This is a genomic window from Streptomyces zingiberis (assembly GCF_012034935.1).
In the GTDB taxonomy this organism is placed as follows: Bacteria; Actinomycetota; Actinomycetes; order Streptomycetales; family Streptomycetaceae; genus Streptomyces; species Streptomyces zingiberis.
In genome coordinates this window covers 1-115,343 of record NZ_JAATEN010000011.1, presented here as the reverse complement: position 1 = coordinate 115,343, position 115,343 = coordinate 1, and the positions used below count along the sequence as shown (strand labels likewise).

The 115,343-nt window shown below is 74.5% G+C and carries 80 protein-coding genes, 1 tRNA gene, 1 pseudogene and 1 riboswitch; of the genes and pseudogenes, 25 read left to right on the top strand and 57 right to left on the bottom strand.

The window, feature by feature from the left end; all coding sequences use genetic code 11:
• Window positions 1-50: 50 nt before the first annotated feature.
• From HCK00_RS15985 to HCK00_RS15965, 4 genes are all read right to left on the bottom strand, one after another.
• On the bottom strand, window positions 51-2,792 hold the full coding sequence (locus HCK00_RS15985) for an ATP-binding protein (protein ID WP_240965615.1): 2,742 nt from the start codon (window positions 2,790-2,792) through the stop codon (window positions 51-53).
• Between the two features lie 170 nt (window positions 2,793-2,962).
• The gene (locus HCK00_RS15975) at window positions 2,963-3,736 is read right to left on the bottom strand and encodes a DUF3710 domain-containing protein (protein WP_168102624.1); all 774 of its coding nucleotides are present in this window, start codon (window positions 3,734-3,736) and stop codon (window positions 2,963-2,965) included.
• 1 nt (window position 3,737) lies between these two features.
• Complete coding sequence (gene dut, locus HCK00_RS15970; RefSeq protein WP_375781971.1) at window positions 3,738-4,238, bottom strand: dUTP diphosphatase; 501 nt, start codon at window positions 4,236-4,238, stop codon at window positions 3,738-3,740.
• A 14-nt stretch (window positions 4,239-4,252) separates the two neighbouring features.
• Entirely contained in the window at window positions 4,253-4,837 is a 585-nt protein-coding gene (locus tag HCK00_RS15965) for a PaaI family thioesterase (protein ID WP_168102622.1), read from the bottom strand.
• A gap of 58 nt (window positions 4,838-4,895) precedes the next feature.
• Between HCK00_RS15965 and HCK00_RS15960 the strand changes: the two genes are divergently transcribed.
• Window positions 4,896-5,339 carry a DUF3093 domain-containing protein gene (locus HCK00_RS15960; RefSeq protein WP_168102621.1) on the top strand — a complete coding sequence of 148 codons (444 nt, stop codon included), beginning with the start codon at window positions 4,896-4,898 and terminating at the stop codon, window positions 5,337-5,339.
• A 105-nt stretch (window positions 5,340-5,444) separates the two neighbouring features.
• Here the strand turns inward: HCK00_RS15960 and HCK00_RS15955 are convergent, their stop codons facing one another.
• From HCK00_RS15955 to HCK00_RS15940, 4 genes are all read right to left on the bottom strand, one after another.
• Entirely contained in the window at window positions 5,445-6,149 is a 705-nt protein-coding gene (locus HCK00_RS15955; protein ID WP_168102620.1) for a hypothetical protein, read from the bottom strand.
• A gap of 287 nt (window positions 6,150-6,436) precedes the next feature.
• Complete coding sequence (locus tag HCK00_RS15950; RefSeq protein WP_019709681.1) at window positions 6,437-6,736, bottom strand: DUF4193 domain-containing protein; 300 nt, start codon at window positions 6,734-6,736, stop codon at window positions 6,437-6,439.
• A gap of 382 nt (window positions 6,737-7,118) precedes the next feature.
• A complete protein-coding gene (locus HCK00_RS15945; RefSeq protein ID WP_168102619.1) occupies window positions 7,119-8,366 on the bottom strand; it encodes a sensor histidine kinase in 1,248 nt (415 codons plus the stop codon).
• 6 nt (window positions 8,367-8,372) lie between these two features.
• Window positions 8,373-9,026 carry a response regulator transcription factor gene (locus HCK00_RS15940; protein WP_168102618.1) on the bottom strand — a complete coding sequence of 218 codons (654 nt, stop codon included), beginning with the start codon at window positions 9,024-9,026 and terminating at the stop codon, window positions 8,373-8,375.
• A 495-nt stretch (window positions 9,027-9,521) separates the two neighbouring features.
• Here HCK00_RS15940 and HCK00_RS15935 point away from each other — a divergent pair, with 495 nt between their 5' ends.
• A complete protein-coding gene (locus HCK00_RS15935; protein ID WP_168102617.1) occupies window positions 9,522-9,701 on the top strand; it encodes a hypothetical protein in 180 nt (59 codons plus the stop codon).
• 115 nt (window positions 9,702-9,816) lie between these two features.
• Here the strand turns inward: HCK00_RS15935 and HCK00_RS15930 are convergent, their stop codons facing one another.
• Window positions 9,817-10,620 (bottom strand): inositol monophosphatase family protein, encoded by an 804-nt coding sequence (locus tag HCK00_RS15930; protein ID WP_168102696.1) that lies wholly within the window; start codon window positions 10,618-10,620, stop codon window positions 9,817-9,819.
• Between the two features lie 125 nt (window positions 10,621-10,745).
• On the bottom strand, window positions 10,746-11,888 hold the full coding sequence (locus HCK00_RS15925) for a ferrochelatase (RefSeq protein ID WP_168102616.1): 1,143 nt from the start codon (window positions 11,886-11,888) through the stop codon (window positions 10,746-10,748).
• A gap of 239 nt (window positions 11,889-12,127) precedes the next feature.
• Between HCK00_RS15925 and HCK00_RS15920 the strand changes: the two genes are divergently transcribed.
• From HCK00_RS15920 to sepH, 3 genes are all read left to right on the top strand, one after another.
• Window positions 12,128-13,369 carry an MFS transporter gene (locus HCK00_RS15920; RefSeq protein WP_168102615.1) on the top strand — a complete coding sequence of 414 codons (1,242 nt, stop codon included), beginning with the start codon at window positions 12,128-12,130 and terminating at the stop codon, window positions 13,367-13,369.
• Window positions 13,338-14,648, top strand: a complete 1,311-nt coding sequence (locus tag HCK00_RS15915; RefSeq protein WP_168102614.1) for a D-arabinono-1,4-lactone oxidase — start codon at window positions 13,338-13,340, stop codon at window positions 14,646-14,648. Before HCK00_RS15920 ends, HCK00_RS15915 begins: the two co-directional genes overlap by 32 nt.
• Before the next feature lie 483 nt (window positions 14,649-15,131).
• Complete coding sequence (sepH, locus tag HCK00_RS15910) at window positions 15,132-16,208, top strand: septation protein SepH (RefSeq protein WP_168102613.1); 1,077 nt, start codon at window positions 15,132-15,134, stop codon at window positions 16,206-16,208.
• Between the two features lie 429 nt (window positions 16,209-16,637).
• Here the strand turns inward: sepH and HCK00_RS15905 are convergent, their stop codons facing one another.
• Entirely contained in the window at window positions 16,638-17,474 is an 837-nt protein-coding gene (locus HCK00_RS15905) for a sulfurtransferase (RefSeq protein WP_168102612.1), read from the bottom strand.
• Between the two features lie 262 nt (window positions 17,475-17,736).
• Between HCK00_RS15905 and HCK00_RS15900 the strand changes: the two genes are divergently transcribed.
• A complete protein-coding gene (locus HCK00_RS15900) occupies window positions 17,737-18,495 on the top strand; it encodes a VOC family protein (RefSeq protein WP_168102611.1) in 759 nt (252 codons plus the stop codon).
• Window positions 18,496-18,912: 417 nt separating this feature from the next.
• On the opposite strand, the gene HCK00_RS15895 is transcribed toward HCK00_RS15900, so the two are convergent.
• The 4 genes from HCK00_RS15895 to HCK00_RS15880 form a co-directional block, all read right to left on the bottom strand.
• The gene (locus tag HCK00_RS15895; protein WP_168102610.1) at window positions 18,913-19,563 is read right to left on the bottom strand and encodes a thymidine kinase; all 651 of its coding nucleotides are present in this window, start codon (window positions 19,561-19,563) and stop codon (window positions 18,913-18,915) included.
• A gap of 90 nt (window positions 19,564-19,653) precedes the next feature.
• Window positions 19,654-20,859: an alkaline phosphatase family protein gene (locus tag HCK00_RS15890; protein WP_168102609.1), complete on the bottom strand. Its 1,206-nt coding sequence runs from the start codon at window positions 20,857-20,859 to the stop codon at window positions 19,654-19,656.
• On the bottom strand, window positions 20,859-21,452 hold the full coding sequence (locus HCK00_RS15885; protein WP_168102608.1) for a DUF5998 family protein: 594 nt from the start codon (window positions 21,450-21,452) through the stop codon (window positions 20,859-20,861). Before HCK00_RS15885 ends, HCK00_RS15890 begins: the two co-directional genes overlap by 1 nt.
• A 175-nt stretch (window positions 21,453-21,627) precedes the next feature.
• Window positions 21,628-24,507 carry a bifunctional acetate--CoA ligase family protein/GNAT family N-acetyltransferase gene (locus HCK00_RS15880; protein ID WP_168102607.1) on the bottom strand — a complete coding sequence of 960 codons (2,880 nt, stop codon included), beginning with the start codon at window positions 24,505-24,507 and terminating at the stop codon, window positions 21,628-21,630.
• A 229-nt stretch (window positions 24,508-24,736) separates the two neighbouring features.
• Between HCK00_RS15880 and HCK00_RS15875 the strand changes: the two genes are divergently transcribed.
• The gene (locus HCK00_RS15875) at window positions 24,737-25,018 is read left to right on the top strand and encodes an HPr family phosphocarrier protein (RefSeq protein ID WP_168102606.1); all 282 of its coding nucleotides are present in this window, start codon (window positions 24,737-24,739) and stop codon (window positions 25,016-25,018) included.
• Window positions 25,019-25,546: 528 nt separating this feature from the next.
• Here the strand turns inward: HCK00_RS15875 and HCK00_RS15870 are convergent.
• From HCK00_RS15870 to HCK00_RS15855, 4 genes are all read right to left on the bottom strand, one after another.
• Window positions 25,547-26,278, bottom strand: a complete 732-nt coding sequence (locus HCK00_RS15870) for a GntR family transcriptional regulator (protein ID WP_168102605.1) — start codon at window positions 26,276-26,278, stop codon at window positions 25,547-25,549.
• A gap of 252 nt (window positions 26,279-26,530) precedes the next feature.
• The gene (locus tag HCK00_RS15865; protein ID WP_168102604.1) at window positions 26,531-27,373 is read right to left on the bottom strand and encodes a M23 family metallopeptidase; all 843 of its coding nucleotides are present in this window, start codon (window positions 27,371-27,373) and stop codon (window positions 26,531-26,533) included.
• A 13-nt stretch (window positions 27,374-27,386) separates the two neighbouring features.
• A riboswitch (cyclic di-AMP (ydaO/yuaA leader) is annotated at window positions 27,387-27,519 on the bottom strand.
• Window positions 27,520-27,957: 438 nt separating this feature from the next.
• A complete protein-coding gene (locus tag HCK00_RS15860; protein WP_206320436.1) occupies window positions 27,958-29,325 on the bottom strand; it encodes a M16 family metallopeptidase in 1,368 nt (455 codons plus the stop codon).
• A gap of 17 nt (window positions 29,326-29,342) precedes the next feature.
• The gene (locus HCK00_RS15855; RefSeq protein ID WP_168102695.1) at window positions 29,343-30,710 is read right to left on the bottom strand and encodes a M16 family metallopeptidase; all 1,368 of its coding nucleotides are present in this window, start codon (window positions 30,708-30,710) and stop codon (window positions 29,343-29,345) included.
• Between the two features lie 436 nt (window positions 30,711-31,146).
• Between HCK00_RS15855 and HCK00_RS15850 the strand changes: the two genes are divergently transcribed.
• On the top strand, window positions 31,147-33,597 hold the full coding sequence (locus tag HCK00_RS15850; protein ID WP_168102602.1) for a DNA gyrase/topoisomerase IV subunit A: 2,451 nt from the start codon (window positions 31,147-31,149) through the stop codon (window positions 33,595-33,597).
• Window positions 33,598-33,658: 61 nt separating this feature from the next.
• On the opposite strand, the gene HCK00_RS15845 is transcribed toward HCK00_RS15850, so the two are convergent.
• The gene (locus tag HCK00_RS15845; RefSeq protein ID WP_168102601.1) at window positions 33,659-34,921 is read right to left on the bottom strand and encodes a CobW family GTP-binding protein; all 1,263 of its coding nucleotides are present in this window, start codon (window positions 34,919-34,921) and stop codon (window positions 33,659-33,661) included.
• A gap of 467 nt (window positions 34,922-35,388) precedes the next feature.
• On the opposite strand from HCK00_RS15845, the gene HCK00_RS15840 reads away from it, so the two are divergent.
• The gene (locus tag HCK00_RS15840; RefSeq protein ID WP_168102600.1) at window positions 35,389-36,321 is read left to right on the top strand and encodes a ferredoxin family protein; all 933 of its coding nucleotides are present in this window, start codon (window positions 35,389-35,391) and stop codon (window positions 36,319-36,321) included.
• A 106-nt stretch (window positions 36,322-36,427) separates the two neighbouring features.
• Here HCK00_RS15840 and HCK00_RS15835 read toward each other — a convergent pair whose 3' ends face one another.
• Entirely contained in the window at window positions 36,428-38,566 is a 2,139-nt protein-coding gene (locus tag HCK00_RS15835) for a DNA gyrase/topoisomerase IV subunit B (RefSeq protein ID WP_168102599.1), read from the bottom strand.
• A gap of 437 nt (window positions 38,567-39,003) precedes the next feature.
• On the opposite strand from HCK00_RS15835, the gene HCK00_RS15830 reads away from it, so the two are divergent.
• The gene (locus HCK00_RS15830) at window positions 39,004-39,231 is read left to right on the top strand and encodes a DUF7455 domain-containing protein (RefSeq protein ID WP_168102598.1); all 228 of its coding nucleotides are present in this window, start codon (window positions 39,004-39,006) and stop codon (window positions 39,229-39,231) included.
• Between the two features lie 488 nt (window positions 39,232-39,719).
• On the opposite strand, the pseudogene HCK00_RS15825 reads toward HCK00_RS15830, so the two are convergent.
• The 4 genes and pseudogenes from HCK00_RS15825 to HCK00_RS15810 all read right to left on the bottom strand — a co-directional run.
• A pseudogene (locus HCK00_RS15825) lies at window positions 39,720-40,538 on the bottom strand (S1 family peptidase); the annotation flags it as partial.
• Between the two features lie 158 nt (window positions 40,539-40,696).
• Window positions 40,697-42,283, bottom strand: a complete 1,587-nt coding sequence (locus tag HCK00_RS15820; RefSeq protein ID WP_168102596.1) for an RNA polymerase sigma factor — start codon at window positions 42,281-42,283, stop codon at window positions 40,697-40,699.
• Window positions 42,284-42,601: 318 nt separating this feature from the next.
• Complete coding sequence (locus HCK00_RS15815) at window positions 42,602-43,543, bottom strand: FadR/GntR family transcriptional regulator (protein ID WP_168102595.1); 942 nt, start codon at window positions 43,541-43,543, stop codon at window positions 42,602-42,604.
• Window positions 43,544-43,770: 227 nt separating this feature from the next.
• Window positions 43,771-44,538 (bottom strand): NUDIX hydrolase, encoded by a 768-nt coding sequence (locus HCK00_RS15810; RefSeq protein ID WP_168102594.1) that lies wholly within the window; start codon window positions 44,536-44,538, stop codon window positions 43,771-43,773.
• A 596-nt stretch (window positions 44,539-45,134) separates the two neighbouring features.
• On the opposite strand from HCK00_RS15810, the gene HCK00_RS15805 reads away from it, so the two are divergent.
• Both HCK00_RS15805 and HCK00_RS15800 read left to right on the top strand, forming a co-directional pair.
• Window positions 45,135-46,298 carry a tetratricopeptide repeat protein gene (locus tag HCK00_RS15805; protein WP_168102593.1) on the top strand — a complete coding sequence of 388 codons (1,164 nt, stop codon included), beginning with the start codon at window positions 45,135-45,137 and terminating at the stop codon, window positions 46,296-46,298.
• A complete protein-coding gene (locus tag HCK00_RS15800; RefSeq protein WP_168102592.1) occupies window positions 46,295-47,335 on the top strand; it encodes a polyprenyl synthetase family protein in 1,041 nt (346 codons plus the stop codon). Before HCK00_RS15805 ends, HCK00_RS15800 begins: the two co-directional genes overlap by 4 nt.
• A 301-nt stretch (window positions 47,336-47,636) precedes the next feature.
• On the opposite strand, the gene HCK00_RS15795 is transcribed toward HCK00_RS15800, so the two are convergent.
• Window positions 47,637-48,923, bottom strand: coding sequence for a DUF4192 domain-containing protein (locus tag HCK00_RS15795; RefSeq protein ID WP_168102591.1), 1,287 nt, complete (start codon window positions 48,921-48,923; stop codon window positions 47,637-47,639).
• Window positions 48,924-49,340: 417 nt separating this feature from the next.
• Between HCK00_RS15795 and HCK00_RS15790 the strand changes: the two genes are divergently transcribed.
• Together HCK00_RS15790 and HCK00_RS15785 are read left to right on the top strand one after the other, a co-directional pair.
• Entirely contained in the window at window positions 49,341-51,506 is a 2,166-nt protein-coding gene (locus tag HCK00_RS15790; protein ID WP_168102590.1) for a RecQ family ATP-dependent DNA helicase, read from the top strand.
• 193 nt (window positions 51,507-51,699) lie between these two features.
• On the top strand, window positions 51,700-52,677 hold the full coding sequence (locus HCK00_RS15785) for an AraC-like ligand-binding domain-containing protein (protein WP_311765343.1): 978 nt from the start codon (window positions 51,700-51,702) through the stop codon (window positions 52,675-52,677).
• Between the two features lie 640 nt (window positions 52,678-53,317).
• Here the strand turns inward: HCK00_RS15785 and HCK00_RS15780 are convergent.
• The 6 genes from HCK00_RS15780 to nrdR all read right to left on the bottom strand — a co-directional run bounded on the left by HCK00_RS15780 (window position 53,318) and on the right by nrdR (window position 60,421).
• Window positions 53,318-53,944, bottom strand: coding sequence for a hypothetical protein (locus HCK00_RS15780; RefSeq protein ID WP_168102588.1), 627 nt, complete (start codon window positions 53,942-53,944; stop codon window positions 53,318-53,320).
• 64 nt (window positions 53,945-54,008) lie between these two features.
• Entirely contained in the window at window positions 54,009-54,710 is a 702-nt protein-coding gene (rnhB, locus tag HCK00_RS15775) for a ribonuclease HII (protein WP_168102587.1), read from the bottom strand.
• A 90-nt stretch (window positions 54,711-54,800) separates the two neighbouring features.
• Window positions 54,801-55,709: an ADP-ribosylglycohydrolase family protein gene (locus tag HCK00_RS15770; RefSeq protein WP_168102586.1), complete on the bottom strand. Its 909-nt coding sequence runs from the start codon at window positions 55,707-55,709 to the stop codon at window positions 54,801-54,803.
• A 312-nt stretch (window positions 55,710-56,021) separates the two neighbouring features.
• Window positions 56,022-56,627 (bottom strand): YdbC family protein, encoded by a 606-nt coding sequence (locus tag HCK00_RS15765; protein WP_168102585.1) that lies wholly within the window; start codon window positions 56,625-56,627, stop codon window positions 56,022-56,024.
• 210 nt (window positions 56,628-56,837) lie between these two features.
• On the bottom strand, window positions 56,838-59,732 hold the full coding sequence (locus HCK00_RS15760; protein ID WP_168102584.1) for a vitamin B12-dependent ribonucleotide reductase: 2,895 nt from the start codon (window positions 59,730-59,732) through the stop codon (window positions 56,838-56,840).
• 140 nt (window positions 59,733-59,872) lie between these two features.
• Entirely contained in the window at window positions 59,873-60,421 is a 549-nt protein-coding gene (gene nrdR, locus HCK00_RS15755) for a transcriptional regulator NrdR (protein ID WP_168102583.1), read from the bottom strand.
• Window positions 60,422-61,228: 807 nt separating this feature from the next.
• Here nrdR and lexA point away from each other — a divergent pair.
• Window positions 61,229-62,011 carry a transcriptional repressor LexA gene (lexA, locus tag HCK00_RS15750; RefSeq protein WP_168102582.1) on the top strand — a complete coding sequence of 261 codons (783 nt, stop codon included), beginning with the start codon at window positions 61,229-61,231 and terminating at the stop codon, window positions 62,009-62,011.
• A gap of 225 nt (window positions 62,012-62,236) precedes the next feature.
• Here the strand turns inward: lexA and HCK00_RS15745 are convergent, their stop codons facing one another.
• Together HCK00_RS15745 and HCK00_RS15740 are read right to left on the bottom strand one after the other, a co-directional pair.
• On the bottom strand, window positions 62,237-64,306 hold the full coding sequence (locus tag HCK00_RS15745) for an ATP-dependent DNA helicase (protein WP_168102581.1): 2,070 nt from the start codon (window positions 64,304-64,306) through the stop codon (window positions 62,237-62,239).
• Between the two features lie 213 nt (window positions 64,307-64,519).
• A complete protein-coding gene (locus HCK00_RS15740) occupies window positions 64,520-66,277 on the bottom strand; it encodes an IucA/IucC family protein (protein ID WP_240965614.1) in 1,758 nt (585 codons plus the stop codon).
• A gap of 532 nt (window positions 66,278-66,809) precedes the next feature.
• Between HCK00_RS15740 and HCK00_RS15735 the strand changes: the two genes are divergently transcribed.
• The gene (locus HCK00_RS15735; RefSeq protein ID WP_206320417.1) at window positions 66,810-67,967 is read left to right on the top strand and encodes a trypsin-like serine peptidase; all 1,158 of its coding nucleotides are present in this window, start codon (window positions 66,810-66,812) and stop codon (window positions 67,965-67,967) included.
• Window positions 67,968-68,054: 87 nt separating this feature from the next.
• Here the strand turns inward: HCK00_RS15735 and hflX are convergent, their stop codons facing one another.
• From hflX to miaB, 7 genes are all read right to left on the bottom strand, one after another.
• On the bottom strand, window positions 68,055-69,569 hold the full coding sequence (gene hflX, locus HCK00_RS15730) for a GTPase HflX (RefSeq protein ID WP_168102579.1): 1,515 nt from the start codon (window positions 69,567-69,569) through the stop codon (window positions 68,055-68,057).
• Between the two features lie 248 nt (window positions 69,570-69,817).
• Window positions 69,818-71,983 carry a RelA/SpoT family protein gene (locus HCK00_RS15725; protein ID WP_168102578.1) on the bottom strand — a complete coding sequence of 722 codons (2,166 nt, stop codon included), beginning with the start codon at window positions 71,981-71,983 and terminating at the stop codon, window positions 69,818-69,820.
• 146 nt (window positions 71,984-72,129) lie between these two features.
• Window positions 72,130-73,056, bottom strand: coding sequence for a diaminopimelate epimerase (gene dapF, locus HCK00_RS15720; RefSeq protein WP_168102577.1), 927 nt, complete (start codon window positions 73,054-73,056; stop codon window positions 72,130-72,132).
• 95 nt (window positions 73,057-73,151) lie between these two features.
• Entirely contained in the window at window positions 73,152-73,736 is a 585-nt protein-coding gene (locus tag HCK00_RS15715) for a hypothetical protein (protein ID WP_168102693.1), read from the bottom strand.
• A gap of 106 nt (window positions 73,737-73,842) precedes the next feature.
• Complete coding sequence (gene miaA, locus HCK00_RS15710) at window positions 73,843-74,781, bottom strand: tRNA (adenosine(37)-N6)-dimethylallyltransferase MiaA (RefSeq protein WP_168102576.1); 939 nt, start codon at window positions 74,779-74,781, stop codon at window positions 73,843-73,845.
• A 180-nt stretch (window positions 74,782-74,961) separates the two neighbouring features.
• The gene (locus HCK00_RS15705; protein WP_168102575.1) at window positions 74,962-75,675 is read right to left on the bottom strand and encodes a class III extradiol dioxygenase subunit B-like domain-containing protein; all 714 of its coding nucleotides are present in this window, start codon (window positions 75,673-75,675) and stop codon (window positions 74,962-74,964) included.
• A gap of 259 nt (window positions 75,676-75,934) precedes the next feature.
• Window positions 75,935-77,422, bottom strand: coding sequence for a tRNA (N6-isopentenyl adenosine(37)-C2)-methylthiotransferase MiaB (miaB, locus tag HCK00_RS15700; protein WP_168102574.1), 1,488 nt, complete (start codon window positions 77,420-77,422; stop codon window positions 75,935-75,937).
• A gap of 116 nt (window positions 77,423-77,538) precedes the next feature.
• Here miaB and HCK00_RS15695 point away from each other — a divergent pair, with 116 nt between their 5' ends.
• The gene (locus HCK00_RS15695) at window positions 77,539-78,537 is read left to right on the top strand and encodes a TAXI family TRAP transporter solute-binding subunit (protein WP_168102573.1); all 999 of its coding nucleotides are present in this window, start codon (window positions 77,539-77,541) and stop codon (window positions 78,535-78,537) included.
• A gap of 87 nt (window positions 78,538-78,624) precedes the next feature.
• Here HCK00_RS15695 and HCK00_RS15690 read toward each other — a convergent pair whose 3' ends face one another.
• Entirely contained in the window at window positions 78,625-80,034 is a 1,410-nt protein-coding gene (locus HCK00_RS15690) for a sensor histidine kinase (RefSeq protein WP_168102572.1), read from the bottom strand.
• Window positions 80,035-80,052: 18 nt separating this feature from the next.
• A complete protein-coding gene (locus HCK00_RS15685; protein WP_168102571.1) occupies window positions 80,053-80,769 on the bottom strand; it encodes a response regulator transcription factor in 717 nt (238 codons plus the stop codon).
• 374 nt (window positions 80,770-81,143) lie between these two features.
• Here HCK00_RS15685 and HCK00_RS15680 point away from each other — a divergent pair, with 374 nt between their 5' ends.
• From HCK00_RS15680 to HCK00_RS15660, 5 genes are all read left to right on the top strand, one after another.
• Window positions 81,144-81,929, top strand: coding sequence for an amino acid ABC transporter ATP-binding protein (locus HCK00_RS15680; protein WP_168102570.1), 786 nt, complete (start codon window positions 81,144-81,146; stop codon window positions 81,927-81,929).
• A 71-nt stretch (window positions 81,930-82,000) separates the two neighbouring features.
• Entirely contained in the window at window positions 82,001-82,828 is an 828-nt protein-coding gene (locus tag HCK00_RS15675) for a glutamate ABC transporter substrate-binding protein (RefSeq protein WP_168102569.1), read from the top strand.
• Window positions 82,829-82,898: 70 nt separating this feature from the next.
• Entirely contained in the window at window positions 82,899-83,573 is a 675-nt protein-coding gene (locus HCK00_RS15670) for an amino acid ABC transporter permease (RefSeq protein WP_168102568.1), read from the top strand.
• Window positions 83,570-84,502 carry an amino acid ABC transporter permease gene (locus HCK00_RS15665; protein ID WP_168102567.1) on the top strand — a complete coding sequence of 311 codons (933 nt, stop codon included), beginning with the start codon at window positions 83,570-83,572 and terminating at the stop codon, window positions 84,500-84,502. The genes HCK00_RS15670 and HCK00_RS15665 overlap by 4 nt, the downstream gene beginning before the upstream one ends.
• 250 nt (window positions 84,503-84,752) lie before the next feature.
• Entirely contained in the window at window positions 84,753-86,684 is a 1,932-nt protein-coding gene (locus tag HCK00_RS15660) for an FAD-dependent monooxygenase (RefSeq protein ID WP_168102566.1), read from the top strand.
• A 202-nt stretch (window positions 86,685-86,886) separates the two neighbouring features.
• Here HCK00_RS15660 and recX read toward each other — a convergent pair whose 3' ends face one another.
• The 4 genes from recX to HCK00_RS15640 all read right to left on the bottom strand — a co-directional run bounded on the left by recX (window position 86,887) and on the right by HCK00_RS15640 (window position 90,660).
• Window positions 86,887-87,582 carry a recombination regulator RecX gene (gene recX, locus HCK00_RS15655; protein ID WP_168102565.1) on the bottom strand — a complete coding sequence of 232 codons (696 nt, stop codon included), beginning with the start codon at window positions 87,580-87,582 and terminating at the stop codon, window positions 86,887-86,889.
• A gap of 3 nt (window positions 87,583-87,585) precedes the next feature.
• Window positions 87,586-88,707, bottom strand: a complete 1,122-nt coding sequence (gene recA / locus HCK00_RS15650) for a recombinase RecA (RefSeq protein ID WP_206320416.1) — start codon at window positions 88,705-88,707, stop codon at window positions 87,586-87,588.
• Between the two features lie 212 nt (window positions 88,708-88,919).
• Window positions 88,920-90,266, bottom strand: coding sequence for an AI-2E family transporter (locus HCK00_RS15645; RefSeq protein WP_168102691.1), 1,347 nt, complete (start codon window positions 90,264-90,266; stop codon window positions 88,920-88,922).
• A 199-nt stretch (window positions 90,267-90,465) separates the two neighbouring features.
• Complete coding sequence (locus HCK00_RS15640) at window positions 90,466-90,660, bottom strand: DUF3046 domain-containing protein (RefSeq protein ID WP_168102564.1); 195 nt, start codon at window positions 90,658-90,660, stop codon at window positions 90,466-90,468.
• Window positions 90,661-90,774: 114 nt separating this feature from the next.
• Here HCK00_RS15640 and HCK00_RS15635 point away from each other — a divergent pair, with 114 nt between their 5' ends.
• Both HCK00_RS15635 and HCK00_RS15630 read left to right on the top strand, forming a co-directional pair.
• Entirely contained in the window at window positions 90,775-95,556 is a 4,782-nt protein-coding gene (locus tag HCK00_RS15635; protein ID WP_168102563.1) for a DEAD/DEAH box helicase, read from the top strand.
• 203 nt (window positions 95,557-95,759) lie between these two features.
• Window positions 95,760-96,563 (top strand): Fpg/Nei family DNA glycosylase, encoded by an 804-nt coding sequence (locus HCK00_RS15630; RefSeq protein WP_168102562.1) that lies wholly within the window; start codon window positions 95,760-95,762, stop codon window positions 96,561-96,563.
• Window positions 96,564-97,238: 675 nt separating this feature from the next.
• On the opposite strand, the gene HCK00_RS15625 is transcribed toward HCK00_RS15630, so the two are convergent.
• The 8 genes from HCK00_RS15625 to HCK00_RS15590 all read right to left on the bottom strand — a co-directional run bounded on the left by HCK00_RS15625 (window position 97,239) and on the right by HCK00_RS15590 (window position 111,285).
• The gene (locus tag HCK00_RS15625; protein WP_168102561.1) at window positions 97,239-97,727 is read right to left on the bottom strand and encodes a Dps family protein; all 489 of its coding nucleotides are present in this window, start codon (window positions 97,725-97,727) and stop codon (window positions 97,239-97,241) included.
• Window positions 97,728-97,931: 204 nt separating this feature from the next.
• The gene (locus HCK00_RS15620) at window positions 97,932-98,312 is read right to left on the bottom strand and encodes a helix-turn-helix domain-containing protein (protein ID WP_168102560.1); all 381 of its coding nucleotides are present in this window, start codon (window positions 98,310-98,312) and stop codon (window positions 97,932-97,934) included.
• Between the two features lie 256 nt (window positions 98,313-98,568).
• Window positions 98,569-99,264 (bottom strand): CDP-diacylglycerol--glycerol-3-phosphate 3-phosphatidyltransferase, encoded by a 696-nt coding sequence (gene pgsA / locus HCK00_RS15615; protein WP_168102559.1) that lies wholly within the window; start codon window positions 99,262-99,264, stop codon window positions 98,569-98,571.
• Window positions 99,261-100,820: a 30S ribosomal protein S12 methylthiotransferase RimO gene (gene rimO / locus HCK00_RS15610; protein ID WP_168102558.1), complete on the bottom strand. Its 1,560-nt coding sequence runs from the start codon at window positions 100,818-100,820 to the stop codon at window positions 99,261-99,263. Before rimO ends, pgsA begins: the two co-directional genes overlap by 4 nt.
• 134 nt (window positions 100,821-100,954) lie before the next feature.
• A complete protein-coding gene (locus HCK00_RS15605; RefSeq protein ID WP_168102557.1) occupies window positions 100,955-101,752 on the bottom strand; it encodes a helix-turn-helix domain-containing protein in 798 nt (265 codons plus the stop codon).
• A 182-nt stretch (window positions 101,753-101,934) separates the two neighbouring features.
• On the bottom strand, window positions 101,935-104,733 hold the full coding sequence (locus HCK00_RS15600) for a DNA translocase FtsK (protein ID WP_168102556.1): 2,799 nt from the start codon (window positions 104,731-104,733) through the stop codon (window positions 101,935-101,937).
• 109 nt (window positions 104,734-104,842) lie between these two features.
• Complete coding sequence (locus HCK00_RS15595) at window positions 104,843-105,517, bottom strand: response regulator (RefSeq protein ID WP_168102555.1); 675 nt, start codon at window positions 105,515-105,517, stop codon at window positions 104,843-104,845.
• A 236-nt stretch (window positions 105,518-105,753) separates the two neighbouring features.
• Window positions 105,754-111,285 (bottom strand): HAMP domain-containing protein, encoded by a 5,532-nt coding sequence (locus HCK00_RS15590; protein ID WP_168102554.1) that lies wholly within the window; start codon window positions 111,283-111,285, stop codon window positions 105,754-105,756.
• A gap of 390 nt (window positions 111,286-111,675) precedes the next feature.
• Here HCK00_RS15590 and HCK00_RS15585 point away from each other — a divergent pair, with 390 nt between their 5' ends.
• Window positions 111,676-114,381, top strand: coding sequence for a SpoIIE family protein phosphatase (locus HCK00_RS15585; protein WP_168102690.1), 2,706 nt, complete (start codon window positions 111,676-111,678; stop codon window positions 114,379-114,381).
• Between the two features lie 72 nt (window positions 114,382-114,453).
• Here the strand turns inward: HCK00_RS15585 and HCK00_RS15580 are convergent.
• A tRNA-Thr gene (locus HCK00_RS15580) sits at window positions 114,454-114,526 on the bottom strand.
• Window positions 114,527-114,542: 16 nt separating this feature from the next.
• Window positions 114,543-115,295 carry a DegT/DnrJ/EryC1/StrS family aminotransferase gene (locus HCK00_RS15575; protein ID WP_168102553.1) on the bottom strand — a complete coding sequence of 251 codons (753 nt, stop codon included), beginning with the start codon at window positions 115,293-115,295 and terminating at the stop codon, window positions 114,543-114,545.
• Window positions 115,296-115,343: the final 48 nt, after the last annotated feature.

Genomic DNA, 115,343 nt, shown 5'->3' with positions numbered 1-115,343 from the left:
GCGCTCCGGGGGACCGGGAGGACCATACGCCCCGCCCGGTCCGGCGGCCGTCACGAGGTCACCGTCGCGGGCAGGCCGGGGCGGCAGGGCGGGCGGCCCCCGGCGGCCCGCAGCGTGAGCACCATGGTCATCCCGCCGCCCGGGGTGTCCTCGGCGGTCAGGGTGCCGCCCATCGCCTCGGCGAAGCCGCGGGCGACGGCGAGCCCGAGGCCCACGCCGGCGCCCTGCGGGGCGTCCCCGTGGCGCTGGAAGGGCTCGAATATGCGTTCCTTCGCGGTGTCCGGCACCCCCGGCCCCCGGTCCACCACGCGCAGTTCCACCCGCTCCCCCAGGGCGCTCGCCGCGACCATCACCGGCGCGCCGTCCGGGCTGTACTTGACGGCGTTCTCCACCACGTTCGCGACCGCCCGTTCCAGCAGCCCCGGGTCCACGGCCACCATGGGCAGGGTCTCCGGGACGTCGAGCACCACGCTGCCGTCGGGCACCCCGCCGAGGGCCACGGGCACCACCTCGTCGAGGTCGGCGTCGCGGATCAGCGGGGTGACGGTGCCGGTCTGGAGGCGTGACATGTCCAGCAGATTGCCCACCAGGTGGTCGAGTCGGTCCGCGCCCTCCTCGATCCCGGCCAGCAGCTCCCGCTCGTCCTCCGCCGACCAGGAGACGTCCGCGGAGCGGAGGGAGGAGACGGCGGCCTTGATGGCCGCGAGCGGCGTGCGCAGATCGTGCGAGACGGCGGCCAGCAGCGCCGTGCGGATGCGGTTGCCCTCCGCCAGTTCCCGGGCCCGCTCGGCCTCGCCCACCAGCCGCTCCCGGTCCCGTACCGCCACGGCCTGGGCGGCGAAGGCGGAGAGCACCCGGCGGTCCGCGGCGGGCAGCACCCGGCCGCGCAGCGCCAGCATCATGTGGTCCCCGACGGGCATGTCCACGTCGGCGTCCTCGGGGCAGCCCGCCGGGTCCGGGCCGACCGTGCCCGCCCGCCGCCACGGCTCCACGTCGCTCTCCCGCTCCAGCAGCGCGACCGAGCCCATGGCGAAGGTCTCCCGGACCCGCTCCAGCAGCGCCTCCAGGCTGGTCTCCCCGCGCAGCACCCCGCCCGCCAGGAAGGAGAGGATCTGCGACTCGGCGCGCAGCCGCGCCGCCTGCTGGGTGCGGCGGGCGGCGAGGTCCACCACCGCGGCGGCGGAGACGGCCACGGCGAAGAACACCGCGATGGAGACGAGGTTGCCCGGATCGGCGACGGTGAGGGTGCGCGTGGGCGGGGTGAAGTAGTAGTTGAGCAGGACGGTGCCGAGCGCCGCCGAGGCCAGCGCCGGCAGCAGCCCGCCGAGCAGCGCCGCCACCACCGCCACGAAGAGGTAGAGCAGCACGTCGTTGGCGAACTCCGGCCGCGGGTGCTGGGCGTTGAGGACGACGGTCAGCAGCACCGGTCCGAGGACCCCCGCCAGCCAGCCCGCGACGCTCCGCGACCGCCCCAGCCGCACCCCGCGCGGCACCGGCAGCCCGCGGCCCTTGGCGGCCTCCTCGTGGGTGACGATGTGCACGTCGAGGTCGGGCCCCGACTCGCGGGCGACGGTGGCGCCCACGCCCGGCCCGAAGACGTACTGCCAGGGCTTGCGGCGGCTGGAGCCGAGGAGGATCTGCGTCGCGTTGACCCCCCGCGCGAAGTCCAGCAGGGCCTCCGGCACGGCGTCGCCGATGACGTGGTGGAACGTGCCGCCCAGATCCTCGACCAGGGTGCGCTGGACGGCCAGTTCCTTCGGTGAGGGGTACGCCAGCCCGGTGCTCGGGGAGATGTGCACGGCCAGGATCTCGCCGCCCGAGCCCCGGGCCGCCACCCGCGCGGCGCGGCGCAGCAGCGTACGGCCCTCGGGGCCGCCGGTCAGCCCCACGACGATCCGCTCCCGCGCCTGCCAGGTGGAGCGGATCCCCTGCTCGCTGCGGTAGCGCTGGAGGTACTCGTCCACCCGGTCCGCGGTCCACAGCAGCGCCAGCTCGCGCAGGGCGGTGAGGTTGCCGGGGCGGAAGTAGTTGGAGAGGGCGGCGTCCACCTTGTCGGGGGCGTAGATGTTGCCGTGCGCCATCCGGCGGCGCAGCGCCTCGGGCGACATGTCGACCAGCTCGATCTGGTCGGCGCGGCGCACCACCTCGTCGGGCACGGTCTCCTGCTGCCGCACCCCGGTGATGGACTCCACGACGTCGCCGAGGGACTCCAGATGCTGGATGTTGACGGTGGAGACGACGTCGATGCCGGCCCGCAGCAGCTCCTCGACGTCCTTCCAGCGCTTGGGGTTGCGCGAGCCCGGGGCGTTGGTGTGCGCGAGCTCGTCCACCACGGCGACGGCCGGACGGCGCTCCAGCACGGCGGCCACGTCCATCTCGCCGGACCCGGCGGACAGGGCGGATCCTTCGGGCCTGCCGGCTTCCCCGGACCCGCCGGCCCCTGCGGACCCTTCGGAGGCACCGATTCCGTCCGGCCCGCCGGCTCCGTGATCCGCCTCGGCCGCTCCGGGCCCGCCGCCTCCCCGGGACCCTGCCGGCCGCCCGCCGGCGCCGGCCGCGCCGGTCCCGCCCGGCCCGGCGCCGTCCGGCCCGGCGCCGTCCTGCCGCAGCCGCGGGATCTGCTCCAGCCCGTCCAGCAGGGCGGCCGTGCACCGCCGGCCGTGCGGTTCGGCGAGGGCGACGACCACATCGGTGCCCCGCTCGGCGCGGCGGCGCGCCTCGGAGAGCATCGCGTAGGTCTTGCCGACCCCCGGCGCCGCCCCGAGGTAGATCCTGAGCTTGCCCCGTCCCATGGCCCCATTCTGGCGCCCCCGGCACGGCGCCGGGCGCGGGGTGCCCGCCCGTGCCCGGCGGGGTGCCCGGACGCGGTCCGGACGCGCCGGAGCCGCGCCCGGACGGGCCGGGCGCGGCTCCATGACGGCTCCGCCCGCCCGGGGCGGCCGGACGAACGGGCGGAGGGGCGTCAGCGGATCTCGGTGATCTCCGGGCCACGGGCGAGGCGGTCCACCCCGCCGGCGAAGCGGGAGCCCTGCTGCTCCTCCTGCTGGACGCCGTCCGGCACCATCTGCGCGTCGTCCGGCAGCTTGAGGACGATCGGGTCCCGCGGGGCCATCGGCTGGTCGCCCCGGACCACCACGGTGTCCCGGAAGATCTGCTCCAGCAGCCCGGCGGCCTGCGGCTGGACCGCGCCCTGACCGGAGATCACCCCGCGCAGGAACCAGCGGGGCCCGTCGACACCGACGAAGCGCACCAGCTGCACGCCGTTCTTGCCGTCCGGCAGCTGCACGGGCACCTGGGCCCGCAGCTCCCAGCCGAGCGGCCCCTCGGTCTCGTCCACGACACCGCCCTGCTGGGTGATGCCGCCGGCGATCTCCTCACGGATCTCGTTCCAGATGCCCTCGCGCTTGGGCGCGGCGAAGGCCTGGAGCTGGATCGCGCTGTCGCGGAGCACGACGGTGGCGGCGACGATGGACTCGCCGGCGACCTCCACCCGCAGCTCCATCCCCTCGACCCCCGGCACGAAGATCCCGCCGAGATCGACCCGGCCCTCACCGGGGCTGCCGACCTCGGAGATGTCCCAGGGCCCGTCGGGGCGCGGCGCGGGCGGGAGGCTCACACGGTGCGGCTCGTCCGCGGCCTCCGGCTCCTCGTCCGCCTCGGGGGCGTCCGGGGCCACGCCGTCCTTGCCCTCGGTGTCCTCAGCGTCTGCGCGTCCCTTGCGACGACGTCCGAACACGTCACAGTCCTTCCCGGTCGTGATCGACCGAAGCGAGTTCATGTCCCCCGGCGGGGCCGTCCGTATCGGCGTGCCCGCCGGTCGATCCGAAGCCGTCAGCGCCCCGCACCGAGCCCGGCAGCGCGGCCACCTCGTGGAAGCGCACCTTCTCGACCTGCTGCACGACCAGCTGGGCGACGCGGTCGAGCCTGGCGAACCGCACGGCCTCGCGCGGGTCCAGATTGACCACGGTCACCTTGATCTCCCCACGGTACCCGGCGTCGACGGTCCCGGGCGCGTTCACCAGGGCGACGCCGCAGCGGGCCGCGAGCCCCGAGCGGGGATGCACGAAGGCCGCGTACCCGTCGGGCAGGGCGATCGACACGCCCGTGGGCAGCACCGCCCGCTCACCGGGGGCGAGCACGGCGGGCTCGGTGGTCACCAGGTCCACCCCGGCGTCCCCCGGGTGCCCGTACGCGGGCACGGGCACCTCCGGGTCGAGGCGGCGGAGCAGGACCTCCACCGGAGGCCGCCGGCTCACGGGTTCACCTCGAACGCCCGCACGACCCGGACCTGGTCCGGGTCGGCCATCGCCGCCCGGATCTCCTCGTCCCGCCCGTTCTCGGTGAAGTGCTCGACCTCCACCGCGACGAAGAGGGCGGCCGCGCGCACGGCGAGGGGCCCCTCCGGGCCGCCGGCCCGGCCGGCCGCGGTGGCGTAGATCTTCCGGCCGTGGACCGCGGTGACCTCCGCCCGCAGGTGCAGCTCGGTGCCGACCGGCACCGGCCGGACGAAGTCCGTCTCCAGCCGGCCGGTGACCGCGATGGTCCGCAGCATCCAGCCCAGCGCGCCCAGGGTCTCGTCCAGCGCCGCGGCGAGCACCCCGCCGTGGGCGAGGCCGGGGGCACCCTGATGCTCTTCCCGGACGGTGAGGACGGCGGTGGCGCTCACGCCCTCCCCGGCCCGGATCTCCAGGTGCAGCCCGTGCGGCTGCTTCCCGCCGCAGCCGAAGCAGTGGTCGTAGTGGGAGCCGAGCGGTTCCCCGGGCGCGGGCGCGCCGGAATGGCGCGCCGGCGCCACGGCGTCGGCCGGCGGCGTCAGCGATGTCGTTGGTCCCCTCACGAGGCGGAACCCTACCCGCGCCCGCCCGGGGCCGGGGCGGCCGTGCCAAGCTGGGGCCATGCAGTCGTACGAGGAACGCCTCACCGCCCCGGCCTCCTGGTGGACCGCCGCGCTGGCCGCCGGTCTCTTCTGCGGGCTCACGGCGCTGCCGTTCGGCACCCTGGCCACCCTGGGCGCGCTGATCACCGGCGGGGCGCTCGCCACGGTGGCCGTGAGCGCGTACGGCTCGGCCCGGATCCGGGTGGTGGCCGGCTCGCTGGTCGCGGGGGACGCGCGGATCCCGGTGACGGCCCTGGGCGAGGCCCGGCCGCTGGACCGGGCGGAGGCGGTGGCCTGGCGGACGCACCGCGCCGACCCGCGGGCGTTCATGCTGCTGCGCAGCTATGTGCCGACGGCGCTGCGGGTGGAGGTCACGGACCCCGAGGACCCCACGCCCTATCTGTATCTCTCCACCCGGAACCCGGAGAAGCTGGCCGCCGCGCTGGCGGCCGTACGGTCCTGACCCGCCGCCGTACGGTCCTGACCCGCCGCGCCGTGCCCGGCCGGCGTGGGCCGGCGTGGGGGCGCGGCCTCCGGCCGCCGGTCCCCCTCGGGGCCGGCCGCGGGGTCAGCCGGCGTCCGGTCCCCGGGACCCCGGGCCGTCCTCCGGCCCGGTGCCCGGCGGCAGCCGGTCCCAGGCCACCTGGCGGCGGCGCAGATCGGCCCGGACCCTGCGGGCCAGCCCGGCCGTCTCGCGCCGGTTGGCGGCGGCTCCGGCGACGGCGCCGACGAGGAACGGGATCAGCGTGGGGACGTTGCGCACCGCGCGTTTGAGGACCTGCTGGCGCAGTTGCCGGCGGAGCGGGGCCCCCAGCAGGGAGCCCGCGTCGGCGGTCAGCGCGGCGGAGGTCAGGTCGACGCCGCGCCGCTCGCTCCAGGCGGTCAGATAGGCGTGCGCGCGCCGGGTGGGGCCGCCGGGCACGGGGACGCCGTAGACCTCGTGCAACTCGGCGATGAGCTTGTACTCGACGGAGGCGACGCCCACGATCTCCGCGGCCAGCTCGGCCGGCATGGCGGGCGGCGTGGGCAGCATGGCCGCGGCGCCGACGCCCGCGCCGACGGCGGCGGACGACCGCACCGCCCCGGTCACGAGCTTGTCCGCGAGCTGCTCCGGCCCGAGGCCGGGAAACTGGCGGCGCAGCGCCGCGAGATCGCGGACGGGGACCCGCGGGGCGGTGTCGGCGATGCGGTCGGCCACCATCGCGGCCGCCCGGGCGAGGCCGCGTCCGCCGCGGGCCGCTCCCCGGCCGGCCGCGGCCGCGAGGGAGGCCACGCGGCCCCGGTCAGCCGGGTCCGCCCGGCCGGGGGAGCCGGAAGGTCCGGCGGAGCCGCCGGACGGGTGGGAGGGGCCGGACGGGCCGGTGGCGGCCGGTGTCCCGGCCACCCCGGGACGGCCGGCGGGCGCCGGGGGCGGGGCGTCCCGCTCGGCGGGGCGGTCGCCGCCCGCCGGGACGCCCTCCGCGGGGGCCCCACGGGCCGCCCGCGGTTCCGCTGGGCCCGGGGAACCCTCCCGCCGGGCCCGGCGTTCCTGTGACGGCTCGGGGCCGGTCACCGGGCGCCTCAGGCGGCGCAGTCGCGGCAGACCGGCTGGCCGTTCTTCTCCGCGGCGAGCTGGCTCCGGTGGTGCACCAGGAAGCAGCTCATGCAGGTGAACTCGTCGGCCTGGCGGGGCAGCACCCGGACGGAGAGCTCCTCGTTGGAAAGGTCCGCGCCGGGCAGTTCCAGCCCTTCGGCCTGCTCGAACTCGTCGACGTCCACACTCGAGGTCGACTTGTCGTTGCGCCGGGCCTTCAGCTCCTCGAGGCTGTCCTCGTTGAGCTCGTCATCGGTCTTGCGCGGGGTGTCGTAGTCCGTCGCCATCTCGCTCTCCCCCTCTGGGTGTCTGCTGGTGTCTCAGCGCTCGTAACGCGCGAGGGGCCGGTGTTGTGCCCGACCTGAGGCGGAGATTTTGCCTCACATCAAGACCCGTTACCCGATCGACACCCGACGGCCCCCCTGAAGGGGCGAGCGCGCCGGGTGGCGATGGGGACCGTACACGGTCGTGGAGCCCTTCCGTGCAGGGCCACCACCTGTACTTCCCGTGATGGGGACCGCCGAAAACCCGCATTTTCCGGGCTTTCCGGCGACCTTTGCCACCACGGAGGGTCAAGAGGCCGGACATCGCCTTTGTGATGGATTCCACAGGGGAACACCTGGGGCGGATTCGGGATTTCCCGCCCGAAGCGCTTCCCGGGCCAGCATCTCAGACAGGCAGGGTGACCCGCATCACGAGACCTCCGCCCTCCCTCGGCTCGGCGCTGACGTACCCGCCGTGCGCCCGGGCCACCGACCGGACGATGGACAGCCCGAGACCCACGCCCTTGTCGCTGCGGGTGCGCTCGGTGCGCAGCCGGCGGAACGGCTCGAAGATGTTGTCCAGCTCGTACGCCGGCACCACCGGGCCCGTGTTGGAGACCACCAGCGTGGCCACCCGGTCCCACCGCTCGGTGACCACCTCCACCCAGCCGTCGGAGGTGTTGTAGCGCACGGCGTTCTGCACCAGGTTGAGCGCCACCCGCTCCAGCAGCACCCCGTTGCCCGGCACGACCGCCGGGCGCAGCCCCTCGCGGAGCTCCACCCCCTTGCCGCGCGCCTCCTCCCGGACCTGCTCCATCGCCTGGGAGGCGACCTCCGCCAGGTTCACCGGCTTCCGGTCGACCAGCTCGTTCTCGCTCCGGGCCAGCAGCAGCAGCCCCTCCACGAGCTGCTCGCTGCGCTCGTTGGTGGCCAGCAGCGTCTTGCCGAGCTGGGCCAGCTCGGGGGAGGCCTCCGGGTCGGAGAGCTGCACCTCCAGCAGGGTGCGGTTGATCGCGAGCGGGGTGCGCAGCTCGTGCGAGGCGTTGGCGACGAAGCGGCGCTGGGCGTCGAAGGCCCGGTCCAGCCGGTCCAGCATCTCGTCGAAGGTGTCGGCGAGCTCCTTCAACTCGTCGTCCGGGCCGTCGAGTTCGATCCGGCGGGAGAGGTCGGAGCCGACGACGCGGCGGGCCGTACGGGTGATCCGGCCGAGCGGGGAGAGCACGCGGCCGGCCATGGCGTAGCCGAAGGCGAAGGCCGCCACGCTCAGCCCGAGCAGGGCGAGCAGCGAGCGGCGCAGCAGGCCGTCCAGGGCGAGCCGGCGCTGGTAGTCCATACAGGTCTGGAGGGCGGCGTTGAACTCCTCGTGGTTCTCGAAGGTCCGCCCGGTGAGGCTGGAGCAGGTGGAGCTGGTGGGCCGGAAGCTGCCGGAGAGCAGCTTGAACGGCAGCGCGCTCCCCTTGTCCAGGGCCTCGGCGGCCAGCAGATAGATGATCGAGAGCAGCACGATCCCGGCGATGAGGAACATCCCGCCGTAGAGCAGGGTGAGCCGTATCCGGATGGTGGGACGGAGCCAGGGGCGCGGACCCGGCGGCGTTCCCCGGGGGTCCCAGGTCGGCTTCGGCGGCGCCGAGGGCGGCGTGGGGGTGGCGGCCACGGCGGGTCAGATCCGGTATCCGGAGCCGGGCACCGTGATGATCACGGGGGGCTCGCCCAGTTTGCGGCGGAGCGTCATCACCGTCACCCGCACCACGTTGGTGAAGGGGTCGGTGTTCTCGTCCCACGCCTTCTCCAGCAGCTGCTCCGCGGAGACCACGTTCCCGTCGGCCCGCAGCAGCACCTCCAGCACCGCGAACTCCTTGGGCGAGAGCTGCACCGGCCGGCCCTCCCGGGCCACCTCGCGGCGGTTGGGGTCCAGCCGGATCCCCGCCCGCTCCAGGACGGGCGGCAGCGGCGCCGTCGCCCGGCGGCCGAGGGCACGCACCCGCGCGGTGAGTTCGCTGAAGGCGAACGGCTTGGGCAGGTAGTCGTCGGCGCCGATCTCCAGCCCCTCCACCCGGTCGCTGACGTCGCCGGAGGCGGTGAGCATCAGCACCCGGGTGGGCAGCCCCAGCTCGACGATCCGGCGGCACACGTCGTCGCCGTGGACCAGCGGCAGGTCACGGTCGAGGACGACCACGTCGTAGTCGTGGACGCCGACCCGCTCCTCGGCCGCCGCCCCGTCGTAGACCACGTCGACCGCCATGGCCTCCCGGCGCAGGCCGGTGGCCACCGCGTCGGCGAGCAGCTGCTCGTCCTCGACGACCAGTACGCGCACGGCGCGCCCCTTTCCTGTTCTCGCGTTGCCCGTAGGTCACGCGCTTCCGGAACTTCCGGAATCCCCGGAACGTCCGGAACCGCTCGGACCGCCCGTGTCCCGGTCTCCCCCGGCACTGCGGGGCCCTCCGGCGCTCCGGGCGTCCCCCGCCCGGATGCCGGTGCCACGCCGTGATCAGGCAGGACGCCGGGGGCGGTGGTTCCATCCTGCCCCCGGTGCCCGTAAACCGCCGGTAAGGGATCACCGGGCCCGGAGCGCCGGGATTCCTGCCACGTCTGAGGTTTCTCTGAGGTCGGCGGTGGGGAGGACGGTTACACACCCGAGATCACGCCCCGTAGGCGGCGCGCCACAGCATGCCGTGTGCGCCTCCCGCCCCGGCCCGGCACGGTCCCCCGTCCCGGCCGGAACCGGCCCGCCGGCCCACCCGGAGCCGGGTGGAGCGTGATCACCCGCCGCAGGCACGCCCCGTGCCACCGACCACGACGAGGGGGCGCAATGGACGCGTTCACCGCAGGACTGCTGCAGCGCATACACACCACCCAGTCCGACCTGACGCGCGCTCGCGAAGCCGGGGACGACTTCCTCGTCGAAGTCGAGCTCTCCGAACTGGACGACCTGCGCCGGCTGGCCGCCGAGCACGGGGTGGAGATCGGCACCCCCGCCCCCTGCGGCTGAGCGGCCCCACCACGCGACGAGGCGCCCCGGTACCTGGTACCGGGGCGCCTCGTCGCGTGGTGGGGCCGGCGGGCGGCGGCGGGAGGCCCGGGGGCGCTCCCGCCGGCCCGCCCGGTCAGCCGGCCGGGTGCCGGTCGTGCCAGGCGCCCAGTTCCTCCAGCCGGTCCCGCAGCGGCTCGAAGAGCCCGGGCGGGGCGGCCACCGCCAGCTCCCCGGAGAGCGGCGCGCCGGGCCGGCCGCCGGTGAGCGCCCCGGCCTCGCGGGCGATCAGTTCACCGGCCGCGTAGTCCCACGGGTTCAGCCCGCGCTCGTAGTACGCGTCGAGCCGGCCGGCGGCCACGTCGCACAGGTCGATGGCGGCGGAGCCGCCCCGCCGGATGTCGCGGACGTCCGGCACCAGCGCGCGCAGGACGGCCGCCTGCCCTATCCGGCGCTCGCGGACGTACCCGAAGCCCGTCCCGATCAGCGCCCGCTCCAGCGGCGGCGCGGGACGGCAGCGCAGCCGCAGCTCGCCGCGGTACGCGCCGCCCCCCAGCACGGCGTGGCAGGTCTCCTCCCGCACCGGCGCCGCCACCACGCCGACCAGCGTCTCGCCGTCGGCCTCCGCGGCGATGCTCACGGCCCAGGAGGGCAGCCCGTAGAGGTAGTTCACGGTGCCGTCGAGCGGGTCGACGATCCAGCGGACCCCGCTGGTGCCCGGGGTCTCCGCGCCCTCCTCGCCGACGAAGCCGTCGTCCGGCCGCCGCTCGCCGAGGAAGTCGCGGATCAGCTTCTCCGAGGCGAGGTCCATCTCGGTGACGACGTCCACGGCGCTGGACTTGGTCGCCGCCACCCCCAGCTCGCCGGGACGGCCGTCGCGCAGCAGCTCCGCCGCGCGCCCGGCCGCCTCCAGGGCGACGGGCAGCAGCGCGCGTCCCAGCTCCGCGGCGCCCGCGGGGCTGTTCCGGCCGGTCCGGTGGGCCTGGCCGGTCCGGCCGGCCTGGTTGGTCCGGTTGGCCTGGTTGGTCTCGCCGGTCGGTCCGGTGAGTTCCGTGTCGCGGGTGTTCACAGCGCGGCTCCCTGGTACGGGTCGTCGGCGCCGGCGGCGGCCGGCTTCGGGGTACGGCCCGGGCAGCACCCGAGCGGGCAGACGTCGTGGCTCGGGCCGAGTTCGCCCAGGGCGCGGCGGTGCGCCCCCTCGCCCCGCTCGGTCACCGCGCGTTCGATCACCAGTTCCCGCAGGCCGGACACGAACCGCGGATCGGCGCCGACGGTCCCGGCGCGGGCCACCGGCAGCCGCAGGTCCGTCGCCTTGGCCAGCGCCTCGGTGTCGAGGTCGTAGATGACCTCCATATGGTCGGAGACGAAGCCGATGGGGACCATGACCACCGCGGACGCGCCCGCCTGGTGCAGCTCCTCCAGGTGGTCGCAGATGTCCGGCTCCAGCCACGGGATGTGCGGGGCACCGCTGCGCGACTGGTAGACCAGCCGCCACGGGCGCTCCACACCGTCCCGGTCCCGGACCCCGGCGGCGACCAGCCGCGCGACGTCCAGGTGCTGCGCGACATAGGCGCCGCCGCCGTCGCCGTGCGCGGCCGGCGGGCCGGAGGTGTCCGCCGCGGCGGTGGGGACGGAGTGGGTGGTGAACGCCAGATGGGCGCCCGCCCGGACCTCCTCCGGCAGTTCGGCGAGCGCGGCGAGCGTCCGGTCCACCATGGGCTCCACGAACCCCGGGTGGTTGAAGAAGTGACGCAGCTTGTCGACCCGCGGCAGCGGCAGCCCCTCGGCCTCCAGGGCGGCGAGCGACTCGGCGAGGTTCTCGCGGTACTGCCGGCACCCGGAGTACGAGGCGTAGGCGCTGGTGGCCAGGGTCAGCACCCGGCGGTGGCCGGCGGCGGCCATCTCCCGCAGGGTGTCCGTGAGATAGGGCGCCCAGTTGCGGTTGCCCCAGTGGACCGGCAGGTCCACACCGTGGTCGGCGAACTCCTTCCGCAGCGCGGCGAGGAGTTCGCGGTTCTGGTCGTTGATGGGGCTGACACCGCCGAAGAGGAAGTAGTGCTGCCCCACCTCCTCCAGCCGTTCGCGGGGGATGCCCCGGCCGCGGGTGACGTTCTCCAAGAACGGCACCACGTCGTCCGGACCCTCGGGGCCGCCGAAGGAGAGGAGCAGCAGAGCGTCGTAGGGAGCGGGGTCTGACTGATCGGGCATGCCGCCGATCCTGCCACCCACGGGCGGCGGGACGGGAAAACCCTGGCGGGAAACGCCCGGGCCGGCGCCGCCACAATCGCGAACCCGCGTGGCCCGGCGCCGGCCGGCGGCCCGGCGGGTCCCGTGCGGCCGTATGACCGTGCGATCGTGCGATCGTGCGGCGGAAAAGTACCGCGCGCCGCGCCCCCGGCCCGCCGTAGGCTGGACCGTCCCCATCCTGCCCCCGCCGGAGCCGAGCCGTGTCCAGTCCCTACCGCCAGATCTTCCTGCCGCCCGGCACGAAGGGCTTCTCCGCGGCGGGTCTGCTGGGCCGGCTGCCCTCCGCCATGCTCTCCATCGGCGTGGTCACCATGCTGGCCCGGGTCACCGGACGGTACGGGCTCGCGGGCGCGGTCGCCGCCACGCTGGCCCTCTCCGCCGCCGCCCTGGGCCCGCGGATCTCGCGGCTGGTGGACCGGCACGGCCAGCGCCGGGTGCTGCGTCCCGCCGCGCTCTGCGCGATCACGGCGGTGGCCGCGCTGCTGCTCTGCGTCCGCGGCGGGCTGCCGGAGTGGACCTACTTCGTCTGCGCGGCGTGCGCCGGGTGCGTCCCCAGCCTGGGCTCCATGGTCCGGGCCCGGTGGGCGGCGCTGTACCGGGACGCGCCGCGGCCGCTGCACACGGCCTACTCCTGGGAGTCGCTGCTGGACGAGGTCTGCTTCGTGCTGGGGCCGCTGCTCTCGATCGGCCTGTCCACCCGCTGGTTCCCCGAGGCCGGACCGCTGGCCGCCGCCGTGTTCCTGGCCGCGGGCGTGTTCTGGCTGACCTCGCAGCGCGCCACCGAGCCGGTGCCGCATCCGACCGGGCGGCGGGGCGGCGGCTCCGTGCTCCGCTTCCCCGGGATGCCGTGGCTGGCCCTCACCTGGGGGCTGGCCGGGGCCGTCTTCAGCTCCGTCGACGTGGTCACCGTCGCCTTCGCGGAGGAGGCCGGGCGCCCGGCGCTGGCCGGCCCGGTCCTCGCCGTGTACGCGCTGGGTTCGGGGGTGGCCGCGGCGGTGTTCGGCCTGCTCCACCTGCGGGGGTCACCCGCCCGCCGGTGGCTGGCCGGGGTGTGGGCGATGGCCCTGGGCACCTCTCCCCTGCTGATCGCCGACCACCTGCTCACCCTGGCCGGCGTGCTCCTGCTGGCGGGGACGGCGATCGCGCCCACGGCCGTCACCACCATGGCCCTCGTCGCCCGCCAGGTGCCGCCCGCGCGGCTGACCGAGGGCATGGCCTGGACCGGCACCGGGGTCATGGTCGGGATCGCCTCCGGAGCCGCGGTGGCCGGCTGGGTGGTCGACGCGGCGGGCGCCGCCGCCGGTTACCGGGTCCCCGTCGCCTCTGGACTTCTGGCGGCGGCAGTGGCATCCCTGGGGTACCGCCGGCTGCGGCCGGCACCCGGGCGACGGCTACAGGAAGCGGGACCAGATGCGGGTCAGCACCGGCACCACGTGGCGTAACTGGTCGGGGACGGTGACCGCCCGGCCGCGGCGCTCGTTCGCCCCGGCGACGGCTGGCGAGGTGGCACGGATCGTCACCGCGGCCGCCGGGGAAGGGCTCCCGGTGAAGGCCGTCGGCACGGGCCACTCCTTCACCGCGGCGGCGGCGACCGACGGGGTGCTGATCCGTCCCGACCGGCTGACCGGGGTACGGGAGATCGACCGGGAGGCCGGGACGGTCACCGTGGCGGCGGGCACGCCCCTGTGGCAGCTCAACGAGACCCTCGCCGGAGCGGGCCTGTCCCTGACCAACATGGGCGACATCATGGCCCAGACCGCCGCCGGCGCCACCAGCACCGGCACCCACGGCACCGGCCGGTCCTCCGCCTCCCTCGCGGCCCAGCTCACCGCGGTGGAACTGGTCACCGCCGACGGCTCGGTGGTGCGCTGCTCCCGCGGCGAACGCCCGGAACTCTTCACCGCGGCCCGGATCGGCCTCGGCGCCCTGGGCGTCGTCACCGCGCTCACCTTCGCCGTCGAGCCGCTCTTCCTGCTCACCGCGCGCGAGGAACCGATGCGCCTGGACCGGGTGATGGCGGAGTTCGACGCGCTCGTCGAGGAGAACGAGCACTTCGAGTTCTACTGGTTCCCGCACACCGGCAACTGCAACACCAAGCGGAACAACCGTTCGCCCGGCCCGGCGGCCCCGCTGGGCCGGGTCGCCGGCTGGTTCGAGGACGAACTGCTCTCCAACGGCGCCTTCCAGCTCGTCTGTTCGGCGGGCCGCGCGGTACCCGCCGCGATACCCGCCATGGCCCGGGTCACCAGCCGCGCCCTCTCCGCCCGCGGCTACACCGACATCCCCTACAAGGTGTTCACCTGCCCGCGCCGGGTCCGCTTCACGGAGATGGAGTACGCCGTGCCGCGCGCGGCCGGCATGACGGCGCTGCGCGAGCTGACGTCCTTCGTCGACCGCTCGGGACTCCGCGTCGGCTTCCCCGTGGAGGTGCGCCACGCGCCGGCCGACGACATCCCCCTGTCCACCGCCTCCGGCCGGGACAGCGTCTATCTGGCCGTGCACGTCTACCGGGGCACCCCGTACCGGCGCTACTTCTCCGAGGTGGAGCGCATCATGACGGCTCACGGCGGCCGGCCGCACTGGGGGAAGCTGCACACCCGGACCGCCGACCAGCTCGCCGCCGTCTATCCCCGCTTCGCCGAGTTCACGGCGGTACGCGACCGGCTGGACCCGGACCGGGTGTTCGGCAACGCGTACCTGCGGCGGGTGCTGGGCGACTGACGGACCGGACGGCGGGCCGGGGCGGGGTGCGGGACGGCGCGGCCGGCGGACTGACGGGCCGCCGGGCCGGCTGACGGACCGGCAATCCGGACGGGACAACTCCGGTTCAGGAGATTCCGGGGAAACCGCCACCACCGCCTCCCGCCCGGCCCCGGCCCGCCGCCCTCCGTCCCGAACCCGGCGGCGCGGCAGTCCACCCAGGTGGGCTGAATGGAGTACTGTGACGCATCCTGGCTCCGTCTCCCGCCCACCCCCGGACCTCGTGAAAAGAGAACCAGGGGCAGGGTTCGGACCGACGTAGTCGTGGCAGGACCTGGGTAGGGTGCACGGGACGGACGGTACGGTCACACATCGTGACGCATGGGTAACCGTGCCACAACGGCGCAGAAGGGCCCCCGGGCCCGACACGCCGGGCAACTCGGCAATGCTGTGGCAGGCTGCACCCGGGCAGGCCACACTCGTCTAGCGGAAGCAGCGACGCACGTGACGTCGGCAGGCACCACCCGGGAGGTCCCCATGCCCGAACTGCGTGTCGTGGCCGTCAGCAACGACGGCACACGGCTGGTGCTGAAGGCTGCCGACAGCACGGAGTACACCCTCCCCATCGACGAGCGGCTGCGTGCCGCCGTGCGCAACGACCGTGCCCGCCTCGGCCAGATCGAGATCGAGGTGGAGAGCCACCTCCGCCCCCGGGACATCCAGGCGCGGATAAGGTCGGGCGCCACCGCCGAGGAGGTCGCGCAGCTCGCCGGCATCCCCGTCGAGCGGGTACGCCGCTTCGAGGGTCCGGTGCTGGCCGAGCGCGCGTTCATGGCCGAGCGGGCCCGCAAGACCCCCGTCCGCCGCCCCGGCGAGTCCACCGGCCCCCAGCTCGGCGAGGCCGTCTCCGAGCGGCTGATGATGCGCGGCGCGGAGCGGGACACCGTCCAGTGGGACTCCTGGCGGCGGGACGACGGCACCTGGGAGGTCGTCCTCGGCTACCGGGTGGCCGGCGAACCGCACACGGCGAGCTGGACGTACGACCCGCCGCGCCGCCTGGTGCAGGCGCTGGACGACGAGGCCCGCGCGCTGATCGGGGACACGGACGACACGCCGGAGCCGAGCGTCCCGTTCGTGCCCCGGATCGCCCGGCTGCCGCGGGACCGCCCGCTGGACCGCCCCGAGCGCCCGGAGCGGTCCCTGCCCGCCCGCGGCGAGGACGGCGACGGGGAGAACCGCGACCGCGACTCGCTGACCAGCCTGCTGGAGGCGGTGCCCAGCTTCCGTGGCGACCTGGTCGTCCCCGAGCAGTCCTCCGCCTCCCGGGCCGACCCCTCCGACGGACCGGACGACGAGCCGGACGCGGCCGAGGAGCCGGCCGCTCCGCCCGCCGCCGCGGCCGGCGCCGGCTCGGCCTACGCCGACGTGCTGATGCCGCGCGCGGTCGCCGGCCACCGGGACCGGCTCACCGGCACCACGGACCGGCAGGCGGAGGCGGACGGCGTCCGGCCCGGCCGCCGCGCCGCCGTGCCGAGCTGGGACGAGATCGTCTTCGGCACCCGGCGCAAGAAGCAGGAGTAGCGCGCCGGTTCCGCCAGGGCCCCCGTAGCCGACGGGGCCGGCCCCCCGCCTCAGGGGGACCGGCCCCGTCGGCCGCTCCGGACGGACCGGACGCCGCCGCGGCGCGGGTCCGCACGGACACCACCGGCGCCGGGACCCGGGCCGTGACACGCCGGTCCACGGCCCGGGCCCCGGAAGGCGGCCTCCGGGCCGGCGTCCGTGACGGTCCCGGCTCCCCCGCCGCTCACCCGGGACCGCTGCGCGCCGCGCTCACCGGCGCCGCAGCCCGCGCCGCTCCTCCTGCCGCCACCGCTGCCGCTTCCGCCGGCCCGCCGCCGGGGGTCCCGGGCGGCGGCGCGGCCCTCCCGTCTCCGCCACCGGCCGGCCCGGCGGGGCCGCAGCGCCGCGCTCCGAGGGCCGCCCACCGTCTCCCCGGGGCGGTGTCCCTGCTCAGCCGGGGTCGGCGCCCGTGGCGACCGGCCGGTCCGGGTCGGCGGACCACTCGCTCCAGGACCCCACGTACAGGGCCGCCTCCACCCCGGCCACCTCCAGGGCCAGCACCTGCTGCGCGGCCGATACCCCCGAGCCGCAGTAGACGCCCACCGGCGTCTCGTCCCGCACGCCGGCCGCGGCGAAGCGCTCGGCGAGCTCCCGGGCGGGGCGCAGCCGGCCCTCGGCGGTGAGGTTGGCGGCCGTGGGGGCGGAGACGGCGCCCGGGATGTGCCCGGCCACCGGGTCGACCGGCTCGACCTCACCGCGGTAGCGCTCCGCCGCGCGGGCGTCCAGCAGCACCCCCTCGCGGGCGATCGCCGCCGCGCGGCCGGCGGTGAGCAGCGGCAGCCCGCCCGGCCGGGGCTCGAACGTACCCTCGGGCGGTGCCGGTTCGGCGGTCTCCAGGGCGCCGCCCTCCTCCGTCCAGGCGCGCAGGCCGCCGTCCAGGACGCGGGCCGTGGGGTGGCCGGCCCAGCGGAGCAGCCACCAGGCCCGTGCGGCGCCCCAGCCGCGGGCGTTGTCGTAGGTGACCACGGGGCGGCCGGCGGAGACGCCGGCCCGGCGCATCGCGGCCCCGAACGCGGCGGGGTCCGGCAGCGGGTGGCGCCCGCCCGGGCCGGCGGGCCCGGCGAGGTCGGTCTCCAGGTCCACGTAGACGGCGCCGGGGAGGTGGCCCTTCGCGTACGCCTCACGGCCGGGCGGTCCGCCCAGCTCCCAGCGCACGTCGAGCAGGACCGGCGGCCGCTCGCCCGCCAGCTCCCGGGCCAGTTCGGATGCGGTGATGATGGGGTGCATTCCCTCATCTTTGCGTAGCGTCCGACGCGCGGCGCCCCGGACCCCGGAAACCGGCCTCGGTGGGGGTAGTTGCCGGACCGGCGCGCGAGCCGGACGGATATGCACCGGCAAAGTGGGCATCCTTGACCCCAAAGCCACGGAACGCGGCGCGGTCCGTCTCCCTCGGCGCGACAGCCGGCGCGGCCCTGCGGCCGGAGGCCGCTCCCGCGGCGAGCGCCCGCCGGGTCCCGCCCCGATCCCACCGCCCGAGGAGAGAGTGACCATGACCGAGGCAGCGACGCCGCGCACACCGGGAGTGCCCTGCTGGGTGAGTCTGATGGCGCACAACCTGGCGGCGACGCAGGAGTTCTACGGCGCCTTGTTCGGCTGGGACTTCGCGCCGGCGCCACGGCAGCTCGGGCCCTACGTCCGCGCCCGGCTCGACGGGCGCGAGGTCGCGGGGATCGGCGAGCTGTCCGGCCGCCGGCTGCCGGCCGCCTGGACCACCTATCTGGCCACGGACGACGCAGACGCCACCGCCGAGCTGATCCGGGCCTGCGGGGGCACGGTCGCGGTGGGGCCGCTGGACGCCGGGGGCGCGAGCCGGGTGGCGATCGCCTCCGACCCGTTCGGCGCGGTCTTCGGGATCTGGCAGGGCCTCGATCTCGCCGGGGCGCAGACCGCGGGCGAGCCCGGCACCCAGGCGTGGAACGAACTGCAGGAACAGGATGTGGCGGCCGCCAAGTTCTACGAGGCGGTCTTCGGCTACGAGGCCCGCTCCGACGAGCCGGAGAAGGTGACCCTCCACCTGGACGGCCGCCCGGTGGCGACCGTGCGCGAGCACGGCGACACACCCGTCCGGGGTCTCGGGCCGCGCTGGGTGACCTACTTCGAGTCCGCCGACCCGGACGCCGGCGCCGCGCGCGTGGCCGAGCTGGGCGGACGCGTGCTGGCGGCGCCGCACGAACAGCCGTACGGGCGGGTCGCCACCGTCGCCGATCCCGAGGGCGCCGTCTTCAACCTGCTGCGCACGGCCCGCTGACGCGCGGCGGCCGGTGTCCGCGGCGCCGCGCGGCGCCGCCGGAGGTCCTCCCGGGCCGCTCCGGCCACGCCGGCGTCCGGACGGGCGGCACCCTCTCGGTGTCCCCGCCGGCGGCCCCACGGCCCCGGCAGGGAGGACACCTGCGGCAGCACGGCGGCCCGGAACCTGACGGCCGTCGTCCGGCGCCGGTGGTGGCGAGCGCGGCTCCTCGTGCCCGCCTCATCACCCCGGCGCCGATCCCGGCCATGTCACCCATGGGCACCGGTGCCTCCCCGGCCACGTCCATGACACCGGTGTGGCCGGGGGCCCGCCGGTACGGAGCCGCCCGGGGGCCCGGGAGGCTCCGTGGTCCGGCGCGCCCGGTTCCGCCCCGCCGGCCCCGCACCGGACCGGGCCCGCGGATGCCCGGAGGGGCGGTCAGGCGTGGTTGACCGGCAGGACGTCCGGGGAGAGGGCGCCGGCGTGGGCCGCGGCGCTGGTCATCCGGCGGCGGTGGTGACGGCGGCACAGCACCTCGTAGCCGACCTCCTCCGCCGGGCGGTTCACGTCGCCGACCACGACCTGCACGCCTTCGACGACCATCTCGCCATCCACGGTGCGGGCGTTGTGGGTGGCGCGGGCGCCGCACCAGCACAACGCCTCCACCTGGAGCTGCTCGATCCGGTCGGCGAGCTCGATCAGCCGCTGGGAGCCGGGGAAGAGCTTGGTGCGGAAGTCGGTCGTGATGCCGAAGGCGTAGACGTCCAGCCCCAGGTCGTCGACGGTCCGGGCCAGCTGGTCGATCTGCCCGGGGGCGAGGAACTGCGCCTCGTCGACGATGACGTAGTCGACCTTGCCGCCCCGGGAGAGCTGGTCGACGAGGTACGCGTACAGGTCCATGCCCTCGGTGGCCTCGATCGCCTCCGTGACCAGGCCCAGCCGGGACGACAGCTTGCCCTCGCCCGCCCGGTCGTCACGGGTGAAGATGACGCCCTGAAGCCCGCGGGCCGAACGGTTGTGCCCGATCTGAAGCGCCAGAGTGGACTTCCCGCAGTCCATCGTGCCGCTGAAGAACACCAGCTCCGCCATGGTGAGGTGGGGCCTTTCCGTCGCTTTCGGGGGCATGCGCGCGCCGGTCCCGGCCACGGCGGCGTGACGCCGGGACGGCCGGTTCCGGCGTCAGGAGGAGCGTACTTCGAGCAGCGGGACGAGCTGTTCGGCGGGCGTCATCGAACCGTGCAGCCCCGTCATCGCGGACTCGTTGGGCTCGGTCCGGGAGGCGACCACGGCGACGTCGTCCCGGGCCGCCGCGACGACGTCGCCGATACGCCCGTACACCCGCTCCTCCACCGGCCCGAACCAGCCCGCCGCGACGGCCTCGTCCCGGGTGGCGACCCACATCCGGTCGCCGACCACCTCGCGCCAGACGGCTGCCACGTCCCCCGCGGCGCCCGGGACGGCGTAGACATGGCGGGCGCGGGCCTCGCCGCCCAGGACGGCCACGCCGGCGCTCAGCTCCCAGTCCTCGTCGAAGTCGATCCGGGACTCCTCGTCGAACGGGACGTCCACCATGCCGTGGTCGGCGGTGATGTACAGCGCCGAGCGGGGCGGCAGCCGGTCGGCGAGGCGCTGGGCGAGCCGGTCGACGTAGGCGAGCTGGGCGCGCCACTCGTCGGAGTCGACGCCGTGACGGTGCCCCTTGCCGTCCACCTCGCTGTAGTACGTGTACACCAGGGAGCGGTCGGCGGCGGCGAGCTGCTCCGCCGCGAGATCCATGCGGTCCTCGCCGCCCGTCCGGCCGTGGAAGGTGCCGCCGCTGAGCGCCACCCGGGTCAGCGGGGTGCCCGCGAAACCGGGCGCGGAGACCTGGCAGGTGTGCACCCCGGCCGCGTCCGCCCGCTGGAAGACGGTCGGGTACGGCTGCCAGCGATGCGGGTCGGTCCAGGGGCGCCAGCGGAGCTGGTTCATCAGGGCACCGCTCGCCGGGTCCAGCACGGTGTAGCCGGCCAGCCCGTGCGCGCCGGGCGGCAGGCCGGTGCCGACGGAGGCGAGAGAGGTGGCCGTGGTGGAGGGGAAGCCGGTGGTGAGCGGGCGGCCCGTGCCGCCGTGGGAGCCGGCGAGCAGCGAGGTGAGGAAGGGCGCCTGCTCGGGATGGGCGCGGAGCAGCTCCCAGCCGAGACCGTCGATGAGGAAGACGCAGTTGCGGTCGGCCGGCTCCAGGCCGAGCCCGGCGGTCAGCCCCGGGACGCCCTGTCCCGCGGCGAGCGTCGGCAGCAGCTCGGCCAGCGAGCCGTGGCCGTAGGCGGGGGCGGGGGCGGAGCGGGGGTCGAGGGGGGCCGGATCGTGATCGTGCCAGGCGGAACCGGCGGGGGCGGGCCGGGTCATCAGCAGCCGGCGGCGGAGGCCACGGTGGCCTCGGAGAGCGCCTGGGCGAACGCGAGGGTCTGGCGGACGGAGTCCGGGCCGTCCCCGGCCTCGCTGACCCGCAGGCTCAGGTCGTCGGCGGTGGTGTTGCCCGTGTAGCCGTGGTCGGCCTCGCAGTTCGGGTCCGAGCAGCTGGCCGGCTCCAGGTCGACGCGGTTGACCGCGCCCCAGCCGATGGTGAGGACCACCTCGCGGGGCAGGGTGCCCGGGGTGTACGACTCCGGGTTGGCCACCACCCGGCTGAGCACCACGGAGGAGATCTTCTCCAGCCGCACCGACTCGGTGGAGGTCGTGGCGTACGGCGACGGGGAGGTGCCGTCGGCGGCCTGCTCGTCGGTGTGGCTGACGATGAAACGGGTGCCGGTGAGCACCAGGACGGTGACGTGCCGGCGGACCTCGTTGGAGTCGAACGTGGTCTCCTGGTGGACCAGGTAGGAGCTGACCGGCTCGCCGCCCACGGCGGCCTCCACCGCCTCGGCCACCAGGGCCGGGTAGTAGCCGCTGCGTTCGATCGCCGAGCGCAGCCCTTGGGTCGTCGTACCGGTCTTCGCCATGGGGCCCATCCTACGGGGCCCCCGCGCCCCCGGATGAACGGCGCCGCCCACCGCGGGAGGGCGCGGCGGCCCGCGCGTACCCCGGCGGGCGCGCCCCGGAGCCGTCCCCGGGCCGGCCCCGCCCCGGCCCGGCAGTGGCCCGGGGACGGCTCAGGGGACGGCTCCGGGGGGCGGCTCAGTACGCGGGCAGCCGCCGCGGGCCCAGCTCGGAGTCGGCGGGGGGCGCGGCCAGCCGTACGGAGGCGTCCAGCACGCCGAGGCCACGGGCGGCGACCACCACCGGCTCCAGCTCCACGGCCACCACCTCCGGGTGGTCGTCCACCAGCCGGGAGACGCGCAGCAGCAGGTCCTCCAGGGCGGCGGTGTCCACCGGGTCCGAGCCCCGCCAGCCGAAGAGGAGCGGCGCGGCCCGGATGGACCGGATCTGCTCGGCCGCCTCCCGGTCGGTGACCGGCAGCAACCGGTGCGCGACGTCGCCGAGCAGCTCGGAGGGCGCGCCGGTGAGCCCGAAGGAGAGCACGGCGCCGGCCGCGGGATCGATCGCGGCGCGGACGACGGTGTCCACCCCGCGCGGGGCCATGGACTGCACCACCGGGCGCAGTTCCGCCGCCGAGCCGAGGGAACCCGGGAGGTCCGTCAGCTCCCGGTAGGCCCGGCGCAGGTCCTTCTCGTCGGCCAGGTCGAGCCGGACACCGCCCAGGTCGGGGCGGTGGCGCAGATGCGGGGCCGTCGTCTTCAGCGCGACGGGGTAGCCGAGGGTGGCCGCGGCCGCGGCCGCGGCGTCCGGGTCGGGGGCCGGCAGCGCGGGCCGCACGGTGATGCCGTACCGCGCCAGCAGGGAGGCCGTGTCCGGGGCGGAGAGCCGTACCCCGCGCCCGCCCCGCTCCCCGGCGGCGGCCAGCAGGGCCTCGATCTCGGCGCTCGCGCCGGCCGGGTCGGCGTCCTCGAACTCGGGGAAGGCGGGGGTGGGTCCGGGCTCGGTGGCGGCGCGGCGCCACTCGGCGTAGCGCGCGGCCTCGGCGAGCGCCCGCACGGCCCGTTCGGCGGCGGGGTAGGCGGGGATGCCGGAGCCGCGCGGGAGGGCGCCGGGCCCGGTGGCGGGGGCCGTCGCGGCGGCCGTCCCGGCGGCGTCCCCGGCCGGGGGCTCCGCGCCACCCGCGCCGCCCCGGCCGCCCGCGCCGTCCTCGGGGGCGCCGAGCGCCGCCGCCAGCCCGTCCATCTCCAGGTGGGCCACCGCGACCGGCTTGGCCGAGCCGCCCGCCGCCACGGCGTCCCGCAGGGCGGCGGCGAGCTGCGGCGCCTCGCCGGAGCCGGGGCCCGCGGTGCCGGACCCGACCCAGGGGATGGCGGTGACGACCACCGCGTCGCAGGCGTCGTCGGCCAGCGCCTCGGTGAGCGCCTCGCGGAAGTCACCGGGGGTGGCGTGGGTCGTCAGGTCCAGCGGTTCCAGCGGGTGCAGCCGCTCGGTGAGGCAGGCGTCGTAGGCGAGCAGGCCGAGCGACTCGGAGTTGCCGAGGATCGCCACCCGCGGGCCGCGCGGCAGCGGCTGCCCGGCCAGCAGCAGCCCGGTGTCGACGAGTTCGGTGACGGTGTCCACGCGGATCACCCCGGCCTGGCGGAAGATCGCCGAGACGGTGGCGTCGGGGATGCGGGTGGTGACGGCGTGGCCGGTGGGGGCCGCCCCGCTGTGCCGGGCGCCCTTGACCACGACGACCGGCTTCGCGGCGGCGGTGCGCCGGGCGAGCCGGCCGAACTTCCGCGGGTTGCCGATGGACTCCAGGTACATCAGCACCACGTCGGTGGCCGGGTCGTCGTACCAGTACTGGAGGCAGTCGTTGCCGGAGACGTCGGCGCGGTTGCCGGCGGAGACGAAGGTGGAGGCGGAGATGTGGCCGGCGCCGCGCCGGTGCAACGCGGCGAGCAGGGCGATGCCGATGGCACCGGACTGGGTGAACAGCCCGATCCGCCCCGGTGGCGGGAGCTGCGGCGAGAGGGAGGCGTTCAGCCGGGTCCCCGGCGCGGTGTTGAGGACGCCGAAGGCGTTGGGCCCGATGATCCGCATGCCGTGGGAGCGGGCGAGCCGGACCAGGTCACGCTGGCGCAGGCGCCCCTGCGGGCCGCTCTCCCCGAAACCGGAGGAGATGACGACGAGCCCTTGCACCCCGTGCGTCCCGCAGTCGGCGACCACACCGGGCACGGCCTCCGCGGGCACCGCGACGACCGCGAGGTCCACCGGTTCCCCGATCTCCGCGACGGAGCGGTGCGTGGGCACGCCCTCCGGCTCCAGGGTGCCCTGCTCCGCGGGGAAGGCGTGGTTGACGGCGTGCACCCGGCCGGCGAACCCGCCGTGCAGCAGCCCGCGGAGTACGGCGCGGCCGATGCCGCCCGGACCGCGCCCGGCGCCGATCACGGCGACCGAGCCGGGGGCGAGCAGCCGCCGTACCGACCGGGCCTCGGCCCGCTGCTCCCGGCTGCGCTGCACGGCCAGGGAGCGGTCGGTGGGCTCGATGGAGAACTCCAGGCGGACGACGCCGTCCTCGAAGCTGCGCCGCTGGGTGTAGCCGGCGTCGGTGAAGACTTTGATCATCTTGCTGTTGGCGGGCAGCACCTCGGCGGCGAAGCGCCGGACGCCCCGCTCCCGGGCGACGGCGGCGATGTGCTCCAGCAGCGCGGAGGCCACCCCGCGCCCCTGGTGGTCGTCGCGGACGAGGAAGGCCACCTCGGCCTCGTCGGCGGGCGCGGACGCGGGGCGTCCGGTGGTGTCGATGCGGTCGTACCGCACCGTGGCGATGAACTCCCCGCCCACCACGGCCGCCAGGCCCACACGGTCGACGTAGTCGTGGTGGGTGAAGCGGTGGACGTCGCGGTCGGACAGCCGGGGGTAGGGGGCGAAGAAGCGGTAGTACTTGGACTCGTCCGACACCCGCTCGTAGAAGTCGACGAGGTGCCGCGCGTCGTCCTCGGTGATCGGTCGGATGTGGGCGGTACCGCCGTCGCGCAGCACGACGTCGGCTTCCCAGTGGGCCGGATAGACCTGCGCGTGCGGCGTCTCCATGGGGTCAGCGTACGGGGGGCCGGGACCGGCGGACGGAGCCCGGCGCTCCGGTGTGCGGGACCCGGCCCTGACCCGGCGTGTCCCGCCGTGACCCGGCGGGACGCGGCCGGGGCGCGGCTCCGGCCCCCGGGTACCGTGGCCGGAGGCCGGACGGGCGTGCGCCCGGCAGTGGTCTAGACAACATCGGTACGCTGTTGGCGACCGTTCCCCCTACCGAAGGGCACCCACCATGGCAGAGCGCCGTGTCACCGTCGGCTGGCCCGAAGGGCTCCACGCCCGGCCCGCCTCGATCTTCGTCCGCGCGGCCACCGCGTCCGGCGTCCCGGTGACCATCGCCAAGGGCGACGGCTCCCCGGTCAACGCCGCGTCGATGCTCGCCGTGCTGAGCCTGGGCGCCGAGGGCGGCCAGGAGGTCGTGCTCGCCTCCGACGCCGAGGGCTCGGAGGCCGCGCTCGACCGGCTGGCGAAGCTGGTCTCGGAGGGGCTGGAGGAACTGCCCGGGACGGTGTGAGCCCGGCCGTTCCGGCCGCCGGCCCCGGGCCGGCGGCGCGCGGCGCGCGGCGCGCGGCGCGCGGCGCGCGGCGCGCGGCGCGACGGAGTCGCGGTCACCCCCGGCGGGGTGGCCGCGACTCCGTCGTGTCGGGGCCGCGTCGCGCCGGAGCAGCCTCGTGTCGGGACAGCACCTCATGGGGGCCGCGTCGCATCGGGGTGACGCCGTCGTACCGGCGGCTCCGACGCGCCGGAGCCGCGGCCCCCGGTGGCGGGCGCGGACCGGCCACGCCGTCAGGACGTGGCCCGCCGCCCGGCCCAGGGCGGCCGGGTGCCCGGCGTGACCTCCCTCGCGCGGCCCCCACCGGGCCGGGGGCGGGCGGGAGCACGATGGAGCCACGAGCCCCGGGCCCCGGCGGGCCGTGCGCCGGAAACCCGGGCACCGGAGCACCGGAGCACCGGAGAATTCACCCGCGAAATAACGGGCGCCCCCGGCCGCCCTTTCCCCGCCCCTCCCCCGGCCGTCCCCGGCCGCCCGGCGCGGCCCATGTTAATTCCGCGCACTTTCCCTGTTGACGGATTGTTTCGGATTCCTCACCGCCGGCCCGCGGCGCAACCGGTGACCGTCCGGTTCCACGAGGTCGAGATGGGCCGCCATCAGCCCCCGGGCGCGGCCGGCGTCCCCGCGCGCCACGGCGTCCACGATGGCGCCACGCTCACTCCAGAGGTCCGCCGTGGCCGGCGGCCGGGGATCGGCGTACACCCAGGCGATCTTCCGCCGGACCTGGGTGAGCAGGGCCACCAGGGTGGGGCTGCCCGCCGCCTGCGCCAGCGTCTCGTGGAACCAGGTGTCCAGGGAGCGCAGATCGGGCGGGAGCCCCCGGTCCGCCCGCTTGCGGCCCAGGGTGACCAGCCCCCGCAACACCTTCACGTGCGCCTCCGTGCGGCGCCGCGCGGCACGGGCCGCGACCAGCGGCTCCAGCAGGGCACGGACCTCCAGCAGGTCGGCGGCCTCGTCGTCGGTGGGCTCGGCCACGCACGCCCCCGCGTGCCGCCGGGTGGTGACGAACCCCTCCGACTCCAGCGCCCGCAGCGCCTCCCGCACCGGGACCCGGGAGACCCCGTAGCGGCGGGCGAGTTGTTCCTCGGTGAGGCGGCTGCCGAAGGGGTACACCCCCGAGACGATGTCGTCGCGGATCGCGCGGCGCACCGCGCCCGCGGGAATACGGCCACCCGCGGCCGGAATATCCACACCCGTCCCCAGCCCATCCCGACCCCGCATTTCCGGACCTCCACTGGAATTCCCGTGGAACACAGGACACGACATTCCCGAACTGTAAGCCAGGACGCGGAATTTGTTGACGAGGACGCCTGCGGATGTATGCGTTCCGGCCAGATGTCCGGGCGGGTGAGTGCCCTCGCGGCGCCCCGGCCGCCGGGTTCCGGAGGCCGGCGGACGGCGGCGCGGGACGCCCAAGGCCCCGGCGGTACCGGGGCCTTGGGGCGGTGGGCGGGCGCCGCGCCCGCCGGCGTGTCAGAGAGAGACGCCGTGCGAACGGAGGTACGCCACGGGGTCGAGATCGGAGCCGTACTCCGTGGAGGTGCGGGCCTCGAAGTGCAGGTGCGCGCCGAAGGAGTTGCCCGTGTTGCCGGCCCGGCCGATCTGCTGCCCGGGGTCGACCTGCCGGCCCACCGTGACGTTGATCGCCGAGAGATGGCCGTACTGCGTGTAGGTGCCGTCACTCATCTTGATGACGACGCTGTTGCCGTAGGAGCCGTCCCACCCGGCCTCGACGACGGTCCCGGCGCCCACGGACAGCACCGGGGTGCCCTCGGCGGCGTGGAAGTCGACACCGGTGTGGCTGCCGGAGGACCAGGCCGCGCCGGCTGCCTGGTACTGCGTGGAGACATAGCTGCCCGCGACGGGGAGCACGAAGGTGTTCAGGCGCTTGCGCTCCGCCTCACGGGCGGCGCGCGCCTCGGCAGCGCGCTTCTCCTTGGCCCGCGCGTCGGCGATCCGCTTGGCCTGCGCGGCCTCCCGCTTGGCCCGCGCCTCGGCGGCGGCCATGGCGGCGGCCGTGTCGGCGGCGGACTCCTGCGCCTCGGCCTGGTCGCCGATGCTCTCCCGCAGCGCGTCCCCGAGGACGACGGTCTGCCGGAGCGCGGTGTCCTCGGCGGCGGGAGCGCTCCGGTCCGCGGCGAACGCGGGGGTGGCGAGGGTGGCGGCGACGCCGCCGGTGGCCAGGGTCGCGGCGGCGCCGGCGATACGGCCGTGGTGCCGGCCGGGGCGGCTCGGGCGGCGGTGCTTCCCGGAGGTTCGGGGGCCACCGGCCGTACCGGGATCGCCAGGTTTGCCGGAGACACGGGTGAGCGCCATGGGCGGAGCTCTCCTTTCCTTCCTTCTCGCCTACCGGGTTAGCTGACGGGTTCGGAGCAGGAAGGTCTCCTACGGGCACCTCGCGGGGAGGCGCCCGATTCACCCCAGGGACCGGGCCGCCCCACCGCGGACGGCGGGACACGGGCCCGTCCCGCACCCGGGAGGGGCGGGAAGGTGGGTCCCCGGCTCCCCGGGGCTCGCGCCACGGGGACTCGGCGATGACTGCCCGGTGCCGCGTTCTGCGGCGGGCCGGCCGGACAGCCGGATCGACGCTAGGACGGCGGGGTCACCGTCGCCAAACACAACGGGCCTTTTGTTGCGCAGGCCACAGGAAGGAACGCCCACACGGCCGCAAACCGGACACGATCAGGGGACCGGATCGTCACTCCGCCGACGCGTAACGCACACAACCGGCGCCCCATGTGACGGTATGTCGGCTTTCCATGTCGGCTTTCCCGCTTCCCCTTCCGGGACAGCCGGATTCCTGCGGGCGCCGGCCCGGGCGAGTGAGCAGGCCGGGCGGGCGGGACCGGGCGAGCGGGGGCACCGCCCCCTGCGGGCGACCGCCCGGCCCCCGCCCCGCCTCAGCCGGAGACCACCTTCACCTCACCGATGTCCAGCGCGCGCACCGGCGCCTCGATCGCCGAGGCGTCCCCGACCAGTACCGTCACCAGGTTGTCCACCGGGAAGGCGCTGACGGCGGCGGCGGTGGCCTCCACCGTGCCGGTCTCGGCCAGCCGGGCGTACAGCTGCGCCTGGTGGTCGTCGGGCAGGTACTGCTCGACCTGGTCCGCCAGCGTGGCGGCGACCGCGGCCGCGGTCTCGTACCGGAGCGGGGCCACGCCGACGAGGTTCTGCACCGCCGCGTCCCGCTCCTCGTCGGTCAGCCCGCCGGCCGCGAGGGTACTGAGCACCTGCCAGGTGTCCTCCAGGGCCGGGCCGGTGACGTCGGTGGCCACCGAGCCGCTGATGGCCAGCAGGGAGACGCCGGTGCCCTCCGGGGTGGAGCGCAGCACCTGCCCGAACGCCCGTACGCCGTAGGTGTAGCCCTTCTCCTCGCGGAGCACGCGGTCCAGGCGCGAGGTGAGGGTGCCGCCGAGGCAGTAGACGCCGACCACCTGCGCGGGCCAGACGCGGTCGTGCCGGTCCGGGCCGACGCGGCCGATGAGCACCTGCGTCTGCACGGCGCCCGGCCGGTCCACGATGACCACGCGGCCCGTGTCGTCCGCGGTGACGGGCGGCGCGGGCCGGGCGACGGCCGCGGGACCGGTCCAGGCGCCGAGGGTCTCCGCGAGCAGCTCCGCCAGCGAGAGGCCGGTGAAGTCGCCCACGACCACCGCCGTGGCGGCGGCCGGGCGGATGTGTTCCCGGTAGAAGGCGCGCACGGCGTCCGCGTCGATCCGCCGGACCGTCTCCTCCGTGCCCTGCCGGGGCCGGGACATGCGCGAGGCCGCGGGGAACAGCTCCCGGCCGAGCTCCTGGGCGGCCCGGCGGCCCGGGTTGGCCAGCTCGTGGGGGATCTCGTCGAGGCGGTTGCCGACCAGCCGCTCCACCTCGTCCGCCGGGAAGGCCGGCGCCCGCAGCGCGTCGGCCAGCAGGGAGAGGGCCAGGGGCAGGCGGGAGGCGGGGACCTCCAGCGAGACCCGCATCCCGGGGTGGTCCGCGTGGGCGTCCAGGGTGGCGCCGCAGCGCTCCAGCTCCGCCGCGAACTCCTCGGCGCTGTGCCGGTCGGTGCCCTCGGACAGCGCCCGCGCCATGATCGTGGCCACGCCGTCCAGCCCCTCCGGCTCGGCGTCCAGCGGCGCGGCCAGATTGACCTCGACGGCCACCACGCGCTGGCCCGGGCGGTGGCAGTGGAGCACCGTCAGCCCGTTGGGCAGGATGTCCCGCTCGGGGGTGGGGAAGGCCCAGGGGGAGGCCTCCCCGGCCTGCGGCATCGGGTGGAACGTCATCGTGGTGCCGGCGTCGGTCACTGGGCCGTCTCCTCGTCGTCGTCTGCCGCGGTGGCGCCCGCGGCGTCACCGTCCGGGGCCTGTCCGGATCCGGTCGGCTCGTAGACGAGCACGGCCCGGTTGTCGGGGCGCAGCCGGGCGGCGGCCACCTCGCGGACCTCCTCCGGCCCGATCTCCAGCAGCCGCTCCACCGCGGTCAGCGCGAGCTGCGGGTCGCCGAAGAGGACGGCGTAGCGGCAGAGCTGATCGGCCCGGCCGCCGACGGTGGCGAGCTGGTCCAGCCACTCCCGCTCCAGCTGGGCCTGGGCGCGCTCCATCTCCTCCGGCGTCGGGCCCTCCGCGGCGAAGCGGGCGAGTTCCTCGTCCACCGCGCTCTCGACGGCGGGGATCTCCACGCCGGAGGACGCCTTGACGTCCAGCCAGCCGAGGGACGGGGCCCCGGCCAGCCGCAGCAGGCCGAAGCCCGCGCCGACGGCGAGGCGGTCCCGCCGGACCAGCCGGTTGTAGAGGCGGGAGGACTCGCCGCCGCCCAGGACGGTCAGCGCCAGGTCGGCGGCGTCGGCGGCCCGGGTGCCGTCCTGCGGGAGCCGGTAGGCGGCCATCAGGGCGCGCGCGGGCACGTCCTCGTGGAGCTCCTCGCGGAGCTGCCCGCCGATGACGTCGGGAAGGGAGCCGTCCCGCGGGGGACGCTTGCCCTCGTGGGCGGGGATGGTGCCGAAGTACCGCTCGATCCAGCCCAGGGTCCGCTCGGGATCGATGTCGCCGACGACCGAGATCACGGCGTTGTTCGGCGCGTAGTACGTCCGGAAGAAGGCCCGGGCGTCCTCCAGGGAGGCGGCGTCCAGGTCGGCCATCGAGCCGATGGGCGTGTGGTGGTACGGGTGGCCCTCCGGGTACGCCATCGCGGTGAGCTTCTCGAACGCCGTGCCGTAGGGGACGTTGTCGTAGCGCTGGCGGCGCTCGTTCTTCACGACGTCCCGCTGGTTCTCCAGGCTCTCCTCGTCCAGGGCGGTGAGGAGGGAGCCCATGCGGTCGGCCTCCAGCCAGAGGGCGAGCTCCAGCTGATGGGCCGGCATCGTCTCGTAGTAGTTGGTGCGTTCGAAGCTGGTGGTGCCGTTGAGCGAGCCGCCGGCGTTCTGCACCAGCTCGAAGTGGCCGTTGCCCCGCACGTTCGCGGAGCCCTGGAACATCAGGTGCTCGAAGAGGTGCGCGAGGCCGGTGCGGCCCTCGACCTCGTGGCGGGAGCCGACGTCGTACCAGAGGCAGACCGCGGCGACCGGGGTCAGGTGGTCCTCCGAGAGGATCACGCGCAGCCCGTTGGCCAGCCGGTGTTCCGTCGCTGTGAGACCGCCGGACCCGGCCTGGTCCGTGGCCGTGTGACCCATGGCCATGTACGTCCCTTCGATCGCTGTTGGCATACGTCGTGAATCGTGAATCGTGAATCGTGGATGTCGTGGTGGAGACCGTGGAACGGAGAGGGTGGAGATGATCGAGACGGTGGAGCTGGGTGGATCCGGTGGATCCGGTGAGGAGGGCGGGGGTGGTGGGATGGGGCGGGAACGGGCCGGCCGGGGGCGATGATGGAGTGGTGTCGCGGTGCGTGGGCGTGCCGGGTGCTGCCACCTTATGCAAGCGGCCGGACGCCTGGCGAAGTTCCCGGGACGATCCGGGCGCGCGCCGGTTCGGACGGGTCGTGGAGGGCGCTGTCCGCGCCGGGGTCCACAATGGTCCGCGACCACACCCGACACCGACCGGCGACCGCGCCGGCGAACCGGGCGAACCCGCCCGGCGCAGTCCGAGTCCTAAGGAGCAGCAGCCGCGATGGCCCGCCGCAGTACGAAGACCCCGCCTCCCGAGGAGTTCGAGGAGCGCATCCTCGACATCGACGTCGTCGACGAGATGCAGGGCTCCTTCCTGGAGTACGCCTACTCGGTCATCTACTCGCGCGCGCTGCCCGACGCCCGCGACGGCCTCAAGCCGGTGCACCGGCGCATCGTCTACCAGATGAACGAGATGGGGCTGCGGCCGGAGCGGTCGTACGTGAAGTGCGCCCGCGTCGTCGGCGAGGTGATGGGCAAGCTCCACCCGCACGGCGACGCCTCCATCTACGACGCGCTGGTGCGGATGGCGCAGCCGTTCTCCATGCGCCTGCCGCTGGTGGACGGGCACGGCAACTTCGGCTCCCTGGGCAACGACGACCCGCCCGCCGCCATGCGGTACACCGAGTGCCGGATGGCCGCCGCGACCTCCCTGATGACGGAGTCGATCGACGAGGACACGGTCGACTTCGCCCCCAACTACGACGGCCAGGAGCAGGAACCCGTCACGCTCCCCGCCGCCTACCCGAACCTGCTGGTCAACGGCGCCTCGGGAATCGCGGTGGGGATGGCGACCAACATGCCGCCGCACAACCTCGGCGAGGTGATCGCGGCGGCCCGCCACCTCATCCGGTACCCGAACGCCGACCTGGCGACGCTGATGCGGTTCGTCCCCGGCCCGGACCTGCCCACGGGCGGCCGGATCGCGGGCCTGGACGGCATCCGGGACGCCTACGAGTCGGGCCGGGGCACCTTCAAGATCCGCGCCACGGTGGCGGTGGAGGACGTCACCCCGCGCCGCAAGGGCCTGGTGGTGACGGAACTGCCGTTCGCCGTCGGCCCGGAGAAGGTGATCGCCAAGATCAAGGACCTGGTCAACGCCAAGAAGCTGCAGGGCATCGCGGACGTCAAGGACCTCACCGACCGCGGGCACGGCCTGCGCCTGGTCATCGAGATCAAGAACGGCTTCAACCCCGAGGCCGTCCTGGCCCAGCTCTACAAGCTCACCCCGATGGAGGAATCCTTCGGCATCAACAACGTCGCGCTGGTCGACGGCCAGCCGCTGACGCTGGGACTGAAGGAACTCCTCCAGGTCTACCTGGACCACCGCTTCGACGTGGTCCGGCGGCGCAGCGAGTTCCGGCGGAAGAAGCGGCGGGACCGGCTGCACCTGGTCGAGGGGTTGCTGACGGCCCTGATCGACATCGACGAGGTCATCCGGATCATCCGCGCCAGCGACAACTCCGCGGCGGCGAAGGAGTCGCTGATCGAGCGCTTCTCGCTGAGCGAGGTGCAGACGCAGTACATCCTGGACACCCCGCTCCGCAGGCTGACCCGCTTCGACCGGATCGAGCTGGAGTCCGAGCGCGACCGGCTGACCGACGAGATCGGGAAGCTCACCCGCATCCTGGAGTCGGACGCGGAGCTGCGGAAGCTCGTCTCGGGCGAACTGGCCGCGGTGGCGAAGAAGTTCGGCACCGAGCGGCGCACCGTGCTGTTGCAGTCCGCGGACGCCCCCGTGCAGGCGGTGCCGCTCCAGGTGGCCGACGACCCGTGCCGGGTGCTGCTCTCCTCCACCGGCCTGCTGGCCCGCACGGCGGACGGCGCCCCCTTCCCGGAGGGGCCCGGCAAGCGGGGGAAGCACGACGTGATCCTCTCCGCCGTGCCGGCCACCGCGCGGGGCCATGTCGGCGCCGTCACCTCGGCCGGGCGGCTGCTGCGGCTCTCGGTGATCGACCTGCCCATGCTGCCGGAGTCGGCCGCCCCGCCGAGCCTGTCCGGCGGTGCCCCCGTCGCGGAGTTCCTCACCCTGGCGGAGGGGGAGGAACTGATCTGCCTCACCACGCTGGACGAGAGCTCCCCTGGGCTGGCGATCGGCACCCGGCAGGGCGTGGTCAAGCGCGTCGTCCCGGACTACCCCGCCCACAAGGGCGAGTTGGAGGTCATCTCCCTCCGGGAGGGCGACGCGATCGCCGGCGCGGTCGAGCTGCGCACCGGGGAGGAGGATCTGGTCTTCGTCACCAGCGAGGCGCAGTTGCTGCGCTATCCGGCCACCCAGGTCCGGCCACAGGGCCGGGCGGCCGGCGGCATGGCGGGGGTCAAGCTGCCGGACGGCGTCGAGGTGATCTTCTTCGGCGCCGTGGACCCGGCGGCCGACGCCGTGGTGTTCACCGTCGCCGGGGCACACGGCACCCTGGACGGCTCCGCGCAGCAGTCCGCCAAGCTGACGCCGTTCGACCAGTTCCCCCGGAAGGGCCGGGCCACCGGCGGTGTCCGCTGCCAGCGCTTCCTGAAGGGCGAGGAGCGGCTGGTGTTCGCGTGGGCCGGAGCCACCCCGCCGCGGGCGGCCGGCCCCTCGGGCGCGCCGGTGGAGCTTCCGGAGCCGGACCCGCGCCGGGACGGCTCGGGGCTGCCCCTGGACCAGCCGGTCGGAGCGATCGCCGGGCCCGTGTAGCGCGGGCGGGCCGGGGCGCGGCCGGGCCCGCGGGGCGTACGGGCGCGGTCCCGGTCCCCCGTCAGCGCGGCTGCGCCGGCCGGCCGGGCGGCGCGGGCACCCCGCCGGCCTCCCCGGGCCCGGCCGCTCCGAGCCCGGCCGCCACGGTGGGCCCGGGACCGGCCGGCCAGGCAGTCCCGCCCCCGTCCCCCTCCCCCGCCCCGCCGGCCGGTTCGTCCAGGTCGGCGGGGCGGGGGTGCCCGGCGGGCGCCTCGGGGCGCGTGTAGCGCAGGACGCCCCACATCGCCGTCTCGTCCGCGGTGTCCGGCTCGCTCGCCCGGCAGTCCTCCAGTGCGGCGCGGACCGCCGCGGTGTCGATCCCGGAACCGATGAGCACCAGCCGGGTGTCCGGCTCGGCGCCCCGCCAGGGCCCCGGGTAGAAGCGCAGGAAGTCGCCGACGGCGTGCAGGGTGTGCTTCTCCCGGTGGCCGGCCACGCCGAAGTGCACCCAGCCCTTGATGCGGTAGAGCCCGCCGGGCCGGTCGTCCAGGAAGGCCATCAGCCGGCGCGGGTCCATGGCCGTGGCGGAGGTGAACTCCACGCTCTGGTAACCGGCGTGGAGGTGCCCCGGGTCCGGGCAGTCACCGGCGCCGCAGCCGTCACCGTGGCCGTGGCCGCCCCCGTCCCCGCGGGCCACCTCCCGGTAGAGGTCTTCGAAGGAGAGCTGCCGGCCGGCCGCCGCCGCGGCGGGCCCCTCGTCCAGGAGCAGCCCGGGGTCCAGCCTGCCGTGGGCGACGGGGACGACGGGGGCGCGGGGTGCCAGCCGTTCCAGCGCCGTCAGGTGGCTCCGCAGCTCCGCCTCTCCCACCCGGTCGGCCTTGTTGAGCACGACGAGGTCGGCGATCCCCACGTGGCGGTCGAGCTGCGGATGCGTGGCGCGATTGCGGGCGAACTCGGCCGCGTCCACGACCTCGACCAGCCCGCCGTAGACCACGCGCTCGTTGTCGCTGGCCAGGATCATGCGGATGATCTCCTGCGGCTCGGCCAGCCCGCTCGCCTCGATGACGACGACGTCGATGCCGGCCTCCGGCCGGGTGAGCCGCTCCAGGAAGCCGTCCAGCTCATCGGTGTCCACGGCGCAGCAGAGGCAGCCATTGCCGAGCGAGACCATCGAGTCGACCTGCCCGGCCACGGCCATCGCGTCGATCTCGATGGACCCGAAATCGTTGACGATCGCGCCGATCCGGGTGGAACTTCCGTGCACCAGGAGATGGTTGAGAAGGGTGGTCTTCCCTGCCCCCAGGAATCCTGCCAGCACGACGACGGGGGTCTGACTCCTGGCCAAGGCGGCGCCTCCGGGATCGGCGGGAGATTCGGTTCGGTCCGGGCGCGGACCAGCATAGGAGGCACCGTCCCACCGCCGGACGCGGTCCCGGACGCGGAGGCCGGGCCGGGGCCGCTGCGGTCTCCGCCGGGCCCGTCCCCGGCCGCCGTGGGCGGTTCCCGCGCCGCGCGGAGCCCGTAGGTCCGCCCTGCCCGGCGGGACGCGGGCACGGTCCCGGGGCCCGCGCCCGCGCGCCCCGCCGGGCGCCGGCGTCCGGAGTCCCGCGCGGGCCCCCACCGCGCCCGGCCGGTGGCGCCGGGGAACGCGCGTTCGCTCCCGCCCCGGCCGCCTCCGCCCGCGCCGTCGTTCTCCATCGGCGTTCCCCCTCCGGTACCGGCGGCGGCGCGGCCCGGACCCGGCCGTCCGTCCCCCGCCGCCGGTGACGCTCGGGCGGCGTGGATCCACCCCCACCGGTTAGGCTCACCTGCGTGAGCATGTGTGCGACCGCGTCCCATGACCTGTCCGAACCGCTCGCCGGGACGGCCGCCACCGCGCGGACCTGGCTGCTGATCGAACAGCCCGGCCCGTGGGGCGCCAAGGCGCTCACCTCAAGCCGTCTGGACCCCGCCGTCGGTGAGGCGCTGGAGTCCGCCACCACGGGCACCGAGGTGCGCACCGCCCTGATCCGCCGGCCCGGACGCCACCCGGACCGGCCGGGACGCGCCGGGCGCCTGTACCTGGCGCACACGGCCCCGGGCCGTTCCTGGATCCGCACCGCCCGCGGCGTGGATCCCGCGGACCTTCCGGGCCTGGACTTCGCCGCTCTCGGGGCCGGGGTCCACGACGGCCTGTGGGAGCCCTACGAGGGCGATCCGCCGGTCCTCGTCTGCACCAACGGCAGGCGGGACCGCTGCTGCGCAGTGCTGGGCCGCCCGCTGGCGGAGGAACTGGCCGCCGCCGGCGAGGCCGCGTGGGAGGTCACCCACATCGGCGGCCACCGCTTCGCGCCCACCCTCTTCGTCCTCCCGTACGGCTACGCGTACGGCCGGGTCACCGCGCGGGCCGTGAAGGAGATCACCCACGCGGCACGCGAGGGCCAGGTGGTGGCGGCGCACTCCCGGGGGCGCTCCTGCTGGGAGCGGCCCGGTCAGGCGGCCGATCTGGCGGTACGGGCCCGCACCGGGGAGACCGGCGCCGACGCGCTGTCGGTGGTGCGCACCGAGCCGTTCCCGGAGGGCGGCCCGGACGAGCCGCCGGGCTGGTCCGTCACCGTGGCGCACACGGACGGCCGGGCCTGGCAGGTACGGGTCGAACGGGGCACGGCCCTGCCGCCCCGGCCGGAGAGCTGCGGCAAGGCGCCGGGGACCCCGGTCCGGATGGACGTCACGGCGGTGCGGGAACTCGGGGGCCCGGCGCGCTGAGCCGCGCCCCGGACACCCACCGGCCCCCGCCGGCCGGCCCGGGACTCCCCTGGCCGGCCGGACGACGGACGGACGCGCCACGCCGGGCCTCAGGCGGCGCCGGGCCTCAGGCGTCGATGCGTGACCGGTCCAGCGTGGACGCCGAGTTGGTGATGAACTCCTTGCGCGGCGCGACCTCGTTCCCCATCAGCAGGTCGAAGACCCTCTCGGACGCCTCCAGGTCCCCGATGTTGATCCGGCGCAGGGTCCGGAAGCGGGGGTCCATGGTGGTCTCCGAGAGCTGGTCGGCGTCCATCTCGCCGAGGCCCTTGTACCGCTGGATCGAGTCCTTGTACTTGACGCCCTTGCGCTGGAACTCCAGCAACAGGGTGCGCAGTTCGTTGTCCGAGTAGGTGTAGACGTACTTGTCCTGGCCCTTCTTGGGGTGCGTCAGCTCCACCCGGTGGAGCGGCGGCACCGCCGCGAACACCCGCCCGGCCTCCACCATCGGGCGCATGTACCGCTGGAACAGCGTCAGCAGCAGACAGCGGATGTGGGCGCCGTCCACGTCGGCGTCCACCAGCAGCACGATCTTGCCGTAGCGGGCCTGGTCGATGTCGAAGGTCCGGCCGGACCCGGCCCCTATGACCTGGATGATCGCCCCGCACTCGGCGTTCTTGAGCATGTCCGAGACCGAGGACTTCTGGACGTTGAGGATCTTGCCACGAATGGGCAGGAGCGCCTGGAACTCGGAGTCCCGCGCCAGCTTGGCGGTACCGAGCGCCGAGTCGCCCTCGACGATGAACAGCTCGCTGCGGTCCACGTCGTCGCTGCGGCAGTCGGCCAGCTTGGCCGGGAGGGAGGAGGACTCCAGGGCCGTCTTCCGCCGCTGCGCCTCCTTGTGCTGGCGCGCCGCGATGCGGGTGCGGGCGGCGGCGACGATCTTCTCCAGCACCGCGCGGGACTGCTGCTTGGCGTCCCGCTTGACCGAGGTGAGGAACGCCTTGAGCTCCTTGGCGACGACGGCGGCCACGACCCGGGAGGCGGCGGAGGTGCCGAGCACCTCCTTGGTCTGCCCTTCGAACTGCGGCTCGGCGAGGCGCACGGTGACCACCGCCGTGAGCCCCTCCATGGCGTCGTCCTTGTTGACGTCGTCCTCGGCGACCCGGAGGAGCTTGGCCGAGCGCAGCACCTCGTTGACGGTCCGGGTCAGCGCCCGTTCGAAGCCCGCGACATGGGTGCCGCCCTTGGGGGTGGCGATGATGTTGACGAACGAGCGGACCGTGGTGTCGTAGCCGGTGCCCCAGCGGAGCGCGATGTCGACGCCGAGGTCGCGGGTGACCTCGGTGGGGGTCATGTGGCCGCGGTCGTCGAGGACCGGCACGGTCTCCTTGAAGCTGCCCTGGCCGGTCAGGCGCAGCACGTCGCAGATGGCCCGGTCCTGGGCCAGGTACTCGCAGAACTCACTGATCCCGCCGTCGTACCGGAAGACCTCCTCGGTGGGGCCCTGCTCGGTGCCGTCGGCGCCGGCGGAGCGGCGCTCGTCGCGGACGACGAGGGTCAGCCCGGGCACCAGGAAGGCGGTCTGCCGGGCCCGGGCGTACAGGGTCTCCAGGGAGAGCCGGGCGTCCTTGAGGAAGATCTGCCGGTCGGGCCAGAAGCGCACCCGTGTCCCCGTGCGGCCCTTGGGCACCTTCTTCTTCTTGATCAGCCCGTTGGCCGGGTCGAAGGGGGCGTCCGGACCGGACTCGGTGAAGATCCCCGGCACCCCGCGCCGGAAGCCGATGGCGTGGGTGTGGCCGTTCCGGTCCACTTCCACGTCGAGCCGGCTGGACAGGGCGTTGACGACGGAGGCGCCGACACCGTGCAGACCGCCCGAGGCCGCGTAGGACCCCCCGCCGAACTTGCCTCCGGCGTGCAGCTTCGTCATCACGACCTCGACGCCGGAGAGCCCGGTCTTGGGCTCCACGTCCACCGGGATGCCGCGGCCGTTGTCGCGGACCTCCACGGCGCCGTCCTCGTGCAGGATCACCTCGATGTGGTCGCAGTGCCCCCCGAGGGCCTCGTCCACCGAGTTGTCGATGATCTCCCAGAGGCAGTGCATCAGGCCACGGCTGTCGGTCGAGCCGATGTACATGCCCGGGCGCTTGCGGACCGCTTCCAGCCCTTCGAGGACGAGGAGGTGCCGCGCGGTGTAGTTGGAGCCGCCGTCGCGGTCTGCTCCGGTCAGCAGCGCTGTGGACGGTACGGACGTCTCGGCGGTCACGCGGTTCGCTCCTCGCTGAATTTTCCATCTGGCCCGACTCCGGGCCAGGGGCTGCTTGGGTCCCCGATGAGAGGGTACCGAGGCCTGGTAGAGCCTTTGTGACGCCACCCTCCGGGAGCGACCATGCTAGTCGAGCATCGTTCACACGTTCGATCCCCGGAGGTGGTGACATGGACATCACGTTCCCTTGGAGGCATGAACCATTTAGGCTCCGGGCACGTCCTCATGAACGACGGCAATCCAGCCGGAGGACGGACCACCGACAAGCAGCGCGATGAATACGTAAGCCAACGCGATACGGCTCATTCGCCGCCACCCGGCAGCATCCGGTCGACTCGGAAGGAAGGTTTCGAGAAAAAGGCACGAGCGGGAACGTTTTCGGCCTGGTTGGATGTTGACCCTGGTACGACAGCTCGTCGAGCTAGAGAAGAGGCGACGTGACTACTGTTCTGACCCCCGCGAGCCCGCTGACGGCCGCTGACCGCTGCGACCGCTGCGGCGCCCAGGCATACCTGCGCGTCGTCCTGATGAGCGGTGGTGAACTGCTCTTCTGCGCCCACCACGGGCGCAAGTTCGAGCCGGAACTGAAGAAGATCGCCGCTGAGATACAGGACGAGACGGAGCGCCTCACCGCTCCCGCCACAGCGCCCGAAGACGAGCGCTGAACGCTGCGGCGGACGACGAGCGACCAGCCGGTCCCCGTGGCCGGAGAGCGGGCGTGCGGCCCTGACCCCAGGCCCGCGCGCCCGCTCCGTCGTCCCGCGGTCACCCATCGCGGTCACCTGACCCCGATCGCGACGCCGGGCCTCTGATCCCCGGCTCGCGCCGGCGGCGACGGCCCACCGCCACCGCCCGGCACCCACCCCGTCGCCCGTCACCGCTGCCGGGCGGCTTCTTCTTCCCCGAAGGCCCAGGCGTCCCCGGTGTCCCCGGTGTCCCCGGTGTCCTCAGCGTTTTCCGCACCGCCGGTGGCCCTGTCGTGACCGTCCATGACCTCAGCGTCTTCGGCCTCCACCGGGCCCACGGCCCCCCGGCCGTCCGCCGCCTCGGCACCGGCCGATTCTGTGTTTTCTGCGTTTTCCGTGGTGCCGGCTCCGTCCGCGCGGCCCGCGCCCGCCACGGGGGCCTCCCCGTCCTCCACGGCCCCCGCCGCCTCGGCCGTGCCCATCGCCGTGGACACCCGGGTGTAGACGCCCGGGCTGCCCGCGGTGCCGCAGCCGCTCCCCCAGGAGACCAGGCCCACCAGCCGGCCCCGGGCCACCAGCGGCCCGCCGCTGTCCCCCTGGCACGCGTCGCCGCCCCCGCCGGGGCTCCCCGCGCAGACCATGGACTCCCGCTGGTACGTGCCGTGCGCACTCCCCGGGTAGGCCCGTTCACAGACCTCGTCCGCCAGGACGCTCACCCGCGCCGCCCGCAGGACGGCCGCGTACCGGCCGTCGCCCGTGGTGTCCCCCCAGCCGTAGACCTCGGCCGGGGTGCCCGGGCGGTACGCTCCGTCACCGGCGCGGGCCGTCCTCAGGCCCGTTCCGGGCCGTATCCCGTCCACGGTGAGCACCGCCAGGTCACCGGCGTTGGAGACGCTGTCGTAGCCGGGATTGACCCACGCCTGCCGCACCCGCAGTTCCTCGCCGCCGTCCGCCCGCAGGTCGTCCCGCCCGGTGATCACCGTGAGGTCGGGCACGGCCGTGGGCTCGACTCCCAGCACCTCCTGGCTCAGACAGTGCGCCGCCGTCAGCACCGTCCGCCGGCCGACCACCACCCCGCCGCAGAACTGCCCGGCCCGGGCGTCCCCGAAGCGGTCACGGCTGGCCAGGGCCACCGCCCAGGGCCGGTCGGCCGTGCTGGCCTTTCTGCCGCCCACCACCGCGCCGTCCGCGGCCGCTCCGGGCGCCGCCGCCAGGGACGCTCCCAGGGAGGCCACCGCCGCCGGTATGAGTGCCAGGGACCGGGCCAGATTCCGCAGGACGGACATGCTGCCTCCTCCTCCGCGACGACGCGTGCGGCCCCAGCGTCAAACACCGCGCCCGGGGCCGCCACCCGGACGGTGGGCGGCCGAACAGCCGCCGGCCCCGGAATCTCGGGGATTCCGGGGCCGGCGGGAGGATCTGCGGGCTTCGCCCGACCGGGTGATCAGTCGAGGTAGTCGCGGAGTACCTGCGAGCGCGACGGGTGACGCAGCTTGGACATCGTCTTGGACTCGATCTGCCGGATGCGCTCCCGCGTCACGCCGTAGACCTTGCCGATCTCGTCCAGCGTCTTCGGCTGGCCGTCGGTGAGGCCGAAGCGCATCGAGACCACGCCCGCCTCCCGCTCGCTGAGCGTGTCCAGCACCGAGTGCAGCTGCTCCTGGAGCAGGGTGAAGCTGACCGCGTCGGCCGGAACGACGGCCTCGGAGTCCTCGATGAGGTCACCGAACTCGCTGTCGCCGTCCTCACCGAGGGGGGTGTGCAGCGAGATCGGCTCCCGGCCGTACTTCTGGACCTCGATGACCTTCTCGGGGGTCATGTCGAGCTCCTTGGCCAGCTCCTCCGGGGTCGGCTCCCGGCCGAGGTCCTGGAGCATCTGACGCTGCACCCGCGCGAGCTTGTTGATGACCTCGACCATGTGCACCGGGATCCGGATGGTGCGGGCCTGGTCGGCCATCGCGCGCGTGATCGCCTGGCGGATCCACCAGGTCGCGTAGGTGGAGAACTTGTAGCCCTTGGTGTAGTCGAACTTCTCGACCGCGCGGATCAGACCGAGGTTGCCTTCCTGGATCAGGTCCAGGAAGAGCATGCCGCGGCCGGTGTAGCGCTTGGCCAGCGAGACGACCAGCCGGAGGTTGGCCTCCAGCAGGTGGTTCTTGGCGCGCCGGCCGTCCTCCGCGATGATCTCCAGCTCGCGGCGGAGCTTCGGGGCGAGCTTGTCGGAGTTGGCGAGCTTGTCCTCCGCGAAGAGGCCGGCCTCGATCCGCTTGGCGAGCTCGACCTCCTGCTCCGCGTTGAGCAGCGGCACCTTGCCGATCTGCTTGAGGTAGTCCTTGACCGGGTCGGCGGTGGCACCGGCGGCGGCGACCTGCTGCGCGGGGGCGTCGTCCTCGTCGTCGTCGGAGAGGACGAAACCCTGGTTCTCCGGCTGCTCGGGCTCGACGGCCTCGCCCGGCTTGCCGGCCGCGGGACCGGCCTCCTCGGCCAGGGGCTCGACGCCCTCCAGCAGCTCCTCGGGGTCCTTCTTCGCCGTGGTCTTCTTGGCCGCGGTCTTCTTCACGGCGGTCTTCTTGGCGACCGGCTTCTTGGCTGCCGCCTTCTTCACCGCCGCCTTCTTCGCGGGGGCGGACGCCGGGGCCTCGGCGGACGGCGACGCCTCCGGGGCCTGCGCCGCGGGGGCCGACGGGGACGTGGGGGCGGTGGCCTTGCGCGCCGTCGCCGTCTTGGTGGCGACGGACTTGGTGGCGGTGCGCTTGGCCGGGCTCTTCGCTGCGACGCTCTTACGGGTGCGCTTGGGGGCTTCCGCGGCACTGACCATCAGCGTCACACCCTCCTCGTCGAGGATCTGGTTGAGGCTGCGCAGAACGTTCTTCCACTGGGTTGGCGGAATCTGGTCGGCCTCGAAGGCCCGACGCACATCGTCGCCGGCGATCTGCCCATCAGCCTTTCCCCGCTCGATGAGCGCCATGACAGACTCGGATTCGGCGATCTCCGGCGGGAGCGTACGGGATGTGCTGGCCGACACGAACAACCTCTCGGAACGATGGGAACGGCTTCCGGCTCCGTCCGGGACGGGAGCCGACGGACCGCCGGCGGGGTGGACCGGCGGCGCGGGCGGACCGTGGAGCAATCCTCAGCGCCGCGAACGGCGCCGGTATTCCTCCACCGGCCATCACCTCTTAGGTCATCGCGCATCCGCAAAGAGCGTTACGCCCGATCCGCGTGGCCCGGGTCACACCCGCACAGAACCCTGAACCGGCGGAAACCGGGCACACCGGCCGAGAACGCCGCGAGCCCCGCCACCGGGATCCGGCGGCGGGGCTCGCGCGCGGCTCCACCGCTCACCCGGTCAGTGCTCGCGCGGCGCTGGGACCACGTGTTCCACGTCGGGGTGGATGGTGAGGAGCTGGCGCATCGCCGACTCCGCCCCGCCGGCGTCGCCCGCGCCCACGGCCTCGACGATGCGGATGTGGTGACCCACGGAGCTCTCGGTGGGGCGGTCGCAGCCGGTCGCCGGGCCGCCGGAGACCTGGAGCGCCGAGGAGACGATGCCCGAGAGATGCTCCAGCATGCGGTTGCCGCCGAGCTGCAGCAGCAGGGCGTGGAACTCGGCGTCCGCGCGGCCGAAGGTGAGGGCGTCCCCCTGGGCGAGGGCGCGGCTCATGATGTCGGTCATGTCGGTGAGCCGCTGCTGGGCGTCCTCCCGGTCGTGCCCGGCGGCGAGGCGGGCGGCCAGCGGCTCGATCGTCCAGCGCAGCTCGAAGAGCTCCCGCCGCTGGTCGTCGCGTTGCGGCCCGAAGGCGCGCCACTCGATGATGTCGGGGTCGAGCAGGTTCCAGTCGCTGACGGGGCGGACCCGGGTGCCGACGTTCGGCCGGGCGCTGACAAGACCCTTGGCCTCGAGGACGCGCAGCGACTCCCGCACCACGGTGCGGGACACCTCGAAGCGCTGCCCGATCTCCTCGGGGACCAGCGGACGGTCCGCCCCCAGGTCGCCGGAGACGATCATCTGCCCGAGCTGCTGGACGAGCTGGCCGTGCAGGCCGCGGCCCCGGCTGCCGGCCGTACGGCGGCCGACGCGGCCCATCTCCGATTCGCCTCCCTCCCAGGAGGAACCGACGGCGCGCTCGCCCACCGGGCCCTCCGCGTAGGGGTAACGGTCAAGCTCGCCCGGACCGGAGAGACCGGAGTCGACGGGGCGAGCGGAGGTCATCGTGGTGTGCGCAAGGGTACTCACGCATCCTTTGTCGGCGGCCCCCCGGACGGCCTTGAGGTCTTTGGTGAAAAGCACACGAAAGGGTGATCGCCCATTACCTCACAATTGACGCCGCATCGGAAGCAACCGGACGGCGTGGCGTGGGTGTCACCACCCCCTCACGCCGAACGGCGCGGCGAACCGGGGGCACTGCCCGGCCGGGGGCGGCAACACGCGCGCCGGCGGCGGCCGGAGCCGGTCCCGGCCCGCCCGGCGTCCCGCCGGGAAGGGGCCGGCCGGGACCGGAGACGGGAAGACCCCTGTCACACCTCGGGGCGCAGCATCGGCGGGTTGAGCAGCGTGGCCCCGCCCGCGCGGAAGAGCTGGGCCGGGCGCCCGCCCTGGCGGGTCGTCGTGCCGCCGGTGGGGACCAGGAAGCCGGGGGTGCCGGTGACCTTGCGGTGGAAGTTGCGGGGGTCGAGCGCCACCCCCCAGACCGCCTCGTAGACCCGGCGCAGTTCCCCCACCGTGAACTCCGGCGGACAGAAGGCCGTGGCCAGTGAGGAGTATTCGATTTTCGAACGGGCGCGCTCGACCCCGTCGGCCAGGATCCGGCCGTGGTCGAAGGCGAGCCGTACCGCCTGCTCACCGTCGCGGGCCGCGCCGGGCCCCTCCCCCAGCAGCGACTCCACCGGGGCCCAGCGCGCGCTGCGCGCGTCCCCGCCGGCCCGCGGCGCGGGGAGGTCCGGGGCGAGGACGAGATGGGCGACGCTGACGACGCGCATCCGGGGATCACGGGCCGGGTCGCCGTAGGTCGCCAGCTGTTCGAGGTGGGCGCCGCCGGCAGCGGGCACCGGCCCGCCCGGGTCGTAGGCCAACAGGCCCGTCTCCTCGGAGAGTTCCCGGCCGGCCGCCCCGGCGAGGTCCTCGTCCGCCCGCACGAAACCACCGGGGAGGGCCCAGCAGCCCTGGAACGGCGATTCACCGCGCCGGACCGCCAGCGCGCAGAGGGCGTCCCGCCGGACGGTGAGCACGACCAGGTCCACGGTGACGGCGAAGGGCGGGAAGTCCGCGGGGTCGTAGGGCGACATGCCGAGATCATAGGGGGCCGCCCGGCCGCCCCGGAGGGTTCGGCGGCTCTCCGCCGGACCCGGCCCGCCGCCGGTTCCCGGGCTCTGAAGGGGGACCGCTCCCGGACCTCCCCACGGGCCGCTGCCGCCGGGCGGGGCAGGGCGGGAACGGGCCCTGCGGGGACAGCTGGGAACGGGCCCGGCGATGCCGGGCCGCCAGGCGGGAACCGCCCCGAACCCCACCGCCGGCACCCGGGATCCGGTCGGCGCCGAGGTCACCGCCGGCACCCGGGGGCTCCGTCCGGTGCGTGGAACTCCGGGCCCGGGGACCGAGCAGGCGGACCGCGGGCCGACGGAGGCCGGTGCCGCCCGACGGGGACCGTCTGCGGCCCTACCCGGCGGGACGTTCCGCGGCGGACGCGACGTCAGGAACCGCCTCAGGAGACAACTCTCGCCTCACGGGCAACCCCGGGAGGGGCGCCTGGCGTCTTGACCACCAACGGACGACCCCCTGGGTCCGGCTCAGGGGTCCACCCCGGGGCTCTATACATATCGCGTATACACGGCGTGTAGAGAGTGAGGCCGGGACGGAGAGACCGACGCATCGAAAGGCAAGCATGTACGGCAAGGCATTCGCTCCGGAGTACCAGGGCGCCCTGAGCAACACCCTGTCCGTGAACTCCTCGCTCACCGGCGTACTGGCCGCCGGCACGGAGCAGTTGAGGGAGGCCGAGCACACCGGAAAGCACGGGGAGGCCGCGCGCTCCGGACTGGCGGTGGCCGAGGCCTGCCGACGGCTGGGGCGGATCGACGAGGCCGACCGGGCGTGGAAGGCGAGTTACCGGGCGGCCAGGACGGCGGCGGACCAGGGGGCGATGGCCTGGGCACTGTGGAGCGGCGGCACCCTGGCCCGGCAGCGGGGCTCGTTCGCACTGGCCCGCCGGCTGCTCGGGCTCGCCGCCACGCTCGGTGAGCAGGGAGGCGATGTCGTCGTGCGCGGCTACTCCCTCGCGGGGCTGGCCGAGACCGGCCGGATCCAGGGGGACTACGAGGCCGTCGCCCGGCTGCACGAGCAGTTGCTGGCCGAGGCCCGGAGGCGCGGTGAGGCCCGGCACACGGTGTGGGCGCTGGAGGGTATCGCGCAGATCCACCGTCAGCAGGGGTCATACGACAGTGCCTACGCGCTGTTCGAGGAGGCGGCCGGCATAGCCGAGAACGCCGATGACCGGCGCGGTCACGCCTGGGCCCTGCGCGGGCTCGCCGACATCCTCTCGGCGCGGGACGGGGACGTCGAGCAGGCCCTCGCCCTGCTGTCGCGGGCGGAGACGATCTGCCGGACGATGCGGCTGTCCAGCGCGCTGGCCTACAACCACAAGATGCGCGGCAACGTCTTCTACCGGGCCGGGCGTCACGCCGAGGCACGGGAGATGTACGAACTGGCGCTGACGGAGTTCCGCGAGATGGGCGAGGTCCGCGGGGAGGCGCTGGCCCGGCTGGGGCTGGCCAAGTCGTGTGCCCGGCTGGGCCGCGACCGCGCCGACACCGCTGCCGAACTGGCCGCGCTCGCACGCGAGTCGGAACGGATCGGACTGCGGCACGCCCGGAAGATGGTCGCGCGGGCGCAGGAGGAGTTCGGTCTGCGCGCACCGGACGAGCCCGCCGCGCGGGGGCATGAGGCGCAGGGACAGGGACAGGAACCCGGCGCACAGCAGGGTCAGGGGACGGGGGCCGGAGCCGGTGCGCGGGAGGAACACGGCGTCCGGGCGGAGGCCGTACGGTGACGGCTCCGGTCTCCTCGGCACCGCGGGCGCCGGTCGACGTCCCCCTCGTCCTGGAACGCTGCCGCGCCGTGGTGCGGCCCGCGCTCTCGGAGGCCGTCGGGCGGATGCATCCCTGGGTGGGCGAGATGGCCGCGTACTCCTTCGGCTGGTGCGAGGTGGGCGGCGCGTCCACGGCCGCGTCCGGCGGCAAGGGGGTGCGGCAGGCGCTGGCCGTGCTCGGGGCCGAGGCAACGGGGGCCGCCGGGCGGGCCGGCGTGCCCGCCGCGGTCGCGGTGGAACTGGTGCATACCTTCTCCCTGCTCCACGACGACATCATGGACGGGGATCCGGTCCGGCGCCGCAGACCGGCGGTGTGGAAGGCGTACGGCACGGGGCCCGCGGTGCTGGCAGGGGACGGACTGTTCGCCCAGGCCGTCGAAACGCTCGCCGCGGCAGGAGCGGACGCGTCCGCGATGCGGATGCTGTCGGTGGCGCTGGGTGATCTGGTGGCGGGACAGGCGGACGACCTGCTGTTCGCCGCCCGCCCCTGGACGGGACCGGAGCGGGTGCGGCCGGCGGAGTACCGGACGATGGCCGAGCGGAAGACGGGCGCGCTGCTGGGGTGCGCGGTCGCGCTCGGTGCCCTGCTCGGCGGCGCGCCGCCGCCGGTGGTCGCCGCGCTGGACCGGGCCGGCCGCCGCCTCGGCCTGGCGTTCCAGGCCGTCGACGACGTGCTGGGCATCTGGGGTGACCCCGAGGTCACCGGCAAACCCGTGCACGGTGACCTCAGGGAGGGCAAGAAGACCCTCCCGGTGCTGGCGGCTCTCGGCTCCCCGTCATCCGAGGCCCGCCGCCTGGCCTCACTGCTCACCTCGGGGGCGGATCCGCGGGAGGCGGCCGCGCTCATCGAGAGGGCGGGTGGCCGGGCGGCGGCGCTGCACGAGGCGCGCGGACACCTCGGGGCGGCGGAGGCCGCGCTCGCGGACGTGTCACCGCGGGGCACGGCCGGTGACGAGTTGCGGGCGCTGTCGGCGTTCCTCGTGCGGCGCGAGCTCTGAGACGCCGGCCGGTCAGGGCCGGGGCAGAAACGGGGCCGGGGCGGCGCGGTGGACGCGGGGCGGCCGCGGCCACCGGGCCGGAAGACACCGCGCCTCCCCGGCGAGCTCCGCCAACAGCGGCCTCCGCGGCTCATGCCTCCGCCGCCCCGGCCTCCGCCGCTCACGCCTCCGCCGCTCACGCCTCCGTCACCTGACGGGCCCCGTCGGCCCCCGGGAGCCGGCGAGCGATGGCGCGAAGCCGCTCCGCTCCGCGACGGCACAGGGCCGGCCCCCGAACGGGCAGGCGCCGAGGGGACCGCCGTCATGAGCGCCCCTTCCCCTCGGCCAGGCCCGTCCGGCGGGCACCGCGCCGCCGGTCACCGGCCACCGGCGGCCGGGTGCCGCCCGGAGCCCGGCCCGCGGGCCGCCCGCCGCGCCGCGAACCGCCGGCGGGCCGGCCCTCCGGGCGTGCTCCGGCGGCGCGGCGGGCAGCCCGCTCCTCCCGCAGACAGCCACGGAGAACCTCGGGGTCGACCCCCTCGTTGGTCCCCTCGTGCAGCAGGCGCGCGAAGACGTACTCCGGGTCGGCCCGGAGGGCGAGGCCGAGGGCCGCGCGCGCCGCGGGCTCGTCCCCGGTGGACCACGCCACCCAGCCGGCGAGGGTGAGCGGAGCGGCGGCGTGCTCGGCGTAGGCGCCGACGCAGCGGCGGGCGAGCGCCCGCCAGAGCCGCAGGGCGGGCTCCGCCTCGGGGCCTTCCATCCACTCCGCGGCCCGGTCGCGGGTGGTGCGGTCCTGCAGGCCGAGCAGGAGCTCCGCCGCCTCCCCCGGGTCGAGCAGGGCGTCGTCCCCGGTGTCGGCCGCCGGTCCGCCGCCGGCCGCCGGCCGCCGCGCGAACCGGTGGAGGAGCCGTTCGGCCAGGGCGAGCGTCTCCTCCTGGACGGCTTCCCGGCCGGTGCCGTCCAGGATGCGGGGCACGAGCCGCGCCGCCGCGGCGTCCAGTGCGGCCTCCTGCGCCACCGCCCCGGGCCTGATCGGGGCGAACCGGGCCTCCATCTCCCGCAGCGAACCCACCACCGGCAGGCCGGCGTAGGCCGAGGCCGCGGCCATCACCGAGGTGCCCCGCGGGGCGAGCGGCGTGCCCTCCTCGGGGCAGCAGCGGGGGTCGGGGCAGCAGTAGGACCAGAAGCGACCGCCGGCGACGCAGAGCGCCTCCAGCACGGGCACCTCCAGGGCCCCGCAGGCCAGACGCAGCTCCCGGGAGAGCGGCCGCAGCCGCTCGGCGACCTCCCGGCCGCTCTCACCGTCCGGCGGGTCCTGGCAGAGGAACACGATGACGCCGTCGGGTCGGCCGCGCCGCCGGGCACTGCCCGCGACCAGGCACCGGGCGAGCTGCTCCGCGACCGCGGGCCACTCCCGGGGCTCACGCGGAATCCCCAGGCGGAGACGGCCGCCGAAACGGCCCCGGCCGCCGTGGACGGCCACCATGACGATGCTGTCGTCCGGGTGGAAACCCATGAGGTACGGGAGGGCGTCGGCGAGCTCGGCGGGGCTGCGGAGGGAGACCTGGCCGGCGGGGGACGGCGGACGCGGTTCGCTGTACTTCGTCATGGGCCGAGCGTGGCGCGGTCCGCTCCCGTCCGCCATGCCTGTGGATAAACCGGCCGGGGCCGGCCGCACCGGTCATACCGGTCAGGGCGGTTGTGGATATCCGGTACGGACCACCCGGCGCCGCCGGACCGGGCAGACGTCGTGGATCTGCCGGGACTGCAAGGCCCGGCAGATCCGGCACGCCCGGCAGGCCCGGCAGATCCGGCAGATCCGCAGGGGTCCCGGCGGCCCACAAGGCCCGCAGAAACCGCGCCGACCTGCGGGAACCCTGCGGGAACACGGAGCGGACCCACCGGAGAGCCGTATCCACTCCCCTTCCGCCCTCGGGGCCGTCCCCCGGCCGGCGGAGGAGCCGGCCGGGGCACCGCGTGACCGGCGGGTTCGCGCGGTGTCCGTGCCATCGGGTTGCATGGGCCCATGCACACCGACACCCTGGATCTCCGCGCCGAAGCCGACGCCGTCCTCGCCGAGCTGGTCGGCGCGCCGGAGGGGTCCGCGCGCCTGCGGGAGGACCAGTGGCAGGCGGTGGAGGCTCTGGTCCGGGAGCGCAGGCGGGCCCTGGTCGTACAGCGCACCGGGTGGGGCAAGTCGGCGGTGTACTTCGTGGCCACCGCTCTGCTGCGGAGGCGGGGCTCCGGCCCCACAGTGATCATTTCGCCCCTGCTGGCGCTGATGCGCAACCAGGTGGAATCGGCGGCGCGCGCCGGTATTCAGGCGCGCACCATCAACTCGGCCAACCCCGAGGAGTGGGAGACCATCCACGAGGAGGTGGGGCGCGGCGAGACCGACGTCCTCCTCATCAGCCCGGAGCGCCTGAACTCGGTGGACTTCCGCGACCAGGTGCTGCCGCGGCTCGCCGCCACCACGGGTCTGCTGGTGGTCGACGAGGCGCACTGCATCTCCGACTGGGGGCACGACTTCCGCCCGGACTACCGGCGGCTGCGGTCGATGCTCTCCGAACTGCCCGCGGGTGTCCCGGTCCTGGCCACCACGGCGACCGCCAACGCCCGGGTGACCGCGGACGTGGCCGAGCAGCTGGGCACCGGCGCCGGTGAGGCCCTGGTGCTGCGCGGCCCGCTGGAGCGGGAGAGTCTGCGGCTCGGAGTGGTCCACCTGCCGGACGCGGCGCACCGGATGGCCTGGCTCGCCGAGCATCTGGAGGACCTGCGGGGCTCGGGAATCGTCTACACGCTCACGGTGGCCGCCGCGGAGGAGACGACCGCCTTCCTGCGCGGGCGGGGCTTCCGGGTGGCCTCGTACACCGGCAGGACCGAGAACGCCGACCGGTTGCAGGCCGAGGCCGATCTGCGGGAGAACCGGGTGAAGGCGCTGGTCGCCACGTCGGCGCTGGGGATGGGGTACGACAAGCCGGACCTGGGGTTCGTGGTGCACCTGGGGTCACCGTCCTCCCCGATCGCCTACTACCAGCAGGTGGGACGGGCCGGCCGCGGCGTGGCCCACGCGGACGTGCTGCTGCTGCCCGGCAAGGAGGACGAGGCCATCTGGCGTTTCTTCGCCGATTCCGCCTTCCCGCCCGAGGCGCGGGTGCGGGAGACCCTCACGGCCCTCGCCACCGCGGGGCGGCCGCTGTCGGTACCGGCCCTGGAGGCGGCGGTGGACCTCCGGCGCAGCCGGCTGGAGTCCATGCTGAAGGTGCTGGATGTCGACGGCGCGGTCCAGCGGGTGAAGGGAGGCTGGACGGCCACCGGGGCCGAGTGGGTGTACGACGCCGAGCGGTACGCGTGGGTGGCCCGGCAGCGGGCCGCCGAACAGCAGGCCATGCGCGAGTACGCGAGCACGTCCCGGTGCCGGATGGAGTTCCTGCGCCGCCAGCTGGACGACGAGGGGGCCGCTCCCTGTGGCCGTTGCGACAACTGCGCCGGCCCCTGGGCCGACCCCGCCGTCTCGGCGGACGCGCTGACGGGCGCCGCGAAGGAGCTGGACCGCCCCGGGGTCGAGGTCGAGCCGCGCCGGATGTGGCCGACCGGGATGCCCGCGCTGGGCGTCCAGCTCAAAGGGCGTATCCCGGCCGGGGAACAGTGCTCCCCCGGGCGCGCGCTGGGACGGCTGTCGGACATCGGATGGGGCAACCGGCTGCGCCCGCTGCTGACCGGGGACGCCCCCGACGGGCCGGTCCCCGACGACGTCCTGCGGGCCGCGGTCTCCGTCCTCGCCGCCTGGGCGAGTTCCCCCGGCGGCTGGGCCTCGCCGGCCCCGGACGGCCCCGGACGGCCGGTCGGCGTCGTCGCGGTGCCCTCCCGGACCCGCCCTGAGCTGGTCGGCTCCCTCGCGCGAGCGCTGGCGGACATCGGCCGTCTCCCCTTCCTGGGCTCCCTCACCTACACCGGGCCGGACGGGGCCGGGGCGGCGGGCCGCAGCAACTCCGCGCAGCGTCTGCGGGCCCTGTCCGGCGCCCTGGCCGTCCCCGGGGAACTGAGCGAGGCGCTGGCCGGTGCTCCCGGACCGCTGCTGCTCGTGGACGACTACACCGAATCCGGCTGGACCCTCGCGGTAGCCGCCCGCCTGCTCCGTCAGGAGGGCGGCGGGCCGGTCCTGCCGCTGGTGCTCGCCACGTCGGGCTGACCCGGCTCCGGCCCGACGCCCCGGGGCGGGCCCCCCGCCGCAACGGGCCGCCGCCGGGCCGCACTTCCTCGCCTCCGCCGCGCCGTCTTCTCCCCGCTCGTCAAGATCGGCATAGTGGTGGACCGGCGCGGCCGTACCGTTCGATCCGCTTCCGGCCGCCGAGTCGTGTCCCGGGGGGAAGATGATCGAGACGGTGTTCAGGAGCGAGGACGTGCCGGCGCCGGACCGGTTCGACCGGTGGCGGGAGCTGATGCGGCGGTGCACGGTGCCGCTGGAACTGGACAGCGACAGCCGGGAGGACTTCAGGGCCTCCCAGCGGCTGCTGGAGTTCGACGGGATCTCGGTCTGGCCGACGAGCTTCCAGCCGGTCTCCTTCCGGCGCACTCCACGGCTGATCCGGCAGGAGGACCCCGAACAGGTCAACATCTCGATCCCGCTGCGCGGCACGCTGTTCGCCACCCGCGGCGGACACGGGGCGGAGTACGGGCCCCGCACGCTCTGCGTCGTGGACAGCGCGCGGCCCATCGAGGTACGGACGCGCTCCCGCCAGATCGGCATCGGGCTGGACGTCCCCAAGGCCCTGCTACCGCTCCGCGGAGACGCGCTCGACCAGCTGAGCCGGTCCACCCTGTCCGGGCGGGAGGGGTTCGGGAGCCTGCTGGTGACCTTCCTGACCCAGCTCGCCCGGGACACCTCCGTCTACCGGCCGTCCGACGGGCCCCGGCTGGCATCGATCGTGGTCGACCTCCTGTCGGCGCTGTTCACGCACCACCTCGGCACCGGTCACGACCTCGGCCCGGAGACCCGCCGCCGCACCCTGCTCCTGGAGATCCAGGCCTTCATCCGCCGTCACGCGGACGACCCGGACCTGACGCCCGCGGCGGTCGCCGCGGCCCATCACATCTCGGCCAGCCATCTGCACCGGCTCTTCCGGGACGAGGACACCACGGTGGCCGCGACGATCCGCCGCCTGCGCCTGGAAGGCGCCCGCCGGGACCTCGCCGACGCGGCCCGGCACGGCGCCAGGGTCCAGGACATCGCGGCCCGCTGGGGTTTCGGCAGTCACGCCTCCTTCACCCGCGCGTTCCGCGACGCCTACGGCCTCTCCCCCCGCGACTACCGTCACCAGGCGGTTGACGGCTCCGGAGCACGCGGAGCGGACGGGACCTGAGGAGGAGACCCGCGAACCGCGGGCGGACGGACCGGTCCGGCTCCGCCGGAACCGGACCGGTCCGCACCACGCCAGCGGGGCCCGAGGGACCCGGAGGCCGAAGGCGCTCACCGGGTCGCGCTCGTCCGCCTGAGCGCCTTCGCCTTCCGTGAGAACGAGAGCGTCGCGCCGATCGGCGTGAGGTCCACCGTCCACCCCACGACGATCGGCTCCCCCGAACGCGGAACCAGTGTGTCAGCGCCCGCCGGGAGATTCTTTCCGGTCCGTGGCCGCTTCCTTGACCTTCCGTGCTCCGCCGGCGGACGCGGAGCCGGAACGCGTCCCCGGCCCGTCGCGACGGGGCACGCGGTCCTCGGCCGGACTCTGCACGTCCGCCCGTCCGCCCGTCCGCCCCGGAGAGCACGTCTCCGGCCGTGGTGAGGCAGGCGTCCTGGAGACTCCCGGCCAGGGCACGACGCCACTCCCGGGACCGCTCCCGGCGCATCGGGCCAGGGCCGCCCGGCAGACGCGCGGCAGGCCGGGCACGCGGGACTCCCCCGCGCCGGAACGGCACACCGGAGGAGCCGGCACGGTCCCGCACGGGACCGCCGGCGCGGCGCGGGAACGCCCCCGCCCGCCGGCACGCCCGTACGGCGCCGGCTCAGTTCCCGCCGGAAAGCAGCGGGGTGAGACGCTCCGGGTCGCCGCAGAGGATGAGCAGCTCACCGGCGCCGGCGGTGGCGGCGGGCAGGGCCTTCGCCGCCGCGTCCCCGGCTCCGCCGTTGACGGCGACGACCACGACGGGCCGGGGAGCCGTGCGTCCGGCGGCCGTGGCGGCCGCGTAGAAGACGTCCTCCCGCGCGTCGTGCTGGGCCCAGTACGCCTCCTCACCGAAGGACAGCTCGTGGGTGGCCCACGGGTGCTGCTCGCCGGTGGTGAGCACGAGGACGTCGCCGGGCGCGCGGCCGGCGTCCAGAAGCAGGTCGACGGCCTCCTCCGCTGCGTCCAGGGCCCCCTCCGGGGTGGCGGGGATCAGCTGGACCTGCGGCGTGGCGGCGGACCCGGCGGCCCGCTGCGGCCGTGCGCCGCGCTGCGCGGGAACGGCGGGCACGTGGTTGGCGCCGGGCCGGGACGGGCGCGGCGGAGCGGGACGGGGAGCCGCGGCACGGGGGCCGGGACGGGGACCGGGAACGGGACGGGGGGTCGGCGCGGTGCGGCCGGCGGCCGGAGTAGCGCGGGGACCCGGGACACTCGGGTGAATCTGAGGCTCCTCGGGGATGAGAGGCATGGGCTGTGTCTATCAAACACCGGTGCGATCCGCACCGGCGGGGGCGGGAACAACGGGCAACCGTTCAGAAATCGAAGCCGAGTTGCCCCCCGCACTCGGCGATCCCCTCCGGGCCGCCCGGCCGCACCTTCTTCAGGTGGCGCCAGCGGGGCAGGGCGTCCATGAACGCCCAGGAGACCCGGTGGTGGGCCGTCGGGCCGCGTTCGGCGAGCGCGGCCCGGTGCACCGGCGAGGGGTAGCCGGCGTTGGTGCCGAAGGCGAACTCCGCGCAGTCCCGGCCGAGTTCCGCCATCATCGCGTCCCGCCGGACCTTGGCGAGCACCGAGGCGGCGGCGACCGCCACACAGGACTGGTCCCCCTTGACGACGGTCCGCACCCGCCAGGGCACGCCCAGATAGTCGTGGCTCCCGTCGAGGATGACGGCGTCCGGCCGGACCGGCAGCGCCTCCAGCGCGCGCACGGAGGCCAGCCGCAGCGCCGCCGTCATGCCCAGCTCGTCGATCTCCTGCGGCGAGGCGTGACCGAGCGCGTACGCCGTGACCCAGCCCTCCAGCAGCGCGGCCAGTTCGGAACGCCGCCGCGGCGTGAGGAGTTTGGAGTCGGTGAGCCCGTCCGGAGGCCGGCGGAGGCCGGTGACGGCCGCGCACACGGTGACCGGCCCGGCCCAGGCCCCCCGCCCGACCTCGTCCACCCCCGCGACGACCCGCGCGCCGGTGGTGGCGCGCAGCGAGCGTTCGACGCTGTGGGTGGGCGGCTGGTACGGCATGGCGTCAGACAGCGTACGCGGCGGCGGACGGCGCCCGCGCGGGGGTCCCCTCCGGTGCTTCCCCGGCCCGGCCGGCGGGGCGGACCCCTCTCAGCGGCCGGGGCCGGGCACCCACCCGGGCAGCGGTTCGGTCTGCTCCAGCCAGGCGGCCGGCGGTGCCCCGTCCGGCGCGGCGGCGACGACCGCGCCGGCGATGGCGCCGGTGGTGTCCAGGTCCCCGCCGGCCTGGGCCACTGCCCAGAACGCGCCCGCGTAGTCACCCGGGTGACGGGCCGCGGCCCAGAGGGTGAACGGCACCGTGTCGTGCGCGCTGGTCCGCCGCCCGCAGCCCAGCACGGCGGCCACGGTGCCCGTGTCGCCGTAGTCCAGCAGGTCCCGGGCCCGGCGCAGCCCGGCCCGTACCGCACTGCGGGGCACGAGGGCGACGACCGCGTCCAGCAGTTCGCCGGGGGCCGGACGGCCCTCGGGCGCGGCGGCGAGGGACGCGGCCGCGGCCACCGCCATGGCCCCCGCGACGGCCTCCCGGTGCTGGTGGGTGACGTAGGCGGAGAGTTCTGCGGCGCGCACGGCCCGCTCCGGCTCCCCCGCGTACCAGGCGCCCAGCGGCGCGACGCGCATCGCGGCGCCGTTGCCCCAGGAGCCCGCGCCGCCGAAGAGCGCGGCGGCGTGCTCCCGCCAGTCGCCGCCGGCGGCCACCGCCCGCAGGACGCGGTCCACGGTGGTGCCGTAGTCCCGCGCCGGGTCATGGTGCGCGGCGAAGGAACGCGCCAGGGCGTCCTGGTCGATGGCGCCGTGGACGGTCAGGACCTCCAGCACGGAGCAGGCCATCGCGGTGTCGTCCGTCCACCGGCGGAGCCCGGCGGGCGGCCGGCGCCGCCGCAGCGCCCCGTGGTGGGCGGGGGCCCGGAGCAGGGCGCCCAGGGCGTCCCCCACGGCCAGTCCGCGCAGGCAGGCGAGGGCGCGGTGGTGACGGAGGGCGAGGGTGGGGTCAGCGGTCATCGTGCTCGCACTCTAACCGGTGCGCCCCGGCGGACCAGGTCGCACCGGCGCCCGGCGGAGCCCGGCGCACGCGGTCCGCGGCGGGCGCACCGGAGCCCGGTGACACTCCCGCTGCGGCCGCCGGACGGAGCGGCGGGCGGGGTGGCGGGCGGAGCGCCGAAGGCGGCCCCGGGAGGCGGCGGGACGGGGAGAACGGCGCCCCCGCTGTGGCGGCGGCAACGGCACACCACGACCGGCAGGACCGCCACAACCGGCACAACCGATGCAGCCACCAGGGCCGCGCACCCGGCGGACCACGGGAGGGCCGGGCCGTCAGACCGTCCAGCCCGGGTCCAGGTCGACGACATCCCCGGTGATCGCGGCCACGTCCGCCTCCAGCTGCGCGCGGAGCGCGAGGCGCTCGACGCGCTCGGCCCGGTACTTGCCGTACTCCGCCGCCGAGGCCCACATCGACAGCACCAGGAACTCGCTGCCCGGCGCCTCACCGAAAACGCCCCGCAGCATCCCGGGAGAACCGGCCATCGCCGGGTTCCACACCTTCTCCTGCATCAGCGTGAAATGCGCCACGCGCTCCTCCCGCACCCGGCAGTGGGCGACGCGGGCCACGTCGGCGTCCGCGAAGGTCGGCAGGAACCCGGTCTTGACGTCGCCCCGGTACTCGAAGAGGCGCCCGCGGGCGTCGGTGTAGGTGCCGGACTGGGCGGCGGCCAGCCGGTGGTGCGACCTGGCCATGAAGGAGTCGTAGAAGGCCCGGCTCTCCCAGAACGCGAAGAGATGGGCGACCCCCGGCCGGAGCCGGCTCCATCCGCCGCCCTGGCCGCGGAATCCCGGCTCGCCGAGCAGGCCCGCCCACTTCCGCTGTCCGCGTTCGAAACCACGGCGGTCGACCACGGCGCAGCGAATCCACTTGACCAGCACCGCGCCATCGTACGGCCCGGGGGCCGCCGCGAACCCCGGTGATCGAACACCTCCTGCCCGGAGGGGGAGTTCGCCCCACTCCTCCCCCGGCGGGGCGGCGAGCCGTGGGCCGGACACGCGGAGGGGGCCGCCCGGGAAGCGGCCCCCTCCGCCGGCCCCCCGGCTCCTCATGGGCGGTGTGCCCGAGGAGCCGGGCGGGGCCGGGAGCGGTCAGCTGCAACCGCTGGTGGAGCCGCAGCCCTCACAGAGGTAGCAGCTGCCGGCGCGGCGCATCTTGGTGCCGCAGGAGAAGCAGAGCGGGGCGTCGGCGTTCAGCCCGAGCTGCATCTCCGCCAGTTCGGTGGAGCTGTGGGCCTCCTTGGGCGCCGGGGCACCCGCCTTCTTCGCCGGCCGCGTCCCCGTCGCCTCCGGGGCGTCGGTGTGCCGGGGAGCCGACTGCGCCAGGCTCTCGATGTCCACTTCCTCCTCGGACGGCTCGTAGGAGCCCGTCTCCAGGTGGCGCTGGCGCTCCTCGGCCGAGTGGATGCCGAGGGCCGAGCGGGTCTCGAACGGCAGGAAGTCGAGCGCCAGCCGGCGGAAGATGTAGTCGACGATCGACTGCGCCATCCGCACGTCCGGGTCGTCCGTCATGCCCGCCGGCTCGAACCGCATGTTGGTGAACTTCGAGACGTAGGTCTCCAGCGGCACGCCGTACTGGAGGCCGACGGAGACGGCGATGGAGAAGGCGTCCATCATGCCCGCCAGGGTGGACCCCTGCTTGGACATCTTGAGGAAGACCTCACCGAGGCCGTCGTCCGGGTAGGAGTTGGCGGTCATGTAGCCCTCGGCGCCGCCGACCGTGAAGGAGGTGGTGATGCCGGGCCGTCCCTTCGGCAGGCGCTTGCGCACCGGGCGGTACTCGACGATCCGCTCGGTGGTCCCGGCCTGCGGGCCCTCCGCCGTTTCCGCGCCGTCCTTCTTCTTCTCGTCCCACTTCTTCGTGGAGAGCGGCTGGCCCACCTTGCAGTTGTCCCGGTAGATGGCCAGCGCCTTCAGGCCGAGCTTCCAGCCCTCGAAGTAGATCTCCTCGATCTCCTCGACGGTGGCCGTCTCCGGCATGTTCACCGTCTTGGAGATGGCGCCGGAGAGGAACGGCTGGGCGGCGGCCATCATCCGGACGTGGCCCATCGGGGAGATGGAGCGCTCGCCCATGGCACAGTCGAAGACCTCGTAGTGCTCGGGCTTCAGGCCGGGCGCGTCGACGACGTTGCCGTGCTCGGCGATGTGCGCGACGACCGCCTCGACCTGCTCCTGCGGGTACCCCAGCCGCTTGAGCGCCTTCGGCACGGTGTTGTTGACGATCTGCATGGAGCCGCCGCCGACGAGCTTCTTGTACTTGACCAGCGCCAGGTCGGGCTCGATGCCGGTGGTGTCGCAGTCCATCATCAGGCCGATGGTGCCGGTCGGCGCGAGCACCGACGCCTGGGCGTTGCGGAAACCGTTCTTCCCACCCAGCCGCAGGACGTCCTGCCAGGCCTCCGTCGCCGCGGCCCACACCGGGGTGTCCAGGTCGTCCACGCGTCCGGCGGCGCCGTTGGCGTCGGAGTGCTGCCGCATGACGCGGTTGTGGGCGTCCGCGTTGCGGGCGTAGCCCTCGTACGGCCCGACGACGGCGGCCAGCTCGGCGGAGCGCTTGTAGGAGGTGCCCGTCATCAGCGAGGTGATCGCGCCGGCGAGGGCGCGGCCACCGTCGGAGTCGTAGGCGTGGCCGGTGGCCATCAGCAGGGCGCCGAGGTTGGCGTAGCCGATGCCGAGCTGGCGGAAGGCGCGGGTGGTCTCGCCGATCTTCTGCGTGGGGAAGTCGGCGAAGCAGATGGAGATGTCCATCGCCGTGATGACCAGCTCGACGACCTTGCCGAACCGCTCCGCGTCGAAGGACTGGTTGCCCGCGTCGTCGTCCCGCAGGAACTTCATGAGGTTCAGCGAGGCCAGGTTGCACGAGGAGTTGTCCAGGTGCATGTACTCGCTGCAGGGGTTGGAGGCGGTGATCCGGCCCGACTCCGGCGAGGTGTGCCAGTGGTTGATGGTGTCGTCGTACTGGATGCCGGGGTCGGCGCACGCCCAGGCGGCCTCGGCCATCTTGCGGAAGAGCGCCTTGGCGTCGACCTCCTCGATGACCTCGCCGGTCATCCGGGCCCGCAGGCCGAACCGCTCCCCGCCCTCGACGGCCTTCATGAAGGTGTCGTTGACGCGGACCGAGTTGTTGGCGTTCTGGTACTGGACGGAGGTGATGTCGTCGCCGCCGAGGTCCATGTCGAACCCGGCGTCGCGCAGCGCGCGGACCTTCTCCTCCTCCTTGACCTTGGTCTCGATGAACGCCTCGACGTCGGGGTGGTCCACGTCCAGGACGACCATCTTGGCCGCGCGGCGGGTGGCGCCGCCGGACTTGATCGTCCCGGCGGAGGCGTCGGCCCCGCGCATGAAGGAGACCGGGCCGGAGGCGTTGCCGCCGGAGGAGAGCAGCTCCTTGGAGGAGCGGATGCGGGAGAGGTTCAGGCCGGCGCCGGAGCCGCCCTTGAAGATCATCCCCTCTTCCTTGTACCAGTCGAGGATCGACTCCATGGAGTCGTCCACGGAGAGGATGAAGCAGGCGGAGACCTGCTGCGGCTGCTGGGTGCCGACGTTGAACCAGACCGGCGAGTTGAAGCTGAAGACCTGGTGGAGCAGGGCGTACGCCAGCTCGTGCTCGAAGATCTCCGCATCGGCCGGGGAGGCGAAGTAACCGTGGGTCTCACCGGCCTCGCGGTACGTCCGCACCACACGGTCGATGAGCTGCCGCAGGCTGCTCTCCCGGGCCGGGGACCCGACCGCGCCGCGGAAGTACTTGCTGGTCACGATGTTGACCGCGTTCACCGACCAGAAGTCGGGGAACTCCACGCCGCGCTGCTCGAAGTTGACCGAGCCGTCGCGCCAGTTGGTCATGACGACGTCGCGGCGCTCCCAGGCCACCTCGTCGTACGGATGGACGCCGGGGGAGGTGTGGATCCGCTCGATCCGCAGGCCCTTGCTCGCCTTGCTCCCCCGGGAACGCGAACCTCGTGCGGGACCGCTCGCCGTCTCTGTCATGCCGCCTCCCAATTACAGGCTGAAACGCCCTGAAGTGCCCGGTTCATCCCTCGGCACGGCGTCTGTTCTGGTCAGGTCTGAGTCAGTTGTGCATCACTTGCGTCCCCGGCGCGGCGCGCCGCGGACGATCCGGCCGCCGCTCAGCCGGCGGGGCTCTCCCCGCGCCGCGGGCCGGAGGTGGCCGGCGCGGGGACCGCCGCCCCGGCCGGAGCCCCGGCCGGAGGGCGCCCCACCGCGCCGGGGGGCCGGCCTTCGCGCAACTCGGCGATGGCGGCCTCGAAGTCCTCGAGAGAGTCGAACGCCCGGTAGACGGACGCGAAACGCAGATACGCGACGAGGTCCAGCTCCTGGAGCGGCCCCAGTATGGCGAGGCCGACGTCGTGGGTGGAGAGCTCGGCGCTCCCGGTGGCCCGTACGGCCTCCTCCACCCGCTGGCCCAGCTTGGCCAGGGCGTCCTCGGTGACCGGCCGCCCCTGGCAGGCCTTGCGGACCCCGGAGATGACCTTGTCCCGGCTGAAGGGCTCGGTGACCCCGCTCCGCTTGATCACCAGCAGGGAGGCCGTCTCGACGGTCGTGAAGCGGCGCGCGCAGTGCGGGCACTGGCGGCGCCGGCGGATGGACGTCCCGTCGTCGGTCGTACGGCTGTCGACCACACGGCTGTCGGGGTGCCTGCAGAAGGGGCAGTGCATCGTTCCTCACCCTCCTCGGACCCTGGACACAGCTCGTTCCGGCGCTCGCGCCGCCCGGCCACCACCGGGCCCGGCGCCACTCCCGCGAGGGGGTGGCGCCGCCGCACAGGGGGCGCGGGCACGGCACGGCCGCGCCACTCCGCACGACCCGCGTGCGCCGTCCGGAGCTGTGTCCAGCATAGGTGATGTTCGGCGTCCCGCCGCACGCGAAACCACAACTTCTGGGACCGCGCCGATTATGGGACCACTACATCTGGTGGCTGACGGTCAGGGGCCGTCACCGGTTGCCACGACCGGCGAGTGCCCCGCGGGCAGCCTCCGGAACGCCGTCCGGCTCGCCGCAGGGGGATCCCGGGACACCCACCGCGGACCGCGCCTCCACGGAGCCGCTCCGGCTCCGCCCGGGCCCGCGGGGCCCCGCGCCCGGCCGTCGCGGGCCACGCGCGCAAGGCCCTCCCGGTGAGCCGTCCCGAAGATTACGGGACCCCGGAGGAGGTCCGCTCCCGGGGTCCGGATGCCAGACTGAGGGCTCCGGGCGCCACGTGGATCCGCCGGCCCCCGGCGCCGCACCCCGCCGGCCCACGGCCGCGGGTACCGCGCACCGCGATGACCCGCACCGCGCCGGCACACCGCGCCCGGGTGACCGGCGCGCCCGGGACACCCCCGGTGGGCGCTCCGTCCATACACCTGATCTCATGATCAAGCCTGTTGAACAGCGAATTTTCACTCGAACGTGTGTTTGGCGCAACCTTTCGAAACCAACTACCGTTGTCCGGTCAGAGGGAGAACAGCGAGAGAGGGGCCGACGTGACCACCACCGCAGACAGCGCGACCATCACCGCTCAGGACCGCGTACCGAACGGGCACGACCAGGCCCGTCCCGACATCGGGACGCCGGCCCCGGAGGACGGCAAGCCCGCTCGCTCGCTGCCCGGCCGGCCACCCGGGATCCGCGCGGACAGCTCCGGGCTGACGGATCGCCAGCGGCGCGTCATCGAGGTCATCCGGGACTCCGTCCAGCGCCGTGGTTACCCCCCGTCGATGCGGGAGATCGGCCAGGCGGTCGGCCTCTCCAGCACCTCCTCGGTGGCCCACCAGCTGATGGCGCTGGAGCGCAAGGGTTTCCTCCGGCGCGACCCCCACCGGCCCCGCGCCTACGAGGTGCGCGGCTCCGACACCCCCAACACCCCCCCGGCGGACACCGCGGGGAAGCCCTCGGCCTCCTACGTCCCCCTGGTCGGCCGGATCGCGGCCGGTGGCCCCATCCTCGCCGAGGAGTCCGTCGAGGACGTCTTCCCGCTCCCCCGTCAGCTGGTGGGTGACGGCGAGCTGTTCGTCCTGAAGGTCGTCGGTGACTCGATGATCGAAGCGGCGATCTGCGACGGCGACTGGGTCACCGTCCGCCGCCAGCCCGTCGCCGAGAACGGTGACATCGTCGCCGCCATGCTCGACGGCGAGGCGACGGTCAAGCGCTTCAAGCGGGAGGACGGCCACGTGTGGCTGCTGCCGCACAACGCCGCCTACCAGCCCATCCCCGGTGACGAGGCCACGATCCTGGGGAAGGTCGTCGCGGTGCTGCGCCGCGTCTGAGCCGTATCCACGCGAACGGCCCCGGAACCCCTGCGGCGGTCCGGGGCCGTTCGCCGGCCGGGGCGGGGCGCGCCGGCCGGGATGCCGCGGCCGGGCCCGCGGCGGGAGCAGCCCACGGCCCAGGTGCGGCGTGCTCGTCACCCGCGGACGGCGGGGGCGACGGGCGGCGCGCGACCACCGGGTGGCGCCGCCCCGGACGCCGCGCCGGTGCGCCCTCCCACCCGGCTATCCCGAGGCGCCGGTCCGCGCGGCGGCGTCGATGGCGGCCAGCGACCGGCGCACCTGGTTGCGGTCGGTGGTGTACCAGAAGCCGGGCATCGAGGCGCGGAGGAAGCTGCCGTAGCGGGCCCGGTCCAGGCGCGGGTCCAGGACGGCGACGACCCCGCGGTCGCCCGTGGCGCGGACCAGCCGGCCCGCCCCCTGCGCCATGAGCAGCGCGGCGTGGGTGGCCGCCACCGCCATGAAGCCGTTGCCGCCCCGCTCCTCCACCGCCTTCTGCCGGGCGCTCATCAGCGGGTCGTCCGGCCGGGGAAACGGGATGCGGTCCATCACCACCAGCTGGCAGCTCGGTCCGGGGACGTCGACGCCCTGCCAGAGGGAGAGCGTCCCGAAGAGGCAGGTGCGGTCGTCCTCCGCGAAGGTACGGATCAGTTCGCCCAGCGTCTCCTCGCCCTGCAACAGGGTCGGCACGTCCAGCCGCTCCCGCAGGGCCTCCGCCGCCGCCCGCGCTCCCCGCATGGAGGAGAACAGTCCCAGCGTGCGCCCGCCGGCGGCCTCCACGAGCTCCGCCAGTTCGTCCAGCATGTCGCCGCGGCCGCCCTCCCGGCCGGGCTGGGCCAGGTGCTTGGCGACGTAGAGGATGCCCTGCCTGCGGTAGTCGAACGGGGAGCCCACGTCGACGCCCTTCCACTGCGGCGCGTCCTCCCCCGTGTCGGGCTCCGTGCCGCCCGCCGCGCCGGATTCCGTGCCCGGCGCGCCCTGGGGCTCCCGCGCCGTCCCACCGCCGGCCGTGCCCTCCGGCGGCAGGCCCAGCGTGGCCGCGACCCCGTTGAAGTCCCCGCCGAGCCGGAGGGTCGCCGAGGTGAGGACCACGGAGCGCTCGGTGAAGAGCTTCTCCCGCAGCAGGCCCGAGACCGACAGCGGGGCGACCCGCAGGGAGGCGCCGAACCGGTCGTGCCGCTCGTACCAGATGACGTCGTACTCCGAGGCGGCGGCCACGCGCTCCGCGACCGCGTGGACGTTCTCGATGGAGGCGAGGGCCTGCTTGCGGACGGCGTCCTCGTCCTGCACGGACTTGTCGCGCGTGGCGCCGAGCGCCGAGATGACGGTGCGCGCGGCGTCACGCAGCGCCGTCAGGGCGTACTCCAGATCCTCCGGGAGCTCCTCCAGCCGTCCCGGGAGGGCCAGTTCCATCAGCCGTTCGAAGCTCTCGGCGGCGGTCTGCAGCGCGTCGGCCGCCTTCTCGTTCACCAGCTTGGCGGCACGGCGCACCGCGCGGTTGACGCCCCCCGGTGTCAGCTCCCCGGTGGCGGCGCCGGTGACCCGGGAGACCAGCTCATGCGCCTCGTCGACGATCAGCAGTTCGTGCCCCGGCAGCACGGGGGCGCCTTCCAGGGCGTCGATGGCCAGCAGCGCGTGGTTGGTGACGACCACGTCCGCCAGCTTGGCCCGCTCCCGGGCCGCCTCGGCGAAACACTCGGCACCGTAGGCGCAGCGGGACGCGCCGAGGCACTCCCGGGAGGAGACCGAGACCTGCGCCCAGGCCCGGTCGGAGACGCCCGGCGAGAGGGCGTCACGGTCTCCGGTCTCCGTCTCGTCGGCCCAGTCGCGCATGCGCAGCAGGTCCTTGCCGAGCCGGCTGCTGGGGGCGGCCGTCTCGAAGACGTCGAAGAGACCCTCCTCCTCGTCCTGCGGGACGCCCTCGTGCAGCCGGTGCAGGCACAAGTAGTTGGAGCGCCCCTTGAGCATGGCGAACTCCGGGCGGCGGCGCAGCAGGGGGTGGAGCGCCTCGACCGTGCGGGGCAGGTCCCGCTCCACCAGTTGCCGTTGCAGCGCGAGCGTGGCCGTGGCCACGACGACCCGCTCCCCCTGGGCCAGGGCGGGCACCAGATAGCCGAGGGACTTGCCGGTGCCCGTACCGGCCTGGACCAGCAGATGGGAGCCGTTCCCCGCGGCCTCGGCGACCGCCTCGGCCATGGTGACCTGGCCGGGGCGCTCGCTGCCGCCGACCGCCGTGACGGCGGCGTGCAGCAGCTCGGGGAGGGAAGGCGGGGAGGCGGAGGCGGGTTTCGTCATAGGGTGCTCAGCCTACGGGGCGGCACGGACATCCCTCTCCCGGATGGCCCTCCCGGGCGGGAGAGGCGGTGCCTGGCTCGAACCTCACCGGCGCCGCGCCCCGGCCCCCCGGCGACTGCTGCCCCTTCCCACCGCCGGCCCCACTCCCTCACACGTCGCCCCGTCACCCCCCTCTCCTCCTCAGGCCCTCGCGTCCGCAGGTCCTCACAGTCCTCACACCCGCGCCAGCGGATTGGGGACCGTGCCGTGGACGGCCGCGTGCGGCCGGTCGGGCCGGTCGCGGTAGCCGTCCAGATGGAGCCGGTTGCGGTTCAGGCAGAGCCGGTCGATGCGCGGGACCAGCAGGTCGAAGGTCTCGAACCGCTCCTTGTCCTCGGGGAACCGGGCCTGGTGACGCAGGATCTCCTGACGCACCAGCGACCAGAACTCGCCCTCCGGGACGCCCAGTTGCTCCTCGCACAGCGGTGCGAGATAGCGGAAGACGCCCACGAACAGCCCGGAGTGGATGAACTGGGTGAGGAAGGAGGGCTCCTCGGTCAGGAGGACCTCGCGCGCGGGGCCCGGCAGCGAGTCGTGCTCGGGCAGCGGCTCGGCGCTGATGTTCACATCGTCCACGAAGTCCTTCACGGCCAGCCGCACCGGGACGTCGTCGCGGTCGAAGACGACGATCGCGTTCTCCCCGTGCGGGGAGAAGACGGTGCCGTAGCGGTAGAGGAAGTGGAGCAGGGGCGGCAGCAGCGCGGCGAAGAGCCGGCGCAGCCATGCCCCGGGCGGCAGGCCGGAGCGGCGCACCAGTTCGGCGGTGAACGAGCGGCCCCGTGGGTCGGTGTGGAGCAGCGCGGCCAGGGTGCGGGCCCTCTCCCCCGGGTCGAGCTGGTCCGTCAGGGATTCCCGCCAGATGCAGCCGAGCAGTTCCCGGTACTGGTACGGCACGTCCGGCAGCCCGTCGTAGACCGGGTGCCGGACGGTGACCGAGGCCGTCTCACCGAGCAGGATCACCCGGGTCTCGTCGCGCAGGAAGGGGTCGGCGTCCCGCAGCGCGTGGACCCACGCGGTGACGGACGGGGCCGCCAGTGTGCGCTCGGTCGGCAGCCCGCGCCAGACGAGGGTGTTCAGGACCGACAAGGGGAGTTTGACGGTACGGGCCCCCGGCCGGCTGACGTTGAGGAAGGTGCGGACGGACTGCTGCGGCAGCCTCAGGTCGCCGTCCTCGCCGAGCGGGATGATCCGCCCGTCGGCGAGGTACGGGGCGAACAGCGGCGCGATGGTCTCGTCCCACTGCCAGGGGTGGACGGGCAGCCACAGGTAGTCCCCCGGCTCACGGCCCTCGGCGGCGACGGTACGGGCGAACTCCGCGCGGGTGGCCGGGGTGAGTTCCTCGGCGTAGAGGCGGTCGGGGGTGGCGAGCGCGGAGACCCCCCGGTAGGCGGCGAGGTCACGGTGGACGGCCGCCCAGGGCAGCCGCGCCGGGCGGCGCGCCTCGGGCGCCCAGCGCTCGGTGTCGCGGGCGGAGAATCCGATCCGGCCCTTGTTGGCCACGAGCCAGGGGTGCCCGGTCTGGTGGCCTTCCAGCTCCGCGTAGCCGAGGTCGGCGAGTTCTCCGGCGGTCGGCGCCGTCTCGTCGAGCCGGGTGTCGGCGGCGAGGGTGGCGGTGAGCTCCCGGATGAGGTGGCCGGTGGTGTCCCCGGAGAGACCGAGGACGCTGCGGTGCGCGCGGGCCATGAACAGCAGCGGGTCCGCGGACGGGCTGATCGAGTCGGGGTCCACCCGCCAGTGCCCGTAGGCCCCGCGCCGGGCCCGGAAGCGGTAGGTGAGGCCGGGGGCGACGGTGAGGCGGTGGCCCAGCGGGTCACCGAGCTCGGGCTCGGGGGCGAGGACCTCCTCGTAGGCGAGCTCGCCGAGCATCTTGGCGAACAGGCGGCGGGCGGCGCGCTGCCAGCCGGCCTGGCGCTGCTGGGGTGTGGGACGCAAGGGTGCTCCTCGGACGGCGGAACGGGGACGGGCCGCGTGGGGGGAGGAGGTGCCGCGGCGGGACCGGGCGGAGGCGGGTGGTGCCACCGGGGCCGCGTGGGGAGCGGCCACGGGTGGGGCGCCCGGGAGGGAACGCCTGCCGGGGAGGGCCGCCCGGCCGGGGGGAGACCCGCACGGGAAAAGGCTGCCACGGACGGTGTCGTCCACAGAGCCGGTTCGCGGCCGACTCGTGCGCAGGATGGCCGATTGCCGAGCAGGCGGCCGGAAACCGCGCGGCGCCCCGCGGTTCCGGGGAAGGGCGGTGCCAGGGGAGCGGCACGCGGGCGCCCGCGCCCCCGGGCGGGGGGTGAACGGCGCCCGGCACCCGCCCGTACGTACCCCCAGGGGGCAGGGGTGCGCCGGGCTCCGGGCGTCCCCGCCAGGAACCGGTCCCGGGACGGGGGCGTCCTCCATCGCACGGCATAGTGGTGCCGGGCACCTGCGCCGGTGTCCCGTTCGTTCATCGTCCGCAACCCGACGGGGAGTTCCACCCATGGCATCCATACGCAGGCCCGCCCTCGCCGCGGCCGCGCTCGCCGCGGTGCTCGCGGTCACCGCGACCGCGTGCGGATCCGGGGCCGACCCCGGCGGGCAGTCCGCCGCCTCCGGCGGGGCCGGCGGCGAGAGCGACCTCGCGCTGCCCGACGACCTGAACTCCCGGCTGAAGGAACTCGGCCTCGACCTCGACCAGTGGCGGAACGGTGACTGGAAGAACTGGGAGAAGGACGACTGGCTCCGCGAGGCCAACGACTTCATCAACCCCGTCATCGACAACCTCTGGAAGCCGGAGCGGATGCGGGACGCCGACGTCCCGGAGAAGACGGTGCCCAGCGATGTCGCGGACGACCAGGGGGTCAGCGACCCGGTGCCGAACCCGGTGCAGGCCTCCCCGGTCGACACCCCGTACCACAGCAACGCCGCCCCCGTCGGCAAGGTCTTCTTCGACGGCCCCGAGGGGTCGATGGTCTGCTCGGGCACCGTGGTGAAGGACCCGGCGAACCCGGGGAAGTCCAACCTGGTCTGGACGGCCGGCCACTGCGTGCACGCCGGGAAGCGGGGCGGCTGGTACCGCAACATCGTCTTCGTGCCCTCGTACAACGACAACGCGGTGGCCGCGGAGCAGATCGCGAACACCCCGCGCGAGCAGATCGCCCCGTACGGCATCTGGTGGTCCGACCGGGCCGCCACCTCCGACGAGTGGATCGCGCAGGGCGCCCAGGAGGGCGGGGCCGGCGCGCCGTACGACTACGCGGTGCTCCGGGTGAAGCCGGAGGAGGGCAGCGGCGCGACGTCGCTGGAGGAGACGGTGGGCACGGCGCTGCCGGTGGCCTTCGACGCTCCCGCGGCGCCCGACCTGGAGAACACGGGCGCCTGGGGCTATCCCGCGGCGCCGCCGTTCGACGGGGTGCGGATGTTCTCCTGCGTGGACCGGGCCGGCCGGCTCTCCCTCTTCGCCGGGCAGCCCACGATGTACCGGATCGGCTGCACGATGACCGGCGGCTCCTCGGGCGGTGGCTGGTTCTCCGTGGTCGGAGGCGAGACGTCGCTGGTGTCCAACACCTCCATCGGCCCGGCGACGGGCGGCTGGCTGGCCGGTCCGCGTCTCGCCGAGGGGGCCAAGGCCGTCTTCGACTCCGTCGGCGGCGGGTGACGCACGGCCCGGGAGCGGGCCGCGACGGCGGAAAGGCCCGCCCCCGGTGCGGGGGCGGGCCTTCGCGGTCGTACGGGTCCGCTCGGGTCAGGGGCGCCGGGCGAGGGAGTAGGGCGCCAGTTCGGCGGCCAGTTCCTCGTGGACCAGCGCCTTGAGCAGGGTGCCCTCACCCGTGTGCTCCTCGGAGAGCACCTCTCCGTCGGCGTGCACCCGGGAGACCAGGCCGCCCTGGGTGTACGGCACCAGCGCCTCGATGCCCACCTGTGGCCGGGGCAGCTTCTCGTCGATGAGCGCGAGCAGGTCGTCGATCCCCTGCCCGGACCGTGCCGAGACGGCGAGCGCGCCTTTCTCGGTGCGCAGCAGCCGCTGGAGGACCAGCGGGTCCGCCGCGTCGGCCTTGTTGACCACGACGACCTCCGGCACGTCCGCCGCGCCCACGTCGCGGATCACCGCGCGGACGGCGGCGAGCTGCTCCTCCGGGACGGGGTGGGAGCCGTCGACCACGTGCAGGATCAGGTCGGCGTCACCGACCTCCTCCATCGTGGAGCGGAACGCCTCGACGAGGTGGTGCGGCAGATGCCGGACGAAGCCGACGGTGTCGGCCAGGGTGTAGGCGCGGCCGCTGGGCGTCTCCGCCCGCCGGACCGTGGGATCCAACGTGGCGAACAGGGCGTTCTCCACCAGGACCCCGGCCCCGGTCAACCGGTTGAGCAGCGAGGACTTCCCGGCGTTGGTGTAACCGGCGATGGCGACGGACGGCACCTTGTTCCGCCGGCGCTCCTGCCGCTTGATGTCCCGGCCGGTCTTCATCTCCGCGATCTCCCGGCGCATCTTCGCCATCTTCTCGCGGATCCGCCGCCGGTCCGTCTCGATCTTCGTCTCACCGGGGCCACGGGTGGCCATGCCGCCGCCCGAGGAGCCGGAACCGCCACCGCCCATCTGCCGGGACAGCGACTGGCCCCAGCCCCGCAGCCGCGGCAGCATGTACTGCATCTGCGCGAGCGCGACCTGCGCCTTGCCCTCGCGGGACTTGGCGTGCTGGGCGAAGATGTCGAGGATCAGCGCGGTGCGGTCCACCACCTTGACCTTGACGACATCCTCCAGGTGGATGAGCTGGGCCGGGGTGAGCTCACCGTCACAGACGACGGTGTCGGCGCCCGTCTCCACCACGATGTCGCGCAGCTCCTTGGCCTTGCCGGAGCCGATGTAGGTGGCCGGGTCGGGCTTGTCGCGGCGCTGGACCACCCCGTCGAGCACGAGGGCGCCCGCCGTCTCGGCGAGGGCGGCCAGCTCGGCCAGGCTGTTCTCGGCGTCGCGCGCGGTGCCCGAGGTCCAGACGCCGACCAGCACCACACGCTCCAGGCGGAGCTGGCGGTACTCGACCTCGGTGACGTCCTCCAGCTCGGTGGAGAGGCCCACGACGCGGCGGAGGGCGGCACGGTCGCTGCGGTCGTACTGCTCGCCGTCACGCAGCTCGTCGGCGCCGTCACCCCATGCACCCCGGGCGGCGTCCTCCTCCATCAGGGCGTCGGCGCGGAGGGCGGCCGAAGGGGTGCGCGCGGGGCGCTCGGTGTCCTGGGAAGGGGAGGAAGAGGGGGTCATTGGGTCCTTACGTCGTGAGGATGGGGGTCAGGGCGCGGCGGGAGGGGTCCGGGGAGAGGCATCCGCCTCCGCCCACCCGTCCGGTCAACGCCCGGGGCCGCCCGGAGATTCCCGGGGGCCGGGCCGTGCCGGTGGGACGATCGTCCCACGCCGGGTGCGCCCCGTCACCCCGGTTTCCCCGCCCGGTCCCGGACCGGGCGGGACGCCACCACGGCCCGGGGCCTCCCGGCGGGGCGTGGCGGCGGGCGTCAGCGCGGGGACCCGCCCGGCCCGGCGGGGGCCCCGTCGACGGCCACCGGGGCCCGGCTGACCTCGTACACCCCCGGCACCCGGCGCATCGCCCGCAGCAGCGCCGGGAGCGCGGCGGTGCCCTCCAGCCGCAGGGTGTAGGTGTGGCGGACGCGCTGCTCGTGCGGCGGCTCCACCCGCGCCGAGACCACGGCCGCGCCCTGCTGGGCGATGACCTCGGTCAGCTCGGTCAGCAGCCGGGGCCGGCCGAAGGCCTCGGCGACCAGCGTGACCCGGCAGCCGCCGGTGACCGTCGCGGCAGGAGGAGCGGACGGGGCGCCGGGGGCCGCCGCGCCGGGAGTTCCCTCCAGAACGGCCGCCGCCGTCCCCCGCGTCCGCGCCCCGCCGGACGGAGTGCCGGACGGAGTGCCGGACGGAGTGCCGGACGGAGTGCCGGGCGCCGCCTCCGGGCCCTCGCCGGGCGCCGTCCCCCGGCCCTCGCCCGCGGCGGTCGTTCCCCGGCCGTCACCGGATCCCGCTCCCCCGGTCTCGCCGGGGTCCCCCGCCGGCGGGGCCGGGTGCGCCGCCAGCCAGTCACCGATGGCGATCCGGGCGGCCGGGGTCCGGGCGTAGCCGAGCCACTCGGGCGACGGGCCCTCGGCGTCCGGCGCCGTCAGCAGGTGCAGCGCGTCCCCGTCGCGGAGGACGGTGGCCAGGGAGACCAGCCGGTCGTTGACGCGGGCGCCGATACAGGCGTGCCCGGCGCGGCCGAGCAGGGCGTAGGCGGCGTCCACACAGCTCGCCCCGGCGGGGAGCACCACGGTGGCGCCGCCGGCGGAGACCGTGATCTCGCGGTCCCCGGCGAGTTCCTCGCGGAGCGAGGTCCAGAAGGTGTCGGGGTCGGGCGCCGCCCGCTGCCAGTCCAGGAGGCGGGAGAGCCAGCCGGGGCGGGTCGGGTCCGTACGCTCGCCATCCGCCTCCCCCGGACCGCCCGGACCGCCGTGCGGGGGGCCCGCCGGACCGCCGTTCCCCGGGGTCCTGCCGTCCGCCGGCGCGTACGGGTTGCCGAGCGCCACCACGCCCGCCTCGGCGACCCGGTGCATCCGGTGGGTGCGGACCAGCACCTCGATGACCTCGCCCCCGGACGGGGCCACCACCGCCGTGTGCAGCGACTGGTAGAGGTTGAACTTGGGCGCGGCGACGAAGTCCTTGAACTCCGAGACCACCGGGGTGAAGCAGGTGTGCAGTTCGCCGAGGACGGCGTAACAGTCGGCGTCCTCCGCGACCCGGACCAGCACCCTGCCGAGATCCGCCCCGGTGATCCGGCCGCGTTTCAGCCGCACCCGGTGGACCGCGACCAGATGGCGCGGCCGGACCTGCACGTCGGCGGCGACGCCCGCCTCGCGCAGCACGGCCCGCACCGCGTCCGCGGTGGCCTCCAGCGGCCCGGGACGGCCGGAGTTCTCGCGGATCAGGCTCCGCGTGGCCTCGTACGCCTCGGGGTGGAGGACGGCGAAGACCAGGTCCTCCAGCTCGGTCTTGAGGGCGTGCACGCCCAGCCGCTCGGCGAGCGGGATGAGGACGTCGCGGGTGACGCGCGCGATGCGCATCTGCTTCTCGGGGCGCATCACCCCGAGCGTGCGCATGTTGTGCAGCCGGTCCGCGAGCTTGACGGACATCACACGGACATCGTTCCCCGTGGCCACGAGCATCTTGCGGAAGGTCTCCGGCTCGGCTGCGGCGCCGTGGTCCACCTTCTCCAGCTTGGTGACGCCGTCGACGAGGAAGCGCACCTCCGCGCCGAACTCTGCCTCCACCTGCGCCAGCGTCACGTCGGTGTCCTCCACGGTGTCGTGGAGCAGGGAGGCCGTCAGGGTGGTGGTCTCGGCGCCGAGTCCGGCGAGGATGAGGGTGACGGCGAGCGGGTGGGTGATGTACGGGTCGCCGCTCTTGCGCAGTTGCCCCCGGTGCGAGGACTCCGCCAGGAGGTAGGCGCGGCGCAGCGGGTCGAGGTCGGCGCCGGGATGGTGGGCGCGGTGGACCTGCGCCACGTGCTCCAGGGCGTCGGGCAGCCGATCCCGGGGGGCGGGCCCGCGCAGCGCCGCGTGCCCCAGCCGGCGGAGCCCGAGGTGCGGGCGGGGGCGCCCGCGGACGGGAGGGACGGGGCTCGGGGCCTCTGCGCACATGGGCACCTCCGGCGGCTCGGCCGGCCGCGGACGGCGTGGACCGGGGCCACGGGCGCCCGGGCCGGTGCTTGATGCTAACGAGCCCACCACAAGGCCGCAGATCGACGGCTGCCGGGCGGGACCGAGATCACCCGTTCGAGTGAGGCTCAGCGAGTTCCGCGTGCGAGCCAGTCCGGGTCCACGGTGCCCTCGGCCACGATCTCGGCCGGGCCGGTCATCTCGACGGAGCCGTCCGGGTGTTCGGTGATCAGCAGCCGTCCGCCGGGGAGGTCCACCGTCCAGGTCTCGGGCCGCCCGGTGACGGCGGGGTCCGCGCCGTCCCGGCGGGCCGCGGCCACCATCACGGCACAGGCCCCGGTACCGCAGGAGCGGGTCTCCCCGGAGCCGCGCTCGTGGACGCGCATGGCCACGTGGCGGGGACCGCGGTCCACCGCGAACTCGACGTTGGTGCCCTCGGGATAGGCGGCCGCGGGCTCCACCTCCGGCGCCCGCAGCAGGGGCCCGGCGTCCGCCAGATCCTCGACGAAGACGACGGCGTGCGGGTTGCCCATGTCGACGTGGCGGGCGGGCCGGCGGTGCCCGCCCACCGTGACGGAGACCTCGCCGCCGGGGAGCCGGGCGGTGCCCATGCCCACCGTGATGTCACCGGGGCCGCCGTCGGCGCCCGCCTTGGCGATGTGCACCGACCGCACCCCGGCGCGGGTGGCGACGGCGAGATCACCCTCGGCGGCGAGCCCGGCACGTTGCAGGTACCGGGCGAAGACCCGGACGCCGTTGCCGCACATCTCCGCCACGCTGCCGTCGCCGTTGCGGTAGTCCATGAACCACTCGGCGGACCCGGCCAGCGCGGCGGCCTCGGGGTGGGCGGCGGAGCGCACCACGTGCAGCAGCCCGTCCCCGCCGATACCGGCCCGCCGGTCGCACAGCCGGGCGACGGCGGCAGGGGGGAGCTCCAGCCGGTTCTCCGGGTCGGGCAGGATCACGAAGTCGTTCTCGGTGCCGTGCCCCTTGAGGAAGGCGAGGGGCGCGGCGGAACCGGGGAACGCGGCAGGCGCGGCGGGTACGGTGCTCACACCACGATCCTACGGTCCGGGTGGTGTCCCCGCCCCGCCCGGCGCCCGGCGCCGGGCCCACCGCCGCCGGCCCGGGGGCCACGGCGGCGAGGGACTCAGCGGAGCCGCGCGACGCGCCACAGGCAGAGGACGACGACCGCCGTGACGACCAGGGCGTAGAGGACGACGACCCGCCAGTCCGGCCGGCCACCGGAGCCGGCGGCCGGGAAACCGGGCCAGCTCAGATTGACCCGGCGGGCGGCCATCACGCTCCAGCCGGCCGCGCAGCAGCTCAGCAGCAGGCCGAGCATCGCGACCACCGCACCGCCGTCACCGAAGGCGAAGGCCAGCGGGAAGGCGAACATCAGGGAGCCGACGGCGCCGAGCGCCACGATGGGGGCGAGCTGCCACACACGCAGCCGGCGCGGCGGGCGGATCTCACGGAAGGACTCACCGCCGGGGAGGTGCCCGGTGTCCTCCGGGCCGTCGGGGGCCAGCGTCGCCGGCAGTCCCTCGATCTCGGCGCCGTCGCCGCTGCCGAGGCTGCCACCACCGTCGAGGCCGCCGCCGCTGTCGCCCCCGTCGCCGAGAGCGCCGTAGCCGCCGTTCGGGGGGACACCACCGGCACCGGCGGGGTCACCGCCGCCGAGCCCGCCCGGTCCGTTCAGGGACTGCGGTCTGTCACGAGGGCCGGCCTCCATCGCCACGCGCCCTCCCCACTCGACGTCCCGATGCGATCGAAGACCGATGATGGCACGCCCGTCCGGCCACGGAGGGCGCACAGGGCGTCCCGATGCCATCACGTGATCAGGTCGTGACCGCCCGTTCGACCAACGTCAACGCCCGCGCCAGAAGTTCCCCGCGATCCTCCGCCGCACCACTGAGCCAGCGGACCCGCGGGTCCCGCCGGAACCAGGAATCCTGGCGGCGTGCGAAGCGCTTGGTGGCGCGTACCGTCTCGGTGCGCGCCACCTCCTCGGCGCACTCCCCGGCCAGGTGGGCCAGCACCTGCTGGTAACCCAGGGCGCGGGAGGCGGTACGGCCCTCGCGGAGCCCGGCGTCCGCCAGTTCCCGTACCTCCGCGACGAGTCCGTCCTCCCACATCCGGTCCACCCGGGCGGCGATCCGGGTGTCGAGCTCGGGCCGGGCCACGTCCACACCGATCTGCACGGCGTCGTACACCGGTTCGGGGCCGGGCAGATGCGCGGTGAACGGCCGGCCGGTGATCTCGATGACCTCCAGCGCGCGCACGATGCGCCGGCCGTTGCCGGGCAGGATCGCCCGCGCCGCCTCCGGGTCCGCGGCGGCGAGCCGGGCGTGCAGGGCGCCGGGCCCGGCCTCCGCCAGCTCGGCCTCCAGCCGGGCCCGTACGGCCGGGTCGGTGCCGGGGAACTCCAGCGCGTCGATCGCGCCGCGCACGTACAGACCGGAGCCGCCGACGAGGACGGGGGTGCGCCCCTCGGCCAGCAGGCGGTCGATGACGGAGCGGGCCATCCGCTGGTACTCGGCGACGCTCGCCGTCTCGGTCACGTCCCACACGTCCAGCAAGTGGTGGACCACGCCGCGCCGTTCACCGGGGGTCAGCTTCGCGGTGCCGATGTCCATCCCGCGGTAGAGCTGCATGGAGTCGGCGTTGACGACCTCACCGCCGAGCCGCAGGGCGAGATCGACGCCGAGGTCCGACTTGCCGGCCGCGGTCGGGCCGACGACGGCGATCAGACGAGGGGCGCCTTCGGTGCTCTTCACCGTCCCAGTCTCCCAAACGGCGGGGCCGGCACCGACCGCCGCCGGAGCGGGGCCGGCGGCCGGGCGTGGAGGGACTCCGGCTTGCGCAGACTTGCCCGGACTCGCGCCGCCTCGCGCCGGCGGGCACAGGGACGGGCGTCGCGGCAGCCGCCCCGGACCCGCGCCCGGCGGCCCGGGCCGTCAGGACCAGGCGGCGACGAGGTAACCGACTCCGTACGGGGCCTCGTCGTGAAGGAGTTCGCCACCGAGCCCCGCCCCCTCCCCCGCCCCGGCGAGCACCTGCCAGGGGGCCCGGCCCGCCGCCCGCAGCTCCTGCGCGAGCCCGGCGTCGAGGGAGAGCAGGGCGGCGGTGTCGGCGGCGCCGAGGGCGCGGGCCGCGTCCGCGTCGAAACCGGCGGCGCGCTCGTCGAGGTAGCCGGGGGCGCGGACGGAACGGCAGGCGCTGCCGTCCCCCATGACGAGCAGGGCGACCCGCTCGGCACCCGCCGCGATCTCCCGGCCCACCTGGGCACAGCGCTGGGCGGCCAGCGGCTCCCCGACGCCGATCCCTTCCACCGGGGCCGCGGCCCAGCGGGTGCGCTCCAGCAGCCAGCCGGCGACGGCCAGGGAGAGCGGCAGCCGCGCGGGCCCGGTGGGGCCCTCCCCCGGGCCGAGCCGCACCTCGTGGCCGACCCCGACGCCGGCGAAGGACCCCAGGGCGCCCTGGGGGTGGGGACCGCGTCCGGCCTGCTCGGCCGGGCCGATCACGACGAGGCGGTCGGGGCGGGCGGCGGCGGTCACGGCGACGGCGTCCCGGCAGGCGGCGCGGAGCGGCTGGAGTTCCCCGGCCGCACCGGCGGCGACCTCGGGGACGAGCAGCGGCGGGCACGGGCAGACGGCGGCGGCGACCAGCATGGGCGGCACCCTAGCAACCGGCCGCGGAGGGCTCCCCGGACCGGCGGACCGGGGCGGGCGCGTGGCCCGCCCACCGGCGCACGGCGTTCCGGGGCCCCGGCCGGTGCGGGTGGCGATGCCGGTGCGGGTGGAGGTGGAGGCGTCCGGCCGGCACCGAGCACCGGCCGAACCTGCGGGAAGCCACGCCGGTGCACCACGGGTCGCGCCGCCGCGCCCGGGGACGGCCCGGCGCGCCCCGGGCGGCCGGGCGCTCCCCCGGTCAGTCCAGCGAGCAGCCCGTCGCGGGCGCCGGAGCGGGCGCCGGTGCGCCGACCGTGGGCAGGCCCAGCATCACCCCGGAGGAGGCGGCCGGCGCGGCGGTGCGCCGCTCCCAGGCGTCACCCGCACGGGTCCGCCGCACCTCCCGGACCGGTCCCTCGGCGAGCAGGTGGTGCGGGGCCGCGTAGGTGACCTCGACGGTGGCCATGTCCCCGGGGCGCACCGGCTCCGCGGGCCGGGTGAAGTGCACCAGGCGGTTGTCCGGGGCGCGGCCGGAGAGGCGGCGGGTGGCGCCGTCCTTGCGTCCCTCGCCCTCCGCGACCAGCACCTCCAGCACGCGCCCGGTCTGCTTCCGGTTCTCCGCCCAGCTGATCTCCTCCTGGAGGGCGACCAGCCGCTCGTAGCGCTCCTGCACGGTCTCCTTGGGAATCTGGCCGTCCATCTCGGCCGCCGGGGTGCCGGGGCGCTTGGAGTACTGGAAGGTGAACGCCTGGGCGAACCGGGACTCGCGGACCACGTGCAGGGTCTGCTCGAAGTCCTCCTCGGTCTCGCCGGGGAAGCCGACGATGATGTCGGTGGAGATCGCCGCGTCGGGCATGGCGGCCCGCACCTTCCCGATGATCCCGAGGTAGCGCTCCTGGCGGTAGGAGCGGCGCATCGCCCTCAGCACCCGGTCGGAACCGGACTGCAGGGGCATGTGGAGCTGCGGCATGACGTTGGGCGTCTCGGCCATGGCGGCGATGACGTCGTCGGTGAAGTCCCGCGGGTGCGGCGAGGTGAAGCGCACCCGCTCCAGGCCCTCCACCTTCCCGCAGGCGCGGAGCAGCTTGGAGAACGCCTCGCGGTCGCCGATGTCGGAGCCGTAGGCGTTGACGTTCTGGCCGAGCAGGGTGATCTCCGTGACGCCCTCGGCGACCAGTGCCTCCACCTCGGCGAGGATGTCCCCGGGCCGGCGGTCCTTCTCCTTGCCGCGGAGCGCGGGGACGATGCAGAAGGTGCAGGTGTTGTTGCAGCCGACGGAGATGGAGACCCAGGCCGCGTAGGCGGACTCGCGCCGGGTGGGCAGCGTCGAGGGGAACGCCTCCAGCGACTCGGCGATCTCGACCTGCGCCTCCTCCTGGACGCGGGCGCGCTCCAGCAGCACGGGCAGGCTGCCGATGTTGTGGGTGCCGAAGACCACGTCCACCCAGGGGGCCTTGCGGACGATGGTGTCCCGGTCCTTCTGGGCCAGGCAGCCGCCGACCGCGATCTGCATCCCGCGGCGGCGCGCCTTGACGGGCGCGAGCCGCCCGAGGTTGCCGTAGAGCCGGTTGTCGGCGTTCTCCCGCACCGCGCAGGTGTTGAAGACGACGACGTCCGCCTCGCCCTCCCCGGCGCCCTCGGGCGCGCGGACGTACCCGGCGCCCTCCAGGAGCCCGGCGAGCCGCTCGGAGTCGTGGACATTCATCTGGCACCCGTAGGTGCGCACCTCGTAGGTCTTCGCGCTCATCTCGCCCACCAGGGTACGGGGTCGGCCGCCGGCCACGCCCCGGGCTCCGGGCCCGCCGCGGTCCCGGGAGGCGACGGCCCTGGCCGCGGGCGGCGGGGCCCTGGCAGGATTCCCCCATGACTCCCGCCCTGTCCCGTATCGGCAAGCGCCGCGCCGCGCAGGCCACGCTCGCCGTCTGCGCGGGACTGGCGCTGCTGGCCTGGTGGCTGCTGCCACTGCGGGACACCCCGGCGGCGCGCGGCACGGTGTCCTTCAGCACCGGCGTCCCCACCGGCGTCTACTGGCGCTACGGGGACCTGCTGAAGGAGCGGCTGGCCGACGACCTGCCGGAGGTGGACGTCCGGCTGGAGACCAGCGAGGGCTCGGTGCAGAACCTCCAGCGGCTGGTATCGGGCCAGGCCAACTTCACCATCGCCACCGCCGACGCCGTCGCCGCCTACCGGGAGGCCAATCCGCGCGGTGCCCGCCAGCTGCGCGCCTGCGCCCGGCTCTACGACGACTACCTGCAACTGGTGGTGCCGGAGGACTCGGAGGTGACCCGCGCGGCCGACCTGAAGGGCAAGCGGGTGGCGATCGGGCAGCCGGGGTCCGGCGTCTCCCTGATCACCCACCGCCTGCTGCGGGCCGCGGGGCTCGACCCGGAGGAGGACATCACCGCGGTGCGGGTGGGGATCGACCGGATGCCGGAGATGCTGCGCGAGGGGAGGATCGACGCCTTCTTCTGGTCCGGCGGGCTGCCCACCGGCGCCGTGGCGGACCTCGCCGGAGAGGAGCCCGTGCGGCTGGTGCAGCTCGGCGATCTCCTCGGCGAGCTGCACCGGCAGGGGCCGGACATGTGGCAGTACCGGGCCGCCCTGGTACCGGCCGACGCCTATCCCGAGGTGCGGCGCGGCCGGGCGGTGAAGACGGTCGCCGTGGCGAACCTGCTGGTGACGACGGTCGGGACGGACCCCGGCCTCACCGAGGGGATCACCCGGACCGTGATCGACAACCGGGACCGCATCGGCCAGGAGGTGCACGCGGCGCAGCTGGTGGACCTCCGCACGGCGATCTTCACCGACCCGCTGGACCTGCACCGGGGCGCGAAGCGCTACTACCGCTCGGTCAAGTCCTGAGGCGTCCGCGGCGGGGCCCCGGGCCCGCTCCGGGCGGCGGAGGGGACGGCCGGCGGGGGACGGCGCACGGGGCGGCCGCGCCGCCCCTCAGGAGGGCGGTGCCGAGCGCGGCACCGTGATCGTCACCCGCAGGCCCGCCGGCTCGCCCGGCGCGAAGCCGAGGGTGGCTCCCCCGGCCGCCAGCAGCGCCCGCGTGATCGACAGGCCGAGACCGGAGCCGGAGACGTTCTGGTGGCGGCCGCTGCGCCAGAAGCGGTCCCCGATCCGGGCCAGCTCCTCCCCGGTCAGCCCCGGCCCGGTGTCCGTCACGGTGATCCGCACGGCCTCCCCCGCGGCCTCGGCGGCGACGGTGACGGAACCGCCCGCCGGGGTGAACTTCAGCGCGTTGTCGACGACGGCGTCCAGCGCGCTGGAGAGCGCGATCGGATCGGCCCAGCCGCTCGCCCCCGCCGGCCCCTCGTACGCCAGTGCCACCTCCGCGCGGTCGGCCACGGCGCGCCAGGACTCCACCCGCTCGGTGACCAGCGCCGCGATGTCGGTGAGCCGCAGATCGGGATCCGCGTGCTCGGCGAGGGCGAGGCCGAGGAGGTCGTCCAGCACCCGGGCCAGCCGCTTCCCCTCCGTCCGCACCGACGCGATCTCCTCGTGACCGTCGGGGAGGTCGAGGGCGAGCAGTTCGATGCGGAGCAGCAGGGCCGACAGGGGGTTGCGGAGCTGGTGCGAGGCGTCGGCGACGAACGCCCGCTGCTGCCGCAGCACCTCCTCCACGTGGTCCGCCATCTCGTTGAACGACCCGGCCAGGCGGCGGAGCTCGGGCGGTCCGCCGGCGGTGGCGACCCGCGACTGCAACCGCCCGGTGGCGATGTCGTGGGTGGCGGTGTCGAGGACCCGCACGGGGCGCAGCACCCAGCCGGTGAGCCGGATGGCGGCGCCGACGGCCACCAGCATCGCCAGCGCCTCGCCGGCCACGACCGGCAGCCAGGCGCGCACGATGCGGGAGCGCATCTGCCCCGTGGGGGAGTCGGTGACGACGACGGCGACCACGTCCCCCTCGTGGACCACCGGCGAGGCGATGGCCAGCCGGTCCCGCTGCCAGGGCCAGATCTGCTCCGGGCTGCTGCTGCGGCGCCCGGCGAGCGCCTCCCGGAAGGCCCGGTCCACCTCCCCCTCGGTGGCCAGCTTCCAGCCCCCTGGCGAGGCGGCCAGCGCGGTGCGGTCCCGGCGGAAGACCCCGGCGCGGATGCCGTACAGCTCGCGGTAGCGCTCCAGCCGGGCGCGGAGCGCGGCCCGCCGGCCGCCCTCGTCCTCCCCCTCGGCGGCGTCGGGGGGATCGGTGACGAACTGGGCGAGGGCGGCGAAGCGCGCGGTGTCGTCGATCCGGTCCACCACCACGCGCTGCTGCTCGGCGGCGGCCATGCTGCCCGCCAGCGGGAAGCCCAGGGCCAGCAGCACGCCCGCCATGAGGACGATGAGCAGCGGAAGGAGTCGTGTGCGCACCCGGAGCCGGCCCCGGGGTCAGGCGGCGGGCTCGACGAGCCGGTAGCCGACGCCCCGCACGGTCTCGATCAGGGCGGGCAGCCGCAGCTTGGCGCGGAGGGAGGCGATGTGGACCTCCAGGGTGCGGCCGGTCCCCTCCCAGCTGGTGCGCCAGACCTCGCTGATGATCTGCTCCCGGCGGAAGACCACCCCGGGGCGCTGGGCGAGCAGCGCCAGCAGGTCGAACTCCTTGCGGGTCAGGGAGATCACGGCGCCGTCCACCGTGACCCGCCGGTTCGCCGGCTCGATGAGGACCGGGCCCAGCCGCAGCGGCTCGGGCGCCTCCGGGGCGGGCGCCTTCTTCGCGCCGCGCGCCCCCTGCTCGCCGGGGACGGTGCGGCGGAAGACGGCGTGGATCCGGGCCAGCAGTTCCCCGGTGTCGTAGGGCTTGACGACGTAGTCGTCCGCGCCGAGATTGAGCCCGTGGATACGGGACCGCACGTCGGCGCGCGCGGTGACCATGATCACGGGCGTGCTGGTGAGCTTGCGGATCCGGCCGCACACCTCGAAGCCGTCCTGGTCGGGCAGGCCGAGGTCGAGCAGCACCACGCCGAAGGCGGTACCGGCGTCCGGGAGCAGGGCCTGGAGCGCCTCCGCGCCGCTGCGGGCGTGGGTGACGGCGAAGCCGTGGCGCGTGAGCACCGCGGACAGGGCGGTGGCGACGTGGTCGTCGTCCTCGACGAGCAGCAGTCTCACCGGTCCCCCTTCCGTCGTCGGTTCCGGCGTGGTGCGGCGGCGCGCCGGGCCACTCGCGGGCTCACCGGTGGGCGGCCGTGCGCGGTGCTGGGCGGTGCTGGGCGGTGCTGGGCGGTGCTGGGCGGTGATGAACGGTCATGGCGATACAGCCCGATCCGGCCCTCCGCCGTCAAGGCGGGAGGACATCTGACGGCCATCCGTTACGCACCCGGTAGCCGGCCGGCGTCCACCGTGCCCTCAGGTCATCATCCGGTGACCCTGTGCTGCCGGCCGTCGCCGTTTCGTTATCCTCAATTTCCCCTCAGATGTAATGACGCTGGTCGGCCCGACTGCTTAGGGTCCTCGCTAATCGAGGAGGACGGAGCAAGAAGCCGATGACCGAAGGACCGGTGACCAAGGACGCCGTGACCGCACCGGACACGACGGACCAACTGGTCGTCCTGGACAACGTCAACAAGCATTTCGGCGCGCTGCATGTGCTCCAGGACATCAACCTGACCATCAAGCGCGGCGAGGTCGTCGTGGTGATCGGGCCCTCCGGGTCCGGCAAGTCGACGCTGTGCCGCACGATCAACCGGCTGGAGACCATCGACTCCGGCTCGATCACGATCGACGGCAAGCCGCTGCCGGCCGAGGGCCGTGAACTGGCCCGGCTCCGCTCGGACGTCGGGATGGTGTTCCAGTCCTTCAATCTGTTCTCGCACAAGACCGTGCTCGAGAACGTCGTGCTGGGCCAGGTCAAGGTCCGCCGCACGGAGAAGAAGGCCGCCCTGGAGCGGGCCCGCACGCTGCTCGACCGGGTGGGCGTGGCCAACCAGGCGGACAAGTACCCCGCCCAGCTCTCCGGCGGGCAGCAGCAGCGGGTGGCCATCGCGCGGGCCCTGGCCATGGGGCCCAAGGTCATGCTCTTCGACGAGCCGACCTCCGCGCTCGACCCGGAGATGATCAACGAGGTGCTGGAGGTCATGCAGCAGCTCGCCCGGGACGGCATGACGATGGTTGTCGTCACCCACGAGATGGGCTTCGCCCGGTCCGCCGCGAACCGCGTCGTCTTCATGGCGGACGGCCGGATCGTCGAGGAGGCGGAGCCGGAGCAGTTCTTCAGCAACCCGCGCAGCGACCGCGCCAAGGACTTCCTGTCGAAGATCCTCCACCACTGAGCCGCCCCACCGGCCCCCCGCCGCACCGGCCGCACGACCCGTCACCGCTCTCACCGTGAGGAAACTCGCTCATGAAACTCCGCAAGTCCGGCGTCGCCGCCGCCTCAGCCGTCGTCCTCGCGCTCACCGCGACCGCCTGTGGGGGCGGCAGTGACAGCGGGAAGAACGACGACAAGATCACCATCGGCATCAAGTTCGACCAGCCGGGTCTCGGCCTGAAGACGCCGGACGGCGACTACACGGGCTTCGACGTGGACGTGGCGACGTACGTGGCCAAGGAGCTCGGCCACGACGCCAAGGACATCGAGTGGAAGGAAGCCCCGAGCGCCGAGCGGGAGAACCTGATCTCGCGCGGTGACGTGGACTTCATCGTCGCCAGCTACTCGATCACCGATGAGCGGAAGCAGAAGGTCAGCTTCGCCGGCCCGTACTTCCTCGCCCACCAGGACCTGCTGGTCCGGGCCGACGAGAAGGGCATCACGAAGGCCGAGGACCTCAACTCCCGGAAGCTCTGCTCGGTCACCGGCTCCACCTCCGCGCAGAACATCAAGAACGAGCTGGCGCCCAAGGCGCAGCTCCAGCAGGTCGGCGGGTACTCGCAGTGCCTGACGGGCCTGGAGAACAAGGCCGTCGACGCCCTCACCACGGACGACACCATCCTCGCCGGTTACGCCGCGCAGCCGCAGCACGAGGGCAAGTTCAAGCTCGCCGGGCTCAGCCTGAGCGACGAGAACTACGGCATCGGCCTGAAGAAGGGCGACACCGAGCTCCAGGGCAAGATCAACAAGGCGCTGGAGAAGATGGTCGAGGACGGCGCCTGGGACAAGGCCGTGAAGGACAACTTCGGCCCGGCCAACTACAAGAACGAGTCCGCGCCGAAGATCACCGAAACCAGCTGAGGGCCCTCCGGCGCGCCGCCCCCGAGGGCGGCGCGCCCTACCATCCGACCAGGGGAGAGCGCGGGAGCACGTGTTCGACTTTCTTGATCTCGAGCGGTACGACCTGCTCGGAGCGTTCTGGGTGACGGTGCAGCTCACCGTCTACTCGGCCATCGGTTCCCTCATCTGGGGCACCGTCCTGGCCGCGATGCGCGTGAGCCCCGTCCCGCTGATGCGCGCCTTCGGCACGGCGTACGTCAACATCATGCGGAACACTCCGCTCACCGTCATCATCGTCGCCACCTCACTGGGTCTCTGGCAGACCCTGGGCGTCACCCTCGCCGGCGGGACGTTCGACGACATCGGCTTCCGCCTCGCGGTGCTGGGCTTCGTCGCCTACACCGCCACCTTCGTCTGCGAGTCGATCCGCTCGGGCATCAACACCGTGCCCGTCGGACAGGCCGAGGCGGCACGGGCCCTGGGACTGAGCTTCACCCAGGTGCTGCGGCTGATCGTCCTGCCGCAGGCGTTCCGCGCGGTGGTGGCGCCGCTGGCCAACGTGCTGATCGCACTGACCAAGAACACCACGGTGGCAGCCACCATCGGGGTCTCGGAGGCAGCGCTGCTGATGAAGGAGATGGTCGAGAACGAGAGCCAGGCCATCTTCCTCGTCTTCGCCGTGTTCGCCTTCGGGTTCATCCTCCTGACCCTCCCCACCGGCCTGCTGCTCGGCTGGGTGAGCAAGCGCGTGGCGGTGAAGCGATGAGTGACCTCTCCGTTCTCTACGACGCCCCTGGGCCGCGGGCCAAGACCCGCAACATCCTGTACACCGTCCTCTTCGTCGTCGTCATGGCGCTGGTCGTCTGGTGGGTACTCGCCATCATGGCCGACAAGGGCCAGCTCGCCGGGGAGAAGTGGCTGCCCTTCGTCGAGGACTCCCGGGTCTGGACCACGTTCATCCTCCCCGGGTTGCTCAACACCCTGAAGGCGGCGGCCCTCGCCATCCTCATCGCGCTGCCGTTCGGCGTCCTGCTCGGCGTCGGCCGGCTGTCCGACCACCGCTGGGTCAGGGCTCCCGCCGGAGCCGTGGTCGAGTTCTTCCGGGCCATCCCGGTACTGCTGCTGATGCTCTTCGCGAACCAGGCGTACGCGCAGTTCAGCGACATCGATCCGGAGACGCGCCCGCTCTTCGCCGTGGTCACCGGCCTCGTGCTCTACAACGCCTCGGTCATCGCCGAGGTCGTGCGGGCCGGTGTCCTGTCCCTGCCGTACGGGCAGACGGACGCGGCCAAGGCGATCGGGATGCGCAAGGGACAGACCATGTCCTACGTGCTGCTGCCGCAGGCGGTGACCGTCATGCTGCCGGCGCTGGTCAGCCAGCTCGTGGTGATCGTCAAGGACACCGCGCTGGGCGGGGCCATGCTCGGCTTCCCCGAGCTGCTCAGCCGCGTCCAGTCGATCACCGCCAACTACGGGGCGAACACCATCGCCGCGTTCACCGTGGTCGCGTTGATCTTCGTGCTGGTGAACTTCGCCCTCACCAGCGTCGCGCACCGGCTGGAGAGCCGGGCCCGGCGCTCCCGCAAGGGCACCGGCGCCGTCATCGGGGAGGACCCGGGCAGCGATGTGGCGGTGCCGGTCATCCCGGAACAGCCCACGGGTGACGGAGCCGCGGTCAAGAAGGGCGCCGACTGAGCCCTGGGGTGGCCCGCGTCCCGCCGGCCGGGCCCGTGCGCGGGCCCGGCCGGCGGGGCCGGGACACCCCGCGGAACGAGACCGGGCCGTCACCACGGTGACCGGTGACAACGAGAGGGACAGCGGTGGTCGGCCGCTGTCCCTCTCGCTTGACGTGGCCAATCCCAGTCGGTTGCATTCCTTCTGTGATCACGCACCGGGCTCTCCCCACCAGCACGTCCCCGACCCACCAGGGTGAAGGAGCCGCCCCGTGGACCCGGTGATCGTCGCCGGGGCGGGCCCGGTGGGGCTCGCGCTGGCCCTGGCCCTCACCCGCCACGAGGTCCCGGTGCTCGTCCTGGACGAGGGGACGGGCACCTGCGAGGCGCGCCCCGCCCGCACCACGGTGCTGCGGCCGGAGACCGCGGCCTTCGTCGACCGGCTGGCCGGGGCGCCCCTGACCGCGGCCGGCGCCCGCTGGGCGGGATGGCGGACCCTGCGCCGGCGTCAGGTGGTGCGTCACGAGCCGATCGGCGACGAGCGGGGGGAGGATCCCGCCGATCCCGGGGCCGGGGCCGCACCCGGTGACCCGGGCTCCCCCGGCGCCCCGGTCCATCTGGCCCGGCACGATCTCGTCCGCGGACTGCGGGCGGCGCTGGAGGCCGAGGAACTGGCCAGGATCGTGCCCGGCAGCCGGCTGTACGCCGTGGAACAGGACGGGCACGGCGTCACCGCGCACACCCGGCTGCGGGAGAACCCCGGCCCCGGGGCGGGGGAGGGCGGCGGGGCCGGCGGCGGCAGCGTGTGGCGCGGGAGTCACCTGGTGGGCTGCGACGGGGCCCGCTCCACCGTGCGGAAACTGCTGGAGATCCGCTTCACCGGCCGTACCGCCGTCGAACGCCACGCGGTGGCCGCGCTCCGGGCCCGCCTCCCCTGGCCCGGGGAAGCGGTGCTGCAACTCACACCGCGCGGCGGGCAGATCCTGGCGCGTCCCCTGCCGGAGGGGGTGTGGCGGGTCGACTGGCTGCTGCCACCGCGCGGCGATCTCGTCACCCCGGAGGCCCTGGTCGAGCGGATCCGCGAAACCCTGGCCGCCTGGTGCGGCGAGGTCCCCCCGTACGACCTGCTGGACACGGGGGTGCACACGGTCCACCACCGGCTGGCGCGGCGGTGGCGGTCGGGCCGGTGCTTCCTCGCCGGGGACGCCGCGCACCTCCTGGGCGCCCTCGGTACCCAGGAGGTGGAGGAAGGGCTGCGGGACGCGGCGAACCTCGCCTGGAAACTGGCGCTGGCCTGGCACCACGGCGGTTCGGCGCGGCTGCTCGACAGCTACCAGGGCGAGCGGCGGCTCGCGGTCGGCGCCCGGTTGCGCGCGGCCGACCAGGCGCTGCCGCTGGTCCGGGCCACGGGGGCCTGGTCGGCGGTCCGCCGCTCCCTGCCGGGGGCCGGCCGGGGGCCGGAGAGCCTGCTCGCCGACGGCCATCTGGGCCGGGGGCCGCTGGGCGCACCGCCCGTCCACACGGACTCCCCGCTGACGCCGTCCGTCACCGGGAGCACGGCCGCCGTGGACACCCCACCGGGGACGCCCGTGGCGGATGTGCCGGTGACCGCGCCGGACGGCGCCACGGCACGGCTCCGGGACCGGCTGCACGGTGATCCGCTGGTGGTGTTCGTGGCCCCGGGCACCGGGGTGTGGGAGCGCCGGCACTGGATGGGCGCCGGGCTGATGCCGCGCCTCGCCGACGCCGTCGCGGCGCTGCCGGTGCGGGCGGAACTGCTGGTGACGGAGGGCTATCCGGGGGCGGCGGCGCACACCGTCCTGGTGGTGCGGCCGGACGGCCATCTCGCCGCGGCGCTGCCGGGCGTCCGCCCGGCGGAGCTGTACGCCTGCGTGGACACCTTGCGCGGCGGGGAACCGGCGAGCGGAACGGACGGTGAACGGGCGTCCGGGGGGATGGGGACGGACGCCGGCCCGCCCGGCGGGGCCGGTGCCCCCCGGGGCCACGAGACGGCCCGCGCCCCGGACCGCGGTCCGGGCGACGGAACCCACGACGGAGCCCGCGGCGGGACCGCGCCGGGCGGCACCTCGCGGACCGGCGCCGGCGGCCCGGGCCGGACAGCGCGCGGGACCCGGCCCCCGGCCGGCGCCCCCCGGAAGAGCAGGGAGAACGGACCCGAGTCGCACACCCACGCCCCGGGCTGACCCCACACCGGTCCGTGTCCCGGACTGCGCCCCACGCGCGGTCCAGGACCCGGCCCGCGCCGGCGGCGCACCTCCGGAAGCAGGGCAGGAAGTGGCCTCCCCTCCACCCGGGAGCGGAGGCACGCCCGGGAGCGGGAGCAGGTCCGGGAGCACCACCTGCTCCGTCCCCGGCAGCGCGCGCACCGGGAAGGAACAACTGCCCTCAGCAGTCCGGGAGATGACGCTCCATGTCCTCCACGTCCTCGCCCTCCGCCTCCAGCTCACCGCGGACCACCCGCAGGGCGAGCCCTTCGGGGTAACCGCGGCGAGCCAGCATCCCGGCGAGCCGGCGTATCCGCCGATCCCGGTCCAGGCCCCGGGTGGCGCGCAGCTTCCGCCGGACCAGGGCCCGGGCGGTCTCCTCCTCCTGCCCGGAGTCGAGCCGCCCCACGGCCTCGTCCACCACCGCCTGATCCACCCCCCGGGTACGGAGTTCCCGGGCGAGGGCGCGGCGGGCCAGGCCCCGGCTGTGATGGCGGGAGTCGACCCAGGCACCGGCGAAGGCGGTGTCGTCGATCAGCCCGACCTCCTCGAAGCGGGAGAGCACCTCGTCCGCCACCTCGTCGGGGATCTCCCGGGCGCGCAGGGCGTCGGCGAGCTGCTTGCGGGTGCGCGGCGTCCCCGTGAGCAGGCGCAGGCAGATGGCCCGTGCCCGCTCACCGGGGTCGCCGCTCCGGGACGCGGCCGTCCCCGCTCCCGGACGCGATGCCCCCCGTCCGGCCCTCGGCGGTACGGGGGCACCGCCGTCCCCCTGGTCGTGCGCGTGCTGCTCCTCGACGTCACGCTCCCCGGCGCGCTCACCGCTCCGTGCGGCGCCGGCCGCCCGCCGTTCCTCCGGCCAGTCGGTCCGTCGCGTCATGGATCAGCTCTTGGCGGCGGCCTTGGCGGCCCTGGTGGCCTTGGCGGCGGGCGCGGACACCGGCTTCACCGGGTCGGCCGCCGTGCTCGCGGCGTCCACGCCGGGCTCCGCGGAGGGCGCCTCCGGCCGCACGCCGATCCCCAGCTTCTCCTTGATCTTCTTCTCGACCTCGTTGCCGAGGTCGGGGTTGTCCTTGAGGAACTTGCGGGCGTTCTCCTTGCCCTGGCCCAGCTGGTCGCCCTCGTAGGTGTACCAGGCTCCCGACTTGCGGATGAAGCCGTGCTCGACGCCCATGTCGATCAGGCCGCCCTCACGGCTGATGCCCTCGCCGTAGAGGATGTCGAACTCGGCCTGCTTGAAGGGCGGGGCGACCTTGTTCTTGACCACCTTGCAGCGGGTGCGGTTGCCGACCGCGTCGGTGCCGTCCTTCAGGGTCTCGATCCGGCGGATGTCGATCCGCACCGAGGCGTAGAACTTCAGCGCCCGTCCACCGGTGGTGGTCTCGGGGGAGCCGAACATCACACCGATCTTCTCGCGGAGCTGGTTGATGAAGATCGCGGTGGTCTTGGACTGGTTCAGCGCACTGGTGATCTTACGGAGTGCCTGGCTCATCAGCCGGGCCTGCAGACCGACGTGCGAGTCGCCCATCTCGCCCTCGATCTCGGCGCGGGGCACGAGGGCCGCCACGGAGTCGATGACGATGAGGTCGAGCGCGCCGGAGCGGACCAGCATGTCCACGATCTCCAGCGCCTGCTCACCGGTGTCCGGCTGGGAGAGGATGAGGTTGTCCGTGTCGACGCCCAGGGCCTTGGCGTACTCGGGGTCGAGCGCGTGCTCCGCGTCGACGAAGGCGACCGTGCCGCCCGCCTTCTGGGCGTTGGCCACCGCGTGCAGCGTGAGGGTCGTCTTGCCGGAGGACTCCGGGCCGTACACCTCCACCACCCGGCCGCGCGGCAGGCCGCCGACGCCCAGCGCCACGTCGAGAGCGGTCGACCCGGTGGGGATGACCTCGACGGGGTCGTTCGGCCGGTCCCCGAGGCGCATGACGGCGCCCTTGCCGAATTGCCGTTCAATCTGCGCGAGCGCGGCGTCCAGCGCCTTCTCGCGGTCGGATCCTGCTGCCATGGGTTCCACCCGGTTTGCTTGAGTCGATCGCTTCACGTCCACGACGCTAACGCCTGCCACTGACAACGCGCCCCGGCACCGTCCGGGCTGTGGACAACCCGGGCGGCCCGGCCGGGGCTTCCATCTGAATGGATGTTCGAATTCAGTGTCAAGCCGACCCGGCGCCGCCCTGGCCGTGCGCCGGCCCGGCGGTCCCCGGCATCACCGCCGCCTCAGTTCCCGGGCCCCCCGGCGCCGTTCCCGGCGGCCCCACGCCCGCCCGTGTCAACGGTGGCACCGTCACCGCCGTCACCGCCGTCACCGCCGGCACGACCGGCATCACCGCCGACACCACCGACACCACCGCCACCACCGCCACCACCGCCACCACCGCCACCGGCGTCGTCGTCACGCCCACGGGACCCGGACTCCCCGCCGTCCTCCCCGCCCCGTCCGGCCCCGTCCCCCGGCCGGGCGCCCCGGAACGCCCGCCACGCCCGGGCCGGCGCGGAGACGCCCGGCCGCCGCGGCCGACGGCGCACCCGGGGGTGGTCGGTCACGTCGTACCGCTTCACATAGGCCCCCAGGAACGCCTGGAGCGTGGCGGTGGCCGGAATCGCGATCAGCGCGCCGACGGCTCCCAGCAGAGCCGCCCCGGCCACCACCGAGCCGAAGGCGACGGCCGGGTGTATGTCCACGGTCCGGGCCGTGATCCGTGGTTGCAGGATGTAGTTCTCCAGTTGCTGGTACAGCACGACGAAGGCCAGCACCCACAGCGCCTTCCAGGGGTTCACCGTGAACGCCAGCAGGATGGGCAGGGCCCCCGCCAGGTAGGTGCCGATCGCGGGGATGAACTGGGAGACCAGCCCCACCCAGACGGCCAGCGCGGGCGCGTACGGCACGCCGAGGATCTCCAGCAGCACGAAGTGCGCCCCGGCGGAGACCAGCGCCATCAGCCCGCGCGAGTAGAGATAGCCACCGGTCTTGGCGACCGCGATGTCCCAGGCCCGCAGCACCTCCGCCTGCCGGGCGGGCGGCAGCGTGGAGCAGAGCGCGCGCCGCAGCCGCGGGCCGTCGGCCGCGAAGTAGAAGGAGAAGAGGGCGACGGTGAGCGTCGTGAACAGCCCTCCGAGCACCTGGGCCGACACGTCGAGCACCCCGCCCGCGCTGTTCTGCACGTACTTCTGCAGCCAGTCGGAGTTCAGCAGGCTGCTCTGGATCTCCAGCCGGGAGACGCTGGTGTCGAAGGTCTTGTTGACCCAGCTGATCACGGAGTCGAGATAGCCCGGGAGATTGTCCACGATCGTGGCGATCTGCCCGGCGAGCAGGGAACCGAGCATCGTGAGGAAGCCGGCCACCGCGACGGTCAGGCCCACGAAGACCACGGCCGTCGCCAGGCCCCGGCGCACACCGCGGGCCGCCATGCGATCGACCGCCGGCTCGATCGCCAGTCCCAGGAAGAAGGCGATGAGGATGTTCACCAGCAACCCGGTGAGCTGCAGAAAGGCCCAGCTCACCAGGTGGAACGCGGCGTAGGCGGCGAACACCAGCAGCACCGCGCGCGGCAGCCAGCCGGGCATCCCGTCACCGGACCGCCCTGGATTCACCGCCGCGGAGGCGGGACGCGCCTCCGGTCCGGGGCCGCCACCGGTCTCGTCTTCTGTCAGTGCCACCGGATCAGTCTGACCCATCCGGGGAACGGGCCGCGCCCCTTCCGCCGGGGCGGCCGCCGGGGGCCGCCGGGCCGGCTCGCGGGCCGGTCGGCCCGGTCAGCGCCGGTCAGCGCCGGTCGGCGGGGATCTCCTGGGCGGAGCAGACGGCCCGCCACACCTCCTTGGCCTCCCAGCCGTCCGCCAGCGCCTGGTGGACCGTCCTCCCGCCGAGCTCGGACATCACGTGGTCACGGGCGAAGGAGTCGGCGTACGCCGACCCGAAGTGCTCCGCCATCCGCTGCCAGAAGACCGTCAACCGCATGGCCCCAGTATCCCGCAGCGGCTCCCGGTCCGGTCGCCGCCCCGGCCCGGCCGTCCTCCCGCGGTCCGCCGGCGGCGGAGCCCCGTTGTCGGTCCCGGGGTGCACGATGGGACCATGCCGCACGATCCGGCCGTCCCGGCCACCCCGGCTCTCGGAGCCTTCTCCCCGGCGACCCGCGCCTGGTTCACGGGCGCCTTCACCGCGCCCACGGCGGCACAGGAGGGGGCCTGGCGGGCCATCGGCGCCGGGTCGGACGTGCTGGTGGTCGCCCCGACCGGCTCGGGCAAGACGCTCGCCGCCTTTCTGGCCGCCCTGGACCGGCTGGCGAGCGTCCCCCCGCCGGCCGAACCGGGAAAGCGCTGCCGGGTGCTGTACATCTCCCCGCTGAAGGCGCTCGCGGTGGACGTGGAGCGCAACCTCCGCTCCCCGCTCACGGGCATCCGCCAGGAGTCGGTCCGCCTGGGCCTGCCGGAGCCGGAGGTGCGGGTGGGCATCCGCTCGGGCGACACCCCGGCGGCCGAGCGCCGCTCCCTCGCGTCCCGCCCGCCGGACATCCTGATCACCACGCCCGAATCCCTCTTCCTGATGCTGACCTCCGCCGCCCGGGACGCCCTGGCCGGGGTGGAGACGGTCATCCTCGACGAGGTGCACGCCGTCGCCGGCACCAAGCGCGGCGCGCATCTCGCCCTCTCCCTGGAGCGGCTGGACGCCCTGCTGCCGCGCCCCGCCCGGCGGATCGGGCTGTCGGCCACCGTCCGCCCCGTGGAGGAAGTGGCCCGCTACCTCGCGCCGCGGGGCCGGGTGGAGATCGTCCAGCCGCCCTCCGCGAAGGAGTTCGCGCTCTCCGTGGTCGTTCCCGTGGAGGACCTGGGCGAGCTGGGCGGCTCCCCCGCCACCGACGCCCCGGGGGCCCCGGCCGGGGACGGGGACGGAGCCGCCGGGCGCCCGTCGATCTGGCCGCACGTCGAGGAACGCATCGCCGATCTGGTGCAGGCACACCGCTCGACGATCGTCTTCGTCAACTCCCGGCGGCTGGCGGAGCGGCTCTGCAACCGGCTGAACGAGATCGCCTACGAGCGCGCGACGGGCGAACCGCTCCCCGAGGACCACTCCCCCGCCGAGCTGATGGGCGGTTCCGGCGCGGCCGGCGGCGCGCCGCCGCTGCTGGCCCGGGCGCACCACGGCTCGGTCTCCAAGGAACAGCGGGCCCAGGTGGAGGAGGAGCTGAAAGCCGGCCGGCTGCCGGCCGTGGTGGCCACCTCCAGCCTGGAGCTGGGCATCGACATGGGCGCGGTGGACCTGGTCGTCCAGGTGGAGTCCCCGCCCTCGGTGTCCTCCGGGCTGCAGCGCGTGGGCCGGGCCGGGCACCAGGTGGGCGCCGTCTCCACCGGGGTGGTCTTCCCCAAGTACCGGGGCGATCTGGTGCAGTCGGCGGTGGTGACGGAGCGGATGCGCGCCGGGGCCATCGAGGCGCTGCGGATCCCGGCGAACCCGCTGGACGTCCTGGCCCAGCACGTGGTGTCGATGACGGCGATGGACACCTGGGAGGTGGCGGAGCTGCTGGAGCTGGTGCGGCGGGCCGCGCCCTTCGCCTCCCTCCCGGAGTCGGCGTTCACCTCCGTGCTCGACATGCTCGCCGGCCGCTACCCTTCCGACGCCTTCGCGGAGCTCAGGCCCCGCCTGGTCTGGGACCGCGTCGCCGGGACGCTCACCGCGCGCCCGGGCGCCCAGCGGCTCGCGGTGACCTCGGGCGGCACCATCCCCGACCGCGGCCTCTTCGGTGTCTTCCTCGCCGGGTCCGACCCCCGCAAGGGGGGCGGCCGGGTCGGGGAGCTGGACGAGGAGATGGTGTACGAGTCACGGGTGGGGGACGTCTTCACCCTCGGCACCACGAGCTGGCGGATCGAGGACATCACCCGCGACCGGGTGCTGGTCTCCCCCGCGCCGGGGGTCCCGGGGCGGCTGCCGTTCTGGAAGGGGGACCAGCTCGGCCGCCCGCTGGAACTCGGCCGCGCGGTGGGCGCGTTCCTCCGCGAGATCGGGGCCCTGGCCCCCGCGGAGGCGATGGCCCGGCTGTCCGCCGCCGGGCTGGACACCCTCGCCGCGCGGAACCTGCTGGCCTATCTGGAGGAGCAGCGGAACGCCTGCGGCCACGTCCCCGACGACCGCACGGTGGTGGTGGAGCGCTTCCGCGACGAGCTGGGCGACTGGCGGGTCGTCGTGCACTCCCCCTTCGGCGCCCAGGTGCACGCCCCGTGGGCGCTGGCGCTGGGCGCCCGGCTGACCGAGCGGTTCGGCATGGACGCCCAGGTGATGCACGCGGACGACGGGATCGTGCTCCGCCTGCCGGACGCCGGGATGATGGATCTCGACCTGCTCGACCTGGACACGGCGCCCGGCGGGCAGGGCCCGGAGGGCGCCGCCCCGGCCTTTCCGGAGCCGCCGTCCGACCCGGCGCGGCCGCCGGTGGGCGCGTCCGACGTCCTGTTCGACCGGGAGGACGTCGACCGGGTCGTCACCGACCAGGTCGGCGGCTCGGCGCTGTTCGCCGCGCGGTTCCGGGAGTGCGCGGCGCGCGCCCTGCTGCTGCCGCGCCGCGACCCGGGGCGGCGCACCCCGCTGTGGCAGCAGCGGCAGCGGGCGGCCCAGCTGCTGGAGGTGGCCAGCGGATTCGGTTCCTTCCCGGTGGTCCTGGAGGCCGTCCGCGAGTGCCTGCAGGACGTCTTCGACGTCCCCGGCCTCACCGAGCTGATGGGCGACATCGAGGCCCGCCGGGTGCGGCTGGTCGAGGTGACCACCCCCGAGCCGTCCCCGTTCGCCCGCTCCCTGCTGTTCGGCTATGTCGCGCAGTACCTCTACGAGGGCGACTCCCCGCTCGCCGAGCGCCGGGCCGCCGCCCTCTCGCTGGACTCCCGGCTGCTGGCGGAGCTGCTGGGCCGGGCCGAGCTGCGGGAGCTGCTCGACGCCGAGGTGCTCGACGGCCTGGAGCGGGAGTTGCAGTGGCTGACGGAGGAGCGCCGCGCCAAGGACCCGGAGAGCGTCGCCGACCTCCTGCGTCTCCTCGGCCCGGTCACCGGCGCCGAACTCGCCGAGCGGGGCGCGGAGCCCGGCTGGGCGGAGGAGCTGGCCCGCGCCCGCCGCGTCATCCGGGTCCGGATCGGCGGGACGGAGCACTGGGCGGCCGTGGAGGACGCCGGACGGCTCCGTGACGCCCTGGGCACGGCCCTGCCCGTCGGCGTACCGGAGGCGTTCACCGAACCCGTGGCCGACCCGCTGGGCGATCTCCTCGCCCGCTACGCGCGCACCCACGGCCCGTTCACCTCGGCCGCCGCCGCGGCCCGGTTCGGCCTGGGCATCGCCGTCACGGACGGCGCGCTGCGCCGGCTCGCCGCCGCGGACCGGGTCGTCCAGGGAGAGTTCCACCCCGCGGGCGCCGGGCAGGAGTGGTGCGACAGCGGCGTGCTGCGCCGGCTGCGCCGCCGCTCCCTGGCCGCGCTCCGCCGGGAGCTGGAGCCGGTGGAGCCCGCCGCGCTCGGCGCCTTCCTCCCCCGCTGGCAGCAGCTGGGGGCGCGGAGCCTGCGCGGCGTGGACGGCCTGCTGCGGGCCGTCGAGCAGTTGCAGGGCGCCCCCGTCCCCGCCTCCGCCCTGGAGAAACTGGTGCTGCCGTCCCGGGTCGGCGGCTACTCGCCCGCCCTGCTCGACGAGGTGACCACCACCGGCGAGGTGGTATGGGCCGGGGCCGGCGCACTGCCGGGCAAGGACGGCTGGCTCGCGCTGTACCCGGCGGACACGGCGCCACTGCTGCTGCCCGCCCCGCTGCCGTTCGAGGCCGGGCCGCTGCACGAGTCCGTGCTGGCGTCGCTCTCCGGCGGGTACGGCCTGTTCTTCCGGCAGATCGCCGAGCGGGTGCGCGCCACGGGCCACCCGGACTGCTCCGACGGCCGGCTGGCGGACGCCATCTGGGACCTGGCCTGGTCGGGCCGGCTCACCAACGACACCCTGGCGCCGCTGCGCTCGCTGCTCGGCTCGGGCCGCACCGTCGGCGCCACGGCACACCGGGCGCGCCGCGCGGCGCCACGCGGCCGGTACGGCTCGCTCGCCCCCTCGCCGTCCCGGCGCGTGGCCCCGGCGGGCGGCCCGCCGACGGTCGCGGGCCGCTGGTCCCTGCTGCCGGAGCGGGAGACGGACCCGACCCGCCGGGCCCACGCCCTCGCCCAGACCCTGCTCGACCGGCACGGCGTCGTGACCCGGGGCGCGGTCGCCGCGGAAGGCGTCGAGGGCGGGTTCTCCGCGGCCTACCGGGTGCTCTCGGTCTTCGAGGACACCGGCCTCGCCCGCCGTGGCTACGTGGTCGAAGGGCTGGGCGCCGCGCAGTTCGCGATGGACGGCGCGGTGGACCGGCTCCGCGCCCTGGCCACGGCGCGGGAACGGGAGACGGTGGAACACCCGCCGTTCCCGGGCGCGCCCGGGCCCCGGGGCGCGGCACCGGAAGGACGGGACCGCGCGGTCCTCCTGGCGGCGGCGGACCCGGCCAACGCCTACGGCGCCGCGCTCCCCTGGCCCGATCCGCCCGCCGGCGCGGGCCACCGGCCCGGCCGGAAGGCAGGCTCCCTGGTGGTCCTGGTCGACGGGGAACTGGTGCTCTACGTGGAGCGCGGCGGCCGGACCCTGCTCGCCTGGACCAGGGAGCCCGGCGAGGAGGCCGCCGCCGGGGGTGGCGCCCTCCTGGGGCCGGCGGTGGAGGCGCTCGCGGAAGCGGCGCGGCAGGGCGCGCTGGGCACGGTCACCGTGGAGCGGGTCAACGGCGCTCCCGCGCTCTCCTCTCCCGTCGGCGCCGCCCTGGAGGCGGCCGGCTTCCACGCCTCCCCGCGCGGGCTGCGCATCCGCCCCCGCTGACGGCCCCCGCCGGAGCGGGCGGGGGTGCGGACGGGAGGGACGGGACGGCCCGGACGGACGGGCGGACCGGGCGGACCGGGCGGACGACGGAGGTCACCCCGTCCGGAGCGCGTCCCGGACGGCGCAGCCGGGAGGCCGCGCGGCCCGGGAGGAACCGAGGCGCACCCCGGCACGGCCCCGTCCCGTGGAGGCATCATGGCCACATGCCCGAGGGAGACACGGTCTGGCGGACGGCGCGCCGCCTGCACGAAGCACTCGCCGGCGACCGTCTGGTCCACAGCGACCTGCGGGTCCCCAAGCTGGCCACCGCCGACCTCTCGGGCCGCCGGGTGCTGCGGGTGACGCCCCGCGGCAAGCATCTGCTGGCCCGCTTCGAGGGTGGTCTCACCCTCCACTCCCATCTGCGGATGGACGGTGCCTGGCGGGTCGGCCCCGCGGGTGAGCGCCCGCGCGGCGGCCCGGCACACCAGATCCGCGCCGTCCTCGCCACGGATTCCCGTACCGCCGTCGGCTACCGGCTGCCGGTGCTGGACCTGCTGCGCACCACCGACGAGGACAGGGTGGTCGGCCATCTCGGGCCGGACCCCCTCGGGCCGGACTGGGATCCGGAGGAGGCCCGGCGGCGGCTGCTCGCCGACCCGGGCCGGCCACTCGGTGCGGCGCTCCTCGACCAGCGGAATCTCGCGGGTCTGGGCAATGTCTACAAGTCGGAGCTGTGCTTCCTGCTCCGCGTCTCCCCCTGGCTGCCGGTCGGCGAGATGCGTGCTCCGGCCCGGCTGGTGGCGCTCGGGGCGAAACTGCTGGACCTCAACAAGGCGCGGCCGGTCCGGAGCACCACGGCCGATCCGCGGGGCGCGCGCCCGCTGTGGGTGTACGGGCGTGCGGGCCACCCCTGCCTCCGCTGCGGGATCCCGGTCCGTGGCACGGGCCAGGACGACGCCCGAGGGGAGCGCGTCACCTACTGGTGTCCGCGCTGCCAGACCGGTCCGTTCCCCGACGGTCCCTGACCAGCACACCCGCGCTCCGAAGGGCCTCCGCGCTCGCGACCTGAGGAGCCTCCGGACCCCCTGTCCCACCACCCCGCGCTTCCGTCCCCCGCGTGCGCCCAAGGCGACCGCCGTTCCCGCGGATCCACCGCCTCCGCGGGCCGCCGTCCTTCCGGCATCCCTTCCCCGCCGGTTTCCCCGGGCCGCTCAGGTCCGATCGGGTGAAGCGCCGGTCCGCCATGGCCCGGGTCCCGTCCGGCGGCGGCTTCCCTGAGCCGCCTGAGCCGCCCCCCGGCGCCCCTCGGCTTCGGTGGGGCGCAGTGCACGGGCAGCAGGCCCAGCCCCCAGCCGCCGGCCGCGACAGCCGCCTCGGTGGCCCCCGCGTCCCCGGGCGCCACCGCCAGCCGGACCACCGCGTACCACCACACCCCCGCCAGCCCCAGCGCGAGGCCCAGGCGGACCGGACGCGGCAGAGCGCGTATGGCCCCGGATATCGCGCCGGGTATCCCTCGTGCCCGGGCCGACCCGGATATCGCGCCCGGTGCCGCGCCCCTCGGGGCGGTCGGGAGGTGCAGCGTCACGGTGGCGGCCTCCTTCGGAAGGCGGTTCGCCCGGCGCCGACGGAGGAGGCCGGGGAAGGGAGAGCCCTGCGCCCCGCCGCCGGCTGCCGCGGGGTGCGGGCGGCGGGGCCCGTCCTCAGGCGCCGAGGCCCTCGGCGTCCTCGGCGATGAACATCCACCGGTGCTTCTCGAGGTCGGCGGTCACCGCGATGATGAGGTCCTGCGTGACGGGGTCCGGCTCGTCGGTGGCCTTGATCCGGTCCCGCATCCGGGTGATCACCGAACCGAGGGCGTCGGCGAGCGCCTTCACCGCCTCGGTGTCCCGGATCCAGTTCTCCTTGACCGTGTCGATGCCGCTGGTCTTGGCGATGGTCTCGGCGCGGCCGTCCGGGGAGATCCCCAGGGCGGAAGCGCGTTCCGCGACGGTGTCGGCGTGTTCACGGGCGGTGTCCACGACCTCGTCGAGCTGGAGGTGTACGGAGCGGAACCGGGGCCCCACCACGTTCCAGTGCACCTGCTTGGCCAGCAGCGAGAGGTCGACCAGATCCACCAGAGCGCCCTGCAGGGCTTCCGCGACCACCCGGCGGTCGCCCTCGTCGGTCAGCGGGCTCTTGACGACAGCCATGCCATTCCTCCTGCTTTGTCCGGTAAACCCTTCTCCACCTTCGCATACCCTCCGCGCAGCAGGCATGTCCGGAGAATCGGCCACTCCCGGGTGACACGGCTCACGGGCACCGCGGCCCCGCCGGTGCCGCACCGGCGGGGCCGGACACGGCTCCGGCCCCCGACGGAATACCGTCGGGGGCCGGAGCGAGAACGGGCCGGAGTGTCAGGCGGCGACGACGTCCACGGCCTCGGTGGGCGGCTTGATCGTCACACGCTCCTCCGGGACACCGGTCACGGAGGTCACGGACACCGGGTTGAGCCTCGGCCTCATCGGCGCGGGCACGGTCTCGTCCGCGGCCGACTGCGCCAGCTCGGCGAGCGACAGTTCGTCGCTCACCTCCCGCATGACCTGCGACATCCGCACATCCAGCGCATCACAGATCGCGGAGAGCAGCTCGGAGGAAGCCTCCTTCTGCCCCCGTTCGACCTCTGAGAGATAGCCGAGGGAGACCCGCGCCGACGAGGAGACCTCACGCAGGGTTCGGCCCTGACGCTGGCGCTGCCGACGCAGCACGTCACCCAGCAGGCGACGGAGCAGAATCATCGGTGGCTCCCTCCTCGGACCTCGGATCCGGATACTTCTCGCCCCACCGTACCGCCTTGGACGGCAGCCGTGCGGGGAGCGATGACGTGTTCACTCAGGGCTGCAAACATCAATTCCCCCCGCTGTGTTCCGTATTCTGCCCGCCCGGCGCTCCCGGCCCACCGTCCACCGCCCCCGTCCACCGTTCGCCTCTTCCCCTCCGTGGACACCGCGTCACCCCCGGTACATCCCAGTACGTCGGCGGCCACGACGGCGTTCACCGCTCCGCGCCTCCGGTGGGCGCGCCGGCGGCTCCCCGCCGCTCACGCGCCAGGCCGGCGCGGCGCAGCAGGACCGCCTGGCGCACGTAGTCGAGCCCGGTGAGGACGGTGAGCGCCACGGCGACCGCCATCATCCAGAAGCGCAGGGTGGCGAGCGGCCCGGTGAGCACCAGGACGTACAGGCCGACCGCCGTGCCCTGGGCGAGGGTCTTCAGCTTCCCGCCGCGGCTGGCGGGGATGACACCGTGCCGGATCACCCAGAACCGCAGCAGGGTGATGCCCAGCTCGCGCAGCAGGATCACACCGGTGACCCACCAGGGCAGATCACCGAGTGCGGAGAGGCAGATCAGCGCCGCCCCCATGATCGCCTTGTCGGCTATCGGGTCGGCGATCTTGCCGAAGTCGGTGACGAGGTCGTACCGGCGGGCCAGATAGCCGTCGAAGAGATCGGTGATCATGGCGACCGCGAACGCGGCCCAGGCCAGGGCGCGCCACAGCGGGTCGTAACCGCCGTCCTGCAGGATCAGCAGGACGAAGCCCGGGACGAGCAGCAGCCGGATCATCGTGAGCACATTGGCGATGTTCCAGAGGCCGGCCTGGCGCGCCGTCACCGCGGTCGCGCCCGCCGGGGCAGCCGCGTGGGGCCGGGGCCGGCCCTGGCCACCCGCCGCGGAGGCGGGTACCCCGGTCATGTGCCCGCCCCCTCGGTACAGGGCGCGCCACCCTCCGGCGCCCGCCCCGAGAGCGCCGGTACCGGCTCCGCGACCAGGTCCACCCCCTCCGCCGCCACGACCTTCGCCTCGACCAGCCGGCCGGGGACGAGCCCGCCGGAGCCGGTCAGCAGCGTCTGCCCGTCGGTCTCCGGCGCCTGGTGCGCGGCCCGGCCGACGGCCCCGGCAACCCCCTGCGCGAGCTCGGCGCCGCCGGCCCCGCCCTCGTCACCGACGGATTCCACCAGGACGTGCACGCTCTCGCCGATCCGCTCCTCGGCCCGCTGCGCGGTCAGCTCCTCCGCGAGCCGGGAGACATGTGCCAGGCGCTCGGCGACGGTGTCCTCGTCCAGCTTCGCGCCGTAACCGGCCGCCTCGGTGCCCTCCTCGTCGGAGTAACCGAACACACCGATGGCGTCCAGCCGCGCGGCGGTGAGGAAGCGCTCCAGCTCCGCCACGTCCTCCTCCGTCTCGCCGGGGAAGCCGACGATGAAGTTGGACCGGACGCCGGCCAGCGGGGCGCGGGACCGGATGGTCTCCAGCAGCTCCAGGAAGCGCTCGGTGTCCCCGAAGCGGCGCATGGCGCGCAGCACGCCGGGGGCGGAGTGCTGGAAGGAGAGGTCGAAGTACGGGACCACTCCGGGGGTGCCGGTGAGGACGTCGATCAGCCCGGGGCGCATCTCGGCGGGCTGCAGATAGCTGACGCGCACCCGCTCGATGCCCTCGACACCCGCCAGTTCGGGCAGGAGCGTCTCCAGCAGCCGGATGTCGCCGAGGTCCTTGCCGTAGGAGGTGTTGTTCTCGGAGACGAGCATGACCTCCTTGACGCCCTGCCCGGCGAGCCAGCGGGTCTCCGCCAGGACGTCGGCCGGGCGGCGGGAGACGAAGGAACCGCGGAACGAGGGGATGGCACAGAACGAGCAGCGGCGGTCACAGCCGGAGGCCAGCTTCACCGAGGCGACGGGGCCGGTGCCCAGCCGCCGGCGGAGCGGCGCGCGGGGGCCCGAGGCCGGGGCCACCCCGGGTGGCAGATCGGCGGGCGCGGACGGCGGCAGTTCTCCGTGACCCGGCAGCGCGACCTCGGCTCCCTGGCGCTCGACGGGGCTGATGGGCAGCAGCTTGCGGCGGTCCCTCGGGGTGTGGGAGGCGTGGACCCCGCCGCCGAGAATGGTGCGCAGCCGCTCGGAGATGTCGGCGTAGTCGTCGAAGCCCAGCACGCCGTCCGCCTCGGGCAGCGCCGAGGCCAGCTCCTTGCCGTACCGCTCGGCCATGCAGCCCACGGCCACGACCGCGCGGGTACGGCCCTCGCCGCCGGCGGCCGCCGCCTTGAGGTCGTTCGCCTCCAGGAGGGCGTCCACCGAGTCCTTCTTCGCCGCCTCGACGAACCCGCAGGTGTTGACGACGGCGACATCCGCGTCGGCGGCCTCCGGGACGAGCTCCCATCCGTCCGCCGCGAGGCGGCCTGCGAGCTCCTCCGAGTCCACCTCGTTACGAGCGCAGCCAAGGGTGACCAGTGCGACGGTACGGCGTTCGGGCATGTGCTCAGCGTACTTTGTCCGGCGGACACGCCCACCCGCAGGCCTGGGGACGCTCCGGGACACGCCCGGCAGCCGGAGGGCCGGAGAGTGGCGCGAGCCGCGCCGGACGGTGGCAGCCCGCGGCGGCGCGTCGTTCAGCCGGCCTGGGGGTCGCCCTTGGTGTACGTCAGCCGCTGGACCTCACCGGGCTTGTAGTCGTCCTTGACCTCCTTGCCGTTGACGTACAGCTGTACGGCACCGGCGTTGCCGAGGATCAGGTCGATCTGCTCCTCGTCGGTGAAGGTCCTGGAGTCGCCCTCCTGGAGAACGCCCTGGTGGAGCACGGTTCCGTTGTGATCCTTCGCCAGGATCCAGCTGGACCCGTCCTCGGCGGTCAGCTTGACCGTGACCTTGTCCGCGGGGGCCGCGGCGATCGCCGAGTCGGAGGGCTCCGGCTTGGGGTCGGCGGGCTTGGTGTCGCTGGGCTGCGGGCTCGGGCTGCTCGTGGCGGAGTCACCGGCGGCCGGGGCGCCCTTGCCCTCGTCCCCGTCGCTGACCAGCGTGAAGCCCACGAAACCGATGACGGCGACGATCGCGGCGACCATGGCGGCAGTCCAGTTGGGCCGGCTCGGCTCGGGGCGGATGCGCTCCGCCTCGAAGAGCGGGGCCGCCGGGGTGGGCTGCGGCCGGCCGCCGTGCTCGGCGTCGAACTGGTCGACCAGGGCGGCGGCGTCCACACCGACCGCCCGGGCCACGGCCCGGATGTGCCCGCGGGCGTAGACGTCCCCGCCGCAGGGCTCGTAGTCGTCCTGCTCGATCGCCTGGATGATGGGGACGCGCACCCGGGTCACCGCACTGACCTGGTCCACGGTGAGTCCCGCGTCGAGGCGGGCCTGCTGGAGCGCGCGTCCGACGGAAGGCCGGTCGTCTGCGGGGGAGTTGCCCAAGGACACGGGGAGGCCTTTCGAGCTGTAGCCACCTGCTGGAAGTTCAGTCTAGAGGGGGTGCGAAAGGGCGCGGCAACCGGGCGGGCCGGGTTGTACGCCAACGGGACGGCCGCCCGGCGGTCGCACACACCCGGCCGGCTCACCCGATGTGACGCGGCAACAGGCGAAACGGTTGCACCACACCTCTCTCAGGAGTGATTCTCCCCACGGATCGCCGCCAGCACTCCATCCAATTCGTCCGCCTTCACCAGCACGTCACGCGCCTTGGAACCCTCGCTGGGGCCGACCACCCCGCGCGATTCCATGAGGTCCATCAGCCGCCCCGCCTTGGCGAAGCCCACCCGCAGCTTGCGCTGGAGCATCGAGGTGGACCCGAACTGGGTGGAGACCACCAGCTCCGCCGCCTGGCACAGCAGGTCGAGATCGTCTCCGATCTCCTCGTCGATCTCCTTCTTCTTCCCCGAGCCGGTCGTGACGTCGTCCCGGAAGACCGGGGCCATCTGCTGCTTGCAGTGCGCGACGACCGCCCGGATCTCGTCCTCCGTGACGAAGGCGCCCTGCATCCGGGTCGGCTTGCCCGCGCCCATCGGCAGGAACAGCCCGTCCCCCTTGCCGATCAGCTTGTCCGCGCCCGGCTGGTCGAGGATCACCCGGCTGTCGGCGAGGGAAGAGGTCGCGAACGCCAGCCGGGAGGGGACATTCGCCTTGATCAGGCCGGTGACCACGTCCACGCTGGGCCGCTGGGTGGCCAGCACCAGGTGGATGCCGGCGGCGCGCGCCAGCTGGGTGATGCGGACGATCGCGTCCTCCACATCCCGCGGGGCGACCATCATGAGGTCCGCGAGCTCGTCCACGATCACCAGCAGATACGGGTACGGCTGCAGCTCCCGCTCGCTGCCCTCCAGCGCGGTGACCTTCCCCGCGCGCACGGCGGTGTTGAAGTCGTCGATGTGCCGGAAGCCGTACGCCGCCAGGTCGTCGTAGCGCAGGTCCATCTCGCGGACGACCCACTGCAGCGCCTCGGCGGCGCGCTTGGGGTTGGTGATGATGGGGGTGATCAGATGCGGGATGCCCTCGTAGGCGGTGAGCTCGACCCGCTTGGGGTCGACCAGCACCATCCGCACGTCCTCCGGCGTCGCCCGCACCATCACCGATGTGATGAGGCAGTTGATGCACGACGACTTGCCCGAGCCCGTCGCTCCCGCGACCAGGATGTGCGGCATCTTCGCGAGGTTGGCCATGACGTAGCCGCCCTCGACGTCCTTGCCGAGCGCCACCAGCAGAGGGTGCTCGTCCCCCGCCGCGTCGGCCAGCCGCAGCACGTCACCGACGTTGACCATCTCCCGGTCGGTGTTCGGGATCTCGATGCCCACCGCGGACTTGCCCGGGATGGGGCTGATGATCCGGACGTCGGGGCTGGCCACCGCGTAGGCGATGTTCTTGGTCAGCGCGGTGATCCGCTCCACCTTGACCGCCGGGCCGAGCTCCACCTCGTAGCGGGTGACCGTCGGGCCGCGGGTGAAGCCGGTGACCGCGGCGTCCACCTTGAACTCGGTGAAGACGGTGGTCAGCGATGCCACCACGGCGTCGTTCGCGGCGCTGCGGGTCTTCCCCGGGCCGCCGCGCTCCAGCAGGTCGAGCGAGGGCAGCGCGTAGGTGATGTCCCCGGAGAGCTGGAGTTGTTCGGCCCGCGGGGGCAGCGGCTCGGCGGGCTCGGGAGCCTGGCGCGTCAGATCCGGCACGGACCCCGTCCCGGTGGACGTCCGGCCGGGCGCCCCGCCGGACACGGCCGCACCGGAGGCCCCGCCGCCCCGCCCACGGCCGGCCGGCTCGGGCCGGGGCGCGTCCGGCGCGGCGTCGGCCGTCCCCGCCTCACGCGCGCCGGGCAGCTCCGCGGAGCGCTCGCCGGCGACCCCGTGGCTCAACCCGGCCACCAGCGGCGAGGGCTGCACACCGTGCAGGACGGCGCCGTCCACGGAGGTCGCCGCGGCGGCGGCCACGTCCACCGCCTCCGAGGAGCGGCCGCCCTGCTGCCCGCCCGGCGCGCGCCGGGGCTTGCGGCGGCGGGCGGGCGCGTCCTGCTCCGCCGGTCCGGAGCGGGAGGCACCGCGGCGCGCCGGGGGCTCCAGGTGCTTCCGCCACTCCTGGTCGTACTCCGCGTCGTCGGGGGTCAGCAGGCGTTCCGGGGCGGGCTCCAGGACCCCCAGCCGCTCTCCGAGCAGCCGCAGCCGCTGCGGTACCGCGTTGACGGGGGTGGCCGTGACGACGAGCAGCCCGAAGACGGTGACCAGCACCAGCAGCGGCACCGCCAGCACCTCGCCGACCGTGAAGATCAGCGGCTTGGAGGCGGCCCAGCCGATCAGCCCGCCGGCGTCCCGGATCGCCTCGGTGCCCTCCCCGCGCCCCGGGGAGCCGCACGCCATGTGGACCTGGCCCAGGACCCCGACGGCCAGGGCGGAGAGCCCGATGACGATCCGCCCGTTGGCCTCCGGCTTCTCCGGGTGCCGGACGAGCCGCACGGCGACCGTGCCCAGCAGGAGCGGAGCCAGCAGGTCCAGCCGGCCGAACGCTCCGGTGACCAGCATCTCGACCAGGTCACCGACCGGCCCCTCCGGGCTGGACCAGGTACCGGCCGCCACGACGAGCGCCAGCCCCAGCAGCAGCAGGGCCAGCCCGTCCTTGCGGTGCGCGGGATCGAGATTCGCCGCACCGCGCCCCAGCCCCCGCACCAGCGCGCCGACGGTGTGCGCGAGGCCCAGCCACAGCGCGCGCACCAGGCGCCAGAGGCCCCCCATGGCGGACGGGGCCGGCCGGGCCGGGGGCTTCCGCGCGGCCGGCCGCTTGGCCGCGGCCTTCCTGGCAGGGGCGTTCCTGGCGGGAGCCTTCCGCGCGGGCGGCTTACGGGCGGCGCCCGCTCCACGGCCGCCGCGCGCCTGCGGGGTGCCCGCTGTGCCCTGGGAACCCTTGCCGGACGTACGTGAGGCCATGGGCCGAGGTTACCGGTGCGCGGCGTTGCGGACACGCGTGCCCACCGGTTCACCCGTTCGTGTCGCAATCAGCCGCGCGGGCGGCACCGGTGACGCGGCGTGAGCGGCGTCAGTCGACCGGCGGGATCACCCCGGACCCGCCCGCGCCCGGCTCCAGGGCGTCCAGCGCGCGCCGCAGGCCGGTGAGTTTGCGCTCCAGATGCGCCGCCGTCGCCACCGCCGCCGCGTCCGCCGAGTCGCCGAGCTGCTTGGAGAGCGCCTCCGCCTGTTCCTCGACCGCGGCCAGCCGCGCCGACAGCTCCGCGAGCACCCCCGTGGGCTCGGCCGTCCGGCCGGGCTCGGGGCGGGCGCCGTCCAGCTGCGCCCGCAACAGTGTGGCCTGCTCACGGAGCTGGCAGTTCTTCATGTACAGCTCGACGAAGACGGATACCTTCGCCCGCAGGACCCAGGGGTCGAAGGGCTTGGAGATGTAGTCCACGGCGCCCGCCGCGTACCCGCGGAAGGTGTGGTGGGGGCCATGGTTGATGGCCGTCAGAAAGATGATCGGGATGTCGCGGGTCCGCTCCCGCCGCTTGATGTGTGCCGCGGTCTCGAAGCCGTCCATCCCCGGCATCTGGACGTCCAGCAGGATGACCGCGAAGTCGTCCGTCAGCAGCGCCTTGAGCGCTTCCTCCCCTGACGATGCCCGCACCAGTGTCTGATCGAGCGCGGAGAGGATCGCCTCCAGCGCCAGCAGATTCTCCGGCCGGTCATCGACCAGGAGGATCTTGGCCTTCTGCACCATGGCCCGTCCTCCTCGCCCCGGCGCGGTGTCTCCCCTGCTCGATGAGCGCGGGGAAGCACCATAGGCCACCCCGGGGGACGACTCCCTTACGCCGCCCGTCCTTGTGCCGGTCATGGTAACCGTACCCCGCCCGTCGCCACACCCTGTCACCGGGATGTCACTGTGCACGCAGCGGAAACGTCCCGTGGGACGGGAAAGTTCCCCGGCCACGGCGCTCCCACACCGGCGTCCCCCCGTCAGTCGGTCCTGGGCCGCATCCACTGCTCCATCACCGTCAGCAGATGGTCGGGGTCCACGGGTTTGGTGACATGGTCCGAGGCGCCCGCCTCGATGCTCTTCTCCCGGTCCCCCTTCATCGCCTTGGCGGTCAGGGCGATGATGGGCAGTCCGGCGAACTGCGGCATCCGGCGGATCGCCGCCGTCGTGGCGTAACCGTCCATCTCCGGCATCATGATGTCCATCAGCACCAGCACCACGTCGTCGTGCTGCTCCAGGACCTCGATCCCCTCGCGCCCGTTCTCCGCGTACAGCACGGAGAGCCCGTGCTGCTCCAACACGCTGGTCAGCGCGAAGACGTTGCGGATGTCGTCGTCGACGATCAGCACCTTCCGCCCGCGGAAGCCACCGCCGTGGCGCTGCAGCGCCCCCTGGCCCCCGGCGGGCCACAGCTCCCGCGGTGCCGGACGGGGCTCCTCCGCGGGCTCCTCCCGCACCGGCTCCGACGCCGGTGCGGGTGCCGGCCGGCGCACCGCCGCGTCATGCCGGCCGCTCTCCAGGGCGCGCCGCGGGGTGGCACGGTGGAGCGCCGGCCGTTCGGCGGGCGCCCCCTCTCCCGTCTCCGCGCCCTCTCCCGGCACCGCGGGCTCGGGCAGCGGCGCGGGGAGCTCCCGGGGACCGCGGATCGCTCCCGTGGCCCCCGGGGTGAGCTGCGGGTAGCCCTGCGGCGGCAGGTCGACGGGGTTGAGCGGCAGATAGAGCGTGAACGTCGAGCCGCGGCCCGGTTCGCTCGCCGCGTAGATCTCCCCGCCCAGCAGCCGGGCGATCTCCCGGCTGATGGAGAGTCCGAGGCCGGTGCCGCCGTACTTGCGGCTGGTGGTGCCGTCCGCCTGTTTGAACGCCTCGAAGATGACGCGCATCTTGCTCGCCGCGATACCGATGCCGGTGTCCGTGACGGAGAAGGCGATCATCCGCGCGTCCACCTCCTGCAACGAGCCGCTCTCCAGCAACTGCTCCCGGATCGGATCCGGGACGTCGCCGCCGGCCGGGCGGATGACCAGTTCCACCGCCCCGCTGTCGGTGAACTTCACGGCGTTGGACAGCAGGTTCCGCAGCACCTGCAACAGCCGCTGCTCGTCGGTGTGCAGGGTGCCCGGCAGCTCCGGCGAGACCCGGACGGAGAAGTCCAGGCCCTTCTCGGCCGTCAGCGGCCGGAACGTCGCCTCGACGTAGTCCACCAGCTGGACCAGCGCGATCCGGGACGGGCTGATGTCCATCTTCCCCGCCTCGACCTTCGACAGGTCGAGGATGTCGTTGATGAGCTGGAGGAGATCGGAACCGGCCCCGTGGATCGTCTCGGCGAACTCGACCTGCTTCGGGGAGAGGTTGCCCTCGGCGTTGTCCGCGAGCAGTTTCGCCAGGATCAGCAGCGAGTTGAGCGGGGTGCGCAGCTCGTGCGACATGTTCGCCAGGAACTCGGACTTGTAGCGCATGGAGACCGCGAGCTGCTCGGCCCGCTCCTCCAGCACCTGCCGTGCCTCCTCGATCTCGGTGTTCTTCACCTCGATGTCGCGGTTCTGACGGGCCAGCAGCTCCGCCTTCTCCTCCAGTTCGGCGTTGGACGCCTGGAGGGCCTTCTGCCGGTTCTCCAGCTCCTCGGAACGGTCCTGCAACTGCTCCGTCAGCTCCTGGGACTGCTTGAGCAGCACCTCGGTCTTGGTGTTGACGCTGATGGTGTTGACGCTCGTGGCGATCATCTCCGCGATCTGCCTCAGGAAGTCCTTCTGGATCTGGGTGAAGGGCTGGAACGAGGCCAGCTCGATCACACCGAGGACCCGGCCCTCGAAGAGCACCGGAAGGACGATCACATGCGCCGGCGGGGCCTCGCCCAGCCCCGAGGAGATCTTGAGGTAGCCGGGCGGCGCGTTCTCGACCAGAATCGCGCGCTTCTCCTCCGCCGCCGTGCCGATGAGCGACTCCCCCGGCCGGAAGGACGTCGGCATGGCCCCCATCGAGTAGCCGTAGGAACCGATCATGCGCAGCTCGTACGAGCCCTCGTCGTCGATGGCCGCGACCTCCGTGGACTCGGAGTCGGCCGGAGCGGCGAGGAAGAACGCGCCGTGCTGCGCGGAGACCACGGGGGTCAGCTCGCTCATGATCAGCCGGGCGACGTCGGCGAGGTCGCGCCGCCCCTGCATCTGGCCGGAGATCCGGGCGAGGTTGCCCTTCAGCCAGTCCTGCTCCTTGTTGGCGAGGGTGGTCTCGCGGAGCGTGGCGATCATCGTGTTGATGTTGTCCTGGAGCTCCAGGATCTCGCCCGCGGCGTCGACGTCGATCTTGAGGTTGAGGTCGCCCCGGGTCACCGCCGCGGCAACGGCGGCGATCGCCCGCACCTGGCGGGTGAGGTTCCCCGCCATCTCGTTGACCGCCTCGGTGAGGTCGCGCCAGGTGCCGTCCACGTTGCGTACCCGGGCCTGACCACCGAGCTGCCCCTCGGTACCCACCTCACGCGCCACGCGCGTCACCTGGTCGGCGAAGGAGGAGAGCTGGTCCACCATGGTGTTGATGGTGGTCTTGAGTTCGAGGATCTCGCCCCGGGCGTCCACGTCGATCTTCTTCGTCAGGTCGCCCTTCGCCACCGCGGTCGTCACCATCGCGATGTTGCGGACCTGGCCGGTCAGGTTGGACGCCATCGAGTTCACGGACTCGGTGAGGTCCTTCCACGTGCCGGCGACACCGGGCACCCGGGCCTGCACCCCGAGGATGCCCTCCGTGCCCACCTCCCGGGCCACCCGGGTCACCTCGTCGGCGAACGAGGAGAGCGTGGTCACCATCGTGTTGACGGTGTCGGCGAGCTGCGCCACCTCGCCGCGCGCCTCGACGGTCACCTTCTTGGTGAGGTCGCCGTTGGCCACCGCCGAGGACACCTGGGCGATGTTGCGGACCTGGATGGTGAGGTTGTTCGCCATCAGGTTGACATTGTCCGTCAGGTCCTTCCAGATGCCCGACACGTCACGCACCCGGGCCTGGCCGCCCAGCTGCCCCTCCGTGCCCACCTCGCGCGCCACCCGCGTCACCTGCTCCGCGAACGACGACAGCGTGTCCACCATCGTGTTGACGGTGGTGACCAGGGCGAGGATCTCGCCCTTCGCGTCCACGGTGACCTTCTGCGACAGGTCGCCGTTGGCCACCGCCGTCGTCACCTGCGCGATGTTCCGCACCTGCGTCGTCAGGTTGTTCGCCATGCCGTTGACGGACTGGGTGAGGTCCTTCCAGGTGCCGGAGACGCCCTTCACCTCCGCCTGGCCGCCGAGGATGCCCTCGGTGCCCACCTCCCGGGCCACCCGCGTCACCTGCTCCGCGAACGAGGAGAGCTGGTCCACCATCGTGTTGAGGACGTTCTTCAGCTCCAGGATCTCCCCGCGGGCGTCGACGTCGATCTTCTGGGAGAGGTCACCGCGGGCGACCGCCGTGGCGACCTGCGCGATGTTGCGGACCTGGGCGGTGAGGTTGCCCGCCATCCCGTTCACGGAGTCGGTGAGGTCGCGCCACACCCCGGCGACGCCCGGCACCTGGGCCTGTCCGCCCAGCCTGCCCTCGGTGCCCACCTCCCGGGCCACGCGCGTCACCTGGTCGGCGAACGCGGAGAGCTGGTCCACCATCGTGTTGATGGTGTTCTTCAGCTCCAGGATCTCGCCCCGCGCGTCCACCTCGATCTTCTGGGACAGATCACCGCGCGCGACGGCCGTCGTCACCTGCGCGATCTGACGCACCTGTGAGGTCAGGTTCCCGGCCATGAAGTTGACGGAATCGGTCAGGTCCTTCCAGGTGCCGGAGACCCCGTCCACCCGCGCCTGCCCGCCGAGCCGGCCCTCCGTCCCCACGTCCCGGGCCATCCTGGTGACCTGGTCGGCGAAGGAGGAGAGCTGGTCCACCATCGTGTTGACGGTGTTCTTCAGCTGGAGCATCTCGCCGGAGACGTCGACGGTGACCTTCTGCGACAGGTCGCCGTTGGCCACCGCCGTCGTCACCTGCGCGATGTTCCGCACCTGACCGGTGAGATTACGGAACGCCGTATTGACGGAATCCGTCAGATCCTTCCAGGTGCCCGCCGCGCCCGGGACCTGCGCCTGGCCACCCAGCTCACCCTCGACCCCGATCTCCCGCGCCACGCGCGTCACCTCGGCGCCGAAGGCGGACAGCTGGTCCACCATCGTGTTGACCGTGTTCTTCAGCTCCAGCATCTCGCCGGAGACGTCCACGGTGACCTTCTGCGACAGGTCACCGTTGGCCACCGCCGTCGTCACCTGCGCGATGTCCCGCACCTGACCGGTGAGATTACGGAACGCCGTATTGACGGAATCCGTCAGGTCCTTCCAGATGCCGGCCGCGCCGGGCACCTGGGCCTGCCCACCGAGCTCGCCCTCGGCGCCGACCTCGCGCGCCACGCGCGTCACCTCGTCGGCGAAGGTCCGCAAGGTCTCGGTCATGGTGTTGATCGTCTCGGCGAGCTGGGCCACCTCGCCCCGCGCGGTCACCGTCACCTTCTGCGACAGGTCGCCCTTGGCGACCGCCGTGGTCACCAGGGCGATGTCCCGCACCTGGCCCGTGAGATTGCCCGCCATGAGGTTGACGGAGTCCGTGAGGTCCTTCCACACGCCCGCGACCCCGGGCACCTGGGCCTGCCCACCGAGTTCGCCCTCGGTGCCCACCTCACGCGCGACGCGCGTCACTTCCGAGGAGAACGCGGAGAGCTGATCCACCATCGTGTTGACGGTGTTCTTCAGCTCCAGCATCTCACCGGCCACATGGACGGTCACCTTGCGTGACAGGTCACCCTTGGCCACCGCCGTCGTCACCAGGGCGATGTCCCGCACCTGCGCGGTCAGCCGGTACGCCATCGTGTTGACGGAGTCCGTGAGGTCCTTCCAGGAACCGGAGACCCCGCGCACCTTGGCCTGGCCGCCCAGCTTGCCCTCCGTGCCCACCTCGCTGGCCACCCGCGTGACCTCGTCGGTGAACGCCGACAACTGGTCCACCAGGCCGTTGACCGTGCGGCCGACCTTCAGGAACTCCCCCCGCAGCGGGTGCGTGGCCCCGCCCGGCCCCTGCCAGCGAAGATCCATCCGGTGTTCGAGATCGCCCTCCGCGACCGCCGACAGCACCCGGCCGACATCCGACACCGGCCGCACCAGATCGTCCACCAGCGCGTTCGCACCGTCGATCGCGGTGGCCCACGAGCCCTTACAGGACCCCGTGTCCAGCCGCTCCGTGAGCTTGCCCTCCCGGCCCACGACCCGCCGGACGCGGGCGATCTCCCCGGTCAGATGCTGATTGCGGTCGGCGACCTCGTTGAACACGGTGGCGATCTCCGCCATGATCCCGTCTCCGGAGACGCTCAGCCGTTTCCGGAAGTTTCCGTCCCGCATCGCCGTCAACCCGGTGAGCAAGCGGTCCAGCGCCGCCGTGTCCACCTCGGTCGTCCCGCCGCCACGGGAGCCCCCGCTCTTCGCGCGCGTCCTGGTGCTTCGCGCAGCTGCGCCCGACTCCACCGTGCCCTCCTGCAGGATCGACCGTACTCCCCGGTTCAGTAAGCCTGCCCAGTGTTTCACCCCGTCCCAACCAGGCCATAACAGTTCGGCAGCATCGCACACCGTCCGACGGCACTCTCCGGGGGGAATCACCCGCGACCGGCATCCTCGCGGACGGCGAAGGTAAGTAACCTTGCATGCGGCTGTCCACCTCCGGCCGATCCGCCGGAGGCGCAGCACGTGAGTCAGAGGCCCGGATGCGCCGCGGCCGCGGGCCGTCCGGCCGTAGGGAGTGGAATGAAGGAGCGGGGCGACAGCCTGGTCCGACGGGACGGCACGGGCGGTGACGACGGCCCTCCGCCCGGGGGCCCCGACGGCACCGCGTTCGCCGGTGCCCCGGCCGTGCCGCCGATGCGGGTGACCGAGGGCGGGGACGGCGGCTCCGTCCCCGCCCCGCTTCCGGCCCTGGCGGTGGTCACCGCCCAGGCCACGGCCACCTTCCCGCCGGTCGGCCGCTCCGTCGCCGGCGCCCGCGCCTTCGTCCGGGACACCCTCCAGGGCTGGGGGCACTCCGACATCGTCGACGACGCCGTCGTCCTCACCAGCGAGCTGGTCACCAACGCCGTGGTCCACGCGGGCACCGCCGCCGACGTCCTCTGCCTGCGCACCGACCGGGGCGTGCGCGTCGAGGTCGCCGACCGCTACCCGGAACGCGACGTCCCCCTGCAGTTCAACGCGGCCCAGGCCGCCAATCCCGACCGTGAGGGCGGTCGCGGCCTGATGCTCTGCGGAGCCATCGCCACCAGCTGGGGCGTGGAGTACAGCGCCACGCACAAACAGGTCTGGTTCCAGCTCGACCTGCCCGAGCGCCCCGCGGGCACCCGCTCCGCCGGCCCGGCCCTCCCCGTCGACGCCCTGCCGGTCGCCGACTCCCGGGTCCGGGTCGCCGTGGTCCAGCTCGACGGCGACGGCGCCGTCAGCTCCTGGAACGAGGACGCCGAGGTCCTCTTCGGTCACGAGGCGGCGAAGGCGCTGGGCCGCCGGCTCACCGACTTCGCCGCCTGGCCGCACACCCCCGGTACGAGCACCGGCATCGCCGAGGCGCTCCAGCTCTCCCGCTGGGAGGGCTCCTACGGCATCCGGGCCGCCGACGGCCGGGTCGTCCCCGTCTACGCCGCCCACCTGCGGGTCCGGGACGCGGCCGGGGCGCCCTCCACGGTCTGCCTGCTGGTACGCGATCACGAACGCGCCGTGCTGCAGACAGCCTCGCGCCCCACGGGTTCCGGCGGTGACGCCACCGCCCCGGGCGACCGGCCGGGCTCGGCCACCGACCCCTTCGAGGTCTTCATCGGCTCCCCGGCCCCGGACGACCTCGACGGTCTGCTGCAGCGCACCGTGGAGCGCGCCCGGGACATGCTCGACGGCGACGCCGCCTACCTCCTCCTCGCCACCGACGACGAGACCGAGCTCGAGGTCCGCGCCTCCACCGGGCTCCCCTCGGCGCGCCAGCGCTTCGCCCGCGTCCCGGTCGAGGCCGGCACCGGACGGTACGGCTCCGCCCGGATGCCCGCGGTCCACGAGGACCTCACCGTGGTGCCCGGCGCCGTACCGCTCCTCGCCGGCACCGGGATGCGCTCCGTCGTCACCGTCCCCCTCAAGGTGGAAGGGCGGCTGACCGGTTCGCTGGGCGTGGCCGCCGAGGCGGCCGGCCGCTACAGCAACGAGGAGGCGCTGCGCCTGCAGTTCGCGGCCGACCGGATCGCCCTGGCCGTGGAACGGGCCCGCCTCACCGAGCTGGAGCGGCTCCGCCGCGGCTCGCTCTCCTTCCTCGTCGAGGCCTCCGACCTGCTCGCGGGCACCCTCGACCGGGACCAGACCCTCGCGCTGATGGCCCAGATGACGGTCCCGACCCTCGCCACCTGGTGCGCCGTCTACACGGTCGGCGACCAGTCCGCCGAACCCGAGCTCTCCTACGTGCTCCACGAGGACGAGGACCGCATCGACGGCCTGAAGACCCTGCTGGGCAAGGTCGCCCCGCCCGATCCGGTGCCCACCCCCGGCGCCCGGGTGTGGACGGCCCCCAGCGACGCCGCGCACTCCTCCGCGCTCCGCAGTTCTCTGCGGAACGTCGGCCTCGGTGACGATTCGGGTGCCACGCACGGCCCCGGCCCCTCTCTCGCCACGGCCTCCGCGGTGGGCGGCGAGACGGTGGTGCTGCCGCTGGTCGCCCGCAACCGCGTGATCGGCATGCTCACCCTCGGAAAACCCTCCGACGAGCACTTCCGCCAGGAGATCCTCGAACTGGCCGAGGATCTGTCCCGCCGGGCCGCGCTCGCGCTGGACAACTCCCGGCTGTACTCCGAGCGCACGGCCATCAGCCAGTCCCTCCAGCGCAGTCTGCTCCCGCCGGAGCTGCCCGATGTCCCGGGCGTGGAGGTGGAGGTGATCTACCGTGCGGCCGGGGAGGGCAACGAGGTCGGCGGGGACTTCTACGACCTCTTCCCGATCCGGGACGGCGCCTACGGCTTCGCCATCGGCGACGTCTGCGGCACCGGCCCGGAGGCCGCCGCCGTCACCGGCCTCGCGCGGCACGCCCTGCGGCTGCTCGCCCGTGAGGGCTTCGGCGGCCCCGCCGTGCTGGAGCGGCTCAACGCCGCCATCCTGGACGAGGGCGCCCGGAGCCGCTTCCTCACCCTGCTCTACGGCGAGTTGTGGCCCCAGGAGGACGGCAGCGCGCTGCTCAAGGTCGTCTGTGCGGGCCATCCGCAGCCCCTGCGGCTGCGGCAGGACGGAACGGTGGAGACCGCCGCGGAGCCCCAGCCGCTGCTCGGCGTGATGGACGATCTCGAACTGCACGAGGAAACCGTCACCTTGTCCCCCGGCGACGTCCTGCTCTGCGTGACGGACGGCGTGACGGAGCGCCGCGAAGGCCTCCGCATGCTCGGCGACGACGGCCTGGCCGCCGTCCTGGCGACCTGCACGGGGCTGACGGCGGGCGCGGTCGCCGCCCGCGTGCTCCGTGCCGTCGAGCGCTTCGCCGCCGAGCCGGCGTCGGACGACATGGCCATCCTGGCCCTCCGCGTCCCGGAGCCGCGAGCCGAACCCGGCTCCGGCTGACCGGCCCGGCCGTTCCGGGTTCCCCGGACAGCACGAAGGCCCCCGCCATGTGACGGGGGCCTGCGCTGTTCGAGCCCCAATACGGAATCGAACCGTAGACCTTCTCCTTACCATGGAGACGCTCTGCCGACTGAGCTATTGGGGCGCGTCGACGGAGTCGATCATACCCGAGCGCGGGAGTGCGTCCGACCACTCCCCCGGGGACGCGGCAGCGAACCCAGCAGGCCGCCCAGCGCGTTGCAGGCGGACACCACCCGCTGCAACTCACGCCGGCCCAGCTGGGCCCCGGCCGGCAGGGCCAGACAGGCATCGGCGGCCCGGTCCGTCTCCGGGAGCGGGCCCCGGACGGAACCCTCCTCGCGGAAGTCCCGCGTCCGGTGGACGGGGGTCGGCACGGGCACCCGGCAGGGTATGCCCTTGCCTCGCAGCAGCAAGGCGAACGCGTCCCGGTCGGGCCGGCCGTTGCCAGGTACCCGGACGACGTACTGGTGGTAGGTGTGCCCGGCACCGGGAAGCACCCGTGGCGTCTCCACCCCCTTGAGACGCGCCGTCAGATAGGCGGCGTTCGCCTGCCGGCGCAACGTGTCCGCCGCAGGGCTCTCGTCTTCCTCCTGGTCGAGCAGGAGCAGGCCGTGGCGCCGGGCCACCTCCCCGAGGCGGGCCAGATCAGCACGGTGCCCGAACCGGTGGACGGGCACGATGGCGGCCGTACGGGCGGTGACGGCGCCCGCCGCCTCGTCCGGTGAGAGACAGTAGGTGTCGGCGCCGATGTCCGCGAACACCGCTGTGGCACCGGACGACCGGACGGCCTCCGCCACCTCGGCCGCGACGAACGACGGCACGATCACCTCGTCACCGAGGCCGATGCCGGAACCGGTCAGAGCCCGCTCAAGTCTCTCCGCAACACGTCCCATGCGCACGATGGTGCGGGGCGGAGGTGAATTCCCGGTGACCCGGAGCAC

Excerpts from the sequence above, each read along its gene's own strand:
- HCK00_RS15795 (WP_168102591.1), bottom strand. The coding sequence starts at position 48,923 with ATGACGAAGTACAGCGAACCGCGTCCGCCGTCCCCCGCCGGCCAGGTC.
- HCK00_RS15595 (WP_168102555.1), bottom strand. The coding sequence starts at position 105,517 with ATGGTGCAGAAGGCCAAGATCCTCCTGGTCGATGACCGGCCGGAGAAT.
- HCK00_RS15635 (WP_168102563.1), top strand. The coding sequence starts at position 90,775 with ATGCCGCACGATCCGGCCGTCCCGGCCACCCCGGCTCTCGGAGCCTTC.
- HCK00_RS15860 (WP_206320436.1), bottom strand. The coding sequence starts at position 29,325 with ATGACGTTCCACCCGATGCCGCAGGCCGGGGAGGCCTCCCCCTGGGCC.
- HCK00_RS15855 (WP_168102695.1), bottom strand. The coding sequence starts at position 30,710 with ATGGGTCACACGGCCACGGACCAGGCCGGGTCCGGCGGTCTCACAGCG.
- nrdR (WP_168102583.1), bottom strand. The coding sequence starts at position 60,421 with ATGCACTGCCCCTTCTGCAGGCACCCCGACAGCCGTGTGGTCGACAGC.
- HCK00_RS15675 (WP_168102569.1), top strand. The coding sequence starts at position 82,001 with ATGAAACTCCGCAAGTCCGGCGTCGCCGCCGCCTCAGCCGTCGTCCTC.
- HCK00_RS15850 (WP_168102602.1), top strand. The coding sequence starts at position 31,147 with ATGGCCCGCCGCAGTACGAAGACCCCGCCTCCCGAGGAGTTCGAGGAG.
- HCK00_RS15575 (WP_168102553.1), bottom strand. The coding sequence starts at position 115,295 with ATGGGACGTGTTGCGGAGAGACTTGAGCGGGCTCTGACCGGTTCCGGC.
- HCK00_RS15745 (WP_168102581.1), bottom strand. The coding sequence starts at position 64,306 with ATGACGAAACCCGCCTCCGCCTCCCCGCCTTCCCTCCCCGAGCTGCTG.
- HCK00_RS15600 (WP_168102556.1), bottom strand. The coding sequence starts at position 104,733 with ATGGCCTCACGTACGTCCGGCAAGGGTTCCCAGGGCACAGCGGGCACC.
- HCK00_RS15915 (WP_168102614.1), top strand. The coding sequence starts at position 13,338 with ATGCGGGTCAGCACCGGCACCACGTGGCGTAACTGGTCGGGGACGGTG.
- HCK00_RS15805 (WP_168102593.1), top strand. The coding sequence starts at position 45,135 with ATGTACGGCAAGGCATTCGCTCCGGAGTACCAGGGCGCCCTGAGCAAC.
- HCK00_RS15705 (WP_168102575.1), bottom strand. The coding sequence starts at position 75,675 with ATGCTGGTCGCCGCCGCCGTCTGCCCGTGCCCGCCGCTGCTCGTCCCC.
- HCK00_RS15985 (WP_240965615.1), bottom strand. The coding sequence starts at position 2,792 with ATGGGACGGGGCAAGCTCAGGATCTACCTCGGGGCGGCGCCGGGGGTC.
- hflX (WP_168102579.1), bottom strand. The coding sequence starts at position 69,569 with ATGACCCCCTCTTCCTCCCCTTCCCAGGACACCGAGCGCCCCGCGCGC.
- HCK00_RS15895 (WP_168102610.1), bottom strand. The coding sequence starts at position 19,563 with ATGGCGGAGCTGGTGTTCTTCAGCGGCACGATGGACTGCGGGAAGTCC.
- rnhB (WP_168102587.1), bottom strand. The coding sequence starts at position 54,710 with ATGCCGTACCAGCCGCCCACCCACAGCGTCGAACGCTCGCTGCGCGCC.
- HCK00_RS15645 (WP_168102691.1), bottom strand. The coding sequence starts at position 90,266 with ATGCCCGGCTGGCTGCCGCGCGCGGTGCTGCTGGTGTTCGCCGCCTAC.
- HCK00_RS15725 (WP_168102578.1), bottom strand. The coding sequence starts at position 71,983 with ATGTGCGCAGAGGCCCCGAGCCCCGTCCCTCCCGTCCGCGGGCGCCCC.
- HCK00_RS15620 (WP_168102560.1), bottom strand. The coding sequence starts at position 98,312 with ATGATTCTGCTCCGTCGCCTGCTGGGTGACGTGCTGCGTCGGCAGCGC.
- miaB (WP_168102574.1), bottom strand. The coding sequence starts at position 77,422 with ATGAGCGCGAAGACCTACGAGGTGCGCACCTACGGGTGCCAGATGAAT.
- HCK00_RS15695 (WP_168102573.1), top strand. The coding sequence starts at position 77,539 with ATGACTCCCGCCCTGTCCCGTATCGGCAAGCGCCGCGCCGCGCAGGCC.
- HCK00_RS15760 (WP_168102584.1), bottom strand. The coding sequence starts at position 59,732 with ATGACAGAGACGGCGAGCGGTCCCGCACGAGGTTCGCGTTCCCGGGGG.
- HCK00_RS15960 (WP_168102621.1), top strand. The coding sequence starts at position 4,896 with ATGCAGTCGTACGAGGAACGCCTCACCGCCCCGGCCTCCTGGTGGACC.
- HCK00_RS15735 (WP_206320417.1), top strand. The coding sequence starts at position 66,810 with ATGGCATCCATACGCAGGCCCGCCCTCGCCGCGGCCGCGCTCGCCGCG.
- HCK00_RS15680 (WP_168102570.1), top strand. The coding sequence starts at position 81,144 with ATGACCGAAGGACCGGTGACCAAGGACGCCGTGACCGCACCGGACACG.
- HCK00_RS15890 (WP_168102609.1), bottom strand. The coding sequence starts at position 20,859 with ATGACCCGGCCCGCCCCCGCCGGTTCCGCCTGGCACGATCACGATCCG.
- HCK00_RS15585 (WP_168102690.1), top strand. The coding sequence starts at position 111,676 with ATGCGGGTGACCGAGGGCGGGGACGGCGGCTCCGTCCCCGCCCCGCTT.
- HCK00_RS15885 (WP_168102608.1), bottom strand. The coding sequence starts at position 21,452 with ATGGCGAAGACCGGTACGACGACCCAAGGGCTGCGCTCGGCGATCGAA.
- HCK00_RS15770 (WP_168102586.1), bottom strand. The coding sequence starts at position 55,709 with ATGACCGCTGACCCCACCCTCGCCCTCCGTCACCACCGCGCCCTCGCC.
- HCK00_RS15905 (WP_168102612.1), bottom strand. The coding sequence starts at position 17,474 with ATGCACCCCATCATCACCGCATCCGAACTGGCCCGGGAGCTGGCGGGC.
- HCK00_RS15665 (WP_168102567.1), top strand. The coding sequence starts at position 83,570 with ATGAGTGACCTCTCCGTTCTCTACGACGCCCCTGGGCCGCGGGCCAAG.
- recX (WP_168102565.1), bottom strand. The coding sequence starts at position 87,582 with ATGACGCGACGGACCGACTGGCCGGAGGAACGGCGGGCGGCCGGCGCC.
- HCK00_RS15875 (WP_168102606.1), top strand. The coding sequence starts at position 24,737 with ATGGCAGAGCGCCGTGTCACCGTCGGCTGGCCCGAAGGGCTCCACGCC.
- pgsA (WP_168102559.1), bottom strand. The coding sequence starts at position 99,264 with ATGACCGGGGTACCCGCCTCCGCGGCGGGTGGCCAGGGCCGGCCCCGG.
- HCK00_RS15865 (WP_168102604.1), bottom strand. The coding sequence starts at position 27,373 with ATGGCGCTCACCCGTGTCTCCGGCAAACCTGGCGATCCCGGTACGGCC.
- rimO (WP_168102558.1), bottom strand. The coding sequence starts at position 100,820 with ATGCCCGAACGCCGTACCGTCGCACTGGTCACCCTTGGCTGCGCTCGT.
- HCK00_RS15640 (WP_168102564.1), bottom strand. The coding sequence starts at position 90,660 with ATGCGGTTGACGGTCTTCTGGCAGCGGATGGCGGAGCACTTCGGGTCG.
- HCK00_RS15880 (WP_168102607.1), bottom strand. The coding sequence starts at position 24,507 with ATGGAGACGCCGCACGCGCAGGTCTATCCGGCCCACTGGGAAGCCGAC.
- HCK00_RS15870 (WP_168102605.1), bottom strand. The coding sequence starts at position 26,278 with ATGCGGGGTCGGGATGGGCTGGGGACGGGTGTGGATATTCCGGCCGCG.
- HCK00_RS15790 (WP_168102590.1), top strand. The coding sequence starts at position 49,341 with ATGCACACCGACACCCTGGATCTCCGCGCCGAAGCCGACGCCGTCCTC.
- HCK00_RS15715 (WP_168102693.1), bottom strand. The coding sequence starts at position 73,736 with ATGGAGGCCGGCCCTCGTGACAGACCGCAGTCCCTGAACGGACCGGGC.
- HCK00_RS15810 (WP_168102594.1), bottom strand. The coding sequence starts at position 44,538 with ATGTCGCCCTACGACCCCGCGGACTTCCCGCCCTTCGCCGTCACCGTG.
- HCK00_RS15630 (WP_168102562.1), top strand. The coding sequence starts at position 95,760 with ATGCCCGAGGGAGACACGGTCTGGCGGACGGCGCGCCGCCTGCACGAA.
- HCK00_RS15935 (WP_168102617.1), top strand. The coding sequence starts at position 9,522 with ATGGACGCGTTCACCGCAGGACTGCTGCAGCGCATACACACCACCCAG.
- HCK00_RS15950 (WP_019709681.1), bottom strand. The coding sequence starts at position 6,736 with ATGGCGACGGACTACGACACCCCGCGCAAGACCGATGACGAGCTCAAC.
- recA (WP_206320416.1), bottom strand. The coding sequence starts at position 88,707 with ATGGCAGCAGGATCCGACCGCGAGAAGGCGCTGGACGCCGCGCTCGCG.
- HCK00_RS15900 (WP_168102611.1), top strand. The coding sequence starts at position 17,737 with ATGACCGAGGCAGCGACGCCGCGCACACCGGGAGTGCCCTGCTGGGTG.
- HCK00_RS15780 (WP_168102588.1), bottom strand. The coding sequence starts at position 53,944 with ATGCCTCTCATCCCCGAGGAGCCTCAGATTCACCCGAGTGTCCCGGGT.
- HCK00_RS15925 (WP_168102616.1), bottom strand. The coding sequence starts at position 11,888 with ATGCCCGATCAGTCAGACCCCGCTCCCTACGACGCTCTGCTGCTCCTC.
- HCK00_RS15625 (WP_168102561.1), bottom strand. The coding sequence starts at position 97,727 with ATGGCTGTCGTCAAGAGCCCGCTGACCGACGAGGGCGACCGCCGGGTG.